General features: G+C 66.0%; 105 protein-coding genes, 2 tRNA genes and 1 pseudogene (1 of these 108 running past the window's edge). 56 read left to right on the top strand and 52 right to left on the bottom strand.

All coding sequences use genetic code 11. The annotated features are described in order from the left end of the window. Positions 1-206: 206 nt before the first annotated feature. The 3 genes from GM672_RS01725 (at position 207) to traJ (ending at position 1,684) form a co-directional block, all read left to right on the top strand. Complete coding sequence (locus tag GM672_RS01725) at positions 207-914, top strand: hypothetical protein (RefSeq protein WP_155468797.1); 708 nt, start codon at positions 207-209, stop codon at positions 912-914. Positions 915-994: 80 nt separating this feature from the next. Beyond that, positions 995-1,225 carry a hypothetical protein gene (locus GM672_RS01720; protein WP_170299889.1) on the top strand — a complete coding sequence of 77 codons (231 nt, stop codon included), beginning with the start codon at positions 995-997 and terminating at the stop codon, positions 1,223-1,225. A 93-nt stretch (positions 1,226-1,318) separates the two neighbouring features. Beyond that, entirely contained in the window at positions 1,319-1,684 is a 366-nt protein-coding gene (gene traJ / locus GM672_RS01715) for a conjugal transfer transcriptional regulator TraJ (RefSeq protein WP_155468795.1), read from the top strand. A gap of 1,121 nt (positions 1,685-2,805) precedes the next feature. Here the strand turns inward: traJ and trfA are convergent. Together trfA and GM672_RS01705 are read right to left on the bottom strand one after the other, a co-directional pair. Then, positions 2,806-3,654 (bottom strand): plasmid replication initiator TrfA, encoded by an 849-nt coding sequence (gene trfA, locus GM672_RS29910; RefSeq protein WP_371867011.1) that lies wholly within the window; start codon positions 3,652-3,654, stop codon positions 2,806-2,808. A gap of 1,008 nt (positions 3,655-4,662) precedes the next feature. Next, a tRNA-Arg gene (locus GM672_RS01705) sits at positions 4,663-4,738 on the bottom strand. A 265-nt stretch (positions 4,739-5,003) separates the two neighbouring features. On the opposite strand from GM672_RS01705, the gene GM672_RS01700 reads away from it, so the two are divergent. Then, positions 5,004-5,588, top strand: a complete 585-nt coding sequence (locus tag GM672_RS01700) for a c-type cytochrome (protein WP_155468793.1) — start codon at positions 5,004-5,006, stop codon at positions 5,586-5,588. Between the two features lie 176 nt (positions 5,589-5,764). On the opposite strand, the gene GM672_RS01695 is transcribed toward GM672_RS01700, so the two are convergent. The 3 genes from GM672_RS01695 to GM672_RS01685 all read right to left on the bottom strand — a co-directional run bounded on the left by GM672_RS01695 (position 5,765) and on the right by GM672_RS01685 (position 10,733). After that, entirely contained in the window at positions 5,765-7,813 is a 2,049-nt protein-coding gene (locus tag GM672_RS01695; protein WP_155468792.1) for a M13 family metallopeptidase, read from the bottom strand. Between the two features lie 171 nt (positions 7,814-7,984). Then, positions 7,985-10,006, bottom strand: a complete 2,022-nt coding sequence (locus GM672_RS01690) for a M13 family metallopeptidase (protein WP_170299888.1) — start codon at positions 10,004-10,006, stop codon at positions 7,985-7,987. A gap of 142 nt (positions 10,007-10,148) precedes the next feature. Further along, the gene (locus GM672_RS01685) at positions 10,149-10,733 is read right to left on the bottom strand and encodes a hypothetical protein (protein WP_155468791.1); all 585 of its coding nucleotides are present in this window, start codon (positions 10,731-10,733) and stop codon (positions 10,149-10,151) included. 307 nt (positions 10,734-11,040) lie between these two features. Between GM672_RS01685 and GM672_RS01680 the strand changes: the two genes are divergently transcribed. From GM672_RS01680 to GM672_RS01670, 3 genes are all read left to right on the top strand, one after another. After that, positions 11,041-12,471: a S41 family peptidase gene (locus tag GM672_RS01680; RefSeq protein WP_155468790.1), complete on the top strand. Its 1,431-nt coding sequence runs from the start codon at positions 11,041-11,043 to the stop codon at positions 12,469-12,471. A gap of 211 nt (positions 12,472-12,682) precedes the next feature. Then, positions 12,683-13,804 (top strand): beta-ketoacyl-ACP synthase III, encoded by a 1,122-nt coding sequence (locus GM672_RS01675; RefSeq protein WP_155468789.1) that lies wholly within the window; start codon positions 12,683-12,685, stop codon positions 13,802-13,804. 101 nt (positions 13,805-13,905) lie between these two features. Next, complete coding sequence (locus GM672_RS01670) at positions 13,906-15,618, top strand: cation:proton antiporter domain-containing protein (RefSeq protein ID WP_155468788.1); 1,713 nt, start codon at positions 13,906-13,908, stop codon at positions 15,616-15,618. A 149-nt stretch (positions 15,619-15,767) separates the two neighbouring features. Here GM672_RS01670 and GM672_RS01665 read toward each other — a convergent pair whose 3' ends face one another. Next, positions 15,768-17,801, bottom strand: a complete 2,034-nt coding sequence (locus tag GM672_RS01665) for an NADPH-dependent 2,4-dienoyl-CoA reductase (protein ID WP_155468787.1) — start codon at positions 17,799-17,801, stop codon at positions 15,768-15,770. Between the two features lie 87 nt (positions 17,802-17,888). On the opposite strand from GM672_RS01665, the gene GM672_RS01660 reads away from it, so the two are divergent. After that, entirely contained in the window at positions 17,889-18,530 is a 642-nt protein-coding gene (locus GM672_RS01660) for an SRPBCC family protein (RefSeq protein WP_155468786.1), read from the top strand. Positions 18,531-18,533: 3 nt separating this feature from the next. Here the strand turns inward: GM672_RS01660 and GM672_RS01655 are convergent, their stop codons facing one another. The 8 genes from GM672_RS01655 to GM672_RS01620 form a co-directional block, all read right to left on the bottom strand. Continuing rightward, positions 18,534-18,986, bottom strand: a complete 453-nt coding sequence (locus GM672_RS01655; protein ID WP_155468785.1) for a hypothetical protein — start codon at positions 18,984-18,986, stop codon at positions 18,534-18,536. A gap of 4 nt (positions 18,987-18,990) precedes the next feature. Further along, positions 18,991-19,446: a DUF2721 domain-containing protein gene (locus GM672_RS01650; RefSeq protein WP_155468809.1), complete on the bottom strand. Its 456-nt coding sequence runs from the start codon at positions 19,444-19,446 to the stop codon at positions 18,991-18,993. Positions 19,447-19,537: 91 nt separating this feature from the next. Continuing rightward, positions 19,538-20,494: a prolyl aminopeptidase gene (gene pip, locus GM672_RS01645; protein ID WP_155468784.1), complete on the bottom strand. Its 957-nt coding sequence runs from the start codon at positions 20,492-20,494 to the stop codon at positions 19,538-19,540. A 54-nt stretch (positions 20,495-20,548) separates the two neighbouring features. Beyond that, positions 20,549-21,859, bottom strand: coding sequence for an amino acid deaminase (locus tag GM672_RS01640; protein WP_155468783.1), 1,311 nt, complete (start codon positions 21,857-21,859; stop codon positions 20,549-20,551). Positions 21,860-21,973: 114 nt separating this feature from the next. Further along, positions 21,974-22,714, bottom strand: coding sequence for an acetoacetyl-CoA reductase (phbB, locus tag GM672_RS01635; RefSeq protein ID WP_155468782.1), 741 nt, complete (start codon positions 22,712-22,714; stop codon positions 21,974-21,976). A gap of 80 nt (positions 22,715-22,794) precedes the next feature. Then, on the bottom strand, positions 22,795-23,973 hold the full coding sequence (locus tag GM672_RS01630) for an acetyl-CoA C-acetyltransferase (protein WP_155468781.1): 1,179 nt from the start codon (positions 23,971-23,973) through the stop codon (positions 22,795-22,797). Positions 23,974-24,033: 60 nt separating this feature from the next. Then, the gene (locus GM672_RS01625; RefSeq protein WP_155468780.1) at positions 24,034-24,390 is read right to left on the bottom strand and encodes a phasin family protein; all 357 of its coding nucleotides are present in this window, start codon (positions 24,388-24,390) and stop codon (positions 24,034-24,036) included. A 91-nt stretch (positions 24,391-24,481) separates the two neighbouring features. After that, positions 24,482-25,390, bottom strand: a complete 909-nt coding sequence (locus GM672_RS01620; RefSeq protein WP_155468779.1) for a LysR family transcriptional regulator — start codon at positions 25,388-25,390, stop codon at positions 24,482-24,484. Between the two features lie 125 nt (positions 25,391-25,515). Here GM672_RS01620 and metE point away from each other — a divergent pair, with 125 nt between their 5' ends. From metE to minE, 4 genes are all read left to right on the top strand, one after another. Next, complete coding sequence (metE, locus tag GM672_RS01615) at positions 25,516-27,822, top strand: 5-methyltetrahydropteroyltriglutamate--homocysteine S-methyltransferase (RefSeq protein WP_155468778.1); 2,307 nt, start codon at positions 25,516-25,518, stop codon at positions 27,820-27,822. A gap of 116 nt (positions 27,823-27,938) precedes the next feature. Further along, positions 27,939-28,721, top strand: a complete 783-nt coding sequence (minC, locus tag GM672_RS01610; RefSeq protein ID WP_155468777.1) for a septum site-determining protein MinC — start codon at positions 27,939-27,941, stop codon at positions 28,719-28,721. Between the two features lie 57 nt (positions 28,722-28,778). After that, a complete protein-coding gene (minD, locus tag GM672_RS01605; RefSeq protein ID WP_170299887.1) occupies positions 28,779-29,594 on the top strand; it encodes a septum site-determining protein MinD in 816 nt (271 codons plus the stop codon). After that, on the top strand, positions 29,595-29,846 hold the full coding sequence (gene minE, locus GM672_RS01600) for a cell division topological specificity factor MinE (RefSeq protein ID WP_107140067.1): 252 nt from the start codon (positions 29,595-29,597) through the stop codon (positions 29,844-29,846). 65 nt (positions 29,847-29,911) lie between these two features. Here minE and GM672_RS01595 read toward each other — a convergent pair whose 3' ends face one another. Continuing rightward, the gene (locus GM672_RS01595) at positions 29,912-30,355 is read right to left on the bottom strand and encodes a hypothetical protein (protein ID WP_229427737.1); all 444 of its coding nucleotides are present in this window, start codon (positions 30,353-30,355) and stop codon (positions 29,912-29,914) included. A gap of 261 nt (positions 30,356-30,616) precedes the next feature. Between GM672_RS01595 and GM672_RS01590 the strand changes: the two genes are divergently transcribed. The 7 genes from GM672_RS01590 to GM672_RS01560 all read left to right on the top strand — a co-directional run bounded on the left by GM672_RS01590 (position 30,617) and on the right by GM672_RS01560 (position 38,348). After that, positions 30,617-31,306, top strand: a complete 690-nt coding sequence (locus GM672_RS01590) for a response regulator transcription factor (protein ID WP_155468776.1) — start codon at positions 30,617-30,619, stop codon at positions 31,304-31,306. A gap of 134 nt (positions 31,307-31,440) precedes the next feature. Beyond that, a complete protein-coding gene (hemA, locus tag GM672_RS01585; RefSeq protein WP_155468775.1) occupies positions 31,441-32,715 on the top strand; it encodes a glutamyl-tRNA reductase in 1,275 nt (424 codons plus the stop codon). 90 nt (positions 32,716-32,805) lie between these two features. Continuing rightward, positions 32,806-33,882, top strand: a complete 1,077-nt coding sequence (prfA, locus tag GM672_RS01580; RefSeq protein WP_155468774.1) for a peptide chain release factor 1 — start codon at positions 32,806-32,808, stop codon at positions 33,880-33,882. A 321-nt stretch (positions 33,883-34,203) separates the two neighbouring features. Continuing rightward, the gene (locus GM672_RS01575; RefSeq protein WP_155468773.1) at positions 34,204-34,689 is read left to right on the top strand and encodes a disulfide bond formation protein B; all 486 of its coding nucleotides are present in this window, start codon (positions 34,204-34,206) and stop codon (positions 34,687-34,689) included. After that, positions 34,686-35,519: a peptide chain release factor N(5)-glutamine methyltransferase gene (gene prmC / locus GM672_RS01570; RefSeq protein ID WP_155468772.1), complete on the top strand. Its 834-nt coding sequence runs from the start codon at positions 34,686-34,688 to the stop codon at positions 35,517-35,519. The genes GM672_RS01575 and prmC overlap by 4 nt, the downstream gene beginning before the upstream one ends. Positions 35,520-35,690: 171 nt before the next feature. Then, complete coding sequence (gene gshA / locus GM672_RS01565; RefSeq protein WP_155468771.1) at positions 35,691-37,289, top strand: glutamate--cysteine ligase; 1,599 nt, start codon at positions 35,691-35,693, stop codon at positions 37,287-37,289. A gap of 12 nt (positions 37,290-37,301) precedes the next feature. After that, positions 37,302-38,348 (top strand): histone deacetylase family protein, encoded by a 1,047-nt coding sequence (locus GM672_RS01560; protein ID WP_170299886.1) that lies wholly within the window; start codon positions 37,302-37,304, stop codon positions 38,346-38,348. 3 nt (positions 38,349-38,351) lie between these two features. On the opposite strand, the gene GM672_RS01555 is transcribed toward GM672_RS01560, so the two are convergent. Genes GM672_RS01555 through GM672_RS01545 form a run of 3 tightly spaced genes read right to left on the bottom strand, consistent with a single transcriptional unit; the run spans position 38,352 to position 40,638 of the window. Further along, positions 38,352-38,717: a DUF3325 domain-containing protein gene (locus GM672_RS01555; RefSeq protein ID WP_155468770.1), complete on the bottom strand. Its 366-nt coding sequence runs from the start codon at positions 38,715-38,717 to the stop codon at positions 38,352-38,354. Then, entirely contained in the window at positions 38,714-40,330 is a 1,617-nt protein-coding gene (locus GM672_RS01550; RefSeq protein ID WP_155468769.1) for a PepSY-associated TM helix domain-containing protein, read from the bottom strand. The genes GM672_RS01555 and GM672_RS01550 overlap by 4 nt, the downstream gene beginning before the upstream one ends. Beyond that, entirely contained in the window at positions 40,327-40,638 is a 312-nt protein-coding gene (locus tag GM672_RS01545; protein WP_155468768.1) for an iron transporter, read from the bottom strand. The genes GM672_RS01550 and GM672_RS01545 overlap by 4 nt, the downstream gene beginning before the upstream one ends. Before the next feature lie 256 nt (positions 40,639-40,894). On the opposite strand from GM672_RS01545, the gene GM672_RS01540 reads away from it, so the two are divergent. Beyond that, positions 40,895-41,320: an organic hydroperoxide resistance protein gene (locus GM672_RS01540; RefSeq protein ID WP_155468767.1), complete on the top strand. Its 426-nt coding sequence runs from the start codon at positions 40,895-40,897 to the stop codon at positions 41,318-41,320. A 56-nt stretch (positions 41,321-41,376) separates the two neighbouring features. After that, positions 41,377-41,829, top strand: coding sequence for a GNAT family N-acetyltransferase (locus tag GM672_RS01535; RefSeq protein WP_155468766.1), 453 nt, complete (start codon positions 41,377-41,379; stop codon positions 41,827-41,829). 115 nt (positions 41,830-41,944) lie between these two features. On the opposite strand, the gene GM672_RS01530 is transcribed toward GM672_RS01535, so the two are convergent. Together GM672_RS01530 and GM672_RS01525 are read right to left on the bottom strand one after the other, a co-directional pair. Next, positions 41,945-43,180, bottom strand: coding sequence for a sensor histidine kinase (locus tag GM672_RS01530; RefSeq protein WP_155468765.1), 1,236 nt, complete (start codon positions 43,178-43,180; stop codon positions 41,945-41,947). Then, positions 43,170-44,522 (bottom strand): sigma-54-dependent transcriptional regulator, encoded by a 1,353-nt coding sequence (locus tag GM672_RS01525; protein ID WP_155468764.1) that lies wholly within the window; start codon positions 44,520-44,522, stop codon positions 43,170-43,172. The genes GM672_RS01530 and GM672_RS01525 overlap by 11 nt, the downstream gene beginning before the upstream one ends. Before the next feature lie 181 nt (positions 44,523-44,703). On the opposite strand from GM672_RS01525, the gene GM672_RS01520 reads away from it, so the two are divergent. Both GM672_RS01520 and GM672_RS01515 read left to right on the top strand, forming a co-directional pair. Continuing rightward, positions 44,704-45,987 (top strand): efflux RND transporter periplasmic adaptor subunit, encoded by a 1,284-nt coding sequence (locus tag GM672_RS01520; protein ID WP_229417501.1) that lies wholly within the window; start codon positions 44,704-44,706, stop codon positions 45,985-45,987. Between the two features lie 28 nt (positions 45,988-46,015). Continuing rightward, the gene (locus tag GM672_RS01515; RefSeq protein WP_155468763.1) at positions 46,016-46,696 is read left to right on the top strand and encodes an ABC transporter ATP-binding protein; all 681 of its coding nucleotides are present in this window, start codon (positions 46,016-46,018) and stop codon (positions 46,694-46,696) included. A 156-nt stretch (positions 46,697-46,852) separates the two neighbouring features. On the opposite strand, the gene GM672_RS01510 is transcribed toward GM672_RS01515, so the two are convergent. Both GM672_RS01510 and GM672_RS01505 read right to left on the bottom strand, forming a co-directional pair. After that, positions 46,853-47,302 (bottom strand): FKBP-type peptidyl-prolyl cis-trans isomerase, encoded by a 450-nt coding sequence (locus GM672_RS01510; protein ID WP_155468762.1) that lies wholly within the window; start codon positions 47,300-47,302, stop codon positions 46,853-46,855. Between the two features lie 122 nt (positions 47,303-47,424). After that, complete coding sequence (locus tag GM672_RS01505; protein ID WP_443094173.1) at positions 47,425-49,299, bottom strand: potassium transporter Kup; 1,875 nt, start codon at positions 49,297-49,299, stop codon at positions 47,425-47,427. A gap of 124 nt (positions 49,300-49,423) precedes the next feature. Here GM672_RS01505 and GM672_RS01500 point away from each other — a divergent pair, with 124 nt between their 5' ends. From GM672_RS01500 to ettA, 3 genes are all read left to right on the top strand, one after another. Beyond that, complete coding sequence (locus tag GM672_RS01500) at positions 49,424-49,858, top strand: GNAT family N-acetyltransferase (RefSeq protein WP_155468760.1); 435 nt, start codon at positions 49,424-49,426, stop codon at positions 49,856-49,858. Next, positions 49,855-50,751, top strand: a complete 897-nt coding sequence (gene rarD / locus GM672_RS01495) for an EamA family transporter RarD (RefSeq protein ID WP_155468759.1) — start codon at positions 49,855-49,857, stop codon at positions 50,749-50,751. Before GM672_RS01500 ends, rarD begins: the two co-directional genes overlap by 4 nt. A 68-nt stretch (positions 50,752-50,819) precedes the next feature. After that, entirely contained in the window at positions 50,820-52,487 is a 1,668-nt protein-coding gene (gene ettA, locus GM672_RS01490; protein WP_155468758.1) for an energy-dependent translational throttle protein EttA, read from the top strand. 84 nt (positions 52,488-52,571) lie between these two features. Here ettA and GM672_RS01485 read toward each other — a convergent pair whose 3' ends face one another. Further along, positions 52,572-53,162, bottom strand: a complete 591-nt coding sequence (locus GM672_RS01485) for an outer membrane beta-barrel protein (RefSeq protein WP_155468757.1) — start codon at positions 53,160-53,162, stop codon at positions 52,572-52,574. A gap of 244 nt (positions 53,163-53,406) precedes the next feature. Then, positions 53,407-54,024, bottom strand: a complete 618-nt coding sequence (locus tag GM672_RS01480; protein ID WP_155468756.1) for an alpha-ketoglutarate-dependent dioxygenase AlkB family protein — start codon at positions 54,022-54,024, stop codon at positions 53,407-53,409. Positions 54,025-54,065: 41 nt separating this feature from the next. Between GM672_RS01480 and GM672_RS01475 the strand changes: the two genes are divergently transcribed. Further along, on the top strand, positions 54,066-54,644 hold the full coding sequence (locus GM672_RS01475) for a molybdopterin-dependent oxidoreductase (protein ID WP_155468755.1): 579 nt from the start codon (positions 54,066-54,068) through the stop codon (positions 54,642-54,644). 72 nt (positions 54,645-54,716) lie between these two features. Here GM672_RS01475 and GM672_RS01470 read toward each other — a convergent pair whose 3' ends face one another. The 8 genes from GM672_RS01470 to GM672_RS01435 form a co-directional block, all read right to left on the bottom strand. Continuing rightward, on the bottom strand, positions 54,717-55,079 hold the full coding sequence (locus GM672_RS01470) for a hypothetical protein (protein WP_155468754.1): 363 nt from the start codon (positions 55,077-55,079) through the stop codon (positions 54,717-54,719). Positions 55,080-55,298: 219 nt separating this feature from the next. Beyond that, a complete protein-coding gene (locus GM672_RS01465) occupies positions 55,299-56,120 on the bottom strand; it encodes a Rossmann-like and DUF2520 domain-containing protein (protein WP_155468753.1) in 822 nt (273 codons plus the stop codon). Continuing rightward, the gene (locus GM672_RS01460; protein WP_155468752.1) at positions 56,120-56,704 is read right to left on the bottom strand and encodes a DUF924 family protein; all 585 of its coding nucleotides are present in this window, start codon (positions 56,702-56,704) and stop codon (positions 56,120-56,122) included. The genes GM672_RS01465 and GM672_RS01460 overlap by 1 nt, the downstream gene beginning before the upstream one ends. Before the next feature lie 15 nt (positions 56,705-56,719). Then, complete coding sequence (locus tag GM672_RS01455) at positions 56,720-57,466, bottom strand: MgtC/SapB family protein (protein ID WP_155468751.1); 747 nt, start codon at positions 57,464-57,466, stop codon at positions 56,720-56,722. A gap of 4 nt (positions 57,467-57,470) precedes the next feature. Further along, positions 57,471-57,734: a hypothetical protein gene (locus tag GM672_RS01450; RefSeq protein WP_155468750.1), complete on the bottom strand. Its 264-nt coding sequence runs from the start codon at positions 57,732-57,734 to the stop codon at positions 57,471-57,473. Beyond that, positions 57,731-59,554, bottom strand: coding sequence for an aminopeptidase P family protein (locus GM672_RS01445; RefSeq protein WP_155468749.1), 1,824 nt, complete (start codon positions 59,552-59,554; stop codon positions 57,731-57,733). Before GM672_RS01445 ends, GM672_RS01450 begins: the two co-directional genes overlap by 4 nt. Before the next feature lie 97 nt (positions 59,555-59,651). Next, the gene (locus tag GM672_RS01440; RefSeq protein WP_229417500.1) at positions 59,652-60,734 is read right to left on the bottom strand and encodes an alpha/beta fold hydrolase; all 1,083 of its coding nucleotides are present in this window, start codon (positions 60,732-60,734) and stop codon (positions 59,652-59,654) included. Positions 60,735-60,866: 132 nt separating this feature from the next. Beyond that, positions 60,867-61,553, bottom strand: coding sequence for a Crp/Fnr family transcriptional regulator (locus GM672_RS01435; protein ID WP_155468748.1), 687 nt, complete (start codon positions 61,551-61,553; stop codon positions 60,867-60,869). 302 nt (positions 61,554-61,855) lie between these two features. Here GM672_RS01435 and GM672_RS01430 point away from each other — a divergent pair, with 302 nt between their 5' ends. From GM672_RS01430 to GM672_RS01385, 10 genes are all read left to right on the top strand, one after another. Then, a complete protein-coding gene (locus GM672_RS01430) occupies positions 61,856-63,802 on the top strand; it encodes an AMP-binding protein (RefSeq protein ID WP_155468747.1) in 1,947 nt (648 codons plus the stop codon). A 14-nt stretch (positions 63,803-63,816) separates the two neighbouring features. Then, positions 63,817-64,638, top strand: a complete 822-nt coding sequence (locus tag GM672_RS01425; RefSeq protein WP_155468746.1) for an ABC transporter ATP-binding protein — start codon at positions 63,817-63,819, stop codon at positions 64,636-64,638. Next, entirely contained in the window at positions 64,634-65,530 is an 897-nt protein-coding gene (locus tag GM672_RS01420) for a branched-chain amino acid ABC transporter permease (RefSeq protein WP_170299890.1), read from the top strand. The genes GM672_RS01425 and GM672_RS01420 overlap by 5 nt, the downstream gene beginning before the upstream one ends. 1 nt (position 65,531) lies before the next feature. Further along, positions 65,532-66,590 (top strand): branched-chain amino acid ABC transporter permease, encoded by a 1,059-nt coding sequence (locus GM672_RS01415; protein ID WP_155468745.1) that lies wholly within the window; start codon positions 65,532-65,534, stop codon positions 66,588-66,590. 25 nt (positions 66,591-66,615) lie between these two features. Next, complete coding sequence (locus GM672_RS01410; RefSeq protein WP_155468744.1) at positions 66,616-67,908, top strand: ABC transporter substrate-binding protein; 1,293 nt, start codon at positions 66,616-66,618, stop codon at positions 67,906-67,908. A gap of 4 nt (positions 67,909-67,912) precedes the next feature. Further along, positions 67,913-68,713: an ABC transporter ATP-binding protein gene (locus GM672_RS01405; RefSeq protein ID WP_155468743.1), complete on the top strand. Its 801-nt coding sequence runs from the start codon at positions 67,913-67,915 to the stop codon at positions 68,711-68,713. Between the two features lie 18 nt (positions 68,714-68,731). After that, the gene (locus GM672_RS01400) at positions 68,732-69,085 is read left to right on the top strand and encodes an MmcQ/YjbR family DNA-binding protein (protein WP_155468742.1); all 354 of its coding nucleotides are present in this window, start codon (positions 68,732-68,734) and stop codon (positions 69,083-69,085) included. Further along, positions 69,082-70,341 (top strand): phenylacetate--CoA ligase family protein, encoded by a 1,260-nt coding sequence (locus GM672_RS01395; RefSeq protein WP_155468741.1) that lies wholly within the window; start codon positions 69,082-69,084, stop codon positions 70,339-70,341. Before GM672_RS01400 ends, GM672_RS01395 begins: the two co-directional genes overlap by 4 nt. Positions 70,342-70,464: 123 nt before the next feature. Then, a complete protein-coding gene (locus GM672_RS01390) occupies positions 70,465-71,040 on the top strand; it encodes a hypoxanthine-guanine phosphoribosyltransferase (protein WP_155468740.1) in 576 nt (191 codons plus the stop codon). A gap of 112 nt (positions 71,041-71,152) precedes the next feature. After that, positions 71,153-71,842 (top strand): hydrolase, encoded by a 690-nt coding sequence (locus GM672_RS01385; protein ID WP_155468739.1) that lies wholly within the window; start codon positions 71,153-71,155, stop codon positions 71,840-71,842. Positions 71,843-71,919: 77 nt separating this feature from the next. Here the strand turns inward: GM672_RS01385 and GM672_RS01380 are convergent, their stop codons facing one another. The 4 genes from GM672_RS01380 to GM672_RS01365 form a co-directional block, all read right to left on the bottom strand. After that, a complete protein-coding gene (locus tag GM672_RS01380) occupies positions 71,920-72,873 on the bottom strand; it encodes an NAD(P)H-dependent flavin oxidoreductase (RefSeq protein ID WP_155468738.1) in 954 nt (317 codons plus the stop codon). 265 nt (positions 72,874-73,138) lie between these two features. Then, positions 73,139-74,047 (bottom strand): MBL fold metallo-hydrolase, encoded by a 909-nt coding sequence (locus GM672_RS01375; protein WP_155468737.1) that lies wholly within the window; start codon positions 74,045-74,047, stop codon positions 73,139-73,141. Continuing rightward, positions 74,044-74,487, bottom strand: coding sequence for a hypothetical protein (locus GM672_RS01370; protein ID WP_155468736.1), 444 nt, complete (start codon positions 74,485-74,487; stop codon positions 74,044-74,046). Before GM672_RS01370 ends, GM672_RS01375 begins: the two co-directional genes overlap by 4 nt. A gap of 22 nt (positions 74,488-74,509) precedes the next feature. Next, on the bottom strand, positions 74,510-74,716 hold the full coding sequence (locus GM672_RS01365) for a DUF1289 domain-containing protein (RefSeq protein ID WP_155468735.1): 207 nt from the start codon (positions 74,714-74,716) through the stop codon (positions 74,510-74,512). Between the two features lie 259 nt (positions 74,717-74,975). On the opposite strand from GM672_RS01365, the gene GM672_RS01360 reads away from it, so the two are divergent. Further along, complete coding sequence (locus GM672_RS01360; protein WP_229417499.1) at positions 74,976-75,989, top strand: extracellular catalytic domain type 1 short-chain-length polyhydroxyalkanoate depolymerase; 1,014 nt, start codon at positions 74,976-74,978, stop codon at positions 75,987-75,989. Here GM672_RS01360 and GM672_RS01355 read toward each other — a convergent pair. Then, positions 75,976-76,179: a cysteine-rich CWC family protein gene (locus GM672_RS01355; RefSeq protein ID WP_155468733.1), complete on the bottom strand. Its 204-nt coding sequence runs from the start codon at positions 76,177-76,179 to the stop codon at positions 75,976-75,978. The two genes, GM672_RS01360 and GM672_RS01355, sit on opposite strands and share 14 nt — an antisense overlap. Positions 76,180-76,351: 172 nt before the next feature. Here GM672_RS01355 and argB point away from each other — a divergent pair, with 172 nt between their 5' ends. Continuing rightward, on the top strand, positions 76,352-77,278 hold the full coding sequence (gene argB / locus GM672_RS01350; RefSeq protein WP_155468732.1) for an acetylglutamate kinase: 927 nt from the start codon (positions 76,352-76,354) through the stop codon (positions 77,276-77,278). Positions 77,279-77,327: 49 nt separating this feature from the next. Beyond that, positions 77,328-77,402 (top strand) — tRNA-Thr (locus tag GM672_RS01345). 41 nt (positions 77,403-77,443) lie between these two features. On the opposite strand, the gene GM672_RS01340 is transcribed toward GM672_RS01345, so the two are convergent. Continuing rightward, positions 77,444-78,274 carry a TraB/GumN family protein gene (locus GM672_RS01340; protein WP_229427736.1) on the bottom strand — a complete coding sequence of 277 codons (831 nt, stop codon included), beginning with the start codon at positions 78,272-78,274 and terminating at the stop codon, positions 77,444-77,446. A gap of 91 nt (positions 78,275-78,365) precedes the next feature. Between GM672_RS01340 and GM672_RS01335 the strand changes: the two genes are divergently transcribed. The 4 genes from GM672_RS01335 (at position 78,366) to GM672_RS01320 (ending at position 82,282) form a co-directional block, all read left to right on the top strand. Then, complete coding sequence (locus tag GM672_RS01335; RefSeq protein WP_155468730.1) at positions 78,366-79,118, top strand: pyrimidine 5'-nucleotidase; 753 nt, start codon at positions 78,366-78,368, stop codon at positions 79,116-79,118. 43 nt (positions 79,119-79,161) lie between these two features. Next, positions 79,162-79,737: a nucleoid occlusion factor SlmA gene (gene slmA / locus GM672_RS01330; protein ID WP_155468729.1), complete on the top strand. Its 576-nt coding sequence runs from the start codon at positions 79,162-79,164 to the stop codon at positions 79,735-79,737. Continuing rightward, entirely contained in the window at positions 79,734-81,599 is a 1,866-nt protein-coding gene (gene pabB, locus GM672_RS01325) for an aminodeoxychorismate synthase component I (RefSeq protein ID WP_371867009.1), read from the top strand. Before slmA ends, pabB begins: the two co-directional genes overlap by 4 nt. Positions 81,600-81,676: 77 nt before the next feature. Continuing rightward, positions 81,677-82,282, top strand: a complete 606-nt coding sequence (locus GM672_RS01320) for a DUF6058 family natural product biosynthesis protein (RefSeq protein WP_155468728.1) — start codon at positions 81,677-81,679, stop codon at positions 82,280-82,282. A gap of 6 nt (positions 82,283-82,288) precedes the next feature. Here GM672_RS01320 and GM672_RS01315 read toward each other — a convergent pair whose 3' ends face one another. The 3 genes and pseudogenes from GM672_RS01315 to GM672_RS01305 all read right to left on the bottom strand — a co-directional run bounded on the left by GM672_RS01315 (position 82,289) and on the right by GM672_RS01305 (position 83,646). Next, entirely contained in the window at positions 82,289-82,642 is a 354-nt protein-coding gene (locus tag GM672_RS01315; protein ID WP_155468727.1) for a DUF1428 domain-containing protein, read from the bottom strand. Between the two features lie 134 nt (positions 82,643-82,776). Beyond that, positions 82,777-83,001: pseudogene (locus GM672_RS29085) on the bottom strand (AraC family transcriptional regulator); the annotation flags it as partial. A 21-nt stretch (positions 83,002-83,022) separates the two neighbouring features. Further along, positions 83,023-83,646: a glutathione peroxidase gene (locus GM672_RS01305; RefSeq protein WP_155468726.1), complete on the bottom strand. Its 624-nt coding sequence runs from the start codon at positions 83,644-83,646 to the stop codon at positions 83,023-83,025. 225 nt (positions 83,647-83,871) lie between these two features. On the opposite strand from GM672_RS01305, the gene GM672_RS01300 reads away from it, so the two are divergent. Then, positions 83,872-84,951 (top strand): extracellular catalytic domain type 2 short-chain-length polyhydroxyalkanoate depolymerase, encoded by a 1,080-nt coding sequence (locus GM672_RS01300; RefSeq protein ID WP_229417497.1) that lies wholly within the window; start codon positions 83,872-83,874, stop codon positions 84,949-84,951. A gap of 7 nt (positions 84,952-84,958) precedes the next feature. Here the strand turns inward: GM672_RS01300 and gabD are convergent, their stop codons facing one another. From gabD to dgoD, 11 genes are read right to left on the bottom strand one after another with little or no spacing between them, the layout of a single operon-like run. After that, positions 84,959-86,416 (bottom strand): NADP-dependent succinate-semialdehyde dehydrogenase, encoded by a 1,458-nt coding sequence (gene gabD / locus GM672_RS01295; protein ID WP_155468725.1) that lies wholly within the window; start codon positions 86,414-86,416, stop codon positions 84,959-84,961. A 59-nt stretch (positions 86,417-86,475) separates the two neighbouring features. Beyond that, positions 86,476-87,291, bottom strand: coding sequence for a PPK2 family polyphosphate kinase (locus GM672_RS01290; protein WP_155468724.1), 816 nt, complete (start codon positions 87,289-87,291; stop codon positions 86,476-86,478). 17 nt (positions 87,292-87,308) lie between these two features. After that, the gene (locus GM672_RS01285; protein ID WP_155468723.1) at positions 87,309-88,256 is read right to left on the bottom strand and encodes a LysR substrate-binding domain-containing protein; all 948 of its coding nucleotides are present in this window, start codon (positions 88,254-88,256) and stop codon (positions 87,309-87,311) included. A gap of 21 nt (positions 88,257-88,277) precedes the next feature. After that, complete coding sequence (locus GM672_RS01280) at positions 88,278-89,051, bottom strand: SDR family oxidoreductase (RefSeq protein WP_155468722.1); 774 nt, start codon at positions 89,049-89,051, stop codon at positions 88,278-88,280. 32 nt (positions 89,052-89,083) lie between these two features. Next, positions 89,084-90,283, bottom strand: coding sequence for a glycoside hydrolase family 53 protein (locus GM672_RS01275; protein ID WP_155468721.1), 1,200 nt, complete (start codon positions 90,281-90,283; stop codon positions 89,084-89,086). A 39-nt stretch (positions 90,284-90,322) separates the two neighbouring features. Further along, positions 90,323-91,225, bottom strand: coding sequence for an SMP-30/gluconolactonase/LRE family protein (locus GM672_RS01270; RefSeq protein ID WP_155468720.1), 903 nt, complete (start codon positions 91,223-91,225; stop codon positions 90,323-90,325). After that, positions 91,225-93,873: a TonB-dependent receptor gene (locus tag GM672_RS01265; protein WP_155468719.1), complete on the bottom strand. Its 2,649-nt coding sequence runs from the start codon at positions 93,871-93,873 to the stop codon at positions 91,225-91,227. Before GM672_RS01265 ends, GM672_RS01270 begins: the two co-directional genes overlap by 1 nt. Positions 93,874-93,931: 58 nt before the next feature. Continuing rightward, positions 93,932-96,382 carry a beta-galactosidase gene (locus GM672_RS01260; RefSeq protein ID WP_155468718.1) on the bottom strand — a complete coding sequence of 817 codons (2,451 nt, stop codon included), beginning with the start codon at positions 96,380-96,382 and terminating at the stop codon, positions 93,932-93,934. A 49-nt stretch (positions 96,383-96,431) separates the two neighbouring features. Continuing rightward, a complete protein-coding gene (locus GM672_RS01255) occupies positions 96,432-97,070 on the bottom strand; it encodes a 2-dehydro-3-deoxy-6-phosphogalactonate aldolase (protein ID WP_155468717.1) in 639 nt (212 codons plus the stop codon). 7 nt (positions 97,071-97,077) lie between these two features. Beyond that, the gene (locus GM672_RS01250; protein WP_155468716.1) at positions 97,078-98,013 is read right to left on the bottom strand and encodes a 2-dehydro-3-deoxygalactonokinase; all 936 of its coding nucleotides are present in this window, start codon (positions 98,011-98,013) and stop codon (positions 97,078-97,080) included. Next, complete coding sequence (dgoD, locus tag GM672_RS01245) at positions 98,007-99,155, bottom strand: galactonate dehydratase (protein ID WP_155468715.1); 1,149 nt, start codon at positions 99,153-99,155, stop codon at positions 98,007-98,009. Before dgoD ends, GM672_RS01250 begins: the two co-directional genes overlap by 7 nt. A 183-nt stretch (positions 99,156-99,338) precedes the next feature. Here dgoD and GM672_RS01240 point away from each other — a divergent pair, with 183 nt between their 5' ends. From GM672_RS01240 to GM672_RS01190, 11 genes are all read left to right on the top strand, one after another. Then, positions 99,339-100,253 carry a LysR family transcriptional regulator gene (locus tag GM672_RS01240; protein WP_155468714.1) on the top strand — a complete coding sequence of 305 codons (915 nt, stop codon included), beginning with the start codon at positions 99,339-99,341 and terminating at the stop codon, positions 100,251-100,253. A 232-nt stretch (positions 100,254-100,485) separates the two neighbouring features. After that, the gene (locus tag GM672_RS01235; RefSeq protein ID WP_170299885.1) at positions 100,486-101,901 is read left to right on the top strand and encodes an SLC13 family permease; all 1,416 of its coding nucleotides are present in this window, start codon (positions 100,486-100,488) and stop codon (positions 101,899-101,901) included. Between the two features lie 23 nt (positions 101,902-101,924). Next, the gene (mdcA, locus tag GM672_RS01230; protein WP_155468712.1) at positions 101,925-103,592 is read left to right on the top strand and encodes a malonate decarboxylase subunit alpha; all 1,668 of its coding nucleotides are present in this window, start codon (positions 101,925-101,927) and stop codon (positions 103,590-103,592) included. Positions 103,593-103,600: 8 nt separating this feature from the next. Beyond that, entirely contained in the window at positions 103,601-103,915 is a 315-nt protein-coding gene (gene mdcC, locus GM672_RS01225; protein WP_155468711.1) for a malonate decarboxylase acyl carrier protein, read from the top strand. Then, positions 103,912-104,811, top strand: a complete 900-nt coding sequence (locus tag GM672_RS01220) for a biotin-independent malonate decarboxylase subunit beta (protein WP_155468710.1) — start codon at positions 103,912-103,914, stop codon at positions 104,809-104,811. Before mdcC ends, GM672_RS01220 begins: the two co-directional genes overlap by 4 nt. Further along, positions 104,808-105,524, top strand: coding sequence for a biotin-independent malonate decarboxylase subunit gamma (gene mdcE, locus GM672_RS01215; RefSeq protein ID WP_155468709.1), 717 nt, complete (start codon positions 104,808-104,810; stop codon positions 105,522-105,524). Before GM672_RS01220 ends, mdcE begins: the two co-directional genes overlap by 4 nt. Next, positions 105,508-106,188: a malonate decarboxylase holo-[acyl-carrier-protein] synthase gene (gene mdcG, locus GM672_RS01210; RefSeq protein WP_155468708.1), complete on the top strand. Its 681-nt coding sequence runs from the start codon at positions 105,508-105,510 to the stop codon at positions 106,186-106,188. Before mdcE ends, mdcG begins: the two co-directional genes overlap by 17 nt. Next, positions 106,176-107,078 carry a triphosphoribosyl-dephospho-CoA synthase MdcB gene (gene mdcB, locus GM672_RS01205; protein ID WP_155468707.1) on the top strand — a complete coding sequence of 301 codons (903 nt, stop codon included), beginning with the start codon at positions 106,176-106,178 and terminating at the stop codon, positions 107,076-107,078. The genes mdcG and mdcB overlap by 13 nt, the downstream gene beginning before the upstream one ends. Then, entirely contained in the window at positions 107,075-108,004 is a 930-nt protein-coding gene (locus tag GM672_RS01200; protein WP_155468706.1) for an ACP S-malonyltransferase, read from the top strand. The genes mdcB and GM672_RS01200 overlap by 4 nt, the downstream gene beginning before the upstream one ends. A 116-nt stretch (positions 108,005-108,120) precedes the next feature. Then, the gene (locus tag GM672_RS01195) at positions 108,121-108,261 is read left to right on the top strand and encodes a hypothetical protein (protein WP_155468705.1); all 141 of its coding nucleotides are present in this window, start codon (positions 108,121-108,123) and stop codon (positions 108,259-108,261) included. 105 nt (positions 108,262-108,366) lie between these two features. Further along, positions 108,367-109,024 carry the 5' portion of a hypothetical protein gene (locus GM672_RS01190; RefSeq protein ID WP_155468704.1) on the top strand. Its footprint extends 104 nt past the window's final position, so 658 of the gene's 762 nt are visible here — the first part of the coding sequence; its start codon is at positions 108,367-108,369; its stop codon lies beyond the right edge, outside the window.

Raw genomic sequence — 109,024 nt, 5'->3', positions numbered from 1 at the left:
GACCGCCCTGCGCCACCTGCTTGATCGCTGCAATCTTGAATTCCTCTGTGTACCGCTTACCGCTCATATCTTCTCCTTGTGCCCGACATTATGGCTCAGGAGTGTCTACGATAGTCGTGGCGATTCACGTTGCGACAGGAGGTGCCGCTGCCGTAGGAGCCGGCTTAGCGGGTGCTGCCAACGCTGCGGGTGGTGCCCAAGCTCTTATGGCTGCATTTTCCAAGGCGAGTGCAGCGGAAGATGCTGGTGGAGGTAATAGTGGAATCGGCGCTCTTACGGTTGCTGCTGGTGGCGGTGGTGGGGAATCTGGCGGTGGCGGTAGCGTGGGCGGAAGTTCGCTGGCGGCGGCTATGGGCGACATGGACAGCGTTTCCTCTAGTAGTGCCGGCCACGCTGGTATGGGGTCGAGCAGCTCGGCTGGTGACTCGCCAACCCGCGCATCGACAGGATCGAGTCAACGGACAGACAAGTCGAACGCCGAGGGAAGTGCGGGTAAAAACAGCTCTCCGGGTGAAGCAAAATCAGGGGTTGCGATGATGGCTGCAAAGGTTGGTAAGGTCGTGGGGGGTACTGCAGCAGGCCTGGCGCAAGGGACATGGGACGTGGCGAAAGCTAAGGTGTCTGAAGTGAGCGGGTCGGCCATGGACCGGATTGGCGAAACTACAGGCGGCAAGATCGCGACCGCGATCAAATCGCGGGAACAGGCCTGCCTAGCTATTGGACCCGCCCAGTTCGATGAAAGCAGCTTGTCGGCCGGTACAAAAACCGGTGGTATGAGTAGCGAAAGTGAATCCGAGATAGCAGAATTTGTAAACTGGCCGACAAGTAACGACGTAGGCAAAACTTTAAATAACAATGGGGCTAAATCGAATACTTCATTAAGTGCAGCAAGTGGCAAATCGGTCTTTGACTAATCCAATCAGGAGAGTTAATCATGGATGCATGTGCTGAAAAGTTTTCTTCGTACGCCACTATTCTGGAGTGCGCATTGAACATGATCGACGATGATGTTTCTTTGTTTAACCTTGGCCCATACACTGAGGCCGGGAAAATCCTCGACGCCATAATGGAAGTTAACATGATGTTGGTCTATCGTTTCCAATGCGGGCCAGTGCCGAGAGCTGATATGGCCGAGATTAGGAAGAAAGTAAGCAACCTCTCGGTGAAAGCTAAGGGCGAGGCGAAAAATTTGATGAAAATTTCCAGCGATTACTCTTCTATATAAATTTTTACTTAAATATTATGTGCGCATCTATATGATTACGCGCATTGCAACATATGATGATGGTTGTGTACAACCATGCACAAGGACCGCAGCATGAAGGATAAAGCACTAAAATTGACCCACAGGCACAAGCACTTGAGGGTGCCAGTGCTGCCACAAGAAGCAGAGCAAATCGCCAGCAATGCTAGGGCAGCAAATTTGCCCATCGCTGTTTTCCTCCGCAATGTCGGGCAAGGCTATCAGGCGCGTAGCATATTGGACAATCGTCGAGTAGAAGAGCTTGCTCGCATCAATGGTGACCTTGGCCGCTTAGGTGGACTACTGAAACTATGGTTGACGAATGACGTTAGGACGGCAGCGTTTAGCGAAGCAACGATCCGTGCCCTGCTCTCGAAGATCGCATCCACCCAGGATCAAATGCAGAGCATCATGCGTGAAGTTCTAATTCCAAAGAAATAGTAGCAAGCCTACGCCAGTCCAGCGCGGACGAGAAATTTCCCAAAATGAGTAATATGCCCTGTAACTTTGCATTTTTCGGCGAATTTTGACTTTTTGCGTGTGTTGAGCGCTGATTTACTCATTATGGAAAATCTGCCTAGAGCAATGCTAAACTAGCCTTTCAACTTCCTACCAAGTTTTTTTGTCATTGTAAAACGCCATGCAGGTAGCGGTGCCTGTAGCTTCTCAGGGATGCAGGTGCCGCTCGTGGCTACTATTTTGCCTATCCAGACTAGGATCGTCGCACACCTCTGCCAGCTTGCTAAATTTAGCCGCTAAAATTTTGGTCGCAACGCCATTGCCTGGATCGTTAGCAGTCATGGACAGCTGGGAATCAGGGGTTGATCCGCCTGGCATCCGCCGATATTGGTATCAGCGACTTGCTCATCCGCCAGGAGAGCAGCAAGCGTTGTCCTAGTCATGAATACCGGAAGATGCCAAGTTGGTCCGCCGTCGGCAACAAAATGCACCGGGCCCACCTTATCCGCGTCCAGGGGATCCTGCCTTGGTTTGCATTGCAGGTCACGCACTGCCTCGGCACTGGCCAAGTCAGATGTGGCTGCCAGAGAGACTTTCAGCTCCTGCGCACTTGAAGGCGCTCTCTTCACCTCATCCAGAGACTTGTCCATATTTTCTGCCGGCACGCCTTTCCCTTCCTTGCAGGAGGCCGTAGGGACAGGAGTATCGCCGTTAGCGATAGGCGAACTAGATTTCGTCTCGCACATGGTGGAGCTCCTAAAATCAATTATCTTTTTTATGTCAGTAAACCATGGCTGCTCATTTTGGAGAATTGACGCCACAGCACAACTCATTTTCGAGGCGACCGTCAATTAACTGGCTTTACCCTGGAGTAAGATTTTTAAAAAACTGTTGCACTGGAGAATTTTGAAAGTATTGATTAAGAATAGATTAGATTGATTAGGCCATTTTCAATGCTAGAAAATTCCCAATCGAAACATATACTTACAGTGACATGGGCAGTGGACAATGTAGACTCTATCCCGGAATTTGGGGATGCTATCCCCCATTGTGGCACATTCTATCCCCCCACATGCCCATCCTGTCCCCCCTCCCTGCAGACTCTATCCCCTGAACATGAGTGGATATTGGCCGCGCTTTTGAAGGTGCTTTTTCTGAGCAACAGTTGGTGTGCGTTCTATTGTCACCAGTCCACCGGGGGATATTTCGCTACGGAAATATTGCCCACAATCGTTATGCGCCTTCTCAAGCAATTGAAGCGCTGGCTCAAGGGTCGCAGTACGCCAGCACCTTAAGGCCCGTTCCTTCGCCATCTCCGTCTTCGCCGAAGCGCCGGTCTTGCTCCCACAAAGAGAGTGAAGAGTATCAACGTTATGAGGGTATGGACGCGCATGTGTCGAGTAGTACCCGTGAAGCCACTGAGCCAGCGGATACCCCTGCAAGCTACGTCGAATTATCCAATCCACGCCTGTATAGGCGTCGCGGCTGAACAATACCCGCATGCGAGGATTAAGGGTCACCATGTACTGTCCATTGCTATCATCTAAAAGGACCTCATTGATGAGCGACCCGATGTAAGTGTACGGGCCCTGCTGAAGCTCAACATTTGCACCAGCTAGCCGCGTGACAACGCTCTTGAGCCACTTGCGATCGCCCTTCCCAAGACTACCGCCATTTTCTCCGCCACGCCCGATTAGCCGGAGGAATTGTCTGGCGCCAAACCGAATCGGTTGAACTAAGTCGGCATTCCGCGATAAGTGCAGGATCCCTTCCCACACATCCAGATCGGATTGATCGAGCTGCATCCCGGAATACCGTATTACGACCCCCTCAACCGAGGCGATCAGTTCCCGATCCAGACGAGCACGCTTACAACGGCCAATTGCACCGAACAAGGCGGAGCGTAGAACTCCGTTGGGAACGCCACGCACAGTCTCTGGCCATGGAGGCATGCGAGAGCCTGCGGCAAGTGCGCGCTCTGTAAGTCGTTTGGAAAGATCCTCGAGCAGCATGACTATGCCCCCCGGGCCCGGCGCGTCGAAGAGGCGCCTGCTGGCCGTGCAGTGCTAGCCGCTGTAGTGGTCTGCTCAGTTTTCCGAGGGCGGCCCCGTTTCGGCGTATCCAATGGCAACGCCGGCGCTGGAGGGGGGGATAGAACATGCTTTGCGAGCCAACATTCAACATCTTCCGTGCGCCATAAAAGGCGTTTCGTTCCCGGAAGCCGGCATATCGGCGGCAGTGCTTGAGGGTTACGCGTTACATCGCTACGGATGCTCGCGACAGATTTGTGAAGGCAAGCGGATAACTGCTCAACAGAAAGTAAGGTTTGCATGGCAAGACGCCTCCGAACCCGACCGGTAAGAAACCGTCGGAGTCGAATGAGTCTGCGGGGCTGCACGCTTTCCAGTTGGAACGAGAACATTACGCCAGAGGCAGCTCGACCAACTTTGCTACGGAAAACCTACAGCGGGGTTGTCCCCCTCATGTAGCCGTTCTCCTGGAAGCCTCACACTTTGACTCCGGCCTCATTCTGACCGGCCGTGAGCCTCTCGCAGGCGATTGCCTAGGGCATCCTTTCCTATCCATCCCCATTCCGCTTTAGAAGATGAACCGCTGAACGATACGTGGCCCTCGCTTCGTGGCGACAGGGCAGCGGGCTACACTACCTGGTCGCTTTGCTTTTGTCTCGGGGCCGTTCACACGCTCTCAGCACGGTACAGAAATCATAACGTATTTTGTAAAACAACAGTGCACATGGCAGCTCAGATAGGCAAATTGACGCGTGCCCATGCCTTCGCTTGCTGTAGTTTGCAATGCGATGCAGTGTGTCGAGCGTGGTAGAAATTAGGGAAGAGAAACCTGGCACAAGTTTGGCACAGTCAGTGTGCCAAAAAGTGCATCAAATTGCTAAACACTGCAGCATATTGCAGCGCATAACTTATTGATTGGAAGGGAAAAAATGGTGCGGCTGGCTGGGATCGAACCAGCGACCCTTGGCTTCGGAGGCCAATACTCTATCCACTGAGCTACAGCCGCACGAGAGAGAACCGAAGGATACCGGCTTTCCCCGCGCACGTCTATCAAAACCACAACTTTTCTATCCCGACAGTTGCAGGGCCCGTTTGACGCCCGTACCGTGGGACAAAATGCCCCGGAAGGCGTCTCTTTCCTGCACATCAATTACATTCCAACATGATTCTTTTGAGTCTATAATCATTTGCTTTTCGGCGAGAAGTCTGCCATCCCTGATGTCATAAGATCAACACTGGCCCCCGGCTCAGAAACTTGTACTAAGGAAACCATGAGCGACGCACATCACGACCACGAATCCGCCATCCGTACTCCCAAGCAGCTGGCTGCTGCTGTCATCGGTTTTTTCCTCGTTACCGTTCTCGGCATTATTTTGCTGGTGCAATACGTCACGCAGGAAAAACTGGGGGGTGCCGGCTCGAATGCCCTGACGGCGGAAGCGACGGCGGTCCGCCTGAAGCCGGTCGCGGACGAAGGCTTTACGCTGAAGGACGCCAACGCGCCGAAAGTGCTGCAGACGGGGGAAGCGATTTATACGTCGACCTGCGTGGCCTGCCACGGCGCCGGCGTGGCCGGTGCACCGAAGACGGGTGATGCCGGTGCCTGGGGCGCCCGCCTCGCGCAGGGCTACGATACCGTCGTCAAGCATGCCATCGAAGGCATCCGCGCCATGCCGGCCAAGGGCGGCAATCCGGACCTGGACGATATCGAAGTGGCGCGCGCCGTCGTCTTCATGAGCAACCAGTCGGGCGCCAAGTTCAAGGAGCCGGAAGTGCCGGCACCGGCCGCCGCACCGGCCGCTGAAGGCGCCGCGCCGGCCGAGGCACCTGCCGCGGCGGAGCCGCCGAAGGCCTGACGCGTTGGCAGTCAAGGAGAAACCGCTCGCTGGAGCGGTTTTTTTTCGCCCGCGTCGGCCGCGACACCGGCGCCGCAATGAAAAAGGCCGCCCGAAGGCGGCCCAGCAAGATACGGCGAACACGGCAAAACAGCACGGCAAGCGCGAACGCCTGCCGGATGTCCATTACCCGTTCATCACCAGATGATCACGCGGTCCTTCGGTGCCAGGAACATCTTGTCGCCATCCTTGACCTTGAAGGCGTCGTAGAAGCCCGGCTGGTTGCGCATGGTGCCGTTCGCGCGGAACTGGCCCGGCGAGTGCGGGTCGGTCTTGATCTGCTGGATCAGGGCCGGCTCGCGCATCTTCATGCGCCACACCTGCGACCAGCCCATGTAGAAGCGCTGGTCGCCCGTCAGGCCGTCGATGACGGGCGCTTTCTTGCCCTTCAGCGACAGCTTGTAGGCTTTATACGCCACGGCCAGGCCGGAGTTGTCGCCGATGTTCTCGCCCAGGGTCAGCTCGCCGTTGACGTTGTAGCCCGGCAGCGGGCTGTAGGCGCCGTACTGCGCCACCAGCTGGCTGGTCTTGGCCTTGAAGTTCTTGTGGTCGGCCGCGCTCCACCAGTCGCGCAGGTTGCCGTCGCCGTCGTACTGGGCGCCCTGGTCGTCGAAGCCGTGGCTGATCTCGTGGCCGATCACGCCGCCGATGGCGCCGTAGTTGACCGCGTCGTCGGCCTTCGGATCGAAGAACGGCGGCTGCAGGATCGACGCCGGGAACACGATCTCGTTCATTTCGGGGTTATAGTAGGCGTTCACCGTCTGCGGCGTCATCAGCCACTCGTCGCGGTCGATCGGTTTACCCAGCTTGTTCAACTCCTTGTTGTAGTTGAACTCGGTGGCGCGCTGCACATTGCCCAGCAGGTCGTCGCGCTTGACCGTCAGCTTGGAGTAGTCCAGCCACTTGGTCGGATAGCCGATCTTCGTGGTGAACTTGGCCAGCTTGGTTTGCGCTTCCTTCTTCGTGGCCGGGGTCATCCAGTCCAGCGTGTTGATGCTTTGCTTGAAGGCCACCAGCAGGTTGTTGACGAGCTTTTCCATGCGCGCCTTGTACTCCGGCGGGAAATGCTGCGACACGTAGACCTTGCCGATGCTCTCGCCCAGCGCGCCTTCGGTGGCGCTGACGGCGCGCTTCCAGCGCGGACGGTTCTCCGTCACGCCCGACAGCACGGTGCCGTAGAACTCGAAGTTGGTGTCGACGAACTGCTTCGACAGGTAAGGCGCCGCTTCACGCACCACGTGCCACTGGGCGTAGGATTTCAGCGTCTCCAGCGGGGTGGCGGTGAGCAGCTTGTCCAGCGCCTGGAAGTAGGTCGGCTGGCTGACGATCACGTAGCTGACCTTGCCCTGCACGCCCGTGGCGGCCAGGTAGGCGTTCCAGTCGAAGCCCGGCATCAGTTCGCCGACCTTGGCGATATCGTACTTGTTGTAGGCCTTGACGGGGTCGCGCAGTTCGACCTTGCTCCACTGGATCTTGGCCAGTTCCGTCTCGAACGCCACGATGGCTTTCGCATTGGCGGCCGCCTTCGCGTCGCCGGCCAGGGTCAGCATCTTGGTGACGTGGGTTTCGTACTTCGCCAGCGCGTCGGCCAGCTTGGCGTCGTCCTTTTTCAGGTAGTAGTCGCGGTCCGGCAGGCCCAGGCCGTCCTGGAAGAAGTCGGCCACGTACTTGGTCGAATCCTTGTTGTCCTGATGGATGCCGAAGCCCAGCGGCGCCGTCACGCCGTGGCGGTTGAAGTCCGCGATCAGCTGCGGCAGGGCCTTCTTGTCGCCGATGGCGGCGATCTTGGCCAGGTGGTCCTTGATGGGCGCGATGCCCAGCTGCTCGACGCGGGCTTCATCCATGAAGCTGGCGTAGAAGTCGCCGATGCGCTGCTGGTCCGCATCGCCCTTGCCGGCATTGGCAGCGGCGTTCTCGATGATGGCACGCAGCTGCGGCTGGATATCCTCGCGCAGCTTGGCGAACGAGCCCCAGCTGGACTTGTCCGCCGGGATCTCGGTGGTGGCCAGCCATTTGCCGTTGGTATGAACGAAGAAGTCATCCTGGGCGCGCACGGATGGGTCGACATACTCGATAGCGATGCCGGAAGACAGCTTGCTGGACGAGGCTTTGTCGGCCGCGCCGGCAAAGCCGCAGACGCCGGCCAACAGGCTCAGCGTTAATGCACTTAACAGGTGTCGTTTCAAGATATTTCCCTCTTATATATGACAGTGGTGTTACCGGTCGTTGCCGGCCACCGACAATAGCATATGGCCTCCTGGCCGCATAACAAAAAGGCCACGGATGTGGCCTTTTTGACGCGACATTCCGGCCGCCTTCGCCTCCGGATTTAGCCGGTGCGCATCACCAGATGCGCTTCACCAGATGATCACGCGCTGCGCCGGTGCCACGTACAGCTTGTCGCCTTCCTTCACGCCGAAGGCTTCGTAGAAGCCGGGCTGGTTGACGACGGTGCCGTTGGCGCGGAACTGGCCGGGCGAATGCGGATCGGTCTTGACCTGCACGATCTGCTGCGCCTCGCGCATCTTCGAGCGCCACACCTGGCCGAAGCCCATGTAGAAGCGCTGCTCGCCCGTCAGCTGGTCGATCACCGGCGCCGGCTGGCCATTGAGCGACAGTTTATAAGCCTTGTACGCAATGGCAAGGCCGGAATTGTCGGCGATGTTTTCGCCCAGGGTCAGGCGGCCGTTGACGTTATAGCCCGGCAGCGGGCTGTAGGCGTCGTACTGCTTGACCAGCGCATCGGTCTTGGCCTTGAAGTTGGCGCGGTCCTGCGCCGTCCACCAGTCGCGCAGGTTGCCGTCGCCGTCGGACTGGCTGCCCGAGTCGTCGAAGCCGTGGCTGATCTCGTGGCCGATGACGGCGCCGATGGCGCCATAGTTGACGGCATCGTCGGCGCGCGCGTCGAAGAACGGCGGCTGCAGGATGGCGGCCGGGAAGACGATCTCGTTGGCCGTCGAGCGGTAGTAGGCGTTGACCGTCTGCGGCGTCATGCCCCATTCGGTGCGGTCGATCGGCTGGCCCAGCTTGTCCAGGTTGCGCTGGTAGTCGAACTCGGACGCGCGGCGTAGATTGCCCATCAAATCGCCGCCGTTCACCTTCAGCTTCGTGTAGTCGCGCCACTTGTCCGGGTAGCCGATCTTCGGCGTGAACTTGGCCAGCTTGGCCTGCGCTTCCTTCTTCGTTTCAGGGCTCATCCAGTCGAGCGTATCGATGCTCTGCTTGTAGGCCAGCAGCAGGTTCTGCACCAGCTTTTCCATGCGCGCCTTGCGCTCGGCCGGGAAGTGTTCGGCCACGTACAGCTGGCCCAGGCCTTCGCCGATAACGCCCTCGACCACGCCGACGCCGCGCTTCCAGCGGGGCGGCTGTTCCGTCACGCCCGTCAGCACCGTGCCGTAGAAGGCGAAGTGGGCATCGGCGAAGGGCTTGGACAGGTAAGGCGAGGCGTCGCGCAGCAGGTGCCACGTGAGGTAGGCCTTCCACGTGGCCAGGTCGGTCTGGCCCACCAGCTTGTCGAAGCCCTGCAGGTAACTCGGCTGCATGACGATGACGTAGTCGGTCTTGCTGGCGATGCCCGATGCGGCCAGCGCGGCCTTCCAGTCATAGCCCGGCGCCAGTTCGCCCAGCTTGGCGATATCGATCTTGTTGTAACGCTTGACGGGGTCGCGGTTCTCGACCTTGGTCCACTGAACCTCGGCCAGCGCCGTTTCCAGCGCGACGATGGCCTTGGCCTGGGCTGGCGCATCCTTGGCACCGGCCAAGGTCAGGATCTTCGCCACGTGCAGCTCGTATTTCGCCAGCGCGTCGGCCAGCTTGGCGTCGTCTTTCTTCAGGTAGTAGTCGCGGTCCGGCAGACCCAGGCCGCTTTGCGCCATATAGGCCGCGTAGCGGGTCGAGTCGCGTGCATCCTGCGACACGCGCACGGCGTACGGCGTGGGTGCGCCGATGCGGGTCAGGTGCGCGATCAGGCCGGGCAGGGCCTTCTTGTCCTTGACGGCGGCGATGCGGGCCAGTTCGCCCGCCAGCGGACGCACGCCCAGCTGGTTCAGCTTCGCCTCGTCCATGTAGCTGGTGTACAGGTCGGCGATCTTCTGCTCGTCGCCCTTCAGCCCCTTCTTGTGCTGGCGCTGCTCGATGATCTCGCGCAGCTGCGGCAGCGTGTCGTCGCGCAGCTTGGCGAACGAGCCCCAGCTCGACTTGTCGGCCGGGATCTCGGCCGTCTTCAGCCACTTGCCGTTCAGGTGGACGAAGAAATCGTCCTGCGGCCGTACGCTGGCGTCGATGTACTGGGTGTCGATGCCGGAGATGGGCGTGCTGTCGGCGTGGGCGCCGGTGGCGAAGGCCGCCAGTAGGGAGAGGGAAAGAAGGTGTCGTTTCACGGTGCCGCTTTCGATATCAGGGCGGAGCGGGACCTTGTAAGTCCCGTCCCGGCTTTATTGGGTTGAGCGATGTCTCCCCCAATTGTAAGCGCCCCGCCCGGCCCCTGCCCCGGTGGCCGGGCGATTTTTACTTTTCGATACTTCAGCGGCCGACGCCGGTGCCGACGCCGGTGCCGATATTGATGCCGCCAGCGCCACCGCCCATGCCGATCCCGCCCTTGTGTCCGCCGCGCCCTTCGCCGCCGCCGTCGCCCCGCGGCGGTCCCTCCCCGCGTCCGCCGCCGCCCGGGCCTTCCGCCTTGCGCTGCAGCTGCTCGGCCAGGAAAGTGGCCACGGCCTGGCGCTGGCCCTCGTCGAGGGCGTCGTTCACCGTCAGCCACCATTCGCGCAGCTGCCGGTTTTCGCCCGCCACCAGGCCGTCCTCCCGGTCCAGCGCGCCGGTCAGCTCGCGCAGTTCGACGTTCCTGCCCTGCAGCGCCGCCAGGCCCTGGGCCTGCATGCGCTCCTGGCGCGACTGGCGCTCGCGCAGCAAGGTACGGGTGCGGCTTTCGGTCTGGCCCCACAAGGTGGCCTGGTTGGTGTTCAGCTTCAGCGACTGCTTCAGGTCCGGCGCCATCATCATCAGGTCCGGCGCGCGCCAGTCCATCACGGGGGTGGCCACGGCCGGGCCGGCAGTGGCGGCGCACAGCGCCAGCACGCCGAGCGCTTGTTTCCATTGTTGTTTCATGAATGCTCCGCACAAAAAAAAGCCTGCGCGGGGAGCGCAGGCAAAAACCACTTCAGGGTAGAGAGAAATACGGGCTCAGTGTAGGACGCGCCGGGAGGCCATTCCGCTCTTCTTACATTTACTTACTCTCATTAACGCAAGCCCTACATCCGGCAAAAAAGGCCTGGCAAAAGAGCAACTTGGCAATCGCACAAGGGCTGATGTAAAGCGACGCAAATTAAGGTTCAGCCAGCGCAACGGCGGGATTTCGGGTTTATACTCGATCGCATGGCGGCCCCGTGGCCGCCGCTGCATCCGAGGGTGAAACATGGGCAAGAAACTGAACAATTCCGGGCTGGTCGCCCTGGGTGTCGTGGCCGGCGTGGCAGTGTCCCTGCAGTTTTCCGCGATGGCGCAACGTGCCGAACCGGCCCTGCCGCTGGAAGAACTGCGCCAGCTGGCCGATGTCTATGGCCTCATCAAATCCGATTACGTCGAGCAGGTCGAGGACCGCAAGCTGCTGACCGAAGCCATCTCCGGCATGGTCGCCTCGCTCGACCCCCATTCCGCCTACCTGGACAAGAAAGCCTACGCCGAGCTGCGCGAGGGCTCGCAGGGCAAGTTCGTCGGCCTGGGCATCGAGATCGCCCAGGGCGACGACGGCTATATCAAGATCGTCGCCCCCATCGAGGATTCGCCGGCCTACCGCGCCGGCATCAAGGCGGGCGACCTGATCACCCGCCTTGATGCCACGCCCCTGAAAGGGCTGTCGCTGGACGAATCGGTCAAGAAGATGCGCGGCGAGCCGCACAGCAAGGTCACCCTGACGGTGCTGCGCAAGGACGAGCCGCAACCCCTCACCTTCAGCCTGGTGCGCGAGGAAATCCACCAGAAAAGCGTCAAGGGCAAGATCGTCGAGCCGGGCTACGGCTGGCTGCGCGTGGCGCAGTTCCAGGAGCCCACGGTGGACGACCTGGCGGCCAAAATCACCGAGCTGTATCGGCAGGACCCGAACCTGAAAGGCCTCGTGCTGGATCTGCGCAACGACCCCGGTGGCGTGCTGCAAGGCGCCATCGGCGTGGCCGCCGCCTTCCTGCCGAAGGATACGCCGGTGGTGTCGACCAATGGCCAGCTGCCCGATTCGAAGCAGATCTACTATGCGCGCGCGGAGTACTACTCGCTGCGCAGCGATACCGACGGGCTGGCGCGGCTGCCCGAGGCGGTCAAGCGGGTGCCGCTGGCGGTGCTGGTCAATACGGGATCGGCTTCCGCTTCCGAGATCGTCGCCGGCGCGCTGCAGGACTACAAGCGCGCCACCATCATCGGCAGCCAGACCTTCGGCAAGGGCTCCGTGCAGACCATCCGCCAGCTGACGGCCGATACGGCTCTGAAGCTGACGACGGCGCGCTACTACACGCCGCATGGCCGCTCGATCCAGGCCAAGGGCATCGTGCCGGACCTGGCGGTGGACGAATACGCCGACGGCGACGGCCTGAACGCGCTGCGCATGCGCGAGGCGGACCTGGAAAAGCACCTGGCCAACGACCGCGAGGAAGAAGCGGGCAAGGGCAAGCGCGACGAGCTGGAAGAGCAGATGCGCATCCTGGCGCTGGAAAAGAAACGCCAGCCCCTCGAATACGGCACGGTGGATGACTTCCAGCTGCGCCAGGCGCTGAACCACCTGAAGGGCCTGCCCGTGCAGACGGCCAAGCCGGAATCGAAACTGGTGCAGGCCGCCGCTGCGGCCAGACACAAGTGAAAAAGGGCAGTGCCGCACCTGGACGGCGCCCGCGAAGGCGCCGTTGTCACGATCAGGGTTTCGCCGCCGTCTCTTGAGGTAAAATCGCCGGCAATATGGAACCCTATGTTCCGCAAAGGCCGTGTCGACCGGCCCACGCACCCGGTCTTGCCGTGCGTGGGCAGTGGTCGCGCGGCCTTTCCTGCCTCTTAACGAATACGAAAGTTTAACAATGAAACAAGCCGTCATCAGCGCAACCGGGCTGTACACCCCTCCCCATTCGATATCGAACGAAGAACTGGTCGAAAGCTTCAACGCCTACGTCGAGCTGTTCAACGCGGAGAACGCGGCGGCCATCGAGGCGGGCACGGTGACGGCGCTGGAGCCGTCCAGCGCGGCCTTCATTGAAAAGGCGTCGGGCATCAAGTCGCGCCACGTGATGAACAAGGAAGGCGTGCTCGATCCGCGCCGCATGGCGCCGCACCTGCCGGAGCGCGCCAACGACGAGCTGTCGGTGCAGGCCGAGATGTGCGTGGCCGCGGCCCAGGAAGCGCTGGCACGCGCCGGCCGCACCGCCGCCGATATCGACATGGTGCTGGTGGCCTGCTCGAACATGCAGCGCGCCTACCCGGCCATGGCCGTCGAGGTGCAGCAGGCACTGGGCATCGAAGGCTTCGGCTTCGACATGAACGTGGCCTGCTCGTCGGCCACCTTCGGCATCCAGACGGCGGCGACCGCCGTGCAGACGGGCCAGGCCCGCGCCGTGCTCGTGCTGAACCCGGAAATCACCAGCGGCCACCTGGACTACCGCGACCGCGACAGCCACTTCATCTTCGGCGACGCCTGCACGGCCATCATCGTCGAGGCGGCCGATACGGCCGTGTCGAAGCACCAGTTCGCGATCCTGGACATGAAGCTGAAAACCTCGTTCTCGAACAATATCCGCAACAACTTCGGCTTCCTGAACCGGGGCGACGAAGCGGGCGTGGGCCAGCCGGACAAGCTGTTCAAGCAGCAGGGCCGCAAGGTCTTCAAGGATGTCTGCCCGATGGCGGCCGAGATGATCAAGAACGCCATCGCCAACGCCGGCCTGGACGTGTCGCAGGTCAGCCGCTACTGGCTGCACCAGGCCAACTTGAGCATGAACCAACTGATCGTGCGCATGATCCTGGGCCGCGACGCCACGCCGGAAGAAGCGCCGGTCATCCTGGACACCTATGCCAACACCTCGTCGGCCGGTTCCATCATCGCCTTCCACAAGCACCAGGACGACCTGCCGCAGGGCGCCTACGGCGTCATCTGCTCGTTCGGCGCCGGCTATTCGATCGGCAGCGTGGTCGTCAAGAAGCTGTAAGGCCCTTCCTCCGGGGCGTTTTTCTTATCGGTTTATACTCGGGGTATCGCCCTGGACGGCAATCGCCGTCCAGCAACCCCACCGGAAGGAACCCGCCCTGCATGCATCATGACGTCAGCCTGATCACCACCATCGCCGCCGCCCTCGGGTTCGGCCTCGTCTTCGGCTTTCTCGCCACCCGTCTGAAGCTGCCGGCCCTGGTCGGCTATCTCGCCGCCGGCATCCTGCTCGGCCCCACCACACCAGGCTTCGTCGCCGATGCCCACCTGGCCGGCCAACTGGCCGAAATCGGCGTCATGCTGATGATGTTCGGCGTCGGCCTGCACTTCTCGCTGGACGATCTGTGGGAAGTGCGCAAGGTCGCGCTGCCCGGCGCCATCCTGCAGATCGGCGCCGCCACGGCGATGGGCATGGGCCTGGCGCACTGGTGGGGCTGGAGCATCGGCGGCGGCCTCGTGTTCGGCCTGGCGCTGTCCGTGGCCAGTACCGTCGTGCTGCTGCGCGCATTGGAAGAACGGGGCATCCTCGATTCCTTCAACGGCCGCATCGCCGTCGGCTGGCTTGTCGTCGAGGATCTCGTCACGGTGCTGGTGCTGGTGCTGCTGCCGGCCTTGGCACCCTCGCTGGGCGGCGACGCCACCGGCGCCGATCCCGAGGCCAGCCTGTGGAAGACCTTGGCCATCACGCTGGGCCAGGTCGCCCTGTTCGTCGGCTTCATGCTGGTGGTGGGCAGGAAGCTGTTTCCGTGGATTTTGTGGCAAGTGGCGGCGACGCGCTCGCGCGAGCTGTTCACCCTGTGCGTCATCGCGGCGGCCGTCGGCATCGCCTACGCCTCCACCCAGCTGTTCGGTATTTCCTTCGCGCTGGGCGCCTTCTTCGCCGGCATGGTGCTGCGCGAATCGGAACTGGCCCATCGCGCGGCCCAGGAATCGCTGCCGCTTCGCGACGCCTTTGCGGTGCTGTTCTTCGTCTCCGTCGGCATGCTGTTCGAGCCGTCCATCCTCGTCGAGCAGCCGCTGCGCGTCATCGCCGTGCTGGCCATTATCGTGTTCGGCAAATCGCTGGCGGCCTTCCTGCTGGTGGTGCTGCTGCGCTATCCCGTCAAATCGGCCCTGATGGTGTCGGCCAGCCTGGCACAGATCGGCGAATTCTCCTTCATCCTGGCGGCGCTGGGCATCGGCCTGAAACTGATGCCGCCCGAAGGCCAGAGCCTGATCCTGGCCGGCGCCATCCTGTCGATCACATTGAACCCGCTGATCTTCGCGGCCATCGGTCCGCTCGAGCGCTGGCTCAGTCGCAACCCGTCGCTGGCGGCGAAGTTCGAGCGCCCGGCCGACCCGCTGGCCGAGCTGCCGATGTCGACGGCGCACACGAAGCTGGCCGGCCAGGTGGTGCTGGTGGGCTACGGCCGCGTGGGCAAGCGCATCGCCCAGACCCTGAACGAGCACGGCATCCACTACGTCGTGGCGGAGCAGAACCGCGAGAAGGTCGACCAGCTGCGCCGCGACGGCGTGGCCGCCGTGGCAGGCAACGCGGGCGAAGCGGCCGTGCTGATCCAGGCGCACATCACGAAGGCACGCATGCTCGTCATCGCCACGCCCGACACCTTCCACGTACGCAGCATGGCCGACATCGCCCGCACCTTGAACCCGGACATCCGCATCGTCGTGCGCACCCACAACGACGAAGAAGCCGAGCTGCTGCGCAAGGAACGGGTCGGCAAAGTCCTCGTCGGCGAAGAAGAACTCGCGAATGGCATGACGGATTATGTGCTGGAAACGTTCAAGGAACCCTACCAGGGCAACGGCCACTGAACCCGCGAGCCGCTAACGGCTCAGTTCGTGTCTAGTTTGGGGTCAGACCCCGACAAAGACACGGGCTCATCCACCATCTGCAGTTCAGCTCGTGTCCATGTCGGGGTCTGACCCCACGGTGGACACAGGCTCAGCAGTTGCGGAGGGCTCTACAGCCGCGCGGCCAGCTCGGCGCCTTCGCGGATGGCGCGCTTGGCGTCGAGCTCGGCTGCAAGGGCGGCGCCGCCGATCTTGTGGTAGCGCGGGCCGCCCGTATTTGCCGCCGTGTCGCTCTCGGCCGGCATCAGTTCCGTCAGGCTGTCCTGGCCGGCGCAGATGATGACGTTGTCCACGGCCAGCAGACGTGCTTCGCCGTTCACTTCGATGTGCAGGCCTGCATCGTCGATCTTCTTGTACTGCACCCCCGCCAGCATGACGACGCCGTTGCGCGCCAGCACGGCGCGGTGGACCCAGCCGGACGTCTTGCCCAGGCCGGCACCCGGCTTGGTGGTCTTGCGCTGCAGCAGGTACAGCTGGCGCACGGGCGCCGGGGCGGCCGGCGGAACCAGGCCGCCGCCCGTGCTGGCGTGCAGGTCGACGCCCCACTCCGCCGTCCACTGGTCCAGCGGCAGCGGCAGCGGGTGGTGGCTGTCGTGCAGCAGGTATTCGCCGACATCGAAACCGATGCCGCCGGCGCCGATGATGGCCACGCGCGCGCCCACCGGCTTCTTGTGCTGCAGCACGTCGAGGTAGCTGAGCACCTTCGGATGGTCGATACCGTCGATAGCTGGCATGCGCACGCGGATGCCCGTGGCGACGACGACGTCGTCGAAACCGGCCAGATCGGTGCGCGCCACGCGCCGGCCCAGCCGGACATCGACGCCCGTCAATGCCAGGCGACGGGTGAAGTAGCGGATGGTTTCCGCAAATTCCTCCTTGCCGGGAATCTGCATGGCCACCTTGAACTGGCCGCCGACGCTGTCGGCGCTGTCGAACAGGGTGACGTCATGGCCGCATTCGGCGGCCACCGTCGCCGCCGACAGGCCCGCCGGCCCGGCGCCCACCACGGCCACGCGGCGCCGCACCGGTGCCTTGCGGTACACCAGCTCCGTTTCATGGCAGGCGCGCGGGTTGACGAGGCACGTCGCGCGCTTGTTCGAGAAGGTGTGGTCCAGGCAGGCCTGGTTGCAGGCGATGCAGGTGTTGATCTCGTCGGCCCGGCCCGTCGCGGCCTTGTTGACGAATTCCGGATCGGCCAGGAAGGGCCGCGCCATCGACACCATGTCGGCGTCGCCGCGGGCGATGATGTCCTCCGCCTCGGCCGGCATGTTGATGCGGTTCGACGCGACGACGGGAATGCCCACCTCGCGCCGCAGGCGCCCGGCCACCTGGGCAAAGGCGCCGCGCGGCACCGAGGTGACGATGGTGGGCACGCGCGCTTCGTGCCAGCCGATGCCCGTGTTCAGGATCGTCACGCCGGCCTGCTCCAGCGCGCGCGCCACCGTCACCACTTCTTCCCAGGTATTGCCGCCTTCGACCAGGTCCAGCAGCGAATGGCGGTACATGATGATGAAATCGGCGCCGACGGCCGCGCGCACGCGACGCACGATCTCGACGGGCAGCCGCATGCGGTTCTCGATGGCGCCGCCCCAGCGGTCGGTGCGCAGGTTGGTGCGCGCGCACAGGAACTGGTTCAGCAGGTAGCCTTCGCTGCCCATTACTTCGATGCCGTCGTAGCCGGCCTTGCGCGCCAGCCGCGCGCAGCGCACGTAGGCGCGGATGGTGGCCTCGATGCCGCTGTCGGTCAGGGCCTTCGGCTTGAACGGCGAGATGGGCGACTTTTTCGCCGACGCCGACACGACGAAAGGCTGGTAGCCATAGCGGCCCGCGTGCAGGATCTGCAGCAGGATCTTGCCGCCTTCCTCGTGCACGGCGCGCGTGACCTTGCGGTGGTTGAACACGTCGCCGGCGAAATTGAGGGTGCCGCCGAAAGGCAGCAGCCAGCCTTGCCGGTTCGGCGAGATGCCGCCGGTGACGATCAGGCCGACGCCGCCCCGCGCCCGCTCGCGGTAGAACGCGGCCAGCTTGTCGTAGTGCCAGAAGCGGTCTTCCAGGCCGGTGTGCATGGACCCCATGACAACGCGGTTGCGCAGGGTGGTGAAGCCGAGATCGAGGGGGGCGAGGAGATGCTGGTATTGAGTCATGGATTGGGTGGCCGGGGTTTGTGCGCTGCCTAACGGTGAAAACGTGCCGCGCTTGTATTCTCCCACCAGTTACCTTACGCTGGAAGAATGAAAAGATTCCTGCTGTTATTTCTGCTCGGTTGCGCAACACCGGCGCTGGCCCTTGCGCAAGGGCACCGCACCGACTTGCCCAAGCTGCAGGTATCAGTCAAGCGGGTGACGCAGGATGCCTTGCAGATGTTCGAAGTCGATGCCACCGGCACCGTGCAGGCGTCCCTGCCGACGGTGTGGCGCATCCTGACGGGCTACGACCGCATGGAGGAATTCGTGCCGGACCTGGTGTCGTGCCGGGTACTGTCGCGCAACGGCAATGAAGTCATCATCGAGCAGTTCGGCACCGCGCGCTTCCTGTTCATGTCACGCTCGATTCACCTGATCGTGCGCGCCACCGAGCAGCCCATGTCGTCGATCGACATCGACCTGATCTCGGGCGACATGAAGCACTACGAATCGCGCTGGGAGCTGGTGCCCGTGCCGGAAACGGGCGGCACCAAGGTGCTCTACACGGGCCGCATGATGCCGAACTTTTATGTTCCCGGCATTCTTGGCACGAACATCATCCGCGGCGACATCGAACGCATGATGGGCGCCGTGCTGGCGCGGCTGGACAGGGGCACGGCCCCGAAGGGCACGCCGGCGCCGTCCTCGGAGCTGGCGCGCAACCACGTCATGGGCGCCATCGCGCCCTGATGGTCAGCCCGGGCGGTAATCCGGGCCGCGCACTTCGGCAAATTGTTCCAGGCTGCCGATGCGGATCACCACGGGATTCATGCTGGACTGGCTGTGCATGGCGCGCCAGGCGAACTTCCATTCCTTTTCGACCGCATCCTGCGCACCCATCGTGAAGGCGGCGCCCAGGGCTGCGCGGGCGCCGTATTCGACGGCCCCGTCGATGCCGGCCCAGTTGGGCAGGGTGCGCTGCACGGCGCGGTGCACGCGCTCGCCGAATTCCTCGGTGTTGTGGATGACCAGGCAGCTGTCGGCGCCAAAGTGCTCGAACAGGTCGCGGCTCCAGGCCTGCGAGAACGACAGCGTCAGGAAGCCACTGTCCGGACGCAGCACGAAGTGGCCCTGGGTCAGTGCCAGTTCCAGTTCGCTGCGGGGACCATAGCGGTGCAAGGTGGGGGGACGTTGGTAATCGTGCATAAAACTATTCGCTGTTGAGTTTGTGCGCGCGGCGCACGTGGCGCTGGGCGCGCATGGCTGCCGAGGCGATGAAGATCTCGCGCAGCAGGAAGCCGAAGCTGAAAATCAGGCTGAAGACGGCGCCGACGAACAGGCCGGCGATGTACTTGTCCAGCGTGACGTTGGTGGTGTCGCCGATGAACAGCAGGGCGATGACGAGGCAGACGCACAGGCCGCAGGCGGTCGACAGCGTGATGGCGTAGTTGATCAGGTGCGAGCGCCGGTACAGCACATCGAGCTCGTTCAGGTAATTGTCGCTGTAGGCGATGTCGAGGCGGTCTTCCAGCACCCGCGAGCGGTCGATGATGCGGGCCAGCCGGTTGATCAGGACCATCAGGTTGGTACACACGCCGGTCAGCAGGAAGACCGGTGCGATGGCCAGTTGAATGATATGGCCGATGTCGCCCAGCTGAATATTCATCACGTCGTTATTAAAATGTGTCGTCCAGGTCGCAGTGTAGCAGGCCGGCCGGGCCGGCCGGGATTCCTGCGCCTGCGGTGCAGTGGGTCAGTCAGTCAAAGCGGCCCAGGCGGCGGAACTGCTCGGTGGCGTTGACCAGCTCGCGGCTGATGCCGGCCTCCATGGCGGCGTGGCCGGCGTCCGGCACCATCGCCACCTTCGAGCCGGGCCAGCGCTTGTGCAGGCGCCAGGCCGTGAACGGCGGGCAGATGACGTCATAGCGGCCCTGCACGATCACCACGGGCAGGTGGGCGATGCGGTCGACGTCGCGCAGCAGCTGGTCTTCCTCGAAGAAGCCCAGGTTGGCCATGTAGTGCGCTTCCAGCCGCCCCAGCCCCAGGTCGACCGTGTCGCAGGACGGCTCGTCCGGCTGCGGCAGCAGGAACACGCGGCGGCCCTCGAAGCGGCTCCACGCGCGCACGGCCGGCCAGTACACTTCCGGGTCCGGGTCCATGATGCGCCGGTAGTAGGCCTGCAGCAGGTTGTCCCGCTCCTCGAAGGGAATGGCGGCGGCGAATTCCTCGTGGATCTCCGGGTGGAACCACTGGGCGCCATCCATGAACCAGTCGATTTCCAGCGCCGTGCACAGGAAGATGCCGCGCAGGATGAAGCCCAGGCACGCTTCCGGGTGGGCCTGGCCGTACGCCAGCGCCAGGGTCGAGCCCCACGAACCGCCGAACACCAGCCATTGCTGAACGTTGAACAGCACGCGCAGCTTCTCGATATCTTCGATCAGCAGCTGCGTCGTGTTGTTGCGCGTCTCGCCCAGCGGCAGCGACTTGCCGGCGCCCCGCTGGTCGAACAGGATCACGCGGTAGTGGCGCGGATCGAAGAAGCGCCGGTGCTGCGGCGAGATGCCGGCGCCCGGGCCGCCGTGCAGGAACAGCACGGGAATGCCCTGCGGGTTGCCCACTTCTTCCCAGTAGATGGTGTGCAGGTCGTCCACCGCCAGCATGCCGGTGCTGGTGGGCGTGGCGGGCGGGAACAGGCTCGGAGGAGAATCGGACATGAGGGACACTCGCGTTGACTGGGAGAGCCGATTGTAACGTCTTTGCCGCCACTTTCAGAAGAAGGTGTTGACGGCGCCCGTGACGCGGTAGGCCTCGTCCACCAGCAGCAGCAAGGGCCACTTGTCGAAGGTGGTGCAGGGATGCGAAATGCCGCAGCCGACCAGGTCGCCGACGGCCAGTTCGCCTGCCGCCGTCTCCGGCAGGCGCAAGTAGGCATGCTGGTCGTTCATCTTCTCGATGCCCCAGCCTTCGTCCAGCGCCACCGGCCGGCCCGGGCCGGGCCGATGCCGCACCAGCGCGCGCGGCAGGCCGATATCGTGCGACGCATCGCGCTTGCCCATGCCGAGGATGGCCAGCGTGGGTTCGGGCCGCGACAGCACCATGCTCCACACTTCCAAGGCCGGCTGCAAGCCGTCGCCGCGCCCTTCGCGGGCATCGAGTTCGCGCGTCAGTTCCAGGTAGTGGCCATGGTCGTTGGTCAGGTAGCAGCCGCTGCGCAGCACGGGCAGCACGGGCCGCGACAGGGCCGGCAGGCCGGCAAAGCCCCGTGCCACCAGGTCGAAATACGCGGAGCCGCCGGCCGACAGCACGATGCGCGGTCCCGTGAACAGGGCTTCGCCGTCGCACTGGCGCACCAGCTCGACCATCTGGCGCAGGAAGGCGTCGACCCGGTCGATATCGGCATCGCGGTCGGCGCTGACGAGCAGCCCTTCATAGCCTTCGATGCCGGCCAGTTGCAGCCCCGGCGCCGACGCAATGGCGCGCGCCACCGCCATCGCTTCGTCAGGCGTGCGGCAGCCGGCGCGCTTGCCCGCCAGGCCCAGCTCCACCAGCAGCGGCAAGGGCCGGCGCAGGCCCGCGGCAGTCACTGCCTCGGCCAGGCGCACCACGCCTTCCAGCGAATCGGCCAGCGCGATCAGCTCGAAGGCGGGGTCGTCGCGCAGCAGGTGCAGCATGGCGCGGATATCGGCCGGCGCCACCAGCTCGTTGGCCAGCAATACGCGGCGCACGCCGAAGCGCGCCGCGACCTGCACCTGCGTGGCGCTGGCCAGGGTGATGCCCCAGGCGCCATTGGCCAGCTGGGCGCCGAACAGCTGCGGGCTCATCGTTGTCTTGCCATGGGGTGCCAGCACGGCGCCATGGCGCTGGCAGAAAGCGCGCATCCAATCCAGGTTATGGCGCAGCACGGCCGTTTTCAGCAGCGCGACGGGAAAGCTGGTGTCGGCGTGCAGCACGTTCCAGCCCTGCAGGCCGATCATGTGCTGGCGCAGCGGCGCCGTCAGCGGCAAGCCCTTGACGCCGGGCGGCAGCAGTTGTTCTTCCAGCGGGGACAGGGCCAGGCCGCCATCGGGCAAAGTCGTCATCGTCGTTCCAGTGTAAAAAACCGGGGACAGTCCCCTGTTCTTCGGCAAGCTTGCCTGGAAACAGGGGACTGTCCCCGGTTTTGCTGCCCGGGATCGGCCGGGCGTCATTCAAGCTTAGGACATGTGCTGGCCGCCGTTGATGGCGATATTCGCACCGGTGACGAAGGCGGCTTCATCGGACGCCAGGTAGGCCACCAGGCCCGCCACCTCGTCCGGCTTGCCCAGGCGGCCCATGGGGATTTGCGGGATGATCTTGGTGTCCAGCACTTCCTGCGGGATTTCCGTGACCATCTTGGTGCCGATATAGCCGGGCGAGATGGTGTTCACCGTCACGCCCTTGCGCGCCACTTCCAGCGCCAGCGCCTTGGTGAAGCCGTGCACGCCGGCCTTGGCGGCCGAGTAGTTGGTCTGGCCGAAGGCGCCCTTCTGTCCGTTGACGGAGGAGATATTGATGATGCGGCCCCAGCCCCGTTCGATCATGCCGTCCGTGACGGGCTTGGTCATGTTGAAGACGGAATCCAGGTTGGTCTTCATGACGGCATCCCAGTTGACCTTGTCCATCTTCTTGAACGTCATGTCGCGCGTGATGCCGGCGTTATTGACCAGCACGTCGACGGGGCCGATGTCCTTTTCGATGGCCGCCACGCAGGCTTGCGCCGAGTCGTAGTCCGACACATCGCAGGGATAGGCGGCGAAGGTGTGACCGGCTTCCTTCATCTGGTCCAGCCAGGCCTGGTACTTCGTGTTGTTGGGGGAATACGTGGTTACTACCTTATAGCCCAGGGCCAGGAGCTTGATGCTGATTGCTTCGCCAAGACCACCCATGCCGCCTGTTACCAATGCAACTCGTGCCATTTGTCATCCCCTCTTAGTTTGCGTACTCGAACAACGGCCGCTCCGCGCTGGAGCGGCCGGTACTGCATGAAGCAAAAAAATCAGTCGCGTTCGACGGCCAGGGCCACGCCCATGCCGCCGCCGATGCACAGCGAGGCCAGGCCTTTCTTGGCATCGCGGCGCACCATTTCGTGCAGCAAGGTGACCAGGATACGGGCGCCGGACGCGCCGATCGGGTGGCCGATGGCAATCGCGCCGCCGTTGACGTTGATCTTGCTCGTGTCCCAGCCCATCTGCTGGTTGACGGCGCAGGCCTGGGCGGCGAAGGCTTCGTTGATTTCCATCAGGTCCAGGTCCTGCGGCGTCCAGCCGGCCTTTTTCAGGGCCAGGCGGCTGGCGTTGACGGGGCCCATGCCCATTTCCGCCGGGTCCAGGCCGGACGAAGCGTAGGACTTGATGCGCGCCAGCGGTTTCAGGCCCAGTTCGCGGGCCTGGGTGGCCGACATCATGACGACGGCGGCGGCGCCGTCGTTGATGCCCGAGGCGTTACCGGCGGTAACGCTACCTTCCTTGTTGAAAGCCGGGCGCAGGCCGGACAGGCTGTCCAGGGTGGTGCCGGCCTTGATGTATTCGTCTGTGTCGAAGGTGATCACGCCCTTCTTCTGCGGAATTTCCAGGGCCAGGATCTCGTCCTTGAACTTGCCTTCCTTCTGCGCCGTTTCCGCCTTCAGCTGCGATTGCAGGGCGAATTCGTCCTGCTGGCTGCGTGAGATGTCATATTTCTTCGCGACATTCTCGGCCGTGATGCCCATGTGGTACTGGTTGTAGACGTCCCACAGGCCGTCGACGATCATCGTGTCGACCAGTTTCGCGTCGCCCATGCGGAAGCCGTCGCGCGAGTTGTTCAGCACGTGCGGCGAGGCGCTCATGTTTTCCTGGCCGCCCGCGATGACGATGCCGGCGTCGCCGCACTTGATCGCCTGCGCCGCCAGGTGCGTGGCCTTCAGGCCGCTGCCGCATACCTTGTTGATGGTGTAGCCGGGGATGGTGTTGGGCAGGCCGGCCTTGATCAGCGCCTGGCGGCCCGGGTTCTGGCCGACACCGGCCGTCAGCACCTGGCCCATGATCACTTCGCTGATCAGGTTCGGGTCGATGCCGGTCTGGCTCAGCAGGCCCTTGATGACGTGTGCGCCCAGGTCCGCTGCCGCGATCTTGGCCAGGGAGCCGCCGAATTTGCCAACCGCGGTGCGGGCTGCGGCAACGATAACTACATCATCCATTTCATTCTCCAGTGCGCTGACCGGTTACGTCAGCAGGGGTTGTCGAAGCGCTACTACAGTTCATTCTATCGAAGTGCGGGACAAGGTTCCAGCAAAGTCATTACCCAGTTCGTTCAAGCTCGTATTCAGGTCGCTCGCCACGCCGGCAACGCGGCGCCCATACGCCTTGGCACGGTCGAGCGCCTGCTGCGAGTGAACCGCGGCAATACCGACGAAATCTTGCGCATCACGGACGAACAACAGCTGGTTCGACGCGGCCGTGGCCGCCGTCAGCTGTTCCCGCGCCAGCTGCAGGTTCAGGTCGATCAGGCTGGCGCTGCCGTCGAACGCCGCGCGCGTCAGGGCATTGGCGCCGGCCAATTGGGTTTCCAGGGCGGTACGGGTGACATACAGAAGCTCTGCGGGCAGCGTGTACATGGCGGTTCCTTAGGGATGCGGCTGAGATAGCGCAAGGGCTTTCATCGTAAATGCCGGTCAGCCAAGGTTGTTTGATCTATATCAAACTCTGTCACGACAGCAACTTGATTCCGTCCAGGGTGGCGGCGCACTGCTCGCGGATGACCTTGACGAAGTCCGCCACATAGGCGCGCCCCTTCAGCGCGGGCGGCACGGAAACGAACAGGTCGCTCCACAGCCCATGTTCGCCGATGGGCTTGGCGATGACGTAGTCGTAGTCGACATAGTTCTTGATGGCCCAGTTCGGCAACGCGGCAACGCCGCGCCGGCTCGCCACCAGCTGCAGGATGGCGACAGTCAACTCGGCCGTGCGGCGCTGGAAATTGATGCCCGCGGGGCGCAGCAGTTCGCGGATCAGGTCGATGCGCTCTTCCGGCACGGGGTAGGTGATCAGGGTTTCGCCTTCGAAGTCGGCCGGCAGCAGGCGTCGCTGGGGGGCCAGCCGGTGCTTCTGCGCCATCACCGTCAGGATCTCGAAGCGGAACAGGGGGAAGGTGGCGTAGCCGGCGCTGTAATCGGAACCGATCACGAGGTCGGCCTGGCCGGCCTTGAGCAGATCGGCCGGCTCGCTGTGAAAGCCCGATACGAGATCGATCTCGACATCGGGCCAGCGCGCGCGGAATTCATCCATCACGGGCATCAGCCAGTCGAAGCAGGTATGGCATTCCAGCGCCACGCGCAGCTGGCCCTGGTCGCCCTGCATCAGCCGCACCACGTCGCGCTCGGCCAGCTCGATTTCCGGCAGCAGCATGTCGGCCAGCCGCAGCAGGCGCGCACCCGTGGCCGTGAAGCCGATCGGCACGGACTTGCGCTCGAACAGGGGGCCGCCGTACCTGTCTTCCAGCAGCTTGATCTGGTGCGACAGCGCCGATTGCGTCAGGTTCAGCAATTGTGCGGCCCGCACCAGGCTGCCGGCGGAGCGCAGCGCGGCCAGGGTACGCAGATGACGGATTTCCAACATTCGACCTTCCAGCGTGAACGCGCCTCAATGAATTATTTTCATGTTGAGACGCAAAATCTTTCGTTTGGCTTATGCAAGGGATTGTCGCACACTCTACTGCACCAATATTTAATTTGCATGACATCATGAAAAACATTTCCCTGCACATCCCCGGCTTTCCCCGCATCGGCGCCCAGCGCGAACTGAAGTTCGCCCTGGAAGCCCATTGGTGCGGCGAGACGGACCCGGTGCAACTGGCAGCCACGGCGGCCACCTTGCGCGCGCGCCACTGGGCGGCCCAGCGCGATGCCGGCCTGGACTTCGTCACCGTGGGCGACTTCGCCCTGTACGACGGCGTGGCGAATCACATCCAGCTGCTCGGTTGCGAACCGGCCCGCTTCGCCTTCGGCGCCAGCGAGACGCCGCTGCAGCGCTACTTCATCATGGCGCGAGGCCGCAGCGGGCGCGACGAGTGCGGCTGCGGCAGCGCCCACAGCGCCAGCCCGGCCCTGGAAATGACGAAATGGTTCGACACCAACTACCACTACCTGGTGCCGGAATTTACGGACGCCACCGAATTCACCGTGGCCAGCGAGCGCCTGTTCGACGAAGTGGCTGAAGCGCAGGCGCTGGGCCATGCCGTCAAGGTGGCGCTGATCGGCCCCCTTACCTTCCTGTGGCTGGGCAAGGGCATGGACCACAAGCTGGCCCTGCTGGAACGCCTGCTGCCCGTCTATGGCGCCATCCTGGCGCGGCTGAAGGCGATGGGCGTGGCCTGGGTGCAAGTGGACGAACCCATCCTCGGCCTGGACCTGCCGGCCGCCTGGCGCAACGCCTTCGAGCCCACCTACTGGCAATTGAACCAGGCCGGTACGCCGCTGCTGCTGGCCACGTATTTCTCGCCGCTGGAAGAAAACCTCAGCCTGGCCTGCCGACTGCCCGTGGCGGGCCTGCACGTGGACGGCGTGCGTGCCGCACACGAACTGATCAACGTGGCGGACTGGCTGCCGGCCCACAAGGTGCTGTCGGTCGGCATTGTCGACGGGCGCAATATCTGGCGCACCGACCTGGACAGCGCCCTGTCCCAGCTGGCGCCGGTGCTGGACAAGCGCGCTGGCGCGCTGTGGCTGTCGACGTCGTGCTCGCTGCTGCACGTGCCGTACAGCCTGGCCCCGGAAAGCGGGCTCGACAGTGAATTGAACAACTGGCTGGCCTTCGCACTGGAAAAACTGGACGAGCTGGCACTGCTGCGCGCGGCCCTCGTGACGCCGGAGGATGCGGCCGTGCAGGCGGCACTGGCCAGCTTCCGCCAGGCCATCGCCGGCCGCCGTGCCAGCAAGCGTGTCCATAATGCCGCCGTGGCGGCCCGTCTGGCCGCGTTGACGGATGAGGCCGCCAACCGCCCTGCCCCGTTCGCCGAGCGCCGCGTGCTGCAGCAGATCCGGCTGAACCTGCCAGCGTTTCCGACGACAACGATCGGCTCGTTCCCGCAGACGCCGCAGATTCGCGCGGCCCGTGCGGCGCGGCGCCGCCGCGAACTGGACGAGGTCGCCTATGCCAAGGCCATGCGGGCGGAAATCGCCCACGCCATCGGCCAGCAGGAGCTGCTGGGCCTGGATGTGCTCGTGCATGGCGAAGCCGAACGCAACGACATGGTCGAATACTTCGGCGAACAGCTGGACGGCTTTGCCTTCACGGCCAACGGCTGGGTGCAGTCCTACGGCTCGCGCTGCGTCAAGCCGCCTGTCATCTGGGGCGACGTCAGCCGCCCGGCACCGATGACGGTGGACTGGGCCGTCTACGCCCAGGGCCTGACGGAGCGCCCCGTAAAGGGCATGCTGACGGGGCCGATCACGATCCTGCAATGGTCCTTCGTGCGCGACGACCAGCCCAGGGCCGACACGGCCATGCAGATCGCGCTGGCCATGCGCGACGAGGTGGCGGACCTGGAAGCGGCCGGCATTGCCATCGTCCAGATCGACGAACCGGCCTTGCGCGAAGGCCTGCCGCTGCGCCGCGCCCGCCATGCGCCCTACCTGGACTGGGCCGTGCGGGCCTTCCGCGTCACGGCCGGCGTGGCGGGCGCCGCGACGCAGATCCACACCCATATGTGCTACGCCGAGTTCAACGACATCCTGCCGCAGATCGCCGCCCTCGATGCGGACGTCATCACCATCGAAACGAGCCGCTCCGCAATGGCCTTGCTGGAAGGCTTCGGCGACTTCCAATATCCCAACGATATCGGGCCAGGCGTGTACGACATCCATTCCCCGCGCGTGCCGGACCGGCGCGAGATGGTGGCGCTGCTGAAGAAGGCCCAGGCCGTCATACCGGCGCGGCAGTTGTGGGTCAACCCGGATTGCGGGCTGAAGACGCGCGGCTGGGAGGAAACGGCAACGGCACTGCGCAATATGGTGGCGGCGGCGCGCGAGCTTCGGCAGGAAGCCGCATGAATACTGGGCGCCGGGCTCGACGGGAGTGCAGCACGGCACATTGAAATGCCTCCCAATAAATAGTTTTTGACAGTAAAATGCTCGGGCCCGGAAATGCCCGTTCACTTACTCTCGTCATGTCAAAAAGCCCGTTTCAAAAGCCCATCGAAATCAAGATTTCCACCGTCGTCGCCGTGTCAGCGATCCTGCACACGTCCGACGGCATCGCCCTCGATGCCGCATTGAAGGGCATGACGGGGGGCGTCTCCGACTTTTTCGAGGGTGACCTGGCCGTCATCGACGTGGGCGACCTGGCCCCGGGCAGCGAACGGATCGACTGGTCCGGCACCATTGCCCTGCTGAAGAAGTACCGCCTCAATCCCGTCGCGGTGCGCAATGCCCGCCCGGACATGGTCGACGAGATCGTCGCCCACGGCCTGTCGCTGGACACGGGCAAGCGCGACGAAACGGCAGCAGCTCCGGCCCCAGCCCCTGTCGTGGCACCCGCGCCAGTGGCCGAGCCGGTCCAGGCCGCCCCTGCACTGATTCCCGGCGCCAACGGCGGCGCCAGCGCGGCCACCGTCATCATCGACACGCCCGTGCGCGCCGGCCAGCGCATCTATGCCCGTGGCGGCGACCTGATCGTGATGGCCGTCGTCAACAACGGCGCCGAGATCATTGCCGACGGCAGTATCCACGTTTACAACACCCTCAACGGCCGCGCACTGGCGGGCGCCTCGGGCGATGCCAGCGCCCGCATCTTCGCTCTGTCGATGTCGCCAGAACTGGTGTCGATCGCGGGTGTTTACCGGACGTTCGAGGATGGTTTCCCCGCCGACCAGGCGCGCCAGCCGGCACAAATCAGGCTCAACGGTGACAAACTGGATATACAATCCGTTAATTCGACAACGCGCGCCTGACGATTTCGGTGGCATCAGCAGCGCCCCGGCAGCGCGGCTTACTCTAAAGGATTATTTGTGGCAAGAATTATTGTTGTAACGTCCGGCAAGGGCGGTGTCGGCAAGACGACGTCCAGCGCCAGCTTCTCGACCGGCCTCGCCATGCGCGGCCACAAGACCGTTGTCATCGATTTCGACGTCGGCCTGCGTAACCTGGACCTGATCATGGGTTGCGAACGCCGCGTCGTGTACGACCTGATCAATGTGATCAACAAGGAAGCGTCGCTGAACCAGGCCCTGATCAAGGACAAGCACTGCGACAACCTGTTCATCCTGCCCGCCTCGCAAACGCGCGACAAGGATGCCCTGTCCGAAGACGGCGTGGAAGCCGTGCTGGCCGACCTGATCGCCATGGGCTTCGAATTCATCATCTGCGATTCGCCCGCCGGTATCGAACACGGCGCCCTGATGGCGCTGACCTTTGCCGACGAGGCACTGATCGTGACGAATCCCGAAGTGTCGTCCGTGCGCGATTCGGACCGCATCCTCGGCATCATCCAGGCCAAGTCGCGCCGCGCCCAGTCCGGCGGCGAACCGGTCAAGGAACACCTGCTGATTACCCGTTACTCGCCGAAGCGCGTGGAAAACGGCGAAATGCTCAGTTATACGGACGTGCAGGAAATCCTGCGCATTCCCCTGATGGGCATCATTCCGGAATCGGAACAAGTCCTGCACGCGTCGAACCAGGGCAATCCGGCCATCCATTTCAAGGGAACGGATGTGGCGGAAGCCTATGAAGACGTGGTTGCCCGCTTCCTGGGCGAACAACGCCCCCTGCGTTTCACGGATTATGAAAAGCCGGGTCTTCTGAAGCGCCTCTTTGGAGCAAAATAAATGGCCCTGCTATCTTTTCTGTTCCAGAGCAAGCCGAAAACGGCCACTGCAGCCAAGGAACGCCTGCAGATCATTATCGCCCGCGAACGCAACGGCCGCACCGGCCCGGATTTCCTGCCGGCGCTGCACAAGGAGCTGATCGAAGTCATTTCCAAGTACACGAAAGTGAACGCGGACGACATCAAGATTTCGCTCGACCGCCAGGGCAACCTGGAAGTGCTGGACGTCAACGTCGTCCTGCCGGACGCGTAAGCGCCTACTGTCGAGTTCGTGTCCAGGTCGGGGTCAGACCCCGACATGGACACAAGCTCAGCCGCTTATTTATCCTCCTTCGCCGTCAGCAACTCCTGCGCCACCCTGGCGCAGGCTTCCACATGCTGGTAGCCGATCTGCCGGAACGCAAAGAAGCCGATCGCGGCCGACGTGACCTGGCCGGCCAGCGGCACGAACTTCGACGCCTGCCTGGCCACGATCTTCTTGCCGGTGCGCTGCAGCAGCTTGACCACCATGTCGCGCGTGACGAGGCGCCCCACCAGCGCGCCGCCGACACTGACGGCGGCCTGGTAGGCAATCAGTTTATATTTCGGCTGTAACTTCTCCACCTGCTCCGGCGTCAGCCCGAATTCACGGTTGACATCGTCGATCAGCTGCGTGAACAGTTTTAGATCGGACACGATATCGATGCCGGGAATCGGCACCGCCGACACGCCGGCCGACACGACGGCACGGCGGCGCACCATGCGGCGGCAACGTTCCCGCACGGCCAATATATCCCCGGGCGACGCCGGCAGTAATTCCCATCCGCTCTCCACGTGAATATCTCCCCTTCAACGGCGGCCATCGTGGCCAAATGGTTTATTGAAATACATTGTTTTTGAGTGTACCGTGTATTCGCCGGCCGGGTTCGCACGTCCCTGTCATGGTTCCTATTGGAAATAATTAGTATGTTTAGTAACTATTTTTGTCAATACCTGTTATATTCCTGACACTTGCTCCCTCCATCTGTTTCAACCTGTCGATAAATGAAGATCGTCGTCCTTGATAATGAGCGCAGCCAGTCCGACCTGATTTGCCAGGTGCTGACATCGGCAGGCCATGTCTGCCATGGCTTCCAGACCGGCAAAGACTTGCTGGGCCAACTCCGCAAGGAAGATTACGACATGCTGATCTTCGATTGGCAGGTGAACGATATGGAGGGCGCGGACCTGATGCGCAAGGCCCGCGAAAAACTCAATGAAAACGCCCCCGTGCTGTTCATGACGACAAGCTCCGGCGAGGACGATATCGTGGCCGGGCTCGATGCGGGCGCCGAGGACTACATGATCAAGCCCCTGCGTCGCAGCGAAATGGTAGCGCGGGTGCAAGCCCTTCTGCGCCGGGCCTTCCCCACGCAGAACGGTGCCGAGCAGTTGCAGTTCGGCCAGTACGTGTTCGAAACCCGCCCGGGGCGTCTGTTAATGGACGGCAATGTGCTGGACGTCACGCACAAGGAGTTCTACCTGGCGCTGCTGTTCTTCCGCAATATTGGCCGCCCCCTGTCGCGTGCCTACATCCATGAAGCCGTGTGGATACGGGAAACGGACGTACCGTCGCGCACGATGGACACCCATGTGTCCCGCGTACGCAACAAATTGCAGCTGAAGCCCGAGAACGGTTTCCGCCTCGTGCCCGTCTACAGTTACGGCTACCGGCTGGAAAAGCTGGGCAATTAAGGCGGCAGGCAGCATCAGGCGGCCCGCAGCCGCCAGCTGGGACATTTTGTCCTCTCTTGCATACCGGAATGGGTGAAAGTCGGCGCCCGTACATCGCGCTATAATGTTCGCCTACGTCCTTGATTTTACTGGTAATGCAACTTCTCGCCGTCGGCCTCAACCACACTACAGCACCGGTCGCCCTGCGCGAACGGCTGGCGTTCGCGCCGGATCAGCTGGGTGCGGCCGTCACGGCGGCGCGCAACTGGTTCCTGCGCCTTGATTCGCGCGGCAGCGATGAAGCAGCCATCCTGTCCACCTGCAACCGCACGGAACTGTATGCGGCCAGCACGGTGGCCAATCCGCTCGACGCGGGCGCCCATTTCCTGGCCGACTTCCACAAGCTGAACTACGGCGAACTACGTCCCCACCTGTACATGCTGCCCCAGCATGAAGCGGTGCGGCACACCTTCCGCGTCGCTTCCGGGCTCGATTCGATGGTGCTGGGCGAAACGCAGATCCTCGGCCAGATCAAGGACGCGATCCGCACGGCCGACGAAGTGGGCGGCCTGGGCACTTACCTGCACCAGCTGTTCCAGCGCAGTTTTTCCGTCGCCAAGGAAGTGCGCAGCACCACCGAGATCGGCGCCCACAGCGTGTCGATGGCGGCGGCGGCCGTGCGGCTGTCGCAGCGCATTTTCGACAAGGTCAGCCAGCAGAACGTGCTGTTCATCGGCGCCGGCGAAATGATCGAGCTGTGCGCCACGCACTTCGCGGCGCAGACGCCGAAATCGATCACGGTTGCCAACCGCACCCTGGAACGGGGCGAGGCGCTGGCGCACCGCTTCAACGGCAAGGCCATGCGGCTGGCCGACCTGCAGCACCAGCTGCACCAATATGACATCCTGATTTCGTCGACGGCCTCGTCCCTGCCGCTGATCGGCCTGGGAATGGTCGAGCGCGCCATCAAGGCACGCCGCCACAAGCCCATGTTCATGGTCGACCTGGCCGTGCCGCGCGATATCGAACCGGAAGTGGCGCGGCTGAACGACGTGTTCCTGTACACGGTGGACGACCTGGCCGGCGTCGTGCAGACGGGCCTGGAAAACCGCCAGGCCGCCGTGGCCCAGGCCGAAGCCATCATCGAAACGCGGGTGCAGTCCTTCATGCACTGGGTCGACGACCGGGCCGTCGTGCCCGTCATCCAGGGCCTGCAGGAAAACGGCGAAGCCATCCGCATGGCCGAGCTGGAACGGGCCCGCAAGCTGCTGGCCCGGGGCGAGGATGTCGAGGCCGTGCTGGAAGCGCTGTCGAAAGGTCTGACGGCCAAGTTCATGCACGGCCCGCAACAGGCCCTGCACCGGGCCCAGGGCAATGAGCGGGCCCAGCTGGCCGAGCTGCTGCCCCAGCTGTTCCGCGGCCGCCGTTAGCGCCCCTTCCCCGCACCACCGCTGCAACACCGCCGCGCCCCGCGGCACTGCTGTCGCTCCCCGCTGTTACTTCTACTTGATCCGAAGATTATGAAACCATCAATGCTGGCCAAGCTGGACCAACTTGCCAACCGCCTCGTCGAGCTGGACGAACTCCTGATGTCCGAAGGCGCCACGTCGAATATGGACAGCTACCGCAAGATGACGCGCGAGCACAGCGAGCTGGGCCCGCTGGTGGCCCTGTACAAGGATTACCAGGGCGTGCTGGGCGATATCGCCGAGGCCCAGGACATGCTGGCCGACCCGGACATGAAGGACTTTGCCCAGGACGAGATCGAAGCCGGCAAGGCGCGCCTGGCCGCGCTGGAACTGGACCTGCAGAAGATGCTGCTGCCGAAAGACGCCAACGACGAGCGCAACATCTTCCTGGAAATCCGCGCCGGCACGGGCGGTGACGAGTCGGCCCTGTTCGCCGGCGACCTGCTGCGCATGTACACCCGTTTCGCCGAGCGCAACCGCTGGCAGGTGGAAATCGTCAGCGCTTCCGAAAGCGACCTGGGCGGCTATCGCGAAGTCATCGCCCGCCTGGTCGGCAACGGCGCCTACTCGAAGCTGAAATTCGAATCGGGCGGCCACCGCGTGCAGCGCGTGCCGGCCACGGAAACGCAAGGCCGCATCCACACGTCGGCCTGCACGGTGGCCGTGATGCCGGAAGCGGACGAAGTGGAAGACGTCCACATCAACCCGGCCGACCTGCGCATCGACACCTACCGCGCCTCGGGCGCGGGTGGCCAGCACATCAACAAGACCGACTCGGCCGTGCGCATCACCCACCTGCCCAGCGGTATCGTCGTCGAATGCCAGGACGACCGTTCGCAGCACAAGAACAAGGCCTCGGCCATGAAGGTGCTGGCCGCGCGCATCAAGGACGTGCAGCTGCGCGAACAGCAGTCGAAGGAAGCGGCCACGCGCAAGAGCCTGATCGGCAGCGGCGACCGCAGCGAACGCATCCGCACCTACAACTTCCCCCAAGGCCGCATGACGGACCACCGCATCAACCTGACCCTGTACAAGCTGGACATGATCATGGACGGCGACCTGACGGAACTGACCAACGCCCTGTCCGCCGAACACCAGGCCGAACAGCTCGCCGCACTGGGCGACTAAGACATCGCCACTGCCGAGCCCGTGTCCACCGTGGGGTCAGACCCCGACATGGACACAGGCACAGCCATAAGCAGTGGTTGAGCTCGTGTCTGTGTCAGGGTCTGGAAGGAGACATGGCTGGCAAGCCATGTCCGCTGCGTCGGCGCGGAGCAGTGCTCCGCGAAACCCCAACTACGCCCCCAAGGTGGCCACAAGCTCAGCCATTATTTTTGTCAGCGGACACAAGCTCAGCGCTTGTCATTGGCGTTAAGCCGCGACTAAGTCCGCCGCCGTGCCGCTTTGTGCGAGAATTGGCGCGTCCTTGACCATTCACCAATATTGATGACGATGAACTCGCGCACCATTCTTTTGTCGACCGCTGCCGTCTGCCTGCTGCTGATCGGCGCGGCGCTGTATCTGCAGCATGTGAAAGACCTGCTGCCCTGCCCCCTGTGCGTGATCCAGCGCTACCTGTTCCTGGCCGTCGCCATCGGCTGCCTGGTCGGCGCCTTCGGCCGCAAGCCCAAGCTGGGTGCCGGCATCGGCCTGGCGGCGGCGGTGGGCGGGCTGGGCGTCGTCGGCAAGCACCTGTATGTGCTGGCCAACCCCGGCTTCTCCTGCGGCATCGACCCGATGGAAACCATGCTGAACAAGATCCCCACGGCGACGTACATGCCGTGGCTGTTCCAGGCTGACGGCCTGTGCGAGAACGCCACCGACGGCCTGCTGGGCCTGTCGATCCCCCAGTGGTCGGCCGTCTGGTTCGTCATCCTCACGGGCGTGATGATCTGGGTGCTGGTGCGCAATCCCGAACCGCGCCGCGCATGAGCCAGGCCGCGCTTCCCGGCGCGACGGTGGCGTCGCTGCAGCGCCAGTCGCTGCTCGACCCGGTCGACAACCGCATCCTGCTGTGCCACGCGCTGGGTTTGTCGCGCATGGGGCTGATCACGCAGTCCGAGCGCACGCTGACGGAGGATGAAGCGGCCCGCCTGTCCGCGTTGATCGCGCGCCGCCTGGCCGGCGAACCGGTCGCGTACCTCATCGGCCGGCGCGAATTCTACGGCCTCGATTTTGCCGTCGATGCCAATGTGCTGATCCCCCGCCCGGAAACGGAACTGCTGGTGGAGCTGGCGCTGGAACGCCTGCCGCCACGCGGCCGCGTGCTGGACATGGGCACCGGCAGCGGCGCCATCGCCGTGGCGCTGGCCCATACGCGGCCCGACGCCGCCGTCACGGCCCTCGATGTCAGTGCCGGGGCGCTGGCCGTGGCGGGGCGCAATGCCGCCAGCAACGGCGCCACCGTGCGCTTGCTGCAAAGCGACTGGTTCGGTGCCCTGCAAGACGACATCTTCGACCTGATCGTCTCCAACCCGCCCTATATCGCCAGCGGCGACCGCCACCTGTCCGAAGGCGATCTGCGCTTCGAGCCGGCCGGCGCCTTGACGGACCATGCGGACGGCCTGTCCGCGCTGCGCCGCATCGTCGGCGGCGCGCCCGCCCACCTGGTGCCGGGCGGCTGGCTGCTGATGGAGCACGGCTACGACCAGTCCGACGCGGTGCAGGCGCTGCTGACGGCGGGCGGCTGGCAGGACGTGCAAAGCTGGCACGATCTCGCTGGCATCGCCCGCGTCACGGGCGGGCGCGCCGCCCTGCGTTAGCCAACGCCCCGACCGGCCAAATTCGCCTTTGTTAGAATCCATGGACGGCCACGCCGATGGCCGGCGCTGCTCCTTTTTTGCGCAAACTGGGGGCGACGACGCGCATTCCTCCGATTTCGGTTACGCTCCCAACAATATTTGGTTAAAGATGCACAAGAAAGGAATAGCAAATTGTCCAGTCTATTGACGCGCCGCCTGGCACTGCTGGCCAGTGAACCGCACCGCGAGGTGCTCCGGGGCGGCTTGCGCGGCATCGAGCGGGAGACCCTGCGGGTCCGGCCGACCGGCGACCTGGCGCACACGCCCCACCCGGCTGGCTGGGGTTCCGCACTGACGCATCCCGAGATCACGACCGACTACGCCGAGACCCTGGCCGAGTTCATCACGCCGGCCGAGGCGGACATCGCCACCACCCTGGAAAAGCTGGACGGTATCCACCGCTTCGCCTACAGCAAGCTGGATGACGAACTGCTGTGGAGCCAGTCGATGCCGTGCCACCTGCCGGCCGAGGAAGACATCGAGATCGCCTGGTACGGCAAGTCGAACATGGGCATGCTCAAGCACGTGTACCGGCGCGGCCTGGCCCTGCGCTATGGCAAGGCGATGCAGTGCATCGCCGGCATCCACTATAACTACTCGCTGGACGAGCGCCTGTGGCGCATCCTGGCCGAACACGAGCCGGCCACCGACCGCCTGCTCTCGCCCACGGCCTATCAGTCCGAAGCCTACCTGGCCACGATCCGCAACTTCCGCCGCCACAGCTGGCTGCTGATGTACCTGTTCGGCGCCTCGCCGGCCCTGAACAGCAGCTTCCTGCGCGGCCGGCCGCACAAGCTGGAGAAGCTGTCCGACGATACCTTGTACCTGCCGTATGCGACCAGCCTGCGCATGAGCGACCTGGGTTACCAGAACGACGCGCAATCGGGCCTGCGCCCGCACGAGAACAGCCTGGATAACTATGTCGCCACGCTGACGCGCGCCGTCAACCAGCCGTACGAGCCGTACCAGAAGATCGGCACGAAAAACGCGGCCGGGGAGTGGCAGCAACTGTCCACCAACGTGATCCAGATCGAGAACGAGTACTACTCGACGATCCGGCCCAAGCGCGTGATCCGCACCGGCGAGCGTCCGATCCAGGCCCTGTGCAGCCGCGGCGTGCAGTACATCGAAGTGCGCTGCATGGACGTCGACCCGTTCGAACCGGTCGGCATCAGCGAACAGGCCGGCCGCTTCCTCGACGCCTTCCTGCTGTTCTGCGCCCTGGAGGAAAGCCCCGCCATCACGGAACGATGCGGCGAAGTCCTGGCGAGCAATTTCGCCCGCACCGTCAAGGAAGGCCGCCGTCCGGGCCTGACCCTGACGCGCGACGGCAGCGAAGTGAGCCTGCAGGACTGGGGCCGCGACCTGCTCGAACGCATCCGCCCGGCCGCCGACCTGCTCGACTCGCTGCGCGGCGACAATGTGCACGCCGCCTCGCTGGCGGTGCAGGCGGAAAAGCTGGCGGACCCGGAGCGCACGCCGTCGGCCGCCGTCATGCGCGAGCTCCTGGCCAACGGCAAATCGTTTGCCGACTTCGGCCTGCGCCAGAGCGAACGGCACGCGGCCTACTTCCGCAGCCACCCGCCCACGCCCGAACAGGCCGCGTATTTCGACGCGCTGGCAAAGCAGTCGCTGGCCGAACAGGCCGCGCTGGAAGCGGCGCCGCAAGCGAACTTCGACGATTACGTGGCGGCCTACCGCAACAGCAATCTGTGTCACGACCATCCGTGACGCGGGGCGCGCGTGCTCACCTTCTATAACGAGCAGCACGCCCAGCATCGGGCCCGGCACGAGCCCATGGGGGGCACGGCAATGCCGCCGCGCGACGGGCCGGACCGCATCGAGACCGTGCTGGCCGAGTTGGGCCGGCGTGGCCTGGGCCGCATCGTCACGCCGCACGGCGTGCCGCTGATGTCGCTCGAGCGCGTGCACCACCCGCGCTACCTGCATTTCCTGCGCACGGCATGGGGCGAATGGCTGGCGCAGGCGCCGGCCAATGCCACGCGCGACGCCTTCGCTTCGCACTTCCCCGTGCGCGGCATGCGCGCCGATATCGAACCGGACGACTTCGGCGCGCGCCTGGGCCTGTACTCGATCGATACCGTCACGCCGCTGACAGCCGGCACGTGGACGGCCGCGAAGACGGGCGCCGACTGTGCCGTCAACGCGGCGCATGCGCTGCGCGTGGGCGAACGCAGCACCTTCGCGCTGACACGCCCGCCCGGCCACCACGCCGGCCCCGATTACTTCGGCGGCGGCTGCTACCTGAACAACGCCGCGCTGGCGGCCCAGCACCTGCTGGACGACGGCCTGCAACGCGTGGCCATCCTCGACCTGGATTACCACCACGGCAGCGGCACCCAGGCCATCTTCTACGAACGCGCCGACGTGCTGTGCCTGTCGATCCACGCCGAACCGCGCAGCGCCTATCCCTTCTACTGCGGCCATGCCGACGAGACGGGCGGCGGCGTGGGCGTGGGCTACAACGCCAACCTGGTGCTGCCGGCCGGCGCGCCGAATCCGCAGGCCTGGTTCACGGCGCTGGAGACGGCCTGCGTGCGCCTGTCGATGTACCGGCCCGATGCCCTCGTCATCGCGCTGGGCGCCAACACCTTTCACGGCGAAGCCCACGGCGGCTTCGGCCTGCAGGGCGGCGACTACCTGCGCCTGGGCGAGCGCCTGGCCTGGCTGAACCTGCCGGCCTGCTTCGTGCTCGAAGGCGGCAGCCCCCTGCGCGAGCTGGGCACCAATATCGTCAATGTGCTGGAAGGCTTCGAGACGGCGCTGTAGTCGTCACGCACCGGCCAGCATGGCCAGCGCCGCCAGCAGCGCAACGGCGCCCATGGCCTTGGCCAGCGGCGGCAGGCGGTGCGGCAGATACGTCAACGTCAGCACCACCGTCAACGCCGCCGCCGTCATCATGCCGGCCCACGCCACCCAGCCCTGCGCGCTGCCGCGCAGCGCCACGCACGCCAGCAAGGACACCAGCAAGCCTGCGGCGCCGGCGCATTGCAGCCGGCGGCGCCACGCGCCCGGATCGGTACCGCGCCCGTGCAGGGCTTCCCAATGGCGGTCGATGCCCAGGCTCAGCGACGCGAACCCGGCGATCGCCGCCGCCAGCGCCGTCACGGCCGCCATCGTCTCGTGCAGGGCGCTCATGCCGCCTCCGCCGCCAGCGGTTTGTGCGCCGGCTTTTTCAGCAACGCCGGCTTTTGCAGCCGCCACGCGGCGAACAGCAAGGCGCCGCCCAGCGCCAGCGTGACCAGGTCGAAGCCGGCCACGGGCCACAGGCCGTGGGCGATGCTGGTGACGAGGTGGGCGCCGCCGGTGGCGCCGTTCAGCACGGGCAGCAGCGCGAACAGCACCCCGCCTGCGGCCAGCATGGCCTGCCACATGCGGCGCGTCGGCCGCGCCAGCGCGACCAGGGCCGTGACGCCCCACGCGATGAAGAACCAGCGGATCTCCGCTTCGGGGCGCTGCGCCATCGCGGCCGGCAGCAGCCGGTTGGCCCAGAAATAGCACGCCATCGCCACCGGCAGGCCGGCGATGGCCGCCACGTTCAGGCCGTCCACCAGGCGCAGGCCGATATGGCGGCCGCCCTGCGCCAGCCGCTTGGCATGCTTCTGCCGTTCCTTCACGGCCCACAGCAGCAGGCCCGTGGCCACCATCGCACAGCCGGCCAGGCCGGACAGGAAGAACAGGCCGCGCAGCAGCGGGTTCGAGAAGCGGGCGATATGCAGGCCATACAGCACGCTGCGCGTCGTCGCCGCCGCGCCCGTGTGCTGGGTACTGGACAGCGTGCGGCCGCTGGTGCCGTCGAACAGCATGTCCGGCTGGTCGTAGCCGATGGTGCGGCCGGACTGGCGCGAGATCAGCACGGTGGCGTTGGCGTCGCCGGGAAAATTGACGGTAACGCGGCCGGCCGGCGCGCCGTCCCAGGCGGCACTGGCCTGTGCCAGCATCGGTGCCAGCGGCGCCAGGGGCGCGGCCTGCCCGGCCGGCTTCGCATCGGCCGGCAGCGCGTTGTTCAGGTCCGTGAAGAACTGGTCCTGGCTGGGATACAGCGCCTGCACGCCCCAGGGCATGTACAGGAACATCAACGTCACCAGGCCAGTGAAGGTGATCATCAGGTGATACGGCAGCGCCAGCACGGCCGTCACGTTATGCGCGTCGAGCCAGGAACGCTGGCCCTTGGCGGGGCGGAAGGTGAAGAAGTCCTTGAAGATGCGCTTGTGCGTGACGATGCCCGACAGGATCGCCACCAGCATGCACATGGCGGCGACGCCGACCATCCAGCGTGCCCAGATCGGCGACATGTAGTGCAGGTCGAAGTGCAGGCGGTAGAAGAAATCGCCGCCCCGCGTGGCGCGCGGTTTGCTCAGCTCCTCGCCCGTGGCGGGATCGAGTTCGGCGCTCTCGAAACGGCGCCGCCCTTTCGGCTTGGCGTCCTTGGACGCGCCGTCCCTGGCAACCGGCTTGGCCGGCACCCAGCTGGCCCGCACCGCCGGTTCGCGTTCGCTCGGCATCGTGATGAACCAGCGCTGTGCCGTGGCGGCGCGCCGCTCCAGCAGCACCTGCGCGTGGCCCAGCGCCACCGCCTGCGGTACCGGCGTGTGCGCCGCCTGGTGCAATTCGGGCTTCATCCACAAGGTGATCTCGTCGCGGAAGTAGGCCGCCGTGCCGGCCGAGAAGACCAGGAACAGCAGCCAGCCCACCAGCAGGCCCGACCAGGTATGCAGCCATGCCATCGACTGGCGAAAACCTTCCTTCATGCGGCACCTCCGTTCAACGACGCGTGCAGGGCCAGCCCCACTGCCGCCGGCAAGGCTGCCAGGGCCAGTCCCACCCACGCGCGGGCGGCGCTGCGCGCGGCAAAGCACCACATCACGGCGCAGGGATAGACGAGGAAGGCGATCATCGTGCCAGTCAGCGCCGCCTCCACCTTCGCCGACGGCAGCCAGGTGGCGATGGCCGCGGCCCACAAGGCAGCGACGCCGTAGCCGCCACCGATGGCCGCTACGGCCCGCACCAGCACGCCGCCGCGATAGGCCCAGCCGGGCGACTTCAAGGTGTTGGCCATGTCGGTACGGAAGGAAGGTGGAGGTTCATGCGGCGCCGTCGAATGTAAATGAGAACAATTCTCATTATAATTGGGGCAGCAACCGAAAGGGAAGCATCCATAAGTAACAGCTTGGGAAAAACCTGTTGAATAAAATCGCTTGCAATTGAATCGCGTGCTATGTATAGTGTGTTCATCGGCGGCGCAGACAGCACGCCAGAAGCAGCAAACGTAGTGCACGATTAAATCGAAAGTTAACCATTAGAAAGGATTTACCATGTCGATCCAACAAGTTCTGTACCGTGCCAATGCCAAATCCACCGGTGGCCGCGAAGGCCGTGCCGTGTCCGGCGACGGCGTGCTGGACGTGAAACTGACGACCCCGAAGGAACTGGGCGGCAATGGCGCCGAAGGCACCAATCCTGAACAGCTGTTCGCTGCCGGCTACTCGGCCTGCTTTATCGGCGCGATGAAGTTCGTGGGCGGCCGCGACAAGATCGCCGTTCCGGCGGACACGTCGATCGACGCCACCGTCGGCATCGGCCCCATCGAAACGGGCTTCGGCATCGAAGTGGAACTGAAGATCTCGCTGCCGGGCCTGGACCGTGAAACGGCCGAGAAACTGGTGCAGGCTGCCCACATCGTCTGCCCGTACTCGAACGCCACCCGCGGCAATATCGACGTCACCCTGACCGTCGTCTAAGCACCGGGACCACTGCGGGCCACTGCCTTACAATGGCGCTTTTACGTGAGGCGTACATGATCGAATGGCAGTGGCAGCATTTCAGCAGCATTTCCGGCAGCGATCTATATGAGGTCCTGCGCCAGCGCCAGGCGGTATTCGTGCTGGAGCAGACCTGTCTCTACCCGGACCTGGACGGCTACGATTTGGACGCCTGGCACCTGATGGCCTGGCGCACGACGGGCGGCGAACGCACCCTGGCCGCCTACCTGCGCTGCCTGGCGCCCGGCGCCAAGTACGACGAAATGTCCTTGGGCCGCATCCTGACCCCGGCCGCCTCGCGCGGCACCGGCATCGGCCGCGAACTGGTGGCCGAAGGCATCCGCCGCGCCGAAAGCCAACACCCCGGCCACCGCATCCGCATCGGCGCCCAGCAGCGCCTGGAAAAGTTCTATCAAAGCTTCGGCTTCGTCACCGTCACCGATCCCTACGACGAAGACGGCATCCTCCACATCGACATGCTCCGCTGACGTTGCCTTAAAAATGGGGACAGACCCCATTTTTTGAGCAATAAACCCGGAAGAAACCGGGGACAGTCCCCTGTTCTCGGGCAAGTTTCCTCAAAACAGGGGACTGTCCCCGGTTTTAGAAGCTGACGATGAAGCGGGCGCCGCGCGTGACGGCGCGGGCGTGCCGCACGGTGCCGCCGTTGCCGTGCACCAGCTGGCGCACCATGGCCAGGCCGATGCCGCGGCCCTGTTTCTTCGTCGAGAAGAACGGCGTGAAGATGTGCGGTGCCATGTCGTCCGGCACGCCGGGGCCGTTGTCGGACACTTCGATGCGCAGCCGCCCGCCCCGCCCCAGCCTCGCGTGCACCTGCGCCTGCGGCGCGGCCACGTCCGCCGTGGCTTCCGCCGCGTTCTTCAGCAAATTGAGCAGCGCCTGTTCCAGCTGGCCGGGATCGGCCAGCAGCGCCAGGGTGGCCGGTTCGACAAAGAAATCCGCCTTGCCGCCCCGTGCCTGCCACGCCGGCCCCACCAGCGCCGCCAGCCGGCCGAACAGATCGGCCAGGGCCACCCGTTCCGGCCGGGCCGGCGGCACGGTCGACAGGCTGCGGTAGCTGGCCACGAAGTCGATCAGGCTGGCCGAGCGACGCGCGATGGCGTCAAGGGCCGTGGCGATATCGGCCACGGCGTCGTCACCGGCGGCGACGGCAGGCGGCTCGCCCAGCAGGTCGCGAGCCGTGCGCGACAGCGATGCCACCGGCGTCAGCGAATTCATGATCTCGTGCGTGAGCACGTGCACCAGCTGGCGCCATGCGTTCAGCGCTTCCGCTTCCAGCTGGCTCTCCACCGGCAGCAGGGCTACCAGGTGCTGGCTCTCGCCCTGCACGGTCAGCGCGGACACGGCCACCAGCGCGCGCTCCGTTCCCCGCTCGGTATCGAAGCCGATCAGCGAGCGCTGGTCGGCCGGCTGCGCCGCCAGCAGCGCGCACAGGCGCTCCGGTTCGACGGCGCGGCCCGGCGCCAGCAGCCGGCGTGCATTGCCGTTCAAGGGTGCGACGGCAGCGGGATCGCCCGGCTGCGCCACGGTGAACAGGGCAATCGGCGCATGCTCCAGCCGAGCCTCCAGCGCCAGCAGGGCACTCGCCGCCGCCTGCGCATCGCCGTGACGGGGCGGTGCGGCCGCTTCCGGCAGCGGGCGCCGCAGCGTGAGGCGCGCCAGGCAGTGCCACAGCAGCAGGCCTGCCAGCAGCATGCCGATCCCGCACAGCACCAGGAGGCGCGGCGAGTCGCCTACCCGCGCAGCGCATGCCGCCAACGCCATCAACACCGCAACGGCAGAACCGACGCCGGCCTTCGGCCAGCGCTCAGATGCCATGCTTGTCCAGCTTGCGGTACAGGGCCGCGCGGCTCACGCCCAGTGCCCGGGCGGCGTGGCTGATATTGCCCTGGGCCTGGGCCAGCGCGGCGGCGATGGCATCGCGCTCCAGGGTGCTCAGGGTTGCCGTGGCGTTGACGGTGCCTGCGACCGGTACCGGCAACGGTACCACTGCCGCCGTCACCTGCCCCACGCTGAAATCGTCGACGTCGTACTGCTCCCCGGCGCCCAGGATCACGGCCCGCTCGCAGGCATGCCGCAGCGCCCGCACATTGCCGGGCCACGGGTGCGCCTGCAGCGCCGCCTGCGCGGCGGCGGACAAGGCGCGCGCCGGCCGCCCGTACTGGGCCTCGTACACATCCAGGTAATGACGCAGCAGCGCGGAAATATCGGCCGGGCGTTCGCGCAGCGGCGGCACGCGGATGACGATGGTGTTCAAGCGGAACAGCAGGTCGGGCCGGAACACGGCCGGATCGAACAGGCGCGCCTCATCGAGGTTGGTGGCGCTGACGATGCGTACGTCCACGCTTTCGGCCCGGTCGGCGCCCAGGGGGGTGACTTCGCGCCGCTCCAGCGCCGTCAGCAGCTTGGCCTGGCCGGCCAGCGGCATATTGCCGATCTCGTCGAGGAACAGCGTGCCGCCCCGTGCCGCCTGGAAGCGCCCCGGGCGGTCCGCCCTGGCGTCCGTGAAGGAGCCCTTGCGGTGGCCGAACAATTCGCTCTCGAAGGTGGATTCGGGCAGCGCGCCCATGTCCACGGGCAGGAAGGTCTGGCCGGCGCGGTGCGACGCGTCGTGGATGGCCCGCGCCACCAGTTCCTTGCCCACGCCGTTCTCGCCCAGCACGAGCACATTGGCCTGCGTGGGCGCGACGCCGGCGATCATGGCCCGCACCGCCCGCATCGGCGCCGACTCGCCCATCAGCGCCGACGTGGCCGCCTGCGCGGGCGTGGCCGTGCGGCGTGCCAGTGCGCTGTCGACGGCGGCGACGAGGCGCGCGTTGTCCCACGGCTTGGTGAGGAAGTCACCGGCGCCGCGCTTCAGGGCCTCCACGGCCAGCGGCACGTCGGCATACGCCGTCAGGGCGATGACGGCCGGCGCGCTGGGCTGGCGGCGCAGCAGGTCGAGGGCGGCCAGGCCTTCGGCACCGTCGGTGCGGCCCGGCGTGAAGTTCAGGTCCAGCAGCACGACGTCGGGCATGGCGCGCGCCAGCAATGCCGGCAGGCCGGCCGGATCGTCCAGCACCAGCACGTCGGCATGGCGCCGGCGCAGCAGCATGCGCGCGGCGCAGGCCACGTCGGCATCGTCGTCGAGGATCAGGATACGGGCGGTGGAGTCGGCCATGGTGCGGCGATTCTAGCAGCAGCCCTGGCCCGGCGACGAAGGCTTTTTGCGCACTGTCCGGAAGCGGACAGCCCACGCTGTCCACATGTGGACAAAGCCCGCACGAGACACCCGTTCCAGCCCTTCCGCACGCCTGGCACATGCCTTGCTGTATGGGAGAACCACTGTTACCGGACGCCGCATGAACCACCCGCCTCCCCTGCGCCCCGCCACCGGTGCGGCCATGGACACCATCGTGCCGCGCCGCCGCCACCCGCTTGCGCTGGCCGCCATCGCGATCCTCGTCGCGCTGGCGGCAGCCCTGGCGTGGTGGTGGTGGCTGCTGCCGCGCGGGCTGCAGGTGGCCGGCGCCGACCTGCGCATCGCCACCGTCGAACGGGGCATCTTCCGCGACGATATCGCCGTGCGCGCCAGCGCCGCGCCGCTGCATGCGGTGATCCTGGACTCGGTCGAATCGGGCCGGGTCGAGGAAGTGTTCGCGCGCGACGGCGAACTGGTGACGCAGGGCCAGCTGCTGTTTCGCATCTCGAACCCGCAGCGCAACCTCGAACTGCTGGCGCGCCAGTCGGAGCACGCGCAGCAGATCTCGAACCTGTCGACCCTGCGCGTGGCCGAGCAGAACGACCGCAGCCAGCGCCAGCGCCGGCTGGACGACCTGGCCTTCGAGCTGGAGCAGGCCGCCAAGGCGCTGACGCGCGGCGAACGGCTGGCGGCGCAGGGCTATATCTCCAGCGTCAGCCTGGAGGAAACGCGCGACCGGCATGACAAGGCGCGGCGCGCGCTGGCGCTGGAACAGGCCAGCAACGCGGCCGAGGACAAGGTGCGCGGCAATGCGCTGGGCCAGCTGGAACAGGCCATCGACGGCCTGCGCGACGGCCTGCGACTGGTGCAGGCGACCGTCGACGCGCTGGCCGTGCGCGCCCCCGTGGCGGGGCGGCTGACGGACTTTCGCCTGCAGGTGGGCGAATCCATCGTGACGGGCAAGAACGTCGGCCGCATCGACGACCCGGCCCGCTTCAAGCTGCTCGCCCCCGTCGACGAGTTCTACCTGAACCGCATCGCCGTGGGCCGGACCGGTGCCGTGCAGCTGGACGGCAGGCGCTATCCGGTGCGGGTCGGCACGGTCTACCCGCAGATCCGCGACGGCCGCTTCACCGCCGAGCTGCTGTTCGCGGCCGGCCAGCCGCCGGCATTGAATCCGGGCCAGAGCGTCGATGCCCACATCACGCTGGGCGAACCGGCACCGGCGCTGCTGCTGCCGAACGGCGCCTTCGTCAACGACAGCGGCGGCGCCTGGGCCTTCGTGCTGACGGATGCGCGCCAGGCCGAGCGCCGCGCCATCAGCACGGGCCGGCGCAACAACGCCCAGGTCGAGGTGCTGGGCGGACTGCGCGCGGGCGAACGGGTGATCGTCTCGGCCTACGCGCCGTTCGGAAAAGCCACCCGGCTGCAGATTTCCAAGTAATCTTCCACCATCGCTCAAAGGAATGGCAATGCTCAAACTCTCAGGTGTCAGCAAGATCCACGTGGCCGGCGAAGTGCAGACCACGGCGCTCGACCGCATCGACCTGGAAATCGAGGCCGGCGAATATGTCGCCATCACGGGACCCTCCGGTTGCGGCAAGTCCACCCTGCTCAGCCTCCTGGGCCTGCTGGACGTGCCCACCAGCGGCGACTACTGGTTCGAAGGCCGGAATGTGGCCGCATGGGGCGAAGCGAAGCTGAACGAGCTGCGGCGCGGGCGCGTCGGCTTCATCTTCCAGAGCTTCAACCTGATCGAGGAGTTGTCCGTGTTCGAGAACGTGGAACTGGCGCTCGAATACACGGGCATGCCGGCCCGCGAGCGCCGCGCGAAGGTGGCGCAGATGCTGGAGAAGCTGGGCGTGGCGCACCGGGCGAAGCACCGGCCTTCGCAGCTCTCCGGCGGGCAGCAGCAGCGCGTGGCGATCGCGCGCGCACTGGTGGCCGGCCCCGCCATCCTGCTGGCCGACGAACCGACAGGGAACCTGGACACGGCCCACGGCGACGACGTCATGCGCCTGCTGCGCACCATCAACGCCGAAGGCACGACAGTGGTCATGGTGACGCACTCCCCGGCCCACGCGGCCCAGGCCTCGCGCACGCTGAACCTGCTCGATGGGCGCATCATCGTCGATGCACTCAGGGCCGCCTAGGCCCTGAACTTGTCCACCTTGGGCGGCTTGAAGCCCCGAACTCGTTTACCTTGGGCCGCGTGAGGCCCGGAGCCTGTCCACGTCGGGACGCTGGAGGCCATGGCAGAAGACGAAAAAAAGGCGGCCAGCGGCCGCCTCGTCATGCTGCGCGAACGATCAGCGCTTGATCGCCACCATCTCGACGTCGAACACCAGCGCCGAATTGGCGGGAATCGCGCCCTGCGCCGTGGCGCCGTAGGCCAGCGAGGCGGGCATCACCAGGGTGCGCTTGCCGCCCACTTTCATGCCGGGGACGCCCTGTTCCCAGCCGGCGATGACGTTGCCGCGGCCCAGCACGAAGGTAAACGGCGTCTTGCCCACGCTCGTTTCGAACTGGCTGCCCTTGCCGCCCGTGGCCGTGGCGGAATACAGGTAGCCCGTGTAATGCACCGTCACGGTGTCGCCGGCGGTCGCTTCGGTGCCGGTGCCGACGACGGTGTCGGTCTTGCTGAAAACCGGCTGTGGCGCGGCAGGGTTGCTGGCTGGCGTGTCGCTGCCGCCACCGCCGCAGGCGGTCAGCGCCACGGCGCATGCCAGGGATGCGGCAATCTGGAAGATCGATTTCATAGTTCTCACTTTTGAAGGAGGGTCATGCCGCGCCTGGCCCCCGCCGGCGCGAACAGCGGGGAAGTGTAACGGAGCAATACCCCCAGCGGGTGCTTTGCAACACTTTCGTTACAATTTCGCCGTCAGATCTCCACCTGGGTACCCAGCTCGATCACCCGGTTGGGTGGAATCTGGTAGTAGTCGGCGGCGGCGCGGGCATTGCGCGACATGGCCACGAACAGGTGCTCGCGCCATGGCGACATGCCGCCGCCCGGCGCAGAGATCACCGTCTGGCGGGCGATGAAGAAGGAGGTCTCCATCATCTCGAACGTCAGGCCATGGTCGGCGCACAGGGCCAGCACGGACGGGATGTCCGGTTCGTCCTTGAAGCCGTAGTTGATGTTGAGCTGATAGCAGTTGTGGCCCAGGTCCGTGATGCGCAGCTGCTCGTCGCTGGTGACATAGGGCTCTTCCAGGATATGCACCGTCAGGAACACGACGCGCTCATGCAGCACCTTGTTGTGCGAAAGGTTGTGCAGCATCGCGTGCGGCACGCCGTCGCTTTCGCCACGCAGGAAGACGGCCGTGCCGGGCACGCGCGCGGGTGGGGCGACAAACAGCGAGGACAGGAAGTCCTCCAGCGGAATGGCGTGCTTTTCCAGGTTGCGGAACACCAGGTAGCGGCCGGTGCGCCACGTCAGCATGATGGTAAACAGCGCCGTGCCAAGGGCCAGCGGCATCCAGCCGCCATGGAACAGCTTCAGGGTGCTGGCCGAGAACAGCATGATGTCCATCGCGATGAAGAAGCCGGTGGCGGCGAAGCACACCAGCAGCGGCAGGTGCCAGCGGTAGCGGATCACGAAGAAGGTCAGCACCGTGGTGGCCAGCATGGTGGCCGTGACGGCGATGCCGTAGGCGCCGGCCAGGCTGTCGGAGGAACCGAAGCCGATGACGGCGCACAGCACCACCACCAGCTGCAGCCAGTTCACGGCCGGGATGTAGATCTGGCCGATCTGATGCTCGGACGTGTGCAGCACGCGCATGCGCGGCAGCAGGCCCAGGGCGATGGCCTGCTTGGTCATCGAGAAGGTGCCGGAAATGGTTGCCTGCGACGCGATCACGGCGGCCATCGTCGACAGCACCACCAGCGGGTAGACGCTCCAGCTGCCCAGCTGGTGGAAGAAGGGATTGTCGACCGCTTCCGGATGGCGGATCAACAGCGCGCCCTGGCCGAAGTAGTTCAGCGCCAGCGCCGGGAAGCAGACCATGAACCAGGCCATGCGGATCGGTTTCTTGCCGAAGTGGCCCATGTCGGCATACAGCGCCTCGGCGCCCGTGAAGGCCAGCACCACGGCGCCCAGCGCGACGAAGGCGATGAAGCCGTTGTGGTACATGAAGGTGAACGCGTGCAGGGGATTCAGGGCACGCAGGATGGCCGGTTCCTGGGCGATGTTGATCACGCCCATGACGGCCAGCGCGGCGAACCACACCATCATGATGGGGCCGAAGAAGCGGCCGATGCCGGCGGTGCCGTGCCGCTGCACGGCGTACAGCGAGACCAGCACGACGATCGCGGCCGGCACGACGTAGCGCTCCAGCGCGGGGGCGGCCACTTCCAGGCCCTCGATCGCACCCAGCACGGAAATGGCGGGCGTGACGACGCTGTCGCCATAGAACATGGTGGCGCCCAGCACGCCGATCACCAGCAGCGGGAAATGCCAGGCGGAGCTCTTGCTGACCGAATTCAAGGCCAGCGCCATCAGCGCCATGATGCCACCCTCGCCCCGGTTGTCCGCGCGCAGCACCAGGGTCACATACTTGAGCGAGACGATCATCGTCAGGCCCCAGAAGATCAGCGAGATAATCCCGAGCAGGTTCGCCTGGGTCAGCGCCAGGCCATGCTCGGCGTCGAAGATGGTCTTCAGCGTATACAAGGGACTGGTACCGATGTCACCGTAGACGATCCCCACCGCAGCCAGGGTCAGCGCGGCGATACTGCTTTTTTTATCTGTCAAAATTGCACCCAAAGTAAGTTTTGGCGCGTTGCACAATAGGCTAAGCGTTCCGGAAAAGCAAGCACCGAGCGCTGCCGTGCGAGCACCCCGGCATTGTGGTATTTTCCACGATTCACGAAAGAACACGATGCCAATCAGTCCTGCCCAGGCTGCCGACCTGCCCCGCCTGTTCGAGGTATGGGAAAGCGCGGTCCGTACCACCCACGATTTCCTGACCGAAGAAGCGATTGCGCAACTGGCACCGCTGGTGCGCAATTTGCTGGCGGACTGCTCGCCACTGTACTGCCTGCGCGACAGTAACGGCGCCCCCTATGCATTCCTGGGTGTGGCCGCCGGCACCATCGAGATGCTGTTCGTACACCCCGAGCGGCGTGGCGCCGGGGCGGGACGCACGCTGGCCGAGTTCGCCATTGCCACCTTGGGCGCACGCAAGGTGGACGTCAACGAGCAGAACGGCCAGGCTGCCGGCTTTTACCGGCGCCTGGGCTTCGAACAGGTCGGCCGTTCGGCACTCGACCCCTTCGGTAACCCTTATCCCATCCTGCACCTGGAGCTGCCATGAACCGCGGTATCGCCTACGCCGCGCTGGCCTTCCTGATGTGGGGCCTGTTTCCCCTGTACTTCAAGGCGCTGGCCGAAGTGCCGCCGACCCAGATCCTGGCGCACCGGATGGTCTGGTCGCTGCTGTTCCTGTGCGGCGTGCTGACGGTGCGGCGCCAGTGGCAGTGGCTGCCGGCCGTGCTGCGGCGCCCCCGCGTGGTGGCAACGTTCACCCTGAGCGCCCTGCTGCTGTCGGCCAACTGGTTCATCTATATCTGGGCCGTCAACAACGGCCACGTCATCGACGCCAGCCTGGGCTACTTCATCAATCCCCTCGTCAACGTGCTGCTGGGGCTGCTCGTATTGAAAGAGCGCCTGCGCCCGGGCCAATGGGCTGCCGTCGGCGTGGCGGCGCTGGGCGTGCTGTGGCTGACGTGGCAGGCCGGCCAGCTGCCGTGGATCGCGCTGCTGCTGGCCGGCAGCTTCGGTGCCTATGGCCTGCTGCGCAAGACGGCCGCGCTGGCGGCGCTGGAAGGGCTGTCGTTCGAGACCCTGCTGCTGTTTCCGCTGGCGGGGGCGTATGTCGTCTGGCTGACCCTGCAAGGCGAAAATGCCTTCCTCAATACCGGCAGCGACACGACGCGCTGGCTGCTGGTGGCGGCCGGACCGATCACGGCCATCCCCTTGCTGCTGTTCGCCGCCGGCGCGCGCCGCATTCCCCTGTCCGTACTGGGCATGCTGCAATATATCGGGCCCACCATCCAGATGCTGCTGGGCCTGACGGTCTTCCATGAGACCTTCACGACGGCGCGGCTGGCCGGCTTCATCGTCATCTGGAGCGCACTGGCGCTGTACATGCTCGAGGGCGTCTGGACCAGCCGGCGGTCCGCGCCGGCCACTGCGCCGGCTGGCTAGTCAGGCCCGTTTGGCGTATCCTTGTTGACCTTCTGTATTTACATTCACCTCATTCGAGTTATTTCTAAATGGCAAATTACGTCTATACCATGAACCGCGTGGGCAAAATCGTCCCGCCCAAGCGCCAGATCCTCAAGGATATTTCGCTGTCCTTCTTCCCGGGGGCGAAGATTGGCGTGCTGGGCCTGAACGGCTCCGGTAAGTCGACCTTGCTGAAGATTATGGCCGGCATCGATACGGACATCCAGGGCGAAGCACGCCCGATGCCGGGCCTGAACATCGGCTACCTGCCGCAGGAACCCCAGCTGGACCCGGAAAAGACCGTGCGCCAGGAAGTGGAATCGGGCCTGGGCGAAGCGTTCGAGGCGCAAGCCAAGCTCGACGCCGTGTACGCCGCCTATGCGGACGAGGATGCCGATTTCGACGCGCTGGCCGCCGAGCAGGCGCGCCTGGAAGCGATCATTTCGTCGTCGGACGGCGGCAACCTGAACCTGCAGCTGGAAATGGCCGCCGATGCGCTGCGCCTGCCGCCGTGGGATGCCAAGATCGCCGTGCTGTCCGGCGGTGAGAAGCGCCGCGTGGCGCTGTGCAAGCTGCTGCTGTCCAAGCCGGACATGCTGCTGCTCGACGAACCCACCAACCACCTGGACGCCGAGTCCGTCGAGTGGCTGGAGCAGTTCCTGCTGCGCTTCCCCGGCACCGTCGTCGGCATCACCCACGATCGCTACTTCCTCGACAATGCCGCCGAATGGATCCTGGAACTGGACCGCGGCCATGGCATTCCATGGAAAGGCAACTACAGCTCCTGGCTGGACCAGAAGCAGGCCCGCCTGAAGCAGGAAGAAGCGACGGAATCGGCGCGCCAGCGCGCGCTGCAAAAGGAACTGGAATGGTCGCGCCAGAATCCGAAGGCGCGCCAGGCCAAGTCGAAGGCCCGCCTGGCCCGCTTCAACGAACTGTCCGAATACGAATACCAGAAGCGCAACGAAACGCAGGAGATCTTCATCCCCGTCGCCGAGCGCCTGGGCAATGAAGTGATCGAATTCAAGAACGTGTCGAAGGCTTTCGGCGACCGCCTGCTGATCGACAACCTGTCGTTCACCGTACCGCCGGGCGCCATCGTCGGCATCATCGGCCCGAACGGCGCCGGTAAGTCGACCTTGTTCAAGATGATCGCCGGCATCGACAAACCGGACAGCGGCGAAGTTGTGATCGGCAAGACCGCCCAGGTGTCGCTGGTGGACCAGAGCCGCGACGAACTGGGCAACAGCAAGACGGTGTTCGAGGACGTCTCCGGCGGCGCCGACATGCTCAGCGTGGGCCGCTTCGAAATGCCGTCGCGCGCCTACCTGGGCCGCTTCAACTTCAAGGGCGGCGACCAGCAGAAGATCGTCGGTAACCTGTCCGGTGGCGAACGGGGCCGCCTGCACCTGGCGAAAACCCTGCTCAAGGGCGGCAACGTGCTGCTGCTCGATGAACCGTCCAACGACCTGGACGTGGAAACCCTGCGCGCGCTGGAAGACGCGCTGCTGGAATTCGCCGGTTCCGTCATGGTCATTTCCCACGATCGCTGGTTCCTGGACCGGATCGCCACGCACATCCTGGCCTTCGAAGGGAACTCGCAAGTGACCTTCTTCGACGGTAACTACCAGGAGTACGAAGCGGACAAGAAGAAGCGCCTGGGTGAAGAAGGCGCCAAGCCGAAGCGTATCCGCTACAAGCCGCTGACGACGTAAAAAAAACGGGACCCGATCGGGTCCCGTTTTCATTGGCGCACGGCCGAAGCCGGCGCCGTCAAACCGAGCGCAGCAGGTCTGAGTTTAGAAGCTGTAGCGGGCGCCCAGCGAGACGCCACCCTTGCGACGGCCCAGGTCGTTGCCGCTCTTGCCGTAGTGTTCGTATTCCAGCGACAGCGAGACCTTCTCGTTGATGGCGTACTCGGTGCCCAGGGCCGCATAGACGCTGTTCTTGCTGTAGTCGTCCTTGGCGCTCAGGCCCAGTGCGGAACCGGTCACTTCGTTGCGGTTGTGGGCCACGCCCAGCTTGCCGAACACATTGACCTTCTCGGCGACGGGATAGCTGGCCTTGCCGGCCAGGTAGAACGATTCGGACTCGGACTTCAAGCGGCCATTGACGCCGGCCAGCTTGTAGTCGGCCTCGCCCTTGCCGAAGTTGGTGTAACCGCCTTCGACGGCGAACATCGGGTTGATCTGGTAGCCGGCAAAGACTTTGCCGCCCCATTCCGTCTTCTTGTGATCGCCGACGGCAGTGACGTTCGGTCCGTCGATATCGAAGCGGTGCTCGGTGGCGGTGACGCCGACGCCGGCATATGGCACGCCATCGGCGGCCTGGGCGGACATGGCGCCCAGGGCGCCTACGGTAGCGATTACGGCAAGGATGGTCTTTTTCATGTTCGATCTCTCGGCAAATGGTTGAGTTGCTTGGATCGCGGTTCGTCCAGGGAACTGCGACACGACCAAGATAGCATCGACTTTGATTTATAAAAGGTCCATTTACGTAATAATTGTTAGTAGTTGTAATCGCTATTGAAATGCCGGGTTACCGCCCAAGATGAGGTGGTTACGTCACGCTTTTCGAACGTGAGTTGGCCCACACATGGGCAAAATCGTCGCGCGGACAGGATTGCACAAACGCCTACTTTCGGTTAGCCATCGGCGTCACAATCATGCGGAAGGTGAGATTGATGCGCACGCTGCTGGGGCGGGTCTGCTTGTTGATGCCGTGCCGCCAGTGCTGCTGCAAGGTACCGGCCATCAGCAGCAGGCTGCCGTCCGTCAGGTCCAGCTTGACCGTTTTCGGCAGGCGCTTGTGCTTCAGGATGAAGGTGCGGGTGGCGCCGAAGGACACGGAGGCAATGGCCGGATCGGCGCCCAGCTCGCGCTCGTCGTCGCTGTGGAAGCCCATGCTGTCGCGCTCGTTGCGGTAGCAGTTCAACAGCACACTGTTGAACTGGCGTGCCGTCACCGTCTCGACGGCCTGCTTGATTTCCAGCAGCAACGGCGTGCACGGCAAGGGGTGGAAGGTGCGGCCGGAATAGGTGTAGGCGGCCTCGCCATACCAGGCCGACAGGCGCGGCTGCTTCTGTGCCTTGCCGTAGATGAAGATGGTTTCCTCGCGCCACGCGATCTCGTCCTGCAACTGGCGCAGCACGGCATCGTTCGCGATGGCCAGGGGCAGCTGCGGCAGGAACGCCAGCTCGCCATCGTCGATCGGCATGGCTTGCAGGGTGGCTGGGTCGGAAAACAGGTCCATGCGCGCTATCATAGCGGACCCGCAATTCTTCTCCGACGACGATGGAAAAACGCTTTTTCCTGGCCGGCCTTGCCACGGCCGGTGCCCTGCCCGCCCTGGCCGCACCGGCCCGGCAGGCCACGCCGCAAGGACCGGCCCTGTTGACCGTGACGGGCGCGATCGCGCGCGCCAACCGGGGCAGGTTCGATCCCGTGGCGGACCAGATGTTTCATAAGCAGAAGCTGGCCTTCGACAAGGCCTGGGCCTTCGATTTCGCCGCGCTGGCGGCGCTGCCGGCGCAGACGATCCGGCCCACTCTGGAATATGACGGCAAGGTGCACGCCTTGAAGGGACCGTTGCTGGTGGATGTGCTGCAAGCGGCCGGCGCCACCCTGACGGACAAGCACCGCATCACCCTGCGCGCCGTGGACGGCTACGCCGCCGCGATCACGGGCCTGGAGGCGCGCACGCGCCGCTATCTCGTCGCCACCCACCTGGACGGCCGGCCGATGGCGCTGGGTGGGCTCGGCCCGCTGTGGGCCGTCTACGATGCGGACCGGATCGCGGAGATGGCCGCGCGAGCGCTGCCGGAACGCTTCAGTACGTGCCCGTGGGCGCTGTACCACATCGATCTGGGCTGATCGGGCCGGCACCAAAGACAAGGGGTGCCGGCATCGCTGCCGGCACCCCTTTGCCTGCCCGCTCGCGCATGCTTATGCGTAGGCTTCGGCCAGCGACATCACGCGCGGCGTGTAGGCCACGCCCACGTCGCCGAAGATCTTGGCGATCTGGGCCATGTTGGCTTCCAGCTCTTCCGCTTTCCAGCCCTTGAACAGGTCGGTGCCGTCCTTCTGGAAATGCAGGTCCAGCACCTTGCCGCGGTCCTTGTGGGTGTAGCCCGAGCTGTGGGTCTGCTGGAAACCGGCGGCGGCCAGCGCTTCCAGCACGGCCGTCGGCGGATTGTCCGGGTCGGTGGCCAGGTAGACGCCGTAGGTCTTGCCGGGCGGTTTCGCGGCGATATCGACTTCATAGATACCGGGCGCCTTCGTCACGGTCGTGGATTTCAGAAATAGCATTACGATCCCCTATCCGGCGCCGATGGGGCATCGCGCCGATGATGAATGAGTGTTGTGTTGGAGTAAGAGAGGCCTAGCTTATTGCCTTCAGCCAAATTTGTCGATCACTACGGTCTCATTTTTGCTGTAGCGCAACGCTTACGGCGTAAACCCGGGATGTCCTGACAAGATTGCCTGACGATTGTTGCCTGGACCAGTAGCGAATAAGGAAATCGGCGTTCAGCCGCCCTGCTTGCGCGCGGCCAGCGCCTGCGTCGGCGGCACCAGTGCTTCGTACAAGGCTCCCGTCGCCGCGTCCCAGGCGGCGACGGCGGCCTGCTGGCGCGCCACGGTGGCCAGGTCGCCCCGGGCAATCGGACCGCTCAGGGCCGGCGCGGCGCCGAGGCGGAACACATTCGACAAGCTTTCCTGCGCCAGCGGCCGGGCCAGCTCGCGCGCCACCGGTTCGGGAATGCCGGCGGCCTGGTAGGCGCGCAGGGCCGCGTCGAGCACCGTCACCAGGTAGTTGCTGGCGAAGACGGCGGCAGCGTGGTACACGGTCTTGGCCGCCGCATCGATAACGACGGGGCGGGCACCGATGGCTTCCAGCGCCGGCATCAGCAGCGCCAGCGCCGCCGCATCGCCTTCGATGCCGCAGAAGGTGCCTGCAAACGCGGCGGCCACGGCTTCCGGATCGGCGAAGCTGCGGATCGGGTGGACGCTGGCGACGTGGGCCCCGGCCGCCCGCGCCGCCAGTAGCTGGTCGGACGCCAGCGCGCCGCTGCAGTGAAAGACGACGGCGCCGGCCAGCGGCACGGCCGCCGCCAGCGCCTCACAGGCGGGGCCGATCTGGTCGTCCGTGACGGCCAGCATGTAGCAGTCGGCCGGGCGCAGGCCCGTATAGTCGGCCGCGCTGCCGGCGGCGATGAAGTCGACGCCGCACCCGGCCGATGCGGGCGAGCGGGCCAGCACCTGCTGCACCGTGAAGGCGGCATGCGCGTGGAACAGCCGGCCCAGCACGCGCGCCACATGGCCGGCACCGACGATGTTCAGGGTGGGCATCAGAAGCCGGACCCCGGCTGCTGCAGGTACTGCTCTTCTTCCGGCGTGGACGGCCGGCCCAGGATGGCATTGCGGTGCGGGAAGCGGCCGAACTTGCGGATCACGGCGTGGTGGCGCCGGGCGTAATCGAGCATGCTGTCGAAGCCCGTGCTGGAGGCGGCCAGCTTGTCGTACAGGATGACGGAACGCTCCTGCAGCGACAGGTTCTCGGCGTGCTCGAAAGGCAGGTAGGCAAAGGCCCGCTGCACGGGCGGCAAGGTCTGGCTGGCGCCGGAATTGTCCAGCGCGAGGGCCGCTTCCAGCGCCAGCGGGTCGCCCGCGAAGGCCTTCGGCGTGTCCCGGTAGACGTTGCGGGTGAACTGATCCAGCACGAGGATGCGGGCCAGCGCGCCTTGCGTGCCTTCGTCGTCCCACTGGCGCAGGCCGCCGGCCAGGGCCTGCTCGATGGTCTCGCCGAAGCGGGTGAATATCTCGCGGTCGAACGCGTCATCCTTGCGGAACCATTCCATGCGGTGCGCGTTGTGGCCCTTCACGCCGATCGGCAGGAACCAGAAATCGAGTACGTCTTGTGCCGTGACGAGCATTGGGATGTCCTTTAATCAGTTGCGGGCGTGGGTCAGCTGGAAGCTGTCGATGCCCTCGAATTTTGCCATCTCGGCGGCCAGCTGGGCCAGCGGCGAGCCGGTGCGCTTGCCCAGGGCCAGCGCGACGAAGCGCCATTCCATGCTGCCCTTTTCCTGGGTGATCATCAGCGAGCCGCCGGCGATCTCATAGCCGCGCTCCAGTGCCAGGCGGCGCAGGGTGTCCTCGTCCGGTTCGCGGCCCGGCTTGAAGCGCATCGTGATGGCGATCGCATGGCGCGACGGCAGCCACGCCTCGATCTTGGACAGGTAGATCATCACCATCGCGCACAGCAGCGCCAGCCCCATCGCGGCAAGATAAAAGCCGACACCCACCAGGATGCCGATGACGGACGAGGCCCAGATCGACGCGGCCGTCGTCAGGCCACTGATATTGAAGCCTTCGCGCATGATGACGCCGGCGCCGAGGAAGCCGATGCCGGTGACGATGCCCTGGATCACGCGCGTGGGATCGGTGCCGACGACGGAGCTGGCGATGTGGCCGCCGAACCAGAAGTCCGGGTAGCCGCCCACCACCGTCAATGCGGCCGAGGCCATGCACACCAGGCCATAGGTACGCATGCCGGCGGCGCGGCCGTGGTAGGCCCGCTCGTAGCCGACCAGCATGCCCAGCACGAGGGCGCCGAACAGGTTCAGCAGGATGACGCCATTGGTCATCAGCTCGCGCGACGACCAGTACGCGCCCAGGAATTCGGCGGTGGGCATCACATCAGGCCTTCGGCGCTTTCTTCGTCAGCTGCTTTTCGAAGGCGATATCGAGCTTGCTGACGCGCTTCGGTGTCTGTGGCCCCTGGGCATTGACGAAGGCGACGAAATCGTCCAGGTCCATCGGCGGGCACAGGGGCGGCTGGCCCGGTCCTTCGGTGAGGAAGAAGTGGCCGCTGCCGGTGATCGACATCGACCAGCCGGGATTGCCGCTGCGCAGCTTGAGGCGGTCGACGGCGTTCGATGCGCGGGTGGAGCGGGCGCTCATAATGGTTGGGTCCTTTCTTCCAGCCAGGCCAGGGCGGCGCCCTGCACATGGGGGCGCAGCCGTGCCAGCACGGTTGCATGGTAGTCGTTGAGCCACGCGAGTTCATCGTCGCGCAGCAGCAGGCGGTCGATGCATCGGGTGTCGATGGGGCACAGGGTCAGGGTCTCGAAGCGCAGGAAGGGCCCGAATTCGCCTTCGCCCGCGTCCGCGTTCAGCACCAGGTTCTCGATGCGGATGCCCCATTTGCCGGGCCGGTAGATGCCCGGCTCGATCGACGTGATCATGCCCGGCTCCATCGCCGTATGGGCGTCGGGCGGCGTCGACGGTGAAATCGACTGGGGCCCTTCGTGCACGTTCAGGAAATAGCCGACGCCGTGGCCGGTGCCGTGGCCGAAGTCGATGCCGGCTGCCCAGATGGGCGCGCGGGCAATCGCATCGAGCAGCGGCGCACGCGTGCCGCGGGGGAAGCGCGTGGCCGACAGGGCCATCATCCCCTTCAGCACGAGGGTGAAGTCACGCCGGTGTTCGACGGTGATGGCGCCCACCGGCACCACGCGGGTGATGTCGGTGGTGCCGCCCAGGTACTGGCCGCCCGAATCGATCAGCAGCAGGCCGTCGCCGGCGATGGTGGCGCAGGCGCCCGGCGTGGCGCGGTAATGCATGATGGCGCCATTGGCCTGGAAGCCGGCGATGGTGCCGAAGCTGGGGCTGACGAAACCGGGCCGCCGCGCCCGGGCTGCCGTGATGTGGCGATCGATATCGACTTCGTCCAGCGGCCTCTCGTGGCGGCGCGCCAGCGCCTCCTCCAGCCACGCGAAGAATTCGCACAGCGCCGCGCCATCCTGCTCCATCGTGGCGCGCACGTGGGCCGCTTCCTCAGCCGTCTTGCGCGACTTGGCGAAGGTGGTGGGGTTGATCGCCTCGATCACCGTCACGTGGTGCGGCACGGCCTGGCGCGTGCCGTGCGTGACGCGGCGGGGATCGAGCAGCAAGGTCATCGTCGGGTCGAGCGCGGCCAGCGCATTCGGCATTTCCGCATACGGCGCCAGGTCGACGCCATCGGCCGCCAGTACCGCCTGCAAATCGGTCGGCACCTTGCCCTCGGCCACGAACAGGGTGGCACGCTCGGGCGCGACCAGCGCATGGGCGACGAAGATCGGGTTGTACGACACGTCGGCGCCGCGCAGGTTGAGCAGCCAGGCGATATCGTCGAGCGTGGAAATCAGGTGGCGCTGGGCGCCATGCTGCGCCATCGCTTCACGCAAGGCCGCCAGCTTGACGGCGCGGGGCGTGGTGGCGAACGGCGGCAGGTGCTCGAACACGGGCGCTTCGGGCAGGCCGGGCCGGTCGGTCCACACGTCGTCCAGCACACCGAGGTCCGTGCGCAGCGCGATGCCGCGCGCATCGAGCGCCTGGCGCAGCTGGCGTGCAATCGCCAGGCCCAGCACGGCGCCATCGACGGCCACCACCTGGCCGGGCCGCAGGGTGGCCGCCAGCCAGTCGATGTACTGCGTGCCGGCGCCGGACGGGATCTTCATCAGTGCGATGCCGCTGCCGGCCAGTTCGTCCTCGGCCTGGGTCCAGTAGCGCCCATCCGTCCACACCCCGGCTTCCTCCTGGGTGGCGATGAAGGTGCCGACCGAGCCGGTGAAGCCGGACAGCCACTCGCGCCCCTTCCAGCGGGGCGGCAGGTATTCGGACAGGTGCGGGTCGGAGGACGGCACCAGGCAGGCATCGACGCCGTGGTGGCGCATGGCCTGGCGCAGCGCGGCCAGGCGGGCAGGAACAAGGGAATCGGTGGACGAATCGGGTCTGGACATGATCGGTATCGGTGCTTTCAGCCTCGCGGCTTGTCGAGGCACTATGATACCGTGACCGCCAGGCCCGTGCCGCCGCGCCGGCCACCCGGGCGCGGCGTCAGTGCAGCACCCGCGGCGGGGTGTCGCCGTCGTGGTGGGTGGTCTGCTGGAAGTCCATGCGCGGGCGGTTTTCCACCATGTCGCGCACGGCCCGCACGATTTCGTCCTGGGCCACGTAGTGGAGCATGTGACCGGCATCTTGAACTGTGTGCAACTGGCTCTGCAGCAGTTCGCGGTGCAGCCGCTCGGCGTTCTGCGCGGGCGCAACCAGCTTGTCGCCGCTGCCGGAGAAGATCGTCACGGGCAGCTTGATATCGGCGTAGCGGTGCCGCAAGCTGGCGGCGGCCGGTATCATCAGGGCCGACTCGGCGCCGGACGCGCGCAGTTGCGAAGGCCGCAGCGACAGCCACTTGGGCCAGCGCGCGAAGCTGACCGCCTCGGCCCGGGGGCTGAAGACCTTCTTGACGAAGCCCTTCCACATCAGACGGCCCAGCAGCGGCGACACGGTAAAGCGCATCACGTCGCCCAGCAGCGGCACGGCCGGCGCCGACATCAGCGCCACGTCCAGCCGCGGGCTGGGGTAGTAGTAACCGGACAGCAGGATCAGGCCGCGCACGGTGGCCGGCGCATCCAGCGCCATCGCCAGGGCCACCAGGGTGCCCCAGGAATGGCCCAGCACATAGGCCGGGCCGGCGTCGAGCTGTTTCAGGGCCTTGCCCAGCAGGGCGGCCTGCTCGGCCGGCGTCCAGACGGTGCTGCGGGGGCGCTCGCTGTAGCCAAAACCGGGGCGGTCGAAGGCGATCACGCGGTGGTCGCGCGCCAGCATGTCGATCAGGCCGGATAGTTCGAAATCCAGCGACGTGGCGCCATTGCCGTGCAGCAGCACCACGACGGGGCCGGCGCCGCGCTCGACATAGTGCAGCCTGACACCGTCCACCTCGACGAACTGGCCGGCCGGCGGGCTTTCCGCCTCGGCCTGCCGGGTCTTGCTGCGCACCACCAGGTAGGCAGCGCCCAGCACGGCCGCGCCGACCGCCAGCTTGGCCGCCAGCGACGGCGAGACCACCGGCTCCCGCGTGACCAGCCGCGAGCGCAGGTTCCACCCCTGCACGTCCCCATCCTGCCTCTTCATCCTTGCCATGACGACTCCCAGAATTCAAGCTTGTTTGTCCTAGACTAAACCTGGGGGCGGCGATTCTTTGTTAGGGCACTAACACACTTGGGTTGAAAGTCCGTTGATGAAAGCAAGGGCTGGAAGCGGGTCAGCGACGGCTCACGCCTCGAACTGCCGCAAGCCTTCCAGGTCGAGGATGCGGATACCGCCGTAGTCGACCCGCAGCAGGCCCTTGCGTTCCAGCACTTGCAGGGCCTGGTTGGCGCGCTGACGCGAGGCGCCCGACAGCAGGCCCACTTCTTCCTGCGAAATCTGCACCAGCCGTTCGATGCCGGGGTAGAGGTGGGAGTTGAACAGCGAGGCCAGGCAGCGCGCCACCTTCGTGTCCGGGTCCAGCAGCCGTTCGTTCTCGACCATGCCGATGAACTGGCCCAGCCGTTCATTCAGCTGCATCAGCAGGAAGCGGGTGAAGGGCAGGCTCGTTTCCAGCAGCCATAGAAATGTCTCGGCCGGCATGCGCGCGATACGGCTGTCGCGCAGGGCCATCGCGTCGTATTTGCGGTGCTCATCCTTCAACAGCGAACCTTCGCCGAACCAGCCGCCGGGCGGCACGCCCGTGAACGTGACGCTTTTGCCGGACGGCGAGAAATTGTTCATCTTGACCATGCCGGCAATGATGCCGACCCAGTTGTCGACGACCTCGCCCTTGCGGCACACGTAACCACCCTTCGGCACGAACACTTCGAAGGTGGTCGCCTCCACCCGCGCCATTTGTTCGGGCGTGAGCATGCGCGCCCAGATGGCACTGTTGAGGGCTTCTTTCAGGCTGGGCTGCTTGACATCCATTGTTGCGTCGCACCACAAAAAAACGGGGGAAATGTCTTTGAAAAGACAACCTTGCTTCATATCGCAAGTTAATATCATCACACAGATTGCGCACTGAATCAGAACTAAAGGAAGCGCTGATTTCATTCTGGCGGGAGGGAATGGTCCTGAAAAATGCGTCAGACAAGGCGCAAGTCATCGTCAATACCGAGGTATGGCGATGACCTGCAACGCAGTATGGCGCTTTTTCTCAGGGCCAGGCCCCCCTCCACGAATAAATCAGCGGTTCCAATATAAGCCCGGACTGGGCAAGGGAGACACTGATGCAGACACAAGCAACCACATTTCCGCGCCGTTTGCTGGAGCACGCGCGGGAACGGCCCGGCCACAGTGCCTACCGGGAAAAATACCTGGGCATCTGGCAAAGCTGGACCTGGGCCCAGGTCAACGACGAGGTGCGCGCCCTCGCCTGCGGCCTGGCCGCGCTGGGCTTCGAACGGGGCATGCGCCTGGCCATCATCGGCGACAACCGGCCACGCCTGTACTGGTCGATGCTGGCGGCCCAGTGCCTGGGCGGCGTGCCCGTGCCCCTGTACCAGGACGCGCCGGCGGCCGACATGGCCTATGTGCTGGAAAACGCCGGCATCCACTTCGCCATCGTCGAGGACCAGGAACAGGTCGACAAGCTGCTGGAACTGCAGGCCCTGTATCCGGGCATCACGCAGATCGTGTTCGACGACGAACGGGGCATGCGCCACTACCGCCAGCCGGGCCTGGTGTCGTTTGCGCGGCTGCAGGAAGCGGGCCGCACCTGGGACAGCGCCCATCCCGGCTTCTACGATGCCGCCATCGAAGCCGGCCAGGGCAGCGACCATGCCGTCATCCTGTACACCTCCGGCACCACCGGCAAACCGAAGGGCGTCTGCCAGACCCATACGGCCCTGCTGGCGGCCGGCAGCGGCGGCGTCGCCTTCGAAAAGCTGACGGAACGGGAAAACGTGCTGTCCTACCTGCCGATGGCATGGGTGGGCGACTGCCTGTTCTCGTTCGCGCAGGCCCTGGTGGCCGGCTTCACCGTCAACTGCCCCGAGTCGGGCGAGACGGTGATGACGGACTTGCGCGAGATCGGCCCGACCTATTATTTCGCACCGCCCCGCATTTTTGAAAACATGCTGACGCAGGTGATGATCCGGATGGAGGATGCCGGCACCATCAAGCGCGCCATGTTCCACCGCTTCATGGCCGTGGCGCGCCGCTGCGGCGCCGACCTGCTGGACGGACGGCCCGTGCCGCTGGGGGACCGTATCGCCTACGCGCTGGGCCAGGTGCTCGTGTACGGCCCGCTGAAGAATGTGCTGGGATTCTCGCGCGTGAAGGTGGCCTATACCGCCGGCGCGGCCATCGGCCCGGACCTGTTCCGCTTCTACCGCTCCATCGGCGTCAACCTGAAGCAGTTCTACGGCTCGACCGAAACGTGCGCGTACATCTGCCTGCAGCCGGACGGCCAGATCAAGTTCGACAGCGTCGGCATGCCGGCGCCCGGCGTCGACGTGCGCCTGGCCGAGAACGGCGAGGTGCTGGTCAAGTCGCCCACCTTGATGGAAGGGTATTACGAGCGCCCCGACGCCACGGCCGAGGCGATCGACGCACAGGGCTTCTTCCACACGGGCGACGCCGGCGTGTTCGACACGGACGGCCACCTGCGCATCATCGACCGCGCCGCCGATGTGGGCAAGCTCAATCACGGCGCCATCTTCGCGCCCAACTACATCGAGAACAAGCTGAAGTTCTTCCCCTTCATCAAGGAGGCGGTGGCCTTCGGCGACGGGCGCGACATGGTGTGCGCCTTCCTTAACATCGACCTGGAGGCCGTGGGCAACTGGGCCGAGCGGCGCGGCATCGCGTATGCGGGCTACACCGACCTGGCCGCGCACGAACAGACCTATGCGCTGATGCAGGAATGCGTCGAGAAGGTCAACGCCGACCTGGCCGGCGAAGCGCTGATGGGCCACACGCAGATCCACCGCTTCCTCGTGCTGCACAAGGAACTCGACCCGGACGACGACGAACTGACCCGCACGCGCAAGGTGCGCCGCAAGTTCATCGCCGACAAGTACGCCGTGCTGATCGACGCCCTGTACGGCGGCAAGCCGTCGCAGTTCATCACTACCCAGGTCAAGTTCGAGGACGGCCGCAGCGGCGTCGTGTCGGCCGACGTGCGCATCGCCGACTGCCGCACCTTCCCCGTCGTGACCACCGCCGCCGCATGACCGAGGCCAAACCCATGCAGATGAACGAACCCGATGTGCACTTCCATGGCGGCCGCGCGACCGGCCCCGTGATCCTGGACCTGCGCAATATCTCGCTGTCCTTCGGCGGCGTCAAGGCCCTGACCGACATCTCCTTCGACGTTCGCCAGCACGAAATCCGCGCCATCATCGGCCCGAACGGCGCCGGCAAGAGCTCGATGCTCAACGTGATCAACGGCGTGTACCGCCCGCAGCAGGGCGAGATCGTCTACCGGGGCCAGCACCGCAAGAACATGGACTGCTATGGCGCGGCCAAGTCCGGCATTGCCCGCACCTTCCAGAACATCGCCCTGTTCAAGGGCATGACGGTGCTGGACAACATCATGACGGGCCGGAACCTGAAAATGACGTCGAACTTCCTGCTGCAGGCCCTGTACTGGGGCCCGGCGCGGCGCGAGGAAATCGCCCACCGCCGCAAGTGCGAGGAAATCATCGACTTCCTGGAAATCCAGCATATCCGCAAGACGCCCGTCGGGCGCCTCCCCTACGGCCTGCAAAAGCGCGTGGAGCTGGGCCGGGCCCTCGCGGCGGAACCGGAAATCCTGCTGCTGGACGAGCCGATGGCCGGCATGAACGTGGAGGAAAAACAGGATATGTGCCGCTTCATTCTCGACGTGAACGACCAGTTCGGCACGACCATCGTGCTGATCGAGCATGACATGGGCGTCGTCATGGACATCTCCGACCGTGTCGTCGTACTGGACTACGGCTGCAAGATCGGCGACGGCACGCCGGACGAAGTGCGCGGCAATCCGGATGTGATCAAGGCTTATCTCGGGGGCGACAGTGGACATTAACTTCTTCTTCGAAGTGCTGATCGGCGGCCTGCTGTCGGGCGTGATGTACGCGCTGGTGGCGATCGGTTTTGTGCTGATCTACAAGGCCTCGGGCGTGTTCAACTTCGCCCAGGGCGCGATGGTGTTCTTCGCCGCACTCACCTGCGTGGGCCTGATGGACAAGTTCGGCCTGCCCCTGTGGCTGGCCATTCCCGCCACCATCGTCGCCATGGTGATCCTGGGCTTCGCCATCGAGCGGGTGGTGCTGCGGCCCCTGGTCAACCAGCCCGAGATCACGCTGTTCATGGCCACCATCGGCCTGGCCTTCTTCCTGGAAGGACTGGCGCAGCTGATCTGGGATTCGCAGGTGCACCAACTGGTGCTGCCCATCGAGGACGTGCCGCTGCAGTCGGTGCTGGACCGCTTCAATATCGTCGTCTCGCAGTTCGACGTGACGGCAGCCGCCGTCTGCGGCGTGCTGGTGCTGGTATTGGCCGTGCTGTTCTCGAAGACCAAGGTGGGCCGGGCCCTGCGCGCCGTGGCGGACGACCACCAGGCCGCGCTGGCCGTGGGTATTCCGCTGCAGCGCATCTGGGCCATCCTGTGGGCCGTGGCCGGCGTGGTGGCGCTGGTGGCGGGGCTGTTGTGGGGCGCCCGCAACGGCGTGCAGTTCGCGCTGACCTTCATTGCACTGAAGGCCTTGCCCGTGCTGATCCTCGGCGGCTTCACGTCGGTGCCGGGGGCCATTGTCGGCGGCCTGATCATCGGCGCTTCGGAAAAGCTGGCCGAGGTGTATATCGGCCCGATGGTGGGCGGCGGCATCGAGGGCTGGTTCCCGTATGTGCTGGCGCTGCTGTTCCTGCTGGTGCGGCCCGAAGGGCTGTTCGGCGAAAAACTGATCCGGAGGATCTGACATGTTCTATCGCGAAGCCGGCCAGTTCAAGACCACGTACGAAACGGACGGCCAGATCCTGCCGCTCCGCCAGGACCGCATCGCCCTGCTGGCGACCCTGGCCGTGGCGCTCCTGGTACTGCCGTTCGTGGCCACGCCCTATTTTTTATCGGCCATCCTGATTCCCTTCCTGATCTTCTCGCTGGCCGCCCTGGGCCTGAATATCCTGACGGGCTATTGCGGCCAGCTCTCGCTGGGCACGGCCGCCTTCATGGCCGTGGGCGCGTTCGCGTCGTGGAATTTCGTCTACCGCATGCCCGGCCTGCCGATCCTGGCCGCCTTTGCGCTGGGCGGCCTGTGCGCGGCGCTGGTGGGCATCGCCTTCGGCCTGCCGTCGCTGCGCATCCGCGGCTTCTACCTGGCCGCCTCCACCCTGGCGACGCAGTTCTTCGTGGTCTGGTGCCTGACCAAGATTCCCGCGCTGACGGGCGGCAGCGCCTCGGGCGTCATCACGGCGCAGAAGATCGAAATCCTCGGCTACGCCTTCGACACGCCGCAGCGCAAGTTCGTGCTGGTGCTGCTGATCGTCTCGTTCATGGCCCTGCTGGCGAAGAACATGGTGCGCTCCAACGTGGGCCGCTCCTGGATGGCCGTGCGCGACATGGACGTGGCGGCCGAGGTGATCGGCATCCGCCCCATGCGCACCAAGCTGCTGGCCTTCGCCGTCAGCTCGTTCTACTGCGGCGTGGCCGGCGCCCTGTATGCATTTGCCTACCTGGGCACGGTGGAACCGGAGGCCTACAGCCTGGACCTGTCGTTCCGCATCCTGTTCATGATCATCATCGGCGGAGTCGGCTCGATCCTTGGCTCCTTCCTGGGTGCGGCCTTCATCGTGCTGCTGCCGGTGGCGCTGAACATGCTGGCGCACGGCCTGGGCCTGCCCACCAGCGTGGCCTCGAACCTGGAGCTGATGGTGTTCGGCGCCCTGATCATTTTCTTCCTCATCGTCGAACCCCATGGCCTGGCGCGGCTGTGGCAGATCGGTAAGGAAAAGCTGCGCCTGTGGCCCTTCCCGCATTAGAGCTAAAACAATCAAGGAGACAAGCATGCAATTGAAATCCCTCGTCATCGGCGCCCTGCTGGCCGCCAGCGCCACCACCGCCTACGCCCAGACGCAGTTCGTCGCCCTGCCCTCGTACCGGGTCGGGCCGTACGCGTCGGGCGGTTCCGGCTTCTACGGCGGCATCATCGATTACTTCAACCTGGTCAACCAGGCCGGCGGCGTCAACGGCGTCAAGGTGACGTGGGAAGAATGCGAGACAGAGTACAACCCGTCGCGCGGAGTCGAGTGCTACGAGCGGCTGAAAACCAGCCAGGGCGGCGCCACCCTGGTCGAGCCCCTGTCGACCGGCATCGCCTACGGCATCCTGGACCGCATCCCACAGGACAAGATCCCCATGACGATGCTGGGCTACGGCCGCTCGGACGCGGCCAACGGCAAGGTGTTCCCGTACGTGTTCCCACTGATCTCGAGCTACTGGAGCCAGGCCGCCGCGATGGTGAAATACCTGGCCGACAAGAACGGCGGCAGCCTGAAAGGCAAGAAGATCGTCCACCTGTACCACGACTCGGCCTTCGGCAAGGAACCCTTGCCGGTGCTGGAGGCGCTGGCAAAGCAGCAGGGCTTCGAGCTGGTGAAGGTGCCCGTGGCGCCGCCGGGCAGCGAGCAGCAGGCCCAGTGGCTGCAGATCCGCCAGGCCCGGCCCGACCACGTGATCCTGTGGGGCTGGGGCGTGATGAATTCGGTGGCCATCAAGACGGCCCAGCGCAATGGCTTCCCGCGCGACAAAATCCTCGGCGTGTGGTGGGCAGGCTCCGAAGAAGACACCGTGCCGTCCGGCGACGCGGCCAAGGGCTACACGGCCATGTCGTTCAACACGCCGGGCAATTACCCGGTGCTGGACGACATCCGCAAGAAGGTCTACGCGGCCGGCAAGGGCAACCTGTCGGACCAGGCCCGTATCGGCTCGGTGTATCACATGCGCGGCGTCACGGCCGGCATCCTGTTCGTCGAAGCCATGCGCGCGGCCCAGGAAAAATACGGCAAGGGCAAACCCGTCACGGGCGAGCAGCTGCGCTGGGGCCTGGAAAACCTGAACATCGACGCGGCACGCCAGAAGGCCATCGGTGCCGTCAACATGTTCCCCACCGTGAAGACCAGCTGCGAGGACCATGAAGGCTCGGGCGCCGTCAAGGTGCAGCAGTGGGACGGCAAGAAGTGGGTGGCCATCACGCCGAACTGGATCGTGGGCGACCGCGCGCTGGTGAAGAAGCTGGTGGACGAGTCGTCCAACAAGTACGCGGCAGAGAAGAAAATCACGCCGGCCTGCCTGAAGTGACGCCATGAGCTACCTCTCCGTCAACAATATCGAGGTGATCTACGACCACGTGATCCTCGTGCTGAAAGGCGTGTCGCTGCAGGTCCCGCAGGGCAAGATCGTCGCCCTGCTGGGCGCCAACGGCGCCGGCAAGTCGACCACGCTGAAAACCATCTCGACCTTGCTGCGGGGCGAGCGGGGCGACGTCACCAAGGGCGAGGTGCATTTCCAGGGCCAGCGCATCGACCAGCTGACGCCCAATGAGCTGGTGAAGCGCGGCCTGTCGCAGGTGATGGAGGGGCGCCACTGCTTCGGTCACCTGACGATCGAGGAAAACCTGCTGACGGGCGCCTATACGCGGCAGGCGTCGCGCGCCCAGCTGCGCGATTCGCTCGACAAGGTGTACCACTACTTCCCGCGCCTGAAGGAGCGCCGCGCCAGCCAGGCCGGCTACACCTCGGGCGGCGAGCAGCAGATGTGCGCCATCGGCCGTGCGCTGATGGCGCAGCCGTCCATGATCCTGCTGGACGAGCCGTCGATGGGCATCGCGCCGCAGATCGTGGCCGAGATCTTCGGCATCGTGAAGGACCTGAACGTGCGCGAGAACGTCTCGTTTTTGCTGGCCGAGCAGAACACGTCGGTGGCGCTGCGCTACGCCGACTTCGGCTACATCCTGGAAAACGGCCGGGTCGTGATGGAAGGCGCCGCCGCCGACCTGGCCGCCAACGAGGACGTCAAGGAGTTCTACCTGGGCGTCTCGGGCGCCGGGCGCAAGAGCTTCCGCGACCAGAAATTCTATCGCCGCCGCAAACGCTGGCTGGCCTGACAACAAGACGACACCGCAATGAACCTGAATCGAGCAAAACAGCTGTGCCGCGGCCTGCCTGGCGCGACCGAGGACGTCAAATGGGGCGAGGACCTGGTCTTCTCCGTGGGCGAAAAGATGTTTGCCGTCGCCTGCAACACCGCGGGGGTGGACAAGATCAGCTTCAAGGTCGACGACGACGCCTTCCTGGCACTGACGGACCGCCCCGGCTTCATTCCCGCGCCTTACCTGGCGCGGGCCAAGTGGGTGCAGGTCACGGACCTGAAAGCGGTGTCCGACGAAGAGGGAGACGCCCTGCTCCGGCGCGCCTATGAACTGGTGTTCGCCAAGCTGACAAAGAAACTGCAACGCGAGATCAGGGAGATGGCATGAGCGGCGCCACCCTGGACTGGCAGGAAACCCGGCTGCCGGAGGAGCGCGAGCGCGACCTGATGCTGCGCCTGCCCGCCCTGGTGGCGCAGGCGCAATCGGCACCGGGCTGGGCGCGCATCCTGGAAGGGGTCGACGCGGCCGGCATCGGCACGCGCGCGGCGCTGGCGCAACTGCCCGTCACGCGCAAGTCGGACCTGAAGGCGCTGCAGGCGCAGGACAAGCCCTTCGGCGGCCTGACCAGCACGGCCGCGCGCGCGCTGGGGCGCATCTACATGTCGCCCGGTCCCATCTTCGATGCGGAAGGGCGAGGTCCCGACTGGTGGCGCTTCGGCCGCGCCCTGTACGCGGCCGGCGTGCGCCCGGGCGGCCTGCTGCAGAACTGCTTTTCGTACCACTTCACGCCGGCCGCCTTCATGGTGGAGTCGGCGGCGGCGCGCATCGGCTGCACGGTGATCCCGGCCGGCAGCGGCCAGACCGAACTGCAGGTGCAGGCGATGGCCGAACTGCGGCCGGACACCTATGTCGGCACGCCGTCGTTCCTGAAGCTGATCGTGGAAAAGGCGCGCGAGATGGGCCAGGATATCGGCAGCGTGCAGCACGCCATGCTGAGCGCCGAGGCGCTGCCGGACTCGCTGCGCCAGTGGTTCGTGGAACAGGGCATCCCGCACGTGTGCCAGGCCTACGCATCGGCCGACGCCGGCGCCATCGCCTTCGAGACGCGCACGGACGGCGTGCTCAATCCCGGCATGGTGCTGGATGAGGAGATCATCCTGGAGATCGTGCGGCCCGGCTCGGGCGAACCGGTGGCGCCCGGTGAGGTGGGCGAGGTGGTGCTGACGGTCTTCAATGCCGACTATCCGCTGATCCGCTTCGCCACGGGCGACTTGTCCGCCATCCTGGTCGATACGCCGCCGTCGCCGTGCGGGCGCACCAACACGCGCATCCGCGGCTGGCTGGGCCGCGCGGACCAGACCACCAAGGTGCGCGCCATGTTCGTCCATCCGTCACAGGTGCACGACGTGGTGCGGCGGCATCCGGCCGTGACGAAGGCGCGCCTGGTGGTGACGGGCACCATCGCCGACGAAACCATGACCCTGCACTGCGAAGTGGACGACCCGGCGCGCGCGGGCGACGGCGCGGCCATCGTGGCCGACATCCGCGCCGTGACGAAGCTGCGCGGCGACGTGCGGTTCGTCGCGCGCGGCAGCCTGCCCAACGACGGCAAGGTGATCGACGATGCGCGCGACTACATTTGAACAGGGGGCGAGCGGGAGGCGCGGCACTACGGCTGGGTAATGACTGTCGAGACCCAGTTGCGCGGCGGATCGGGCTGTTATGGCGGATAATTCCAGTCTCATTCACCCAGCCGCCGAAACATCATGCTTGAATATCATCACCAACGCGCCCGCGCACTGCTCGCCAACGCAGAAGAGATCTTCGACGAAGCCGCCGTGCAGCAGGCCGTACGCAATGTCGCGCATACCCTGAACAACCGTTTCGAAGACGACGACGAATTCCCCCTCGTGCTGGGCGTGATGGGCGGCGCCGTGGTCTTCACCGGCAACCTGCTGCCGCAGCTGACCTTCCCCCTCGAATTCGACTATATCCACGTCAGCCGTTACGGCGACGAGGACCGGGGCGGCGAGATCGTCTGGAAGGTGGTGCCCCGCTCGAATGTCGAGGGCCGCGTCGTGATCGTCGTCGACGATATCCTCGACGAGGGCGAAACGCTGGCGCACGTCAAGCAGCGCCTGCTCGACATGGGCGCCAGGGAAGTCATCCTCGCCGTGTTCGCGGACAAGGCCATCGGCAAGGCCAAGCCCGTGCAGCCCGATATCGTCGGGCTGACGATCCCGAACCGCTTCGTGGTCGGCTTCGGCATGGATGCGTACGGCTACTGGCGCAACCTGCCGGGCCTGTGGGCGCTGAACAACGAGGACTTGTCCAACGGCTGACGCGCACTGCCCTGAATGGGGGACCCCATGGGTCCTCCCTAAGGCCAATGGGCGCCGGGGCGTCCAGGGCTTACCATTTTCGCATACCATCACAACCTGCAAGGTGCGCAAAATGAGTAACCCGAAACTGGAAGTCCTGACCCCGCAAAACAGCCAGATCATCTTCATCGACCACCAGCCGCAGATGGCTTTCGGCGTGCAGTCGATCGACCGCCAGGTCCTGAAGAACAACACCGTGGCCCTGGCCAAGGCCGCCAAGGTGTTCGGCATCCCCACCATCATCACCACCGTCGAGACGCAGAGCTTCTCGGGCAACACCTATCCGGAACTGCTGGATGTGTTCCCTGGCCAGCCCATCCTGGAACGCACGTCGATGAACTCGTGGGACGACCAGAAGGTGCGCGACGCGCTGGCGAAGAACGGCAAGAAGAAGGTGATCGTGGCCGGCCTGTGGACGGAAGTGTGCAACAACAGCTTCGCCCTGTGCGCGATGCTGGAAGGCGACTACGAAATCTACATGGTGGCCGATGCGTCCGGCGGCACGTCGAAGGAAGCCCATGACTACGCCATGCAGCGCATGATCCAGGCCGGCGTGGTGCCGGTGACGTGGCAGCAGGTGATGCTGGAATGGCAGCGCGACTGGGCCCACCGCGACAGCTACGATGCCGTCATGGCCATCGTCAAGGAGCACTCGGGTGCCTACGGCATGGGTGTCGACTACGCCTACACGATGGTGCACAAGGCCGCCTCGCGCGCCGCGTCGCAGCACGAGACCCTGGCACCGGTACCGGCCAACAAATAAGCCGGTAGCGAAGCCGGCAACGGCGATGACAAAGGGGGCCGCGGCCCCCTTTTTTTACGTCCGTACCGCCGCGCCGATTACAGCGCCAGGCGTGCGCGGGCGGCCTGGTACTCGGCGGCCAGGCGGTCGACCAGCTCGGCCACGGTGGGCACGTCGTCCATCAGGCCCACGCCCTGGCCGGCGCCCCAGATGTCGCGCCAGGCCTTGGCGCTGCCGGAGCCGAAGCTCATCTTGCTCTTGTCCGATTCGGGCAGCGCGTCCGGGTCCAGGCCGGCGGCGACGATGGATTTCTTCAGGTAGTTGCCGTGCACGCCCGTGAACAGGTTGGTGTAGACGATATCGGCCGCGGTGGACTCGACGATGGCGTCGCGGTAGCCCTGGCTGACATTCGATTCCTGCGTGGCCAGCCAGCGCGAGCCGATGTATGCGAAGTCCGCGCCCATAGCCTGGGCGGCCAGGATGGCGTCGCCGCTGGCGATCGAGCCGGACAGCGCGATGGGGCCGTCGAAGAACTTGCGCACCTCGCCCACCAGCGCGAACGGCGACAGGGTGCCCGCATGGCCGCCGGCACCGGCCGCCACCAGGATCAGGCCGTCGACACCGGCTTCCAGTGCCTTCTGGGCATGGCGGATCGACACGACGTCGTGCAGCACGATGCCGCCGTAGCCGTGGATCGCGTCCATCATCTCCTTCGGCGGCGCGCGCAGCGACGAGATGATGATCGGCACCTGGTGCTTGACGCACATTTCCACGTCATGGGCCAGGCGGTCGTTCGACTGGTGCACGATCTGGTTGACGGCGATGGGGCCCACTTTCTTGTCCGGATTGGCACGCTGGAAATCGGCCAGCTCGGCCTTCAGGTCCGTCAGCCACGTATCGAGCAGCTCGGCCGGACGGGCATTCAGGGCCGGGAAGGAGCCGACGATGCCGGCCTTGCACTGCGCCGCCACCAGGGCCGGGCCGCTGGCGATGAACATCGGCGAAGCAATAACGGGAAGGGACAGGTTTTGCAGCACTGAAGGCAGGGCCATGGTCGACTCGCGCAAAAAAGTTAAGGGTAAATGATCTGGCCGATTATAGACCTGAAAAAGTACGGTCGTGCGAATTCTAGATGGATTGCTCTATCGACCGATGCGCTGCCGCCACTGCCCAGCCCGTGTCCACCCTGGGGTCAGACCCGGACGTGGACACGGCCTCATGCGTACATAACAGCCGAGCCCGTGTCTTTGTCGGGGTCTGACCCCAAGGTGGACACGGCCTCATGCGCTAGCGCAGATGGCTTTTGTCGATTGGGACTCAGGCGTTGACGAGGTAATCGCCGTCGATGCGGGCGGCGAGGCCGCGTATCAGTTGCTTGATGGTCCAGGCGGCCAGCTCTTCGTCGCTTTTATGCAGGTAGCGCCGGTTCGATTCGGCCACGACGGGCAGCGACGCCAGCAGCGGGGCGATGTCGGCCACGGCGATCTTCTGGCGTTCCAGCAGCAGGAACTTGAGCAGCACCTTGACGCCGTATTCGGCGTTGTTGGCCGGTTTCGACGACAGGAAATCGAGGCGGCGGCGGGCCCGTTGCAGGGCCGCGTCGACGTCGTCGAACACGGCGCCGTGGCCGGGGATGACCAGTTGCACGTCCAGGCCGGCGATCAGGTCCAGCGTCGCACCCGCTTCGGCGAAGCCGGCGTCGCCTTCCAGTTCCGGGAAGATGACGCCGAAGCCGTTGTGCCACAGCGCGTCCGCCGAGATCAGGACCTTGTGTTCGGGGCTGTACCAGATCAGCGAATGGGCGTGGTGGCCGGGCGCGCCCAGCACGTGCCAGGCGGTGCCGCCCAGGGTCAATACCTCGCCCGGGGCGACGGTACCGGCGATGGTGAAGCGGGGGCATTGCTGGCCCGTGGCCTTGAAGGTCAGCGCGTCCTCGTCCCAGCGGCGCACCTTGTCCTCCTCGGCCGCCGGCACGAACGTGGCGCAGCCGTAGTGGGCCTGCAGGGCGGCGTTGCCGCCGCAATGGTCCGAATGCAGGTGGGTCGTGTACAGGCGGTCCAGGTGGCGCCCGTGCAGCGCGTGGCGTACCAGGTCCACCGTCTGCTGGGCGTGCGTGACATAGCCGCTGTCGACCAGCGCCGTGTCGTCCGGGCCGACCAGCAGGATATTGTTGGCGGAGAGCCAGCCGCGTTCGAACACGCGGATGGAGTCGGGTAAGGTCATCATCGTTTCATCTGGAAGGCCAGCGAGATGCGGGCGAATTCCACCAGCACGTCCTGGGTGCCGCCGTTGAAGGTGGCAAACGCCGTGCCGGTGCGCACGATCATCCGGGGCGGGAACAGCCAGGACAGATAGGGGATGCCGATCATCTTGGCGCCGCGCACTTCGTCCCAGCGCACGCGCTTGTCGATCATGCCGGTCTGGCGGATGCCGTCGGCGTCGATGGTGGTGGTGGCGCGCAGGAACCAGTACTGGCTGGCGGCCAGCATGGCGGCGGCGCCCAGCAGCAGGGCCTTCACGCCGAAGCCGAATTGGGGCAACGGAAATCGCAGCGCGACGCTGGCGGCATACACCACCAGCACGATCGTCAGCAGGGTGGCGACGACCTTGAAGCCGTTGCCATAGGCAGGCCCCGACACGGTGCGTTCGGGTCGATAGTGCGGCATAGGGAAATCCCGGAGTCGTAGGTCAGTCGAAGTCGATGGTCTGCTCGCGGCGCGGCAGATCGGCCCAGACGGCACGTTTGAAGTCGTCGCTGGCACCGGCCCAGGCGACGATTTCGTCGATCGTGCGCAGGCAGCCTTCGCAGTAACCCGTCGCGCGATTCATCTTGCACAGGCTCACGCAGGGCGAGGGCACGGGCGTCGCGCGCTCCGGCGGGAGAACAGAATTCATGGTGTGGTGGAATTGAAAATCAGACTGTATTCTAGCCGATACAGCTTTGCGCCGGTCTGTGGCAATTATGGCTATACTGGACCAAAACAAGGCCCGTGGACCACACGGAGCGCCGAGGAGACGCAATTGAAGCGTGCGCAAAGGTGTACTCGATGAGGATCTGGGTGCATGGCGTGCCGACAGCGCGGCTGCAGCGATCGATGGCAGTGTTCGTCGACCGGTGACCGCAATGACGAATCCACAGCCTCCGAGGAATCTCATGAAACATGGTCAGCTTTGGTTAAACCAGGTCCGAAAGACGGCGGAAGCTTTTTTCGGACCGAACGCCTTTCCCGGCAGCGCGTTCGAATTCCCGGCCGCCCTCGAGCTGCCGGAAACCGTGTTCGATGCCCCGCCCCCCGTGGCGCCCCCGCTTCCGCCGGGTGCACGCTTCCTGCATGGCGTCTATGGCAACGAAGCCGGCAGCCGCAACTACAAGCTGTACATCCCTTCCACCTGGAAAGGCCAACGCCTGCCGCTGGTCGTGATGCTGCACGGCTGCGCCCAGGACCCGGACGATTTCGCCGCCGGCACGCAGATGAACGCCGTCGCCGAGGAACGCAAGTGCTTCGTGCTGTATCCGGCCCAGTCGCCGGACGCCAACAATTCGCGCTGCTGGAACTGGTTCAACGCGCTGGACCAGCGCCATGGCCAGGGCGAACCGTCCATCATTGCCGGCATGACGCAGCAGGTACTCGACCATTACCCGGTTGCGCGCAACCAGGTGTATATCGCCGGCCTGTCCGCGGGCGGCGCGATGGCGATCATCGTCGGCACGCTGTATCCGGAGCTGTTCTGCGCGGTGGGCGTTCACTCCGGTCTGCCGTTCGCGGCCGCGCGCGACCTGCCGTCCGCGTTGTCGGCCATGAAACGGGGTGCCGCCGGCAGCGCCACCAACAGTGGCGGCCTGCCGATGATCGTCTTCCACGGCGACCAGGACACCACTGTCCACCCCGTCAACGGCGAGGAATTGCTGGCCCAGGGGCTGCGCAGCCATCCGCTGGGCAAAACGGCGCGCCCTTCCCGGCTGGCCGGGCGCGTGCCGGACGGGTATGCCTACACCCGTGTCAAGCACTGGCTGCACGACGGCTCGCCGCTGGCCGAGCACTGGGTGATCCATGGCGCCGGCCACGCCTGGTCCGGCGGCAGCGCGGCGGGAAGTTATACGGATGGCAAGGGTCCCGACGCCAGCCGGGAAATGATGCGCTTCTTCAGCACCGTCAGGGCCGCTTGAGGACCTGGGCGGCGATATGGGCCTTCAGGCAGGCCGGGCACCAGCAGCCCACGGCCCCGTCCCCGTCCGGTACCGGCACGGTCGGCGGCAGCTGCGTGCACCAGCAGGGTGTGGGGTCGGCCTGGCCGTCCGGCCCCGGGTCCGCCATTGCGCAATGGAAGGTGGCGCCGCAGCGCTCGCAGATGCTCATGGTGCCGAGCCTAGCGGAACAACGACGACATGGCAACCTTTGGCCCTATAATGCGCAGGCACGCAGCAACATCGCGCTTTGCGCGGCATCCGGGACCGCACCGGCCACCCGCCCCATGTTGCCAGCCCGTGCTTCGCTGTAAAATCGCCACAATATTTTTACCGGACCCGCCATGACCCAACTGACCAACTTGAGCCTGGACACGCCAGCCGACGATCTGACTGCGGTTTCGCCGCAGATCAAGGCGCAGATTCTGGCCGAGGCTCTGCCGTACATTCGTAATTTCCATGGCAAGACGATTGTCATCAAATACGGCGGCAATGCCATGACCGACGAGCGGCTGAAGCACGGCTTCGCGCGCGATGTGATCCTGCTGAAACTGGTGGGCATGAATCCGGTCGTGGTGCACGGCGGCGGTCCGCAGATCGACAACGCGCTGAAGAAAATCGGCAAGCAGGGCACCTTCGTGCAGGGCATGCGCATCACCGACGAAGAAACCATGGAAGTGGTGGAATGGGTGCTGGGCGGCGAAGTGCAGCAGGATATCGTGATGCTGATTAATCACTACGGCGGCCAGGCCGTGGGCCTGACCGGCAAGGACGGTGGCCTGATCCGCGCCCGCAAGATGGCCATGCCGGACAAGCTCAATCCGGGCCAGTACCTGGACATCGGCTTCGTGGGCGAGATCGACGCCATCAACCCGGCCGTCGTCAAGGCGCTGCAGGACGATGCCTTCATCCCCATCATTTCGCCGATCGGCTTCGGCCAGGATGGCCAGGCCTACAACATCAATGCCGACGTCGTGGCCGGCAAGATCGCCGAGATCCTGAAGGCGGAAAAACTGATCATGATGACCAATATCGCCGGCGTGCAGGACAAGAACGGCAACCTCGTCACCGACCTGTCGGCCCGCGAGATCGACGAGATGTTCGCCGACGGCACCATCTCCGGCGGCATGCTGCCGAAGATTTCGTCGGCACTGGACGCGGCCAAGTCGGGCGTCAACACGGTCCACATCATCGACGGACGAATTGAACACAGTTTGCTGCTCGAAGTGTTGACCGAACAGGCATTTGGCACTATGATCCGGTCTCACTGAAAAAACCGGTGGCGCCGGAAGTAACGCGCGCCGCCTGTCGATCCGGTATGCCCTTGTAGCTCAGTGGTAGAGCACTCCCTTGGTAAGGGAGAGGCCACGTGTTCAATCCACGTCAAGGGCACCATTTTCTCCCTCCCGCAGCACCCTCCCCCAGCTATTTCCGTTTCAGTACACCCGTTCGACCAGCAGCCCCCGTGCGCGCAGCAGTTCCGGCACGCTTCCCGCGCCTACCAGGTGCAGCACGCCGATGGCGGCCACGCTGCGCCGTTCGCTTTTCAACAGCGCGGCGATGCGCGCGGCCAGCGCCGGATTGCGCCCGGCCAGCAGCACCTGGCTGACGAATCTGCCGGAATACGTGGTGTCGGCCGCCGTCTTGGCGGCAATGCGATCCAGCGCGGCCTGGTCGGCCGTGGCCCAGGCCCGGGCGATTTCGCGGGCGTCGCCGGCCTGCTCCTTGTCCTCGATGGCGTCGATGCACTCCTGCAGGAACAGGGCCTGGTCGGCCAGCGGCATGCGCCCGAACAGGGCCATCTGCCCCTGCACCGATTCCAGTTCGATCACTTTCTGGCCGCGCCCGTGGGCCTGCTGCGCCAGCCAGGCGTCGACCGCCAGTTCGGCCTGGTAGCCCTGCGCCTCGAATTCGCGCACCGTCAGCAGGCTGGCGATCATCCATGGCTTCATCAGCGCCACTGACTGCGGCCCGATCTCGTAGCGGCGCAACAGCCGGTCCAGGCGCGGGCGATAGGGCGCCGGCAGCTCCGCGCTGGCCGGGCCACGACCGTTCTGGTACATGCCGTGCTCGCGCACGGCGCGGGCGATGTCGTTCTGGGAACCCGTGGGATCGACTTCCAGCGCCAGCACGGTCGCTTCGCGCAGGGCCGCCATCAGGCGCGGTTCGAGCGGATAGAAGTCGCGCGCACCGACGTGGATGGTGCCGAACAGCCATGCCACGTGGCCGCCGCCTTCGACGCGGAACAGCGCTCCCCGATTGGGCACGCCCGCTGTTTCCTGCGCATGGACCGCTAACGGCGCCAGGCCTGCGGTAAACCAGAGCAGGCTATAAAACATCACTATAATCTGGCGTCGCATGCTGACCTTCGCTATTTCAAGAGACGTGAATATTAAACCTTCCGCACCGGTCTGGCTGTTTGACCTCGACAACACGCTGCATAACGCGTCGCACGCCATCTTCCCCGCGATCATGGCCAATATGAACACGTATATCGCCCGCGTGCTGGGCGACGGCATCACGCCGGCCGATACCGAGGCAGTCAACGCCGCGCGCACGCTGTACTGGAAGCGCTATGGCGCCACCTTGCTGGGATTGATGCGGCACCACAATGTCAGCGCCGCCCACTTCCTGCGCGAGACGCACGACATGGACGGCCTGCTGTCGATGATTCGCCACGAAAAGGGCCTGGGCCACTTGCTGCGGCGCCTGCCGGGGCGCAAAATCCTGCTGACCAACGCGCCGCACCGCTATTCGACGATGGTGCTGCGCCACATGGGCATCCACCGCCAGTTCGCCCACCACATCGCCATCGAATCGATGCGGGTGCACCGGCAGCTGCGGCCGAAGCCATCGAAACTGCTGCTGCGCAAGGTGATGCGGCACCAGCGCGTGCCGGCGCGCCGCTGCATCCTGGTCGAGGACACGCTGGCCAACCTGCGCACGGCCCATGCGCTGGGCATGCGCACCGTCTGGGTCACCCAGTATCTGAAGGTGGGCGACCCGATTGGCGCCGCCCATCCGCCGAAAAGGCTGACGCGGCCCGGCTGGGTCGATGTCAAAGTAAAATCCGTCAGGAACCTGCCGGCGCGCCTGGCCCGGCTGCGCTGAACTACCGACCTTCCCCGAACACCTACCATTCACGCGAGATCACATGGCAAGCACACCGCCCGGCCAACGCAAGCTGCAAATCCTCCAGGCCCTGGCCGCGATGCTGGAGCAGCCCAAGGGGGAGAAGATCACCACGGCCGCCCTGGCGCGCCGGCTGGAGGTGTCCGAAGCGGCGCTGTACCGCCACTTCGCCAGCAAGGCGCAGATGTTCGAGGGCCTGATCGACTTCATCGAATCGTCCGTGTTTGGCCTGATCAACCAGATCGCCGACCGCCAGCAGGATGGCCTGGCGCAGGCGCGCGACATCCTGGCCATGCTGCTGCAGTTCGCCGCCAACAATCCGGGCATGACGCGGGTGCTGATCGGCGACGCCCTCGTCAACGAAGACGAACGGCTGCAGCAGCGCATGAACCAGTTCCATGACCGGGTCGAGCTGGCGCTGAAACAGGCGCTGCGCCTGGCGGTGGCCGAAGGCCGGGGGCATGAAGCCGATGTCGCCGCCCGCGCCGACCTGCTGGTCAGCTTCGTGCTGGGGCGCTGGCACCGCTATGCCAAGGGCGGCTTCCAGTCGTCCCCGGGCCAGGATGCCGCCGTGCAGATCGCCCTGCTGGTGCAATGACCGATCGTTCCATGCCCCCCGGTTCGATGAACACCGAAGTCTTCGCCCTGCTCGACGATGCCAGCGCCGCGGGCAATGCCCAGGCGCCGGCTTCGCGCCTGTACAGCGGCCATGTCGCCACCCTGGCCTGCACCGCACCCGGCGACTGGCCGGCCACGCTGGACGCCTTGCAGGCGGCACTGGGCAGCGGCCGTCACGCCGTCGCCCTGTGCAGCTATGAACTGGGGCAGCACCTGGTCGGGTTGCCGGCCGATGCGACCGGCACGCCGCTGGCGCAGTTCCTCGTCTTCGAGCAGTGCACCTTCCTGACGCAACAAGACGTGGCCGCGTGGCTGGCCGCGCGCACCGCTGGCGACGACACGCCGGCCGGCATCGCCGCCGTGGAGGCCAGCGTCGACGCAGCGCAGTTCACGGACGCCATCGACCGCATCCGTGACTATATCGCCGCTGGCGACACCTACCAGGTCAACTACACCTACCGCCTGCGCTTCGACGCCTTCGGATCGGCCGCCGCCCTGTACCAGCGCCTGCGTGCGCGCCAGCCGGTGCCGTACGGCGCCCTGGTCGCCCTGCCCAATGGCGGCGCCGTGCTGTCGCTGTCGCCGGAACTGTTCGTGCGCCACGATTGCGGCAAGCTGACGGCGCGGCCGATGAAGGGCACGGCGCCTTCCGCGCCTCCGGGCCCCGATGCGCAGGCGGACAACGCCCGCCGCGCCGCCGCGCTGGCGGCGGACCCGAAGAACCGGGCCGAGAACCTGATGATCGTCGACCTGCTGCGCAACGATATCGGCCGCATCGCCGTCACCGGCAGCGTGCGCGTGCCGGCGCTGTTCGACGTGAATCGCTATGCGGGCGTGCTGCAGATGACGTCCACCGTGGAAGCGACCTTGCGCGCCGACGTCACCCTGGCCGGCCTGTTCGCCGCCCTGTACCCTTGCGGCTCCATCACGGGGGCACCAAAGCGGCGCACGATGGAAATCATCGCCGAACTGGAAGGCGCGCCGCGCGGCCTGTACACGGGCGCCATCGGCTGGTTCGACCCGGCCCCGCCCGGCCAGGCCTTCGGCGACTTCTGCCTGAACGTGCCGATCCGCACGCTCACCTTGCAGCCGCAGGTGCACGGCGTGCGGCGCGGCGAGATGGGCGTCGGTGCCGGGATCGTGCACGACAGCGTGGCCGCCGACGAATTCGCCGAATGCCGCCTCAAGGCACGCTTCCTGACAGGGCTGACGAACGACTTCGAGCTGTTCGAAACCATGCACGCCACGCGTGAACAGGGCGTGCGCCACGTCGAGCGGCACCTGGCCCGGCTGGCGGCGTCGGCGCAGTATTTCGGCTTCGCGTGGGACGAGGCGGCCGCCCGCGCCTACCTCGCCGTCGCCTGCGACGCCCTGCCCGCCGCCACGCCGCACCGGCTGCGGCTGGCCATGAACGGCGCCGGCGCTTTCGCCGTGCAGACGGGCGTGCTCGCGCCCGTGGCCGAACCCGTGCGCGTGCTGCTGGGCGAGGACGCCACCTGCGCCGACGACCTGTTCCTGCGCCATAAAAGCACCTTGCGGGCCCGCTACGACGCCGCCTGGCGCGATGCGGAAGCGCACGGCGCCTTCGACCGGCTGTTCTGCAACGAGCGGGGCGAGCTGACCGAGGGAGGCCGCAGCAATGTCTTCGTCCGCATCGACGGCCAATGGCTGACGCCCCCGCTGCGCTGTGGGCTCTTGCCCGGCGTGATGCGCGCCGTCGTGATCGAAGCGTGGAACGCGGTGGAAGCCGTCATCACGCGCGACATGCTGGCGCGGGCCGAGGAAATCGTCGTCTGCAATGCGCTGCGCGGGGTGCTGCGGGCAGAACTGGTCGCCACCTGAATCGACGCTTCGCCCGCCGGCGAAGCGAGCCGCCCCCTTGCAGCCTACAGTGGCGCTTTCCCCTTGCGAAAGCCGCCATGACGGACCTGATCGATTACCTGTCACGCCACTTCCTGAGCGAGGCCCAATTGCTGGCCACCGCGGGCATCGACGCGGCCATCCTGCAGGATTTGCAGGCACGCCGGATGGCACCGCTGCCGGCCTACCGCCTGCGCCTGGCCGTGCACTGCGATTCCTTCTTCGGCCCTCACGAGGAAGCACACGCACTGCGCTTCTACGCCACCGGCACGCCGGCATGGCTGGCAGCCGTCGCAAACCTCGCCGGCGAACAAGCGGCCTTCGAATTGTTCGCGCGCCGCCACCAGGCCCGCCTCCACGAACTGGCCCCCGATGCCGGCGCCGATGTGGCGGCCGCATGGGCCAGCTTCCTGGACGGCACCTATGGCCTGTGCACCCGCTCCGGCCTGCCGGAGGAAATCGCAGCGAAGGAATGGGCGGCCGGCACGATCGAGGCTATCATCGCGCAAGGCGTGGCAGATGCTGCGGACGAGCACGAACTGACCACGCTGCGCCACGCCGTCGACACGCTCGATGCGGCCAGCAACGCGTTCGCGCCGCACGAACGCGAACGCTCGTCGCGCCGGCGCCTGGTCGACGGGATGCGCGAACAGTACCGGTTGTAAGCAGGTCTACAGGGTGACGAAGGGCTTGAAGCCGCCCATGATCATGCGCTTGCCGTCGAAGGGCATCTCTTCCATCATGCCGGCCATGCGCGGGTCCTTCATGACCTTCTCGTTGACGGCGTCTCGCTCCTCGCGCGAGTTGTAGACGATCCACGAGAAGAACACCACTTCATCGTCCTGCAATTGCACGGCCTGGGGGAACGAGGTCAGCTTCCCCGGCGGGACGTCGTCGCCCATGCATTCGCGAAATTCGAGGGCACCGTGCTCGCGCCAGATGGCGCCGGCCTTTTCGGCCAGGGCGCGGTAGGCATCGAGCTTGTCTTTCGGTACCGGCAGGACAAATCCATCGACATACGGCATAGCGGTCTCCTTTGGTCTGTTGGGTGATGTGGCTTCGGCAAAGTGCCGCTCTCCAGATTAGTCAAAGGATGTGCCTGCAACAAGGAATGCTTTTCGATAAGCGCCCGGCGTGGTGGCGACGAGACGCGGGAAGCCGTGGCGCGCTGGCCATCGAGCACGCCGGCGGCGGCCAAGACGAATACGCCCGAGCAGATCGAACAAAGCCGGGCGCCGCGCCCAGTTTTGCAAGCAGGACCGAAGGCGACGCCTCATCACCACCGCGCCAGCCCGGAATGACGATGGTGTCGGCCCGACGCAACAGGCCTGGCGCGGATCGGCAGGCGTTCGATGGCGCAGACGGCGAAGTCGTACCAGTCCACTTTGCCGTCAACGCCGACTTCTCAGCTGGCCAGCGCCTTCTCGATGGCGCCGACCAGCGCCTTGTCCGACGGCTTGACCTTGCTGGGGAAGTTCTCGATGACCTTGCCGTCGCGGCCGATCAGGTACTTGTGGAAGTTCCAGGCCGGGGCCTTGCCGGTGGCCTTGATCAGGTCCGCGTACAGGGGATTCGGCGCGGCGCCGGAGACGGCCGTCTTGGCGAACATGGGGAACTTGACGCCGTAGGTGTTGTAGCAGAAGTCGGCGATTTCCTTGCTGCTGCCCGGCTCCTGCTTGCCGAAGTCGTTCGACGGGAAGCCCAGCACCACCAGGCCCTTGTCGGCATATTTGGCATACAGGCCTTCGAGTCCCTCGTATTGCGTTGTGAAGCCGCAATAGCTGGCCGTGTTCACGACGAGGATCACCTTGCCGGCGTACTGGCACAGATCCTGCGGCGCATCGTCCTGCAGGCGCTTGAAGCTCTGGCGCAGCACGGCGGGGCAACTGGCCGGACGGGCCGTCACGGCCGGCGCGGTGGCCGGCGCGGCCTGCTGGGCGAGAGCGGGCGCCAGACTGCACAGGCCAAGGGCGGACACGGCGGCGATGCGGACAACGGCGGGAACGACGGCGGAAACGGAAAGGGACATGATGGGCTCGACAAAGTGATCGAAAAAAGTCATTGTATGCCACCCGCCCCCGATGCGTGGTCCGGTGCGGGCCGAAGCTCAGCCATTCAGAGCCGGGTGTCCCGCGCGGCTGAAAAAACTCGGCTGTCCATTCGCGAAGCGTTCCCTCGGCACGATTGAGTGAGATTAAGTGTGTCCGCGCCACCGCTCGCACAATTCGAGTCCATTGCATCGAAGGGGCTTGCCATGAAGCGTCGTCATCTCATCCACACCGGCACCGTCGCCATCGCCACCGTCATCGTGCTGCTGGCTGCCATCCTGCTGCTGTCCGGATCGCTGCGGCCCGCGCTGGCCGAGCCGGTCAGCCTGCCGTCGATGAAGACGGGACAGCTGTCGGTGTCCGGCCTGTCCTCGGGCGGCTTCATGGCCGTGCAGTTCGACGTGGCCTTTTCCGGCAATGTGGTCGGCGCCGGCATCATCGCCGGCGGCCCGTACAACTGCGCGCGGGGCAACGTGAATGTGGCCACCACCATCTGCAGCTGCACCAGCGGGCTGCCGTGGTGCAGCGCGTCGCCGGGCGGCACCGGTGTGGACAACCTGGTCGATACCACCGCCCATTACGCCGCCAGGGGCCAGATCGATGCGACGGCCAACCTGGCGGGACAACGCATCTGGCTCTTTTCGGGCCGTGCCGACAGTGTCGTGCCGACCGTCGTGATGGACGACCTGGCGGCCTACTACCGCCACTTCGTCCCGCCGGAAAACATCAAGTACCGCAGCGATATCCAGGCCCAGCACGCGATTCCCACGGACGGCTGGGGCAACCGCTGCGACCAGCTGGCCGCGCCGTATATCAGCAATTGCGGCCTCGATGGCGCGGGCGAACTGCTGAACTGGATCTATGGCGACCTGCAGCCCCGCTCGACGGCACCGGCCGCCGGCCGCTTCGTCGAATTCAACCAGGCCGAGTTCCTGCCGTCGCCGCGCCGCCACGGCATGGCGACGTCGGGCTACCTGTATATTCCGCCCGGCTGCGACGGCATTGGGGCCGGCTGCCGGCTGCACGTGGCCTTCCACGGCTGCAAGCAGACCCAGGCCCTGGTCGGCCAGGCCCACATGCGCCATGCCGGCTACAACGCCTGGGCCGATACCAACCGCATCGTCGTGCTGTATCCGCAGGCGGCGCCCGTCTACCCGTGGGCCAATCCCAACTCGTGCTGGGACTGGTTCAGCTACGACGACAGCAATTACGCGCTGAAGACGGGGCGCCAGATGCGCGCCATCAAGCGCATGACGGAGCGCCTGATGGGCACGCCGGGACCGTAGCGATTGCCTACATGCCGCCCAGGCAGAGGTACTTGACGACGAGGTAGTCCTCGATGCCGTACGTCGACCCTTCGCGGCCCAGGCCGGACTGCTTGACGCCGCCGAAGGGCGCGACCTCGTTCGAGATCAAGCCCGTGTTGACGCCGACCATGCCGGACTCCAGCCCTTCGGCCACGCGCCAGATGCGGCCGATATCGCGCGCGTAGAAGTAGGCGGCCAGGCCGAACTCCGTGTCGTTTGCCAGGGCCACGGCCTCCTCCTCGGTCTTGAAGCGGAACAGGGGCGCCAGCGGGCCGAAGGTCTCTTCGCCGGCGACGATCATGTCGCGCGTGACGTCGGCGATGACGGTGGGCTCGAAGAAGCTGTGGCCCAGCGCGTGGCGGTGCCCACCCAGCAGCAGGCGGCCGCCCTTGGCCAGCGCGTCCGCCACGTGCTCTTCCACCTTCGCCACGGCCTTCTCGTCGATCAGCGGGCCTTGCGTGACACCGGCGTCAACGCCGTTGCCGACCTTGAGCTTGCCGACGGCGGCCGTCAGTTTCTCGGCGAAGGCCTCGTACACGCCGTCCTGCACGTACAGACGGTTGGCGCACACGCAGGTCTGGCCGGCGTTGCGGTACTTCGACGCGATGGCCCCTTCGACTGCCGCATCCAGGTCGGCATCGTCGAACACGATGAAGGGCGCATTGCCGCCCAGCTCCAGCGACAGCTTCTTGATGGTGGGCGCGCACTGCTCCATCAGCAACCGGCCGACGGCGGTGGAGCCGGTGAAGGTGAGCTTGCGCACGATGGGATTGGCGCACATTTCGGCGCCGATTTCCTTGGACGGGCCGGTGACGACGGAGAATACGCCGCGCGGCACGCCGGCCTGCTCGGCCAGCAGGGCCAGCGCCAGCGCGGAGAACGGCGTCGCCTCGGCCGGTTTGAGCACCATCGGGCAGCCGGCCGCCAGCGCCGGGCCGACCTTGCGGGTGATCATCGCCAGCGGGAAGTTCCACGGCGTGATGGCGGCGCACACGCCGATCGGCTCCTTCGTGACGAGCAGGCGCCGGTCCGCCGCCGGCGAGGCCAGGGTGTCGCCGTGCACGCGCTTGCCTTCCTCGGCGAACCACTCGATGAAGCTGGCGGCATAGCTCACTTCGCCCTTTGCTTCGGCCAGCGGCTTACCCTGCTCGGTCGTCATCAGCAGGGCCAGGTCGTCCGCGTTGGCCATGATCAGGTCGAACCATTTGCGCAGGATGGCGGCGCGCTCCTTGGCCGTCTTCTTGCGCCAGGCCGGCCAGGCGGCGTTGGCCGCCTCGATGGCACGGCGCGTCTCGGCCGTGCCCATCTTCGGGACGGTGCCGAGCCGTTCGCCAGTGGCGGGATTGGTGACGGCGACGGTTTCGCCATGGTCGGCGTCAAGCCAGGCGCCGTCGATATAGGCCTGCTGGCGCAGCAGGGTCGGGTCGTTCAGTTGCATGGTCATTCTCCGCTGTGATGTGAGAGTTGAAAAACAACTATGCCACAGCGGGCCGGACCCCGCTGTTAGCGAACGCGCAGTTTCGCCAGCTTCGGGTCACCCGCCGGCCACTGCAAATCCATGCGTTCCAGGGCTTCGAGCAGCAGACTGGCGACGGCCAGGTCGCGGTGCGGTTTGGAGTCGGCCGGCACGATGTACCAGGGCGCGTGCGGCGCATCCGTCTCGGCGATGGCCCGTTCATAGGCACGCCGGTAATCGTTCCAGCGCTCGCGGTGCTTCAGGTCTTCCGGGTCGAACTTCCAGTGCCTGGTGGGGTCGTCGATGCGCGCCTGCAGCCGGTCGCGCTGCTCGTCCTTCGAGATGTGCAGGAACACCTTCACCAGCACGGTGCCGGTTTCGGCCAGCATGCGTTCGAAATCGCGGATCTGGCCATAGCGCTGCGCCAGTGCCGCCTCGTCGATGGTGCCGTACACGAGCGGGTGCAGCACATCCTCGTAATGGCTGCGGTTGAAGACGGCGATCTCGCCACGGCGCGGCACCTGGAAATGCACGCGCCACAAGTAGTCGCGTGCCGTGTCGATCGTCGTCGGCACGTCGAAGCGCACCGGGCGCAGGCCCATCGGATTGATCTTGCGGAACAGCTGGTGCACGGTGCCATCCTTGCCGGCGCAGTCGACGCCCTGCAGCACCAGCAGCACCTTGCGGTCGCGCTCCGCGTACAGCTTTTCCTGCAGCGCGGCGATGGCCTTGTGCAGGCGTTTCGCTTCGCCCTTGTCGCGTTTCGGTCCGTCCTCGCCGGGCGCGCACAGGGGCGTGGCACCGGCATCGGCGTCATGCAGTTCGGGGTTGGCGGGGGTACGGAATCGCTTGCTGGCCTTCAAACGGGCTCCTGTTCGGTCTATCGGGGATAGCGCAGCGCCGCCACTTCCCGCAGCGCCGCCAGCATCGCTTCCGCGCCGGGGGCCAGGCGATGCTGCCTGCGCGTGACGATACCATACAGGTCCATCCGCAGGCCCAGGTCGTGCGGCAGCACGGTCAACAGGCCCATGTCCAGGTAGGGCCGTACCAGCTCCTCGGGCAGCGCGACGATCATGCGGCTGCCGATCAGCAGGTTGGCGATGACGGGCAGCGCCAGCGATTCGACCGTCTCGCAGGGCGGCTCCAGCCCATGCGACAGGAACAGGGCCGTCAGCCGGTCGCGCAGGATGCTGCCGGCCGGCGGCATGATCCACGGCTCGCCGGCCAGTTCCTCCAGGGTCAACGTGGCACGGCCGGCCAGCGGGTGACCGGCACCGGCGATCAGGCTGTGGGGTTCGTCGGTGACGGGTTCGAAGTGCAGTTCGGCGGCGGCATCGGAATCGAGCACGCGGCCGATCACCAGATCGAGCTCACCCGCGCGCAGGCGCTCGGTGAGGATCTTGCTGGTATCGACGGTAACGGAGACCTTGACCCGCTCGTGGCGCGACTTGAGCAGCTTGATCGCATCGGGCAGCAGGCTGGCCGACGGCGTCAGCACGGCGCCCACGGCGACGGTGCCGGCCAGGCCCGCCAGCAGCTCCATCACTTCCTGGTGGGCCGCGTCCATTTCGGCCAGCGCGGCGCCGGCGCGGCGGATCATCACTTCGCCATACCAGGTGGGCTGCACGCCGCGCGGCAGGCGTTCGAACAGCTGCACGTTCAGCGCGTATTCGAGTTCGGCCAGCAGTTTCGAAGCGGCGGGTTGGGTCAGGTTGGCTGCCTGCGCGGCATGGAGGATCGAGCCATGCCGGCCAAGTTCCACCAGCAGGACCAGCTGGCGCATCTTCAGGTGAGAGCGAACGAACCGGTCGGAGTGGATATCAGGCATGCGATCTATCAGGGCAAAGGCTTACTCATGATAGAGCTGGGACCTGCCTCCGTCAATCAGGATGTCCGTGGCGTTGATGAAGCGCGCTTCGTCGCTGGCGAGGAACAGTGCAGTATAGGCAACTTCCTCCGGCGTGCCGATGCGCCGGGGCGGCAGCAGCGCCGCCTGGCGCGCTTCCTCGGCGTGCGGGTCGGGGCAGCCATCGAGCCAGGCGCGGATATTGTCCGTCATGATCAGGCCGGGCGAAATGGAATTGACGCGGATGCCGCGCGCGGCGTATTCGATGCCCAGCGATTTCGTCAGGCCCAGCAAGGCGTGCTTGGCGACCGGATAAGGAAAGCAGCCCGGAATGATCTTGTGGCCATGGACCGAGGCGATATTGACGATGCTGCCCCCGCCCTGCTCCAGCAAGGCCGGCAGCGCCGAGCGGATCACGTTCCACGCCCCTTCCAGGTCGACGGCGAAGCAGCGCTGCCATTCTTCGTGCGTGGTCTGCAGCGGGTCGGTGAACACGTTCATGCCGGCGTTGTTGACGATGATGTCGATGCGGCCGAAGTGCATCAGCACCGTTTTCGCCATGGCCGCCACGGCCTCGCGATCGGCGATATCGGCCGCCACGAACAGCATGTCGGGGCCACCCAGTTCTTCCCGCGCGGCGGCGGCGTGTTCGTCGTCGCGGTGGCTGTTGATCACTACCTTCGCGCCTTCGGCCAGGAACAACCTGGCGATGGCCTTGCCGATGCCCTGGGTGGAACCGGTGACGATGGCTACCTTGTCTTTCAGTCTGTCGACCATGTTTCGTACTTCCTTTTTACTCGAATACGTTGTTACTTTTTTTCCTGCGCCGGCGCCGGCATCGTGTGGGTGCGCCAGCCGTCGAGCACCGGCAAGGCGCGGCCCTCGAAGTCGAACAAGGTCGTGTTGGCCACCACGTTCGGCCCCGGCACCCCGTCCTTGTCGCGCACGGCCCAGCCGATGCCGGGCGTGGCGATCATCACCGGGTCCCAGTACAGCAAGCCCAGTACGCGTTCCGTCTTCGCCATCGCCGCCAGCAGGTCTTCCATGAAGGCGCGCTGGCCGGCCGGGGAACTCATCGACGCCGGATACGGGCCGTTATCGCTCAACTGGCCGGGATAGCCGTTCGGCAGGTTCGGCGTCCAGTTGAAGCCGGCCTCCATGATGAACAGGTCCTTGTCGTAGCGCGCCGTCACGGCGCGGCTGAACGCCACCACCTGCTGCACGGTTTTTTTGGTCCAGAACGGGTAGTACGAGGCACCGATCACGTCGTACTGCACGTTCAGCGCACGGAGGCGGTCGAAGTAGTGGTGGTACTTGTCCAGATTGCCCGCATCGTCCAGGTGCAGGATCACGCGCGAGGCGGGCGACACGGCCTTGACGCCGTCGTAGCCGGCCTGCAGCAGCGCGCCCAGGCGCGGCCAGTTCTGCTCCGTCATGGCGCCGTAGGGATACAGCATGCCGCCTTCGATCTCGTTACCGACCGAGACGTACTGGGGCACCGTGCCTTGCGCCTGCAAGGCGCGCATCACGTCGCGGGTACGCTCGAACACGAGCTGGCGCAGGCGCTCGAAGCGCGCCGCCTCAGTTGGCAATTTGTCCAGCTGGGCGCGCCATTGTACCGGCACGTTCTGGGTCTTCCCGTTGGTCCAGAAATCGGAATAGTGAAACGTCAGCTGGATCTGCATGCCCAGGGCCGCGCTGCGCCGCGCCATGTTCAGCAAATCGGGCAGGTCCATCGAGCCCGCCGGCCAGTGATACCCCTCGTTGCCGGTGCCGGGCCCGGGGCCTTCGTACAGGCGCAGGCGCACCACGTTGTGGCCGGCGTCGCGCAGGATCGTGAGCGCATCCCCCTGCCTGCCCTGGCGGTCGAAGTAGCGGGCGCCATGTTGCTCCATCAGGGGCAGTACGGAAACGTCGCCGCCGGCCAGGAATGGCTGTGCGGCGAAGGCTTGCAGCGACACGGCACACAGGGCGACGGCAAGGCCGCGGGCAAAGGAAGTAAAAGTCATGGCTGCTCCTGGTTCGGCGCCGGGGGCGCCGCTGAAACGTTAATCGTCGTCGAAGGGCGTGTCGGCGATGCCGCGTGCGCCCGGGTCGGCCAGCACGAACAGGCTGCCCGCGCCGTCCTCGCGGCGCGCCGCGGCGCTGGTCACGAGCAGCTGGTCCAGCCCCGCGCCGCCGAATGCCGGGCGGGTGGGATGGGCCACCGGCAGCGGGTGGCTGCGCATGACGGTGCCGTCCGGCGCATAGCGCGTCAGCCGGCCGCCGCCCCACTCGGCATTCCACAGGCAGCCATCGCTGTCGATGACGGCGCCGTGCGGACGCGCCGTGGCATGGGCCAGTTCCGTGAACGGCCGCACGGCCGCCACCTGGGCACCAGCCGCATCGTAGTCGCACTGCAGGATGCGGCGCGACTGGGCGTCGCTGAAATACATGGTGTGGCCGTCAAGGCTGAAGCAGATGCTGCCGGCCATGGCGGCGGCGGGCAAGGCGAGGCGCCGCAGGCCATGTGCCTGCGAGTACTGGTAGAAGCTGCCGATGGCGCGGGCTTCGGCCGCCTCGTTGCGCGTGCCGAAGACAAAGTTGCCGTGCCGGTCGGTGCGGCCGTCGGCCACGCGGGTGCGCGGCTCGGCCGGGTCGACCGCCACCACAGGCTGCAGCGGCAGGCGTACCGGCAGCGCCGCCGACGGTGGCTCCGCATAGCACAGCCACTTGGCCAAGCCCACCAGCATCCGGCCGGAACGGCAGAACGCCAGGCTGCCGGCGCGGTCCGGCAGGCGGCAGGCAGACGGCGCAGGCGCGCCCTCTGCCCACGCATACAGGGTGGCGGCCGGTACGTCGGTCCACCACCAGCGCGCGGCACCCGGCTGCCACAGCAGGCCGTCGCCCAGCGCTGCCCGGTGCGCCAACGCCACCTGCAGCGCCACGCCCTCGTGCAGCGCCCCGGCCATTACAGGTCGACGTGCATGCTGAGCGCGAAGCGGCGGTCGTCCACGTAGCGGCCGAACGGCGTACCGGTGGCACCGAAGCTGCTGCGGCGCGATGTGCGGGTCAGGTTGTTGACCTCGAACGACAGCTTGACCGCCTTGCTGACGGCGTAGCTCATGTAGCCGTCCACCATGCCGTAGCCGTCCGTGTACAAGGGCGTCTGCGCCAGCGTATTGCCGTTGTTGACGTAGTAGTTCTTCGTGCCGGACAGGTACTTGCCACGGTAGTTGTAGGCCAGGCGCACGGCGAAGTCTTCGTAGTCGTACATCGCCACCACGTTGTAGCTGGTGCGCGACAGGCCTTCCAGCGCCGTCTGCTGGCCTTCGATCGGGCCGGGCGCCTTGCTGTCGACGTAGGTGAAGTTGGCCTGCAGGCCCAGGCCGCGCAGCGCGCCCGGCAGGTTGGTGAAGAAGCCCTGGTAGCCGATCTCGACGCCCTTGATGGTGCCGTCCTTGCCGTTGGTGGGCGTGGACACGTCATACGTGGTGCCGGCGTACTGCAGGGTGCTCGGCGTGGTCTGGATGAAGCCGTCGACCTTCTTGTAGAAGGCGGCGCCGAACAGGTAGTCGCTCTTGCTGATGTAGTACTCGAGCGTCGTATCGAACTGGCGTGCCGACAGCGGCTGCAGGTCCGGGTTGCCCATGTAGGCGGTGCGGTCGTTGGCGTTCAGCGACAGGCTCGGGGTCAGCTGGTCGAAGTTCGGGCGCGTCACCACTTTCGACGCGGCCACGCGCGCCACCAGTTTTTCCGTCAGCTCCATGCGCGCGTTCACGCTGGGCAGGAAGTCGTCGTCGCTGGTGCCATTCGAACGGGGTGCATACGTGCCGTCCTCCAGCACGGCATAGCTGCGCGCGGTGCGGGTCTTCACGTAGCGCACGCCGACGTTACCGGAGACGGCCTTGCCCAGCAGCTCGCTCTCGAAATCGGCCATGCCGTAGATGGCGCGGGTCTTCTCGCTGAAGTCGAAGGTCTGGGCGGCATCGAAGCCCGGTACCGTCAGGCCCAGCGCGGCGCGGCTGGTGGCAGGGTCGCGCAGCCAGTCCAGGTTGGCGATCGACAGCCACTGGGTCGGCCAGGTACCGCCGCCTTCGCGTTTCAGCAGGTCGTTATAGGGGATCACGCCGATCTGGCTGGCCAGGCCGGGCAGCGCGCCGCCCACGGGGCCCGTGCCAGCGGCATTCCAGATATCGTTGATGGTATTGATCTCGCTGCTGCTGGCGTCGCGGTTGGACAGGCGCACGCCGGCGCGCACGCGGGGCACCAGGTTGCTGTCCAGGCTACGTTCGCCGTCCAGGCGCCACACGGTTTCCTTGCCGTCGTTCTTCTGGCGGAAGTACAGCGCCTTGCTGGCCCAGTACTTCGATGGCGTCACCAGGTCGTCCGCGCCAGCCAGTTCCGGGTAGGCCGACGGCACCTTGGTGGTCAGGTCGTAGGCGAACGACGTGGAGGCGGCGCCCAGGCGCACTTCCTGGTACTGGCGCTCGAAATCGCTCTTGGTGTGGCCCAGTTCCGACTTGACGACCCAGCCGTCGGCCTTCCAGCTGCCGCCGATGGCCAGCTGGCGCGTCTTCGTGTCGTTGTCGCCGATATAGCCGGACGTGGTCAGGTCGGCGCCGTAGAAGCTGCCCTTCTGGAAGCGGCCACTGGCGTCCGTCGTGACGGCGCCTTTCGGCCACATCGCGCCGGCATTGGTGGCCGCGTTGTAGTTCGGCCAGTACGGCGTGCCGTAGAAGCCATAGGTGTCCGTGGCCGTTTCCAGCTTGGTGAAGTTACTGTCCAGGTAGAACTCCAGCTGGCGCGACGGGCGCCATTGCAAGGTGGCGCTGACGCCCGTGCGCTTGCGTTCACCCAGCTCGTACGAGTACCAGGCGCCGATGGGCGCGTAGGTGCCCGAGCCGTCGGCCAGCTGGGCCGGTGCGCCGATTTCCTGCGTATCCGAACGGTAGTTGCGCTTCTGGTGCGCCACGCTCAGCAGGGCGCCGACGTCGCCGCCGCCCACTTTCCAGCGGTTGCTCAGCAACAGCGAGCCTTCGCCATTGCGCTTGTCCGCATAGTCGGCATCCGTGGCCTTGACGGTGGCGGCCACCTTCTTGCCGGCGAAGTCGAACGGCCGGCGCATGCGCAGGTCGATCACGCCGCCGATGCCGCCTTCGACCTGGTCGGCCGTCGGGGTTTTATAGACGTCGGCACCGGCCATCAGCTCGGCCGGCACGTCCTGGAACGACAGGCCGCGCTCCTTGCCGGCCGTGAAGATCGAGCGGCCGTTCAGCAAGGTCTGCGTCTGCGACAGGCCGCGGATCTGCACGCGGTCGCCTTCGCCGCGGCTGCGTGAGATCTGCACGCCTGTGATGCGCTGCAGCGCTTCGGCCACGTTCGAATCGGGCAGCTTGCCGATATCGTCGGCGACGATGGAGTCGACCACCTGGTCGGCGTTGCGCTTCAGGTCCTGCGCCTTCGACAGGCTGGCGCGCATGCCCGTGACGACGACCTGCTGCGGCTCGGCCCCCGCGTCGGCGGTGGCGGATTGTCCCCATGCCGGGAAGGCACACAGGGCGGCAGCGGCAGCGGCGATCGCGCGGCGGCGGCCAAAGATACTTTGATTGATGCTCATTATTACAGTCTCCAGTTTGAATTCTTGTCCGTTACCGTCTCAGCCATGAGCGCTTGACTCAGGGCTTGATCGCGAGGCGGTAGACGGGAATGATGCTGACCTTGTTGACACGGGCCAGTTGCGGCTGGCCGCCGAAATCCGGGCGCCCTTCGCGCGGGATATACACGGGCGCATCGGCGCGCAGCGGCAGCACGGCCAGGGTCAGCGGGCCTTGCGCGTTCAGGTGCTTCAGGCCGATCTGCCATGGGTAGCCGCTGTAGTACCAGTCGTCCACCATGCGCGTGCCGGACAGCAGGCGGCCGATGTCGCCCGTGAAGTCCAGTTGCAGCAGGGCGTCGTCCAGGCCTTCCAGCGCGTTCTTCGGCAGCTCGATGCGCCACGTGCCGGCGGCGCGCCAGCTTTCCGGGATGGGCTGGATGGCCGCCTTGGCCAGGCCGCCGCGCATCACGGCCGGTGCCGGCTGCGCTTCACGCACGGCCGCCACGGTGGCGGTCAGCTTACGTTCCGGCAGCTGCGCTTCGTACGACTGGAACACGCCATCCTTGCCGGCGGCGCGCACGTCGGCCGGCGTTTTCGCCAGGGCCGGATAGACGCCGAAGCGGAAGCGGTGGTTGCCGGGCGAGCGCAGTTGCAGGCCGCCGTTGTCGAACCAGGCCTGCTGGGCACTGAGCACGAGGCGGCGCTGGCCGGCGAAATCGCCCACGGCCAGTTGCTGCGCCTGTTCGGGTGTGAGCACCAGCACGTTGACGGGACGGCCGCCATCGCGCTTGACGGTAACGGCCGTGCCGCTGCCCGGCTTGATCCGGTCCAGCACGACGGTGCCGCCGCTGCTGCTGCGCTGCGCACCGGGGGCATCGATGACGGTGCCGGCCGGCGCCTCGAACGCCAGTTCCACCGGCACGCCGGCGCTCGCGGCGAAGACATAGGTGATGCCGGCCGCGCCCTGGTCCAGGCGCGTGACGGGTTGCGCCGTCGCATAGCGCAGGCGCGTGCCGTCCATGTCGAAATTGACGGGCCAGACGAAATAGGCGCCGTTGGCGACGTCGATGCCCTTGCGGGGGAATTCGACGGTACCGCCGGGCAGCTTGACGGCGAAGCGCACGTCCTTCTGGGCCGGCATCGGGTACTGGCGCACGTGGTTGTTCACGAACAGGAAGGCGCTGTCGCCGTTGCTGCGCAGGGATACGCGGGCCGTCTTCAGGTCCGTCGCGTTGGCCGGCGTCACAGCCGGGCGGCGCACCGTCATCGGGGCCAGGCGCGCGCCGAAATCGGCCATGAAGTAGTGGAACGGGCGCAGCTTGGTCAGCACGGCGCGCTGCTGGCCATCCGGGCCCAATGGGGCCTGGAAGTCGTAGTTGACGGCCGTGGTGTCGTTATAGCCGCCCGACAGCGTGCTTTCTTCCAGCGTGCTGTCGCCGATCGGATTGCGCCCGCCGTGGAACATGTAGTAACCCATCAGGTTCACGCCGGAACCCAGCTGCACGGGCAGCATCGAGGCGATATCGTCGGGCGAGACGACGGGGCGGCGGCGGTACATGAACGGCAGGCCGGCACCGTATTCCGCACCCAGGAAGGGCGTCAGCGCGATATCCGTTTCGGCCGTGCCGGGCGCCTGCGCGGCCGTCTGCGCACCCAGGTCGCCGCTGACGCGGCTGTCGAAGCGGAAGGCATAGGTTTCCTTCGGTGGCAGCTCGGTGGTGCTGGTGCCCCAAGGCTCGTCCGGATAGCCGCCGAAGACGGGCGTGACCTGGCCGGAAGGATAGACGGCGCCATCCCAGCCCGTCACCGTGTAGAACGGCACGTCCATGCCGGCCTTCAGCGCCAGCTTCTTCAAGGTGGCGATGTGCTGGGCACCCTGCCCCGGCCCCGTCAGGTTGTATTCGTTCTCCAGCTGGATGCCGATGACGGGACCGCCGTCCTTCCACAAGGTGCCGCGCAGCTGGCGGCCGATCTCGTCGTAGAAGCGGCCCACGTAGCGCAGGTATTCGGGATCGTCGCCGCGCGTGCGCATGCTGGTGACGACCCAGTCCGGAATGCCGCCGTAACGCACTTCCGCGTGCACCCACGGGCCCACGCGCACCACCGCCTTCAGGCCCACCTTGGCGCACAGCTCGACGAAGCGGCGCAGGTCGCGGTTGTCCTGCCACAGGAACTTGCCTTCGTGTTCCTCGTGGTGGTTCCACATGACATAGCTGGCGACGACGGTGATGCCGGCCGTCTTCATCTTCTGCAGCTCCGCTTCCCACGTTTCGGCCGGGCTGCGGCTGTAGTGGAATTCGCCCATCACGGGCATCCACGGCTGGCCGTCCAGGGTCAGGTACTGGTTGTTTGCGCCCAGCGCCTGGCCGGACGGCGCGACAGCCGTACCCAGTTGCAGGTGGCCCGTGACGGGCTTGGCCACGGGGGCGGTGGCGTCGATGCTCAACAGGGTTTGCGCGGTGGCGGCGGTGCCGGCGAAGGCCAGGGCGCACGCCAGGGCGAGCGCGGTGCGGGGGAATTGCTGGGTCATGAAGTCTCCGATGTGGTAGCGCTGTGGCGCCGTGTTCTTATGGGATTGCTTATGCGTCGTTCCAGGCGGCGGCGAAGCGGCGGGCGTTGGCGCCGACGGTGGCGGCATCCATGCCCGGCTTGAACAGCGCCGAGCCCAGGCCGAAGCCGGCCACGCCGGCCGCGCGGAACTCGCCCATCGTGTCCGGCGTGATGCCGCCCACCGGCAGCAGCGGCAAGGCCGCCGGCAGCACGGCGCGCATGGCCCGCACGATGGTGGGGGTGACCAGTTCGGCCGGGAACAGCTTCAAGGCGTCCGCGCCAGCCTTGACGGCGGCGAAGGCTTCGGTCGGCGTGGCGATGCCTGGCACGCAGATCATGCCGGCCGCCTTGGCGGCGCGGATTACTTCCGTATCCGCATGGGGCATGACGATCAGCTGGCCGCCGGCGCCCTGCACCTGGGCCACCACATCGGCCGACAGCACGGTGCCGGCGCCGACAAGGCAATCGCGCGGCAGGCTTTGGGCCAGCAGCGCGACCGATTCGAGCGGTTCGGGGGAGTTCATCGGCACCTCGATGAGCCGGAAGCCGGCGTCGTACAGGGCCTTGCCGATATCGACGGCTTCCTGCGGGCGCAGGCCGCGCAGGATGGCCACCAGCGGCAGGCTGGCAAAAGCGGAGTGGAATGCGGTGCTCAGTTCGGAAGTCATGGCTCTTTCAGATCAGGTGGGCGGCGCGGGCCAGTGCCAGCAGGCCTGCGGGCGCCGTGTTGTCCAGCACCAGGCCGGCCGGCTGGCCGAAGTGGCGCAGCGCCAGTTGATAGCGTTCGCACAGGGCGGGCGCGCCGACCATCGCCAGCGGCTGGTGGGCCAGGCCGTGGGCCGTGCGCCAGGCCAGGCCGGCACGCAGTTCGTGGCCGATCAGCAGGCCGCTCAGGTATTCGGCCAGCACGGCGTGCGGCAGCCGTTCCGTCACGCCCAGGCTGCGGGCGGCGAACAGCTGGTGCGGCAGCCCCAGTTCGCCGGCATCGCGGGCGGCCGCGACGCCGCGCAGGAAGGCGTCGTCGCTGGGGGCCACTTCCGGCGCCATCAGGCGGCCCAGCACGGAATGCTGGCGCAGCACGGCGTACAGTTCGCCCGTCATATGCGTGGCAAAACGCACGATGCGCCCCTGCGCCACGTGCGTCCATTTCGAGTGGGTGCCGGGCAGCACGACACAGCTGTCGGCAAGCGCCGGGTGATGCGCCAGCGCGCCGACGATCTGCGTCTCTTCGCCCCGCATCAGGTCCGGCGGCAGCACGCCGTCGTCGCACAGCACGCCCGGCACGATGGCCAGCAGGGTGTCGTCCGGCGTGCGCAAACCAGCGGCGAGGTCCGTGCTGCCGGCCGGGCAGGAAGCGTAGGGCACGTCCAGCCAGCCGTGCTGGCTGCCGACCATGCCGCAGGCCAGCAGGGGCAAGGATGGGTATTCGGCACGCCAGGCGCCGGTCACTTCATCCAGCGCCGCGACGAAGGCGGGATGGCCGTGCAGGGTCGATGCGCCCTTGGCGGCCGCGTGTTCCTGGAGGACCTTGCCGTCGGCGGCGATCAAAAAGGCGCGCAGGCTGGTGCTGCCCCAGTCGATGCCGATCAGGGCCGGTTGCGCCGTCACCATTCGGCCACGCTGCCGTCCGGGTGGCGCCACAGCGGGTTGCGCCAGTCCGTCACGTTCATGCTGGCGGCGACAATGCGTTCCTCGTCGACGACGACGCCCAGGCCCGGTTTCGGCAACGGCGCGAAATAGCCATCGATAATCTGGAAATCTTCCTTGTTGACGACGTAGTCCAGCAGTTCGGCGCCACGGTTGTAATGAATGCCCATGCTCTGCTCCTGCAGCACGGCGTTGTGCGACACGAAGTCCACCTGCAGGCAGGCCGCCAGTGCGACGGGGCCGAGCGGGCAATGGGGCGCCAGCGCCACGTCATAGGCCTCGGCCATCGCGGCGATCTTGACGCATTCGGTGATGCCGCCCGCGTGCGACAGGTCCGGCTGCACGATGGCGATGCCGCCGCGCTGGAACACGTGCTTGAATTCGAAGCGCGAGTACATGCGTTCGCCGGCGGCCAGCGGAATGGCCGTGCTGTCGGCAAGGCGCGGATAGTATTCGGCCTGCTCGGCCAGCACCGGTTCCTCGACGAACAGGGGGCGATACGGCTCCAGCTCGCGCAGCAGCACTTTCGCCATCGGCGCGGCCACGCGGCCGTGGAAGTCGATGCCGAACTCGATGGCGTTGCCGAAGGTGTCGCGGATCTGCGCCACGCGGGACACGGCCGCATCGACGGCGGCGGCCGTGTCGATGATGCCCAGTTCCTCGGTACCGTTCATCTTGAAGGTGTTGATGCCGATCTCGCGCAAGGTGTTGATGCCGTCGATGACATCGGCCGGGCGGTCGCCGCCCACCCAGCTGTACATCTTCATTCGGTCGCGTACCAGGCCGCCCAGCAGCTGGTAGACGGGCACGCCCAGCGCCTTGCCCTTGATGTCCCACAGGGCCTGGTCGATACCGGCGATGGCGCTCATCAGGATGGCGCCGCCCCGGTAGAAGCCGCCCCGGTACATCACCTGCCACAGGTCGTTGATGCGCAGCGGGTCCTGGCCGACCAGGTATTCGGACAGCTCGTTGACGGCCGCCTCCACGGTACGGGCACGGCCCTCGATGACCGGCTCGCCCCACCCGGTGATGCCTTCGTCGGTCTCGATCTTCAGGAACATCCAGCGTGGTGGAACGCGGTACAAGGTCAGCTTGGTGATTTTCATGGCGGCCAGGATGATAAAAACCCGGCCAGTGTAGTGAGCTTTGCTACGCTTGAAATATGACTCTTTCGGCAAGATGTATATGTTTTTGGCATATGTCCACCCCCGCCGTCATGCCAACGGATGGCTTGCCGCATGACCTGCCCCGGCGTATCCTCGCACCACCCTCTTCCACCGAAGGCCACCATGCACAGCCGCATCAGCGACGACATCACCTTCCGCAAGCTCGAGGTCCTGCTGGCCTATATGGAGGGCGGCAACCTGAATGCGGCCGCGCGCCGGCTCGATATCAGCGCCGTCAGCGTGCACCGGGCCCTGCATTCGCTGGAGGAGGCGATGAGCTGTCAGCTGTTCAGCCTGCAGGGGCGCAACCTGATCCCGAACGAAGCGGCCCGGGTGCTGGCCGACGTCAGCCGCGACGTCATCGGGCTGATGGCGGACGGTATTGCCGCCACCCGCTCGGCGGCCGGCTATTCGGCCGACCATCTGAAAATCGGCTCGCTGTATTCGCTGACCACGGGCACCATCCCGAACGTCATCATCGGCATCAAGCTGCGCAAGCAGGAACTGGAGACGGAACTGGTGCTGGGCTCGAACGCGGAGCTGCTGCACAAGCTCAAGCAGAACGCCATCGACGCGGCGCTCATCGCCGTGCCGGACCCCGATCCGGACATCGAGTCGATCGCGCTGTTCGAGGACGAGGTGTTCTTCGCCGCGCCCGCCAATTCACCCTACGCGGCCACGCCGGAAGTCGACCTGGCCCAGTGCGCCGGCGAAAAGTTCGTCTGCCTGCGCGACGGCTTCGTCACCTTCACGGGCTTCCAGGAGGCCTTCCGCATCGCCGGCTTCGCGCCGGCCATCGTTACCCGCGTGGGCGACATCTTCTCGCTGATGAACCTGGTGGCGGCCGGCATCGGCTATACCTTGCTCCCGGGCCGCGTGCGCCATGCCTTCGGCGACAAGGTGCAGTTGATTCCCCTGAAAGCCGACTACCGCATGCGCCAGACCATCGGCCTGTCCTTCCTGCGCGTGCGCGAGCGCGACCCGAACCTGCTGGCCCTGGCGGCGGTGTGCCGGATGCTCAAGCACGGCTCCGCCTGACATCAAGCGATATTCCGGGCTGCATTTCGGGCGCCATTCCGCCCAATCGTTCCGCTCACCGTAAACGTCGCCGTCCGCGGCTAATTGATCCCGGCGCGATTCCACGCTACCTTACGCCACACGATAACAAAAGAGCATGCCCGCGCCGTGGCGCCTGGTGCCGGGCAATGCATGGAGACGTATTACCCGCGGGCTGGCCGAAGCCGGCACCGCACATTCAAGGAGCACTGCCGTGTCCGTTCACCTGATTGCAATCTGCGTCCTGGCGCTGATGTTCGTCGTCGCCACCGTGCTGCCCATCAATATGGGCGTCATCGCCTTCGTCGGCGCCTTCCTGGTCGGCACCCTGGTCGCCGGCATGCAGGCCAAGGGCATCATGGCCGGCTTTCCCGCCGAGCTGTTCCTGACCCTGGTCGGCATCACCTTCCTGTTCGCCCAGGCGCAGAACAACGGCACCATCGACTGGCTGGTGCGGCTGGCCGTCAGGGCCGTGGGTGGGCGCATTGCCGCCATCCCGTGGGTGATGTTCGCCGTGACCGCCCTGCTCACGTCGGTGGGCGCCGTCAGCCCGGCGGCCGTGGCCATCATCGCGCCCATCGCGCTGGGCTTCGCCGCCAAGTACCACATCAATCCGCTGATGATGGGCCTGATGGTAATCCACGGCGCCCAGGGCGGCGGCTTCTCGCCGATCAGCATCTACGGCGGCATCACCAACAAGGTGGTGCTGGAGGCGGACTTGCCGATCTCGCCGCTGACGACGGCCTTCACCAGCCTGGGCGTCAATTTCGCCGTGTCGCTGCTGCTGTTCTTCGTCTTCGGCGGCATGAAGCTGATGCGCCAGACGGTACCGAAAGCGTCCGCGATCGGTGGCATGTCCGGCGCGCCGTTTGCCGCCAACGTGGCAGTGGCCGCACAGGGGCCGCAGATCTATGGCGACGCCGAAAGCGAAGCGGCCAGCGAGGAACGCCTGACGCAGCAGCGCTCCAGCGCGGCCGTTGGCGCCGTCGGCACGGCCGGTGGCGCAGGCGGCGTTACCAATGCGGCCTTGAACGAAGGCGCCACCTTCCATCAGATCGTCACCGTCGTCGGCCTGATCGCGCTGGCCGTGCTGACCCTGATGTACAAGCTCGATATCGGCTTCGTCGCCATTTCCATCGGCCTCGTGATCTCGCTGCTGTCGCCGCAGGTGCAAAAGCGCGCCATCGGCCAGGTGTCGTGGCCCGAGATCATGCTGATCGTGGGCGTGAGCACGTATGTCGGCGTGATGCAGAAGATGGGCACCATCACCTGGGTCGGCGACAGCGTCGCCAGCCTGACCTCCCCCATGGTGGTGGCGCTGCTGCTGCTGTTCGTCGGCGCCATCGTGTCGGCCTTCGCCTCGTCGACTGCCGTGCTGGGCTCCCTGATTCCGCTGGCCGTGCCCTTCCTGCATGCCGGCACCGGTGTCGACCCGATCGGCTTCATCGCCGCCATGGCGGTGGCATCGACCATCGTCGACGTCAGCCCGTTCTCCACCAATGGCGCGCTGGTGCTGGCCAGCGCCCAGCATATCGACCGCGACGTCTTCCTGCGCCAGTTGATGACCTATGGCGGTATCGTTACGCTGGTGGCGCCCGTCGTGGTGTGGCTGCTGTTCGTCGTGCTGTGACCAAAACAAAACAAGGATGATTCATGAATTCCCCTGAAGGCCGCTGGACCACCCAGCAACGCAACCGCGACGAGCGCCTGGCGCGCGCCCGCGCCGCCCTGGGCGATGCGCTGGACGGCAAGATCGTCGCAGCAACCCATATCGTCGAACTGCTGCACCAGGTGCTCGAACCGGGCGACCGCGTCTGCCTGGAAGGGAACAACCAGAAGCAGGCCGACTTCCTCGGCAAGGCGCTGACGCGGCTCGACCCGGCACGCATCAACAACCTGCACATGCTGCTGTCGGTGCTGTCGCTGCCGGAACACCTGGACGTGTTCGAGAAGGGCATCGGTGCGCGCCTGGACTTTTCCTTCTCGGGCCCGCAGGCGGGCCGGCTGGCCAAGCTGGCGCAGTCCGGCAAGCTCAATATCGGCGCCATCCACACCTACCTGGAGCTGTTCGCGCGCTACTTCGTCGACCTGACGCCCCGCGTGGCGCTGGTGGCGGCCGAGATGGCGGACCGCGAAGGCAACCTGTACACAGGACCGAATACGGAGGACACGCCCGCCATCGTCGAAGCGACGGCCTTCAAGAGCGGCATCGTCATCGCCCAGGTCAACCGCATCGTCGACAAGCTGCCGCGCGTCGACATTCCCGCCGGCTGGGTTGAATACGTGGTGCAGTCGCCCACGCCCTACTACATCGAACCGCTGTTCACGCGCGACCCGGCCCTGATCTCGGAAATCCAGGTGCTGATGGCGATGATGGCCATCAAGGGCATCTATGCCGAGTATGAAGTCGAGCGCCTGAACCACGGCATCGGCTTCGACACGGCCGCCATCGAGCTGCTGCTGCCCACCTATGCGGCCAGCCTGGGCCTGAAGGGCAAGATCGCCCGCCACTGGGCCCTGAACCCGCACCCGGCCCTGATTCCCGCCATCGAAGCGGGCTTCGTCGAATCCGTGCACTCCTTCGGCTCCGAGCTGGGCATGGAGAACTACATCCGCGCCCGGCCCGACGTGTTCTTCACGGGCCCGGACGGCTCCATGCGCAGCAACCGCGCCTTCTCCCAGGCGGCCGGCCACTACGCCTGCGACATGTTCATCGGCTCGACCCTGCAGATCGATTTGCAGGGCAATTCGTCCACCGCCACCCTGGGCCGCATCGCCGGCTTCGGCGGCGCGCCGAACATGGGGGCCGACGCGCGCGGCCGGCGCCACCCCAGTGCCGCATGGCTGAAGGCGGGCGAACAGGCCCGGGCCGGGCGCAACGTGATCCCGCGCGGGCAGAAGCTGGTGGTGCAGATGGTCGAGACCTTCCGCGAGCACATGGCCCCCGCGTTCGTCGAGCGGCTCGACGCGTGGCAGCTGGCCGAGCAGGCCGGCATGGCGATCCCGCCGGTGATGATCTATGGCGACGACGTGACGCACATCCTGACCGAGGAAGGCATCGCCAACCTGCTGCTGTGCCGTGGCGAGGAAGAGCGCGAGCAGGCCATCCGGGGCGTGGCCGGCTACACGCCGGTGGGCCTGGGCCGCGACAAGCGCATGGTGGAAAACCTGCGCGACCGGGGCATCATCCGGCGCCCGGAGGATCTCGGCATCGACAAACGCCTGGCGACCCGCGACCTGCTGGCCGCCAAGAACATGAAAGGCCTGGTGCGTGCCTCCGGCGGACTGTACGATCCGCCGAAACGCTTCAGGAACTGGTAAGGACAATCATGGAAACCCTTCAATTCAGGTTCGAACAGGGCAGCCGCCCGCTGGCCGGCATGGCCCAGCTGGTGGGCGTGGTCGGTTCGGGCAATCTCGAAGTACTGATCGAGCCGGCCAGCCTGGGCGGCGCCTGCGAAATCGAAGTGCGCACGGCGGCCGTCGGCTTCGGCGCCACGTGGCAGGCCGTAATGACGGACTTCCACGAGCGCTGGGGCCTGGCCGACGCGCGCATCTGCATCAACGACATGGGCGCGACACCGGCCGTGGTCAGCCTGCGGCTGGACCAGGCTGCCGAAACACTGACGGGAGGAACGCCATGAGCAGCTACCTGGAACTGACGGCGCGCCAGCGTATCCCGGCCATCTTCGATGCCGGCAGCTTCGAGGAATTCCTGCCGCCGTCGGCGCGCGTGGTCAGCCCGCACCTGGCCCAGCTCGACGCGCCCGTGTCGTTCGATGACGGCGTCGTGGTCGGGCGCGGCCTGCTGGACGGGCACGTCGTCTTCGGTGCGGCCCAGGAAGGCGGCTTCATGGGCGGCGCCGTCGGCGAAGTCCATGGCGCCAAGCTGGTCGGCATGCTGCGCCGTGCCGTCGACGAGCAGGCCCATGCCGTGCTGCTGCTGCTCGAATCGGGCGGCGTGCGGCTGCATGAAGCCAATGCCGGCCTGATTGCCGTGTCGGAAGTGATGCGCGCCATGCTCGACGCACGCGCCGCCGACATCCCGGTGGTCGCACTGGTGGGTGGCGCCAACGGCTGCTTCGGCGGCATGGGCATCTCGGCGCGCTGCGCCAACACGGTCATCATGTCGGAGGAAGGCCGGCTGGCCATGTCCGGCCCGGAAGTGATCGAGACGGCAAGCGGCGTCGAGGAATTCGACTCGCGCGACCGCGCCCTCGTGTGGCGCACCACGGGCGGCAAGCACCGCTACCTGCTGGGCGACTGCCAGGTGCTGGTGCCGGACGATACGGCCGCCTTCCGCGCCGCCGCCGTGCAGGCCATCGCGGACATCCGCGCCGGCAGCGCCAGCCTCACCCTGGAAGGCCTGCTGGACGAACAGGCCATGCTGGCCCGCCGCCTGGAGGACACCGCCGGGCTTCACGATCCCGTCGACGTGTGGCGCCAGCTGGGCGTACCCGACCCGGGCGCCGTGCCGATGCTGGAAGCGGACGCCTTCATGCAACTGGCGGCACCGTACCGCGCGGGAGGACAACGATGAACTGGCAGACCCTGGCTACCCAGCTGTTCCCCGGCGGGCACGATATCGCCGAACGGGACAATTTTTTATCCGGCAGCGCGCAGGTGGACGGCAAGACGGTGGCCGTCATCGGCACCACCGAGCACGTCCCCATCGGCATCGAGATCGCGCTGGCCCAGGCCCAGGCGATCCTGAAGACGGTGCAGGACCACCCGGGAAGGCCGATCCTGATCCTGGTCGACACGCAAGGCCAGCGCCTGCGCCACCGCGACGAGATGTTGGGCATCAACAGCTATATGGCCCACCTGGGCAAATGCGTCGACCTGGCGCGGCGCCGGGGCCATGCCGTGATCGGCCTGGTGTACGACCAGGCCCTGTCCGGCGGCTTTATCACCAGCGGCCTGATCGCCAGCGCCTGCTACGCGCTGCCGCAGGCGACGATCCGCGTGATGGGCTTGCCCGCGATGGCGCGCATCACGAAGGTGCCGGAAGAACGGCTGACCGAACTGGCGCGGGACAATCCCGTGTTCGCGCCGGGCCCGGAAAACTACCTGCGCATGGGCGGCCTGCACGGCATCTGGAACGACGACCTGGCGGCGCGCCTGGTCGAAGCGCTGGCCGACTGCCGCATGGAAGACGGGCGCATGGCGCTCGGCCTGGAACGGGGCGGGCGCCTGCTGGCCCAGCCCGTGGCGGAGGCGGTCAGGACGGGCGGTCATGTTCGCCCGGCATGACCTGGTGTGGCTCACGAGTCGGGGCTGGCAGCGGGTGCGCGCCGGCGCGCCGGCCCATGCCTTGCCGGCGCTCGATACGTGGCGCGATGCCGGCTGGCCCGCCGTGGTGCGGCGGGCGGAAACCGACATGGCGCCGGGCGAGGTGGCGATCGGTTTCGCGCTGCCGCCCCGGCCCCATGATGGCGGCAAGCTGCGCGTGGGCTGCCGGGTCGAACTGGCCGATATCGGCCGCCGCACGCGCGCCCTGTCCCTGGTCGGCGCCCTCGATGCGGTGCCGCCGGCCTGGCGCGAAGCGCTGGCGGCACTGGAACGGGAAGCGGCCGGCGCGGGACTGGGCCTGGCCGTGTATGGGTCCGTCGCGCTGGCGGCGCTGACGGGGCAGGCATACGTGACGGCCAGTTCCGATATCGACCTGTTGCTGCGCCCCCTGAACCGCGCGCAGCTGACGGCGGGATTGGACCTGCTGGCCCGGCACGGGGCGGTGCTGCCGCTCGACGGTGAAGTGGTGTTTCCGGACGGGCGCGCGGTGGCGTGGAAGGAACTGCGCGCCGCCTTCGACAGCGCGCCCGGCACGCGCGTGCTGGCCAAGGGCCTGGAGCGCGTGGCCCTGGTAGTGCCGAAGGAACTGCTGGCGACCCTGGAGGACCCGCGATGGCTGAACTGAGCACGGCGCTGCGAATCGCCCATGCGGCGCCCGCCTTCGGCATCGACGGTACCCGGCAGTTCTGCCAGCGCATCGCGCGCCTCGCCGTGCGCAGCCTGTACGCGGAACTGGCCCTGTATCCCAAGCCGGGGCTGGTTTCGCTGGTCGACAACGGCAGCCATCAGGACATGACGGCGGCCACGTTCGTGCGCAGCCTGTTCGCGCTGCGCCGCTACTTTTTGCTCATCACGCAAGCCGGCATGGCCGATGCGCCCTTCCACGAACTGAAACGCCTGGGCATCGACGCGGAGGCACGCATGCTGCGCGCGACAAACGGCATCAATACCCACCGGGGCGCCATCTTCTGCCTGGGACTCCTGTGCGCCGCCATCGGGCGCTGCCGGGCGGACGGCGTGGTGCTGACGCCAAGCGCCATCCAGGCCGCGCTGCTGCGCTACTGGGGCCGCGAACTCGGTGCCCACAGCGGCGACGCGGCCACGCCGTCGCATGGCACGGCAGCCCTGTTGCGCTATGCCGCCAGCGGTGCCCGCGAGGAAGGGGCGCGGGGCTTTCCGTCCGTGTTCGCCGTCGGCCTGCCGGCACTGCGGCGCACCTTGGCCGCCGGCCGCTGTGCGCGCCGCGCCCGCATTGATGCGCTGTTCGCGCTGATGGCGCACGTCAGCGACACCAATGTCTACCACCGGGGCGGCCCGGCCGGCGCACTGGCGGTACGGCGTTCGGCCCGCGCCTTTGTCGCCCGTGGCGGCACGGCCGCGCCCGACTGGGAAGCGCGCGCCGTGGCCTGCCACCGCAGCTTCGTCGCCGCGCGCCTGTCCCCGGGCGGCGCGGCTGACCTGCTGGGCGCCGTGTGCCTGGTGCAGTCGGCATGCGCGGAGCTGGATTTGACATGACGGGCCGACTCGTCGTGCTGTGCCCGGGCCAGGGCGCCCAGCATGCCGCCATGTTCGATATGGCGCGCACCGATCCCGCCGCCAGCCGGCTGCTGGACCGGTGGTTCGACGACCCCGTGCTGGCCGAGCCGCTGCGCGCCGCCGTCGACGGCCCGGCGGGTTTTGCCAACCGGGTGGCGCAACCGTCCATCGTCGCCGCCACGCTGGCGATGTGGACGGCGTTGGCGGAAACCATCCCGCAGCCGGCGCTGGTGGCCGGCTACAGCATCGGCGAGTTGTCGGCCCATGCGGTGGCGGGCACGCTCGATGCCACGGCCACCGTGAAACTGGCCGCCGAACGGGCACGCCTGATGGATGCGTGCGTGGCGGACGGACCGCCGCAGGCCATGGTGGCGCTGTCCGCCCTGCCCGATGGCAGCGCCAGCGCCCTGCTGCAGCGCTTCGGCTTTTACGCCGCGATCGTCACCGGCGAGGACACCCTGGTTGCCGGCGGCCCCGCCAGCGAGCGCGACGCCTTGGCGGCAGCGGCCATCGCCGCCGGCGGCCGCGCCACCGTGCTGCCGGTGGCGGTGGCGTCGCACACGCCGCTGCTGGCAGGCGCCGTGGCGCCGTTTGCCGCGCTGCTGCAAGAGCAGCCCTGGCAGGCGCCGGCCTTCCCCGTCCTGGCGGGGATTTCGGCCGAGCCGGTATGGGATGCGCAGCGCGCCATCGACACCCTGTCGCGCCAGGTCGCCACGCCGATCCGTTGGCACGATTGCATGGACGCCTGCATCGAAGCGGGCGCCACTGTCGCGCTGGAACTGGGGCCGGGCGCCGCGCTGTCGCGCATGTTGCAAGCCCGCCACCCCCACATCGCCTGCCGCGCCGTCACGGAGTTCCGGTCGCTGGACGGGATACGGGCCTGGCTGGATCGGCAGCTCGCATAACATTCACGAAGCCCATAACCGGTATTGCATTTGAGAATTGGAAGTTAAGGCGGCTCGCCTATATAACGGTGGTATCGGATCGCACGCGCGATCGTCACCATTGCTGGAGTCGCACCATGAAACACGCCATTACCCTCGTCGTCCGTACCTTGCTGGCCGCCGCCCGTGCGCGTGCCGCATACCGGCTGCGCAAGCAAACCGAAGTCGCCCGCCCGGCGCGCCAGGACTACCGGCTGAACGCCGGCGGCTGGAACTGAACGGCAGCTTCTTTCTCTCCAGGGGACGCTTCCCCCTGCCTCGATCGCATCCTGTGTAACAATCGCGCCAACGCCGCCGGCGCACGATCGTAATCGAGGAACCCGATGCAAGAACTCCTGTCCCAACTCGCCCGCCTGTACCTGCACCCGGAAGTGTCCCTGCCGGATGCGACGCCCCGCGTGATCGATCCCGTCACCCAGGAAGCGGTGCGCGTCGTTGTCATTCCCTTCGACGTGCAGCCCGAGCACAGCGGCGCCGACCGGTGGGCGCAACTGTGCGCCGTCGCCAATGCGCTGCAAGGCGAGCTGGGTTTGCCGGCGCCGGCCGTCAGCGTGTCCGGCGCCACGGGCTTCCGGCTGTGGCTTTCGTTCGCCGAACCGGTGCCGGTGCCGAAGGCCCAGCACTTCCTCGCTTTGCTGCGCACGGCCTACTTCGACGACGTCACGTTGCCGGCCGCCGGCGTGCGCGCACCCGTGGCCTTCCCGCCCGGCCTGAACGGCGCCACCGGCAAATGGGCCGCCTTCATCCACCCCGGCATGGGCGCCTCGTTCGAGGACGAACCGGCGCTGGACATGCCACCGCCCGCGATGGGCCAGGTGGCGCTGCTGCAGGGGCTCGACAGCATCAGCCCGGCGCAGCTGCAGCGCGCGATGGGCATCCTGCAGCCTGACATTCGCCAGCCCGACGTGCCCCAACCGGCAGCGGAGGTGCCGCCCGCCGTGCAGTCCGCGCAGTCCGCGCAGCCCGTGCAGTCCGACACGG

The sequence above is a fragment of the Pseudoduganella buxea genome (genome assembly GCF_009720835.1).
Lineage (GTDB): Bacteria > Pseudomonadota > Gammaproteobacteria > Burkholderiales > Burkholderiaceae_D > Rugamonas > Rugamonas buxea.
The sequence above is the reverse complement of the archived record's forward strand: the minus strand, read 5'-3'. Positions and strand labels throughout refer to the sequence as shown.

Bases quoted from the DNA above. Each gene is read 5' to 3' on its own strand.
- GM672_RS01535 (WP_155468766.1), top strand. From the start codon at position 41,377: ATGATCGAATGGCAGTGGCAGCATTTCAGCAGCATTTCCGGCAGCGAT.
- GM672_RS01200 (WP_155468706.1), top strand. From the start codon at position 107,075: ATGACGGGCCGACTCGTCGTGCTGTGCCCGGGCCAGGGCGCCCAGCAT.
- minC (WP_155468777.1), top strand. From the start codon at position 27,939: ATGTCAAAAAGCCCGTTTCAAAAGCCCATCGAAATCAAGATTTCCACC.
- GM672_RS01300 (WP_229417497.1), top strand. From the start codon at position 83,872: ATGAAGCGTCGTCATCTCATCCACACCGGCACCGTCGCCATCGCCACC.
- pip (WP_155468784.1), bottom strand. From the start codon at position 20,494: ATGTCCGATTCTCCTCCGAGCCTGTTCCCGCCCGCCACGCCCACCAGC.
- GM672_RS01625 (WP_155468780.1), bottom strand. From the start codon at position 24,390: ATGTACACGCTGCCCGCAGAGCTTCTGTATGTCACCCGTACCGCCCTG.
- GM672_RS01515 (WP_155468763.1), top strand. From the start codon at position 46,016: ATGCTCAAACTCTCAGGTGTCAGCAAGATCCACGTGGCCGGCGAAGTG.
- GM672_RS01520 (WP_229417501.1), top strand. From the start codon at position 44,704: ATGAACCACCCGCCTCCCCTGCGCCCCGCCACCGGTGCGGCCATGGAC.
- GM672_RS01240 (WP_155468714.1), top strand. From the start codon at position 99,339: ATGCACAGCCGCATCAGCGACGACATCACCTTCCGCAAGCTCGAGGTC.
- GM672_RS01550 (WP_155468769.1), bottom strand. From the start codon at position 40,330: ATGAAGGAAGGTTTTCGCCAGTCGATGGCATGGCTGCATACCTGGTCG.
- GM672_RS01525 (WP_155468764.1), bottom strand. From the start codon at position 44,522: ATGGCCGACTCCACCGCCCGTATCCTGATCCTCGACGACGATGCCGAC.
- GM672_RS01195 (WP_155468705.1), top strand. From the start codon at position 108,121: ATGAAACACGCCATTACCCTCGTCGTCCGTACCTTGCTGGCCGCCGCC.
- GM672_RS01725 (WP_155468797.1), top strand. From the start codon at position 207: ATGGCTGCATTTTCCAAGGCGAGTGCAGCGGAAGATGCTGGTGGAGGT.
- GM672_RS01395 (WP_155468741.1), top strand. From the start codon at position 69,082: ATGAGCGGCGCCACCCTGGACTGGCAGGAAACCCGGCTGCCGGAGGAG.
- GM672_RS01435 (WP_155468748.1), bottom strand. From the start codon at position 61,553: ATGGATGTCAAGCAGCCCAGCCTGAAAGAAGCCCTCAACAGTGCCATC.
- GM672_RS01320 (WP_155468728.1), top strand. From the start codon at position 81,677: ATGACGGACCTGATCGATTACCTGTCACGCCACTTCCTGAGCGAGGCC.
- GM672_RS01480 (WP_155468756.1), bottom strand. From the start codon at position 54,024: ATGGACCTGTTTTCCGACCCAGCCACCCTGCAAGCCATGCCGATCGAC.
- GM672_RS01530 (WP_155468765.1), bottom strand. From the start codon at position 43,180: ATGGCATCTGAGCGCTGGCCGAAGGCCGGCGTCGGTTCTGCCGTTGCG.
- GM672_RS01700 (WP_155468793.1), top strand. From the start codon at position 5,004: ATGAGCGACGCACATCACGACCACGAATCCGCCATCCGTACTCCCAAG.
- GM672_RS01470 (WP_155468754.1), bottom strand. From the start codon at position 55,079: ATGCTATTTCTGAAATCCACGACCGTGACGAAGGCGCCCGGTATCTAT.
- GM672_RS01460 (WP_155468752.1), bottom strand. From the start codon at position 56,704: ATGCTCGTCACGGCACAAGACGTACTCGATTTCTGGTTCCTGCCGATC.
- GM672_RS01670 (WP_155468788.1), top strand. From the start codon at position 13,906: ATGCATCATGACGTCAGCCTGATCACCACCATCGCCGCCGCCCTCGGG.
- GM672_RS01390 (WP_155468740.1), top strand. From the start codon at position 70,465: ATGCTTGAATATCATCACCAACGCGCCCGCGCACTGCTCGCCAACGCA.
- prmC (WP_155468772.1), top strand. From the start codon at position 34,686: ATGAGCCAGGCCGCGCTTCCCGGCGCGACGGTGGCGTCGCTGCAGCGC.
- GM672_RS01545 (WP_155468768.1), bottom strand. From the start codon at position 40,638: ATGGCCAACACCTTGAAGTCGCCCGGCTGGGCCTATCGCGGCGGCGTG.
- GM672_RS01630 (WP_155468781.1), bottom strand. From the start codon at position 23,973: ATGGATGATGTAGTTATCGTTGCCGCAGCCCGCACCGCGGTTGGCAAA.
- GM672_RS01405 (WP_155468743.1), top strand. From the start codon at position 67,913: ATGAGCTACCTCTCCGTCAACAATATCGAGGTGATCTACGACCACGTG.
- GM672_RS01305 (WP_155468726.1), bottom strand. From the start codon at position 83,646: ATGTCCCTTTCCGTTTCCGCCGTCGTTCCCGCCGTTGTCCGCATCGCC.
- GM672_RS01315 (WP_155468727.1), bottom strand. From the start codon at position 82,642: ATGCCGTATGTCGATGGATTTGTCCTGCCGGTACCGAAAGACAAGCTC.
- GM672_RS01385 (WP_155468739.1), top strand. From the start codon at position 71,153: ATGAGTAACCCGAAACTGGAAGTCCTGACCCCGCAAAACAGCCAGATC.
- GM672_RS01450 (WP_155468750.1), bottom strand. From the start codon at position 57,734: ATGAGCGCCCGCTCCACCCGCGCATCGAACGCCGTCGACCGCCTCAAG.
- GM672_RS01430 (WP_155468747.1), top strand. From the start codon at position 61,856: ATGCAGACACAAGCAACCACATTTCCGCGCCGTTTGCTGGAGCACGCG.
- ettA (WP_155468758.1), top strand. From the start codon at position 50,820: ATGGCAAATTACGTCTATACCATGAACCGCGTGGGCAAAATCGTCCCG.
- GM672_RS01655 (WP_155468785.1), bottom strand. From the start codon at position 18,986: ATGCACGATTACCAACGTCCCCCCACCTTGCACCGCTATGGTCCCCGC.
- prfA (WP_155468774.1), top strand. From the start codon at position 32,806: ATGAAACCATCAATGCTGGCCAAGCTGGACCAACTTGCCAACCGCCTC.
- GM672_RS01485 (WP_155468757.1), bottom strand. From the start codon at position 53,162: ATGAAAAAGACCATCCTTGCCGTAATCGCTACCGTAGGCGCCCTGGGC.
- GM672_RS01255 (WP_155468717.1), bottom strand. From the start codon at position 97,070: ATGACTTCCGAACTGAGCACCGCATTCCACTCCGCTTTTGCCAGCCTG.
- GM672_RS01455 (WP_155468751.1), bottom strand. From the start codon at position 57,466: ATGCCCACCGCCGAATTCCTGGGCGCGTACTGGTCGTCGCGCGAGCTG.
- metE (WP_155468778.1), top strand. From the start codon at position 25,516: ATGAAAAACATTTCCCTGCACATCCCCGGCTTTCCCCGCATCGGCGCC.
- GM672_RS01590 (WP_155468776.1), top strand. From the start codon at position 30,617: ATGAAGATCGTCGTCCTTGATAATGAGCGCAGCCAGTCCGACCTGATT.
- GM672_RS01425 (WP_155468746.1), top strand. From the start codon at position 63,817: ATGCAGATGAACGAACCCGATGTGCACTTCCATGGCGGCCGCGCGACC.
- rarD (WP_155468759.1), top strand. From the start codon at position 49,855: ATGAACCGCGGTATCGCCTACGCCGCGCTGGCCTTCCTGATGTGGGGC.
- GM672_RS01680 (WP_155468790.1), top strand. From the start codon at position 11,041: ATGGGCAAGAAACTGAACAATTCCGGGCTGGTCGCCCTGGGTGTCGTG.
- GM672_RS01355 (WP_155468733.1), bottom strand. From the start codon at position 76,179: ATGAGCATCTGCGAGCGCTGCGGCGCCACCTTCCATTGCGCAATGGCG.
- slmA (WP_155468729.1), top strand. From the start codon at position 79,162: ATGGCAAGCACACCGCCCGGCCAACGCAAGCTGCAAATCCTCCAGGCC.
- pabB (WP_371867009.1), top strand. From the start codon at position 79,734: ATGACCGATCGTTCCATGCCCCCCGGTTCGATGAACACCGAAGTCTTC.
- mdcA (WP_155468712.1), top strand. From the start codon at position 101,925: ATGAATTCCCCTGAAGGCCGCTGGACCACCCAGCAACGCAACCGCGAC.
- GM672_RS01540 (WP_155468767.1), top strand. From the start codon at position 40,895: ATGTCGATCCAACAAGTTCTGTACCGTGCCAATGCCAAATCCACCGGT.
- phbB (WP_155468782.1), bottom strand. From the start codon at position 22,714: ATGGCACGAGTTGCATTGGTAACAGGCGGCATGGGTGGTCTTGGCGAA.
- GM672_RS01365 (WP_155468735.1), bottom strand. From the start codon at position 74,716: ATGAATTCTGTTCTCCCGCCGGAGCGCGCGACGCCCGTGCCCTCGCCC.
- GM672_RS01280 (WP_155468722.1), bottom strand. From the start codon at position 89,051: ATGGTCGACAGACTGAAAGACAAGGTAGCCATCGTCACCGGTTCCACC.
- GM672_RS01510 (WP_155468762.1), bottom strand. From the start codon at position 47,302: ATGAAATCGATCTTCCAGATTGCCGCATCCCTGGCATGCGCCGTGGCG.
- GM672_RS01360 (WP_229417499.1), top strand. From the start codon at position 74,976: ATGAAACATGGTCAGCTTTGGTTAAACCAGGTCCGAAAGACGGCGGAA.
- gabD (WP_155468725.1), bottom strand. From the start codon at position 86,416: ATGACCATGCAACTGAACGACCCGACCCTGCTGCGCCAGCAGGCCTAT.
- argB (WP_155468732.1), top strand. From the start codon at position 76,352: ATGACCCAACTGACCAACTTGAGCCTGGACACGCCAGCCGACGATCTG.
- GM672_RS01555 (WP_155468770.1), bottom strand. From the start codon at position 38,717: ATGAGCGCCCTGCACGAGACGATGGCGGCCGTGACGGCGCTGGCGGCG.
- GM672_RS01400 (WP_155468742.1), top strand. From the start codon at position 68,732: ATGAACCTGAATCGAGCAAAACAGCTGTGCCGCGGCCTGCCTGGCGCG.
- GM672_RS01475 (WP_155468755.1), top strand. From the start codon at position 54,066: ATGGAAAAACGCTTTTTCCTGGCCGGCCTTGCCACGGCCGGTGCCCTG.
- GM672_RS01370 (WP_155468736.1), bottom strand. From the start codon at position 74,487: ATGCCGCACTATCGACCCGAACGCACCGTGTCGGGGCCTGCCTATGGC.
- GM672_RS01410 (WP_155468744.1), top strand. From the start codon at position 66,616: ATGCAATTGAAATCCCTCGTCATCGGCGCCCTGCTGGCCGCCAGCGCC.
- GM672_RS01265 (WP_155468719.1), bottom strand. From the start codon at position 93,873: ATGAGCATCAATCAAAGTATCTTTGGCCGCCGCCGCGCGATCGCCGCT.
- GM672_RS01675 (WP_155468789.1), top strand. From the start codon at position 12,683: ATGAAACAAGCCGTCATCAGCGCAACCGGGCTGTACACCCCTCCCCAT.
- GM672_RS01620 (WP_155468779.1), bottom strand. From the start codon at position 25,390: ATGTTGGAAATCCGTCATCTGCGTACCCTGGCCGCGCTGCGCTCCGCC.
- GM672_RS01440 (WP_229417500.1), bottom strand. From the start codon at position 60,734: ATGGCAAGGATGAAGAGGCAGGATGGGGACGTGCAGGGGTGGAACCTG.
- GM672_RS01250 (WP_155468716.1), bottom strand. From the start codon at position 98,013: ATGGTGACGGCGCAACCGGCCCTGATCGGCATCGACTGGGGCAGCACC.
- GM672_RS01650 (WP_155468809.1), bottom strand. From the start codon at position 19,446: ATGAATATTCAGCTGGGCGACATCGGCCATATCATTCAACTGGCCATC.
- GM672_RS01465 (WP_155468753.1), bottom strand. From the start codon at position 56,120: ATGCCCACCCTGAACATCGTCGGTGCCGGCCATGTGGCGCGCGTGCTG.
- GM672_RS01720 (WP_170299889.1), top strand. From the start codon at position 995: ATGATCGACGATGATGTTTCTTTGTTTAACCTTGGCCCATACACTGAG.
- GM672_RS01335 (WP_155468730.1), top strand. From the start codon at position 78,366: ATGCTGACCTTCGCTATTTCAAGAGACGTGAATATTAAACCTTCCGCA.
- GM672_RS01640 (WP_155468783.1), bottom strand. From the start codon at position 21,859: ATGACGACTTTGCCCGATGGCGGCCTGGCCCTGTCCCCGCTGGAAGAA.
- GM672_RS01220 (WP_155468710.1), top strand. From the start codon at position 103,912: ATGAGCAGCTACCTGGAACTGACGGCGCGCCAGCGTATCCCGGCCATC.
- traJ (WP_155468795.1), top strand. From the start codon at position 1,319: ATGAAGGATAAAGCACTAAAATTGACCCACAGGCACAAGCACTTGAGG.
- GM672_RS01500 (WP_155468760.1), top strand. From the start codon at position 49,424: ATGCCAATCAGTCCTGCCCAGGCTGCCGACCTGCCCCGCCTGTTCGAG.
- mdcG (WP_155468708.1), top strand. From the start codon at position 105,508: ATGTTCGCCCGGCATGACCTGGTGTGGCTCACGAGTCGGGGCTGGCAG.
- mdcE (WP_155468709.1), top strand. From the start codon at position 104,808: ATGAACTGGCAGACCCTGGCTACCCAGCTGTTCCCCGGCGGGCACGAT.
- GM672_RS01275 (WP_155468721.1), bottom strand. From the start codon at position 90,283: ATGACTTTTACTTCCTTTGCCCGCGGCCTTGCCGTCGCCCTGTGTGCC.
- minE (WP_107140067.1), top strand. From the start codon at position 29,595: ATGGCCCTGCTATCTTTTCTGTTCCAGAGCAAGCCGAAAACGGCCACT.
- GM672_RS01575 (WP_155468773.1), top strand. From the start codon at position 34,204: ATGACGATGAACTCGCGCACCATTCTTTTGTCGACCGCTGCCGTCTGC.
- GM672_RS01375 (WP_155468737.1), bottom strand. From the start codon at position 74,047: ATGATGACCTTACCCGACTCCATCCGCGTGTTCGAACGCGGCTGGCTC.
- GM672_RS01270 (WP_155468720.1), bottom strand. From the start codon at position 91,225: ATGGCCGGGGCGCTGCACGAGGGCGTGGCGCTGCAGGTGGCGTTGGCG.
- GM672_RS01445 (WP_155468749.1), bottom strand. From the start codon at position 59,554: ATGTCCAGACCCGATTCGTCCACCGATTCCCTTGTTCCTGCCCGCCTG.
- hemA (WP_155468775.1), top strand. From the start codon at position 31,441: ATGCAACTTCTCGCCGTCGGCCTCAACCACACTACAGCACCGGTCGCC.
- GM672_RS01685 (WP_155468791.1), bottom strand. From the start codon at position 10,733: ATGAAACAACAATGGAAACAAGCGCTCGGCGTGCTGGCGCTGTGCGCC.
- GM672_RS01665 (WP_155468787.1), bottom strand. From the start codon at position 17,801: ATGACTCAATACCAGCATCTCCTCGCCCCCCTCGATCTCGGCTTCACC.
- GM672_RS01260 (WP_155468718.1), bottom strand. From the start codon at position 96,382: ATGACCCAGCAATTCCCCCGCACCGCGCTCGCCCTGGCGTGCGCCCTG.
- GM672_RS01415 (WP_155468745.1), top strand. From the start codon at position 65,532: ATGTTCTATCGCGAAGCCGGCCAGTTCAAGACCACGTACGAAACGGAC.
- trfA (WP_371867011.1), bottom strand. From the start codon at position 3,654: ATGCCTCCATGGCCAGAGACTGTGCGTGGCGTTCCCAACGGAGTTCTA.
- dgoD (WP_155468715.1), bottom strand. From the start codon at position 99,155: ATGAAAATCACCAAGCTGACCTTGTACCGCGTTCCACCACGCTGGATG.
- mdcC (WP_155468711.1), top strand. From the start codon at position 103,601: ATGGAAACCCTTCAATTCAGGTTCGAACAGGGCAGCCGCCCGCTGGCC.
- GM672_RS01380 (WP_155468738.1), bottom strand. From the start codon at position 72,873: ATGGCCCTGCCTTCAGTGCTGCAAAACCTGTCCCTTCCCGTTATTGCT.
- mdcB (WP_155468707.1), top strand. From the start codon at position 106,176: ATGGCTGAACTGAGCACGGCGCTGCGAATCGCCCATGCGGCGCCCGCC.
- GM672_RS01660 (WP_155468786.1), top strand. From the start codon at position 17,889: ATGAAAAGATTCCTGCTGTTATTTCTGCTCGGTTGCGCAACACCGGCG.
- GM672_RS01285 (WP_155468723.1), bottom strand. From the start codon at position 88,256: ATGCCTGATATCCACTCCGACCGGTTCGTTCGCTCTCACCTGAAGATG.